The sequence below is a fragment of the Bradyrhizobium sp. HKCCYLRH3061 genome (genome assembly GCF_051168015.1).
In the GTDB taxonomy this organism is placed as follows: domain Bacteria; phylum Pseudomonadota; class Alphaproteobacteria; order Rhizobiales; family Xanthobacteraceae; genus Bradyrhizobium.
Map to the genome: position 1 here is coordinate 115343 of NZ_JBNPUE010000005.1, position 113212 is coordinate 228554.

A 113212-nucleotide genomic window follows, 5' to 3' on the forward strand; every position below is an offset into this window, starting at 1 on the left:
TCGAAGGTGGTACCAACCTCCTGGTCGTGCTGTGCGAGATGATCGGCGACGTCACGCCGAAATTCGGCTGCGGCCAGGGCGGATGCGGCGCCTGCACGGTGCTGATCGATGGCGATGCTCATCTCTCGTGCCTGACCCTGGCGGAGTCCGTCGAGGGCCGTGCGGTCGAAACGCTCGACGGCATCAAGGCCGGGCCGAACCTGCATCCACTGCAGCGGGCGTTCGCCGACGGCTTCGCCGCGCAATGCGGCTATTGCACGCCGGGCATGATCATGGCGGCCAAGGCCCTGCTCGACAAGACCCCGCAGCCGAGCCGCGAGCAGGTCGTCGAGGCCATCTCCGGCAATATCTGCCGCTGCACCGGATACGAGCCGATCATCAATGCGGTGTTGGCGGCGGCCGCGTCGCTGCGCGCGAGCGCGTGAGGAGAGATCGCCATGCTGGAATTGCGCAAGGACATCTTCGCCGACGAGCGCGACGACAATCTCAACGAGGTCGGCAAGGGCACCCAGCGCCAGGACATGCTGGGCCATGTCACGGGAACCTCGACCTATTTCAACGATCACAAGCTGCAGGGCATGCTGCATCTGAAGGTCGTCAGATCCACGCAGCCGCATGCGCGGCTGCGCCGCATCGACACCAGCGAGGCCGAGCGGAGCGAGGGCGTGCGGCGGATCATCCGCGGCGCCGACGTGCCGCGCAATCTCAACACGCTGCTCAGCCTGATCAATTTCGGCAAGGACGACGAACCGACGCTCGCCGTCGACAAGGTGCGGTACCGCGGCGAGCCGATCATCGCCGTGGTCGCCGAGACGCCGCGCGCGGCAGCCGAGGCGGCGGCCAGGGTACGCGTCGACTATGAGACCTTGCCCGCAGTGTTCGACGTCGAGGAGGCGCTGAAGCCGGGGGCGCCTGTCGTCAACGAGACCTATCCGAAGAACACATTCACCTATCACGAGCGCTACGATCATCAGAAGCTGCGCTTCGGCGACGTCGAGCGTGGCTTCTCCGGCGCCGATCATGTCTTGGAACAGCGCTACCAGATGTCTCCGATCGAGCATGCGCCGGTCGAGACCAACGGCTCGATCGCCGCGCCCGACACCAACGGCCGCTACGTGGTCTATACCTCGACCCAGGCGCTGTTCTTCTCGCTCGACACCTGCGCCAAGATCCTCGATCTGCCGTCGAACACATTCCACTTCATCGGCGGCACGGTCGGTGGCGGCTTCGGTGGCAAGGTCGACACGCTGACCGAGCCGCTCGCCATTCTCGCTGCGATGTTGACGGGGCGCCCGGTGCGCTACGTGCTCGGGCGAGAGGAGGAGATGCAGTTCGGGCCGCCCCGCGGCGCCGAGCGCATCTACATCAAGGACGGGGTCATGCGCGACGGTCGCATCGTGGCGCGCCAGATCCGCGGCTATTTCGATTCTGGCGCCTATACGCGGCTGTCGAGCTACGCGGTGGTCAAATGTGCCGCGCACCTGCCGGGGCCCTACACGATCCCGAACGTCCATGGCGACATCTACTGTATCTTCACCAACCGCACGCCGGCCACCGCGATGCGGGGCTTCGGCATCACCGGTATGGACTTCGCGCTCGAATGCCAGATGGACAAGCTCGCGCATCTGATCGGCATGAACCCGATGGAGTTTCGTATCCTCAACGCCTATCGCGACGGCGATATGAAGGCGCATCGCCGCGAGGCCAAGAACACCGCCCTGATCGAATGCGTCCAGGTTGCGGCCGAGAAGGCCAAATGGCCGATCCGCGAGGAATTCCGCCGCATGTCGTCGCGCAAGGACGGCGGCGGCGCGCGGGCCGCCGTTCCCTCCACGCCGCGTGAGCCGGTGAGCGCGCGGCCTGCGCCGGCGCAGCAGCGCACGAGCTATGACCGGGGGCTCCCGGTTTCTCCACCTCCTGAGCCGCCGTCACCACCCCCACAGCGCCCGGCACCGGCTCCCGCACACGGCGCGACGCGGTTCTCGTCGGTATTCGGCACGAGGAGGCGCTGACATGACCAGGCACCGCGGCCGCGGCATGGCGGCGATCAACTATCCCATCGGCATGAATCTCGGCGGCGATCCGAGCCAGGCGCTGGTGCACTCCAATCCCAGCGGCAAGTTCACCGTGGCGCTGTCTTCGATCGATCTCGGACAGGGCATGAAGTCGGTGACGCGGCAGATCTGCGCCGAGACGCTCGGCGTGCCGGTCGAGGACGTCTATGTCGACACCGCCGATTCCGACACCGGCCCGCATTGCATGGGCTCGTTCGCCTCGCGCGGCACGCATCGCGTCGGCAATGCCGTGATGGCTGCCGCCAAGGAGGCGCGCGGCGTCATGATGGAGGCGGCGGCCGAAGAGCTCGAGGTCAACGCTAGCGATCTCGAGACCGATGGCCGCGGCAACATTCACGTCAAGGGCGCGCCGCATCGCTCGATCTCGGTGAAGGACGTCGCCATCGCCGCGCAGTTCCGTCAGGGCAAGACGATCTCCGGCCGTGGCATCTTCCTGGTGCCGCTGTCGGAGGTGGATCCCGAGACCGGCGAAATGTCCCCGGCGACCTGCTACGCGCATGCGTGTCTGGTTGCCGAGGTCGAGGTCGATGACGAGACCGGCGAGGTCGGTGTGGTCAGGATGGACAGTGCCTATGAGCTGGGACGCGCGCTCAATCCCCGCCTCGTCGAGCAGCAGCTGGTCGGCGGCGCCTGGATGGGCATGAGCCACGCGCTCTACGAGACGACGGAGCCGTATTACCCGGACCCGAAGCAAGGACCGCGCGACTTCGTCGAATACCTGATGCCGGGACCTGGCGACATCTGTCCGCACGACATCGCCGTGCTGGAGCGGCCGGCGCCCGACGGGCCGTTCGGCGGCAAGGGCCCTGGCGAAATGTGTGCCAATCCGGTGCTCCCTGCCATCGCGAATGCGATCTTCAACGCCGTCGGCGTGCGCATCGACGAGCTGCCGATCACGCCGGAGAAGGTGCTGCGCGCGATCAGGGCCCAGGGCGGCGCCCGGCCACAGACGCGGCGGTGACGCAGCATGGTGGTCCGCAGCAACATCGTCGGCATCGACTCGCCGCAGGCGCTGGAAAAGGCACTGCGGGCGGCCTACTATCTCGCCGATGACGGGCTCTCGACCGCGGCCTATCTCGCCCTCGCGCTGGGCAAGCCGCTGCTCTTGGAAGGCGCACCCGGCGTCGGAAAAACCGAGGCGGCGAAGGCGATCGCTGCAGTGCTCGGCCGCAAGCTGATCCGGCTGCAATGCTACGAAGGCATCGACGCCGCGGCGGCGCTCTACGAGTGGAACTATCCGCGCCAGATGCTCGCGATCCGCCAGGCCGGCGAGGAGAGCATCGACATCTATGGTGAGACGTTCCTGATCGAGCGGCCGATGCTGGCCTGCCTGCGTGCGCCCGACTCGACGGTGCTGCTGATCGATGAGATCGATCGCGCCGACCAGGAGTTCGAGGCGTTCCTGCTCGAATTCCTCTCCGACTTCCAGATCTCGATTCCAGAGCGCGGCACGATCCGTGCCGCCGAGCGGCCGATCGTGGTGCTGACCTCGAATCGGACTCGTGACCTGCACGAAGCGCTGCGCCGCCGCTGTGTCTATCATTGGATCGACTATCCCGATGCGGAGCGCGAGGCGCGGATCGTGATGATGCGGGCCTCCAGTGTTGCCGAAGCGACCGCGCGGGCCGTGGTGGCTGCAGTGGCGAAGCTGCGGCGCGAGCCGCTGAGCAAGGCGCCCGGGATTGCCGAGGCGGTTGATTGGGCGGAGGCGGCGACGCTGCTCAACCAGACCGGCGCACGCTGGCCCGATGCGTTCAAGCGCGCGATTGGCGTCGCGCTGAAGGATGAGGAGGATCTGTCCTTCATCGCGCCGCGGCTCGACGCGATGCTCGCGGAGGCGATGACATGAGCGAGCCCCGCCTGCCGCAGGCGACTGAGATCTTCATGACGTTCGCTGCTCTGCTGCGGCGGAACGGCTTCGCGATCGCACCCGAGCAGACCACCGCCTTTCTCGCTGCGATCGAACTGCTGGGGCCAACCAGCCTCGACGATATCCGGCGGGCCGGGACGGCGACCCTGGCGCCGCCGCCCGAGCGGCTTGCGACCTACAATCTGCTGTTCGACATCCATTTCGGCGTTGCCGAGGCGACGGCCTTCGGCGAGAGCGACAGGCAGGATGATGTCGTGCGTCTCCAGGAGGAAGGGAGCGGCGCTGTCGATTCCGATATCGCCGAGGAGCAGAACGAGTCCGGTCTGGCGGCCACGCGTGCCGAGGCGCTGGTCGCGCGCCGCTTGGCTGCGACCACAGGCGGCAACGTCCTGCAGCGTCTCGCGCGCCAGGCGCGTGCCAAGCTGCCGAAGCGGCGCGGCCATCGGCGCATGCGCGCGCGGCGCGGCAGCTTCGTCGACCTGCGACGGACCCTGCGTGAGAGCGTAAGGCGCGACGGTGAGGTGCTGTCGCTGCGGCGGCTGAAGCGACGGCCTCGATTGCGACAATTGCTGCTGCTGATCGATGTCTCCGGCTCGATGAAGGCGCGGACCGAGGACAACATGCGGCTCGCCCACGTGATGGTGCAGGCCGTACCCCAGGCCGAGGTGTTCACGCTTGGGACACGGCTGACACGCGTGACGCGGCCCTTGCGGCTCAAGCGGCGCGAGCAGGCGCTGCTCGCTGCCTCTCATCTCGTCAGCGACTGGGACGGCGGCACGCGTATCGGCGAGGCGCTGCAGGCCTTCCTCGCGGTGCCGCGGTTCTCGACCTACGCGCGGGGCGCCGCCGTGCTGGTCATCTCGGATGGGCTCGAGCGTGGTGACCATCACGTGCTCCGTGACGCCGTGTGGAAGCTGTCGCTGCGCGCCTGGCGCCTGAGCTGGCTGACGCCGCTCGCGACGGGGCCCGGATTCAAGCCTCAGACCGAAGCGTTGCAGGCGATCGCGCCATTCGTCGACGACATCGCAGCCGGCGGGTCGGACGAGGCCATCGTCGCGCATGTGCTGTCGCTGGCACAGAGGAGGGCGGCATGACCGGATATGTCGATGCGCATCATCACATCTGGCGTCAGGCCGATCTGCCCTGGCTGGTCGGGCCGATGCAGCCGCGGATTTTTGGCCCCTACGAGCCGATCCGGCGCGACTACGCGATCGGGGAATATCTCGACGACATCGCCGGCAGCGGCGTCAGGAAGTCGGTCTATGTGCAGACCAACTGGGCGAAGGACGGCTTCGAGGACGAGGCCGCCTGGGTGCAGCGAACTTCTGAGCAGCATGGCTTTCCGCATGCGATCGTCGCCTATGCCGATCTGAGCGTCGACGATGCGCGGCCGCAGTTCGACCGGTTGGCGCGCTACCCGCTGCTGCGCGGGGTCCGGATGCAGCTCCACTGGCATGAGAACCCGCTCTATCGTTTCGCTTCGTCACCAGACCTTTGCAGCGATAACCATATCCGCGCCAACATCGCCCGGCTCGCCGACTACGGCTGGTCCTTCGACCTGCAGGTTTTCGCGCCGCAGATGGCTGGCGCCGCGGCGCTTGCCGAGAGCTGTCCGTCCGTGACTTTCATCCTTCAGCACGCCGGCATGCCGGAGGACCTGTCCGCACATGGTCGCGATCAATGGCGAGCCGGAATGCAGCGGCTGGCGAACTGCAGCAACGTCGTCAGCAAGCTCTCGGGCCTCGGCACCTTCATTCGCCGCAACGATCCGGCGCATGTTGTCGAGGTGGTGCGGGAGACGATTGGAATGTTCGGGCCCGAGCGCTGCCTGTTCGGCTCGAACTTTCCGATCGAGAAGCTCTGGACCGACTATCGCGCACTGGTGGGAGCCTATGAGGCTGCCATCCAAGACCTCGACGAGCATGCACGCGCGCAGGTCATGGGAGGGACGGCGCAGCGCGTCTATCGGCTGGGATGATACCGCCTGCAACGACAACAAAAGCAACAGGGAACGCTCATGGCGCTGGAAATCAAGGTTCTCGACTATGGTGACATCGAGCTCGAATCGAGCTTCCTCGTGCTTGGCCGCGATTGCGGCCGCACCCGCCGGGTGCTGACGCTCGGCTTCCTGATCCTGGGTGGCCCGTATCCGGTCGTGGTCGATACCGGCTACCGCTCCAACCAGATCATGGAGACGCTGGGCATGCGCGGGCTGCAGTACCATGAGAACATGATCGAGAACCAATTGGCGCGCCACGGCGTCCGCATGGGCGACGTCCGCTATGTCTGCCACACCCATCTGCACATCGATCATGCCGGCAAGGACGACCTGTTCCCGATGAACACGACGGTCGTGCTCAACCGCCGCGAGCTCGAATACTCCGTCTCCGGCCTGATGCATCCGCAATATCCGGCGCCGGACATCAAGCATCTCATCGACCGGCTGCACACCAAGAGCGCGCTGCGCTTCCTCGACCTCGAGCTCACCGGCCCGGTCGAGCTGATGCCGGGCGTCTATTGCGATGCTGCGAACGCCCATACCGAGGGCTCGATGAACATCCACGTCCACACCGCCGACGGCATCGCCACCATCTGCGGCGACGTCATCTACGATTTCAACGACCAGATCGTGACGCCGTTCAACGAGATCCAGGATGGCGAGCCGCGCACCACCGGCAATCACGGCACCACCAAGCGTGCCGAGAAGGCGGCGATCAAGAAGCTGTTGTCGAGCTCGCGCTATCTGTTGCCGGTGCATGATCGTCCCGCCAAGATCGAAGGCGGCGTCGTAACGGGGCGGCTGCATGACCAGGTGCCGGGTCCGATCGTGCAGTCGCTGCCGCAGCGGCACTGGTTCCCGGCGTGATCCGCACGAGGCACAACGATGACACACGTGACCTTGCGACCTGAGTTCGAGACCCTGGTCGACCCCTACGCGCCGGTGGCGCAGGTGGCGACCGGCTTCGAGTTCACGGAGGGGCCGATCTGGCATCCCGTCGAGCAGTTCCTGCTGTTCTCCGACATGCCGGCTGATGTCCGCCGCCGCTGGGATGCGAAGCGCGGCGTGGTCGAGATGCGGCGGCCCTCGAACAAGTGCAACGGCATGACCTATGATGCCGAGCTCAACCTGATCGTCTGCGAACACGCGACGTCGTCGCTGGTGCGCGAGCGTCCCGACGGCCGCCGCGAGATCCTAGCGTCGCATTTCGAGAACCAGGAACTCAACAGCCCCAACGACGTGTGCGTCCACTCCAGCGGGGCGATCTACTTCTCCGATCCGTGGTATGGCCGCATGCCGGTCTATGGCGTGGAACGGCCGCGCCAGCTCGGCTTCCAGGGCGTGTACCGGGTGGCGCCGGGCGGCGGGCCACCGCGGCTGCTCGTTGACCGCCATCTGTTCGACCAGCCCAACGGACTGTGCTTTTCGCCGGACGAGAAACTGCTTTACGTCAACGACACGGTGCAGGCGGTGATCCGCGTGTTCGACGTCGGCGGCGATGGTGCGCTGTCGAACGGACGCATCTTTGCAAGCGGCATCCGTTCCGAGCTCGAGCCCGGCGTGCCCGACGGTATGAAATGCGATCAGCGCGGCAATGTCTGGGTCACCGCTCCCGGCGGCGTCTGGGTCTACGCGCCCGGCGGCGAGCTGCTCGGCAAGGTCCGCGTGCCGGAGCTCGTCGCCAACCTCGCCTGGGGCGGGGCTGATTTCCGCACGCTCTATCTGACCGCGACGCATTCGGTCTACGCGATCGCAACCAAGATCGGTCCGCGCCACGAGACGTATATGAGCGGGCGGACTGGCAGCAACGCCGCGCCGGCCACCGCGTCTTCGGCCCCGCAGCTCGCTGCTGGCGACATGCAGCTCGACCCGCGCCGCTGCGCCATGATCATCCAGGACCTGCAGAACGATGTCATCATGGATGGCGGCGCCTTCGCCGAGTCCGGAGCGCCGGGGCACGCCAGGCAGCAGCGTGTTATCGACAATGTCCGGCGGCTCGCTGAGGCCGCCCGCGCGCGCGGCGTCGTCATCATTCACGTCTGGTTCGTGGTCGAGCCCGGCGCCCCCGGCGTGACCCTGAACGCGCCGTTGTTCGAGGGTTTGGTCGACAGCAAGGCGATGGTGCGCGGCAGCTGGGGGGCCGCGCCGGTCGCGGGGCTGGAGCCGCGGAGCGGGGACTTCGTCGTCGAGAAGATGCGGATGAGCGCCTGGGAGGGCACGCGGCTCGAGACCATTCTCAAGGCCACCGGGCGCGACGTCATCATCAACACGGGGGCCTGGACCAACATGTCGGTCGAGCACACCGCGCGGACCGGGGCGGACAAGGGCTACTTCATGGTGGTGCCGGAGGATTGCTGCTCGACCATGAACGCGGACTGGCACAATGCGTCGATCAACTTCGCCATGCAGAATGTTGCTGTCGTGACCACGGCCGACGCGGTGATCAGGGCACTTGGGTGAGGCATGCCAAAGCTGCTGCATCTCGTCGCCTCGCCGCGGGCGGATTCGGAATCCAGCGCCGGCGCGCGCGCCTTCCTGGACCGCTTCAGGCAGGCGCGGCCGGGATGGGACGTCGACGAGATGAATCTGTGGCGCGAGAATCTGCCGGAGTTCGACGGTGAGATTTTGCAGGCGAAGTATGCCCGCATGGGCGGCCGCACCTTCACCGACGGCCAGCGCGGGGCGTTCGCGGCGGCCGAACGCATGGCGGTGCGGCTCGATCTGGCCGAGCGCGTCGTGATCTCGACGCCGATGTGGAATTTCGGCATTCCCTACAAACTCAAGCACTGGCTCGACATCATCAATCAGCCGGGCCTCACCTTTCGCTTCGATCCGTCGCGTGGCTACCTGCCGCTCCTGAAGGATCGTCCGACGCTGGTGATCCTCGCCAGCGGCGGCGACTTCACCACCGGCATCAGCCGGGGGCGGACCGACCTCGCGACGCCCTATTTGCGCGAGGCGCTGCGCTTCATGGGTCTTCGCGACCTCCACTTCGTGGCGATCGGGCCGACCAGCGGACCGGCCACGCACACCGCCGCCGCACGTGAGCGGGCGCACAGGCGGCTCGCCGAGATGGCCGCACGATTCTAGCTGATGCGACGTTCCCGATTGCGATCCGACGGCAGACGAGACGGACTCAGCCGACGAGGTCGACTGCGGCTCCAGCCGCGTCGATCAGGTGAACACGTTCGATCTCGGTGCGGGGCAGCAGTGCACGGATCTCGGGCTCCGACATCAGGCTGAACGCGGTCGAGAGCGCGTCCGCCGCCGTTGCATTGCCGGCGACCGTGGTCACGCTGCGATAGCGCTGCGCGCAGCCGCCGCTGTGCGGATCGAACAGATGATTGAAGCGGCCTTGTGGATCGAAGCGGAGGCCATAGGCGCCTGACGTCGATACGGCCCGATCGATGATCGGTAGCATCGCGGCGATCCGATCGGGATTGTCAGGGTCGGCGATCCCGACCTCCCAGGGCCGCGCGTCCGGCCGTGCGCCGATGGCGCGGGCTTCGCCCATGTCGACCAGGCTGTGCTGTACACCCTCGCCGCGCAGCAGCTCGACGATCCTGTCCGTGACATAGCCCTGCGCGATGCCATTGAGGGTGAGCGCCATGCCGCGCGGCATGACGATGTGATCGCGACTGACGCTCAGCCGCTGATGGCCGACCCGCATCAGCGCCTCTTGCACGGCCGCCTGCGGCGGGCCGTCGGGATTGGCATCCGGGCGCGAAAAATGATCGGCGTAGAGCGTCCACAGCGGCTGCACGGTCGGGTCGAAGCGGCCGTCGGTCATCGCGGCGTAGCGCTGCGAGCGTGTGAGGATGTCGACCAGCTCGGGCGCGGGGTCCACCAGCACGCCGGTGCGGTTCAGCGTCACCAGCGCCGATTGCTCCAGATACAGGCTGAACAGGCGCTCGAGCCGCCGGGCTTCGCCGATCGAGACCGTGATCAGCCGTTCGGCTTCTTGCCGGTCGCGGTGATGAAGCTTGATCGTGGCGACGGCGCCGAGCAGCGTGCCGCGCCATTCGACCAGTCCGCTTGTGCTGTCGGCCGCATGCGCCCTGGAAGGAGCGACCGCGAGGCCCGCCAATGCGGCGCTGATGCGGATGAAGCGCCGACGCGAGAGCTGATTTGTCATCGTTGCACCTCAGGCGTGTCCTTGTGGCCCGGCTCGATCGCGCCGGCGTTGTCGTCGGGCGAGCTCAGCACATAGTCGCGCGGCACCTCGGTGAAGCCGACGATGCGGCCGCCGTGCTCGGCAGCGAATCGCTCGGCCGCGCTCCGATCCGAGAACGGCACCGCCTCGTCGCTGCCCATGCCGCTCCTGACCCGGCTGCCGATCACGAACACCGCCTTGCGCGCCTCGACCCAATTGTCGGCGCCCGGATTGTCCCAGCTCGCGGCTTTGCCCATGTCGGAGACGTAGATCGCCTGGATGTCCTTGGGCTCGTCGGGCAGCATCGTGAAGGCGATGGCGTCGCGCGCGGAGGAGAACCACACCGGCTCGATCAGGCTGGCGGCGAAGATCTGTCCCTTGGGGCCGGAATGCTCGAGCAGGTTCATTCCGCAATAATGCCCGATCGCCTCCGCCGTCAGCTTGACCGGCGGCGGCGGCGCGGCGGCCTGCTTGTCGTTGCAGGCGGCGAGCGCAAAGGCGACGATGAGCGCGCCGGCGTAAGCGAGGCGTTTCATAGCTCTCTCCGGGAGAAGGCCAGCGCGGCGCCTGCGAGCGGCACCAACGTCCACAGCACCAACGCGGTGAGCAGCACCCCAACCGACAGCGTACTGCTGCCGGCGAGCCCGGCCATGCCGGAGAACAGGCTGACATTGGCGAAGCCGGTCAGGTTGAGCAGCCGGTAGGCGTCGGTCGGGTTGAGCAGCAGCAGCGCGCTGAGCACGCCGCCGGAGACGTTGCGGCCCTGGTCGATGACCAGAAGGCCGAGCAGCGCCATGTCGTAGATCAGGACGAGCGCGAGCCACAGGCCAATGCAGACACCCGCTGCGGTGCCGCGGTCGCGCACGACTGCGCTGACCAGATAGCCGATCGCGACGAACACCGCGCCAAGCAGAACGGAGGAGCCGATCATCGCGGCGAAGGCCGTGAGCCCGTCGCTGTCGAAGTGGCTGCCGGCGATCAGCAGCGCCACCGCGGCTGCGCTATAGCCGAGGCAGGTCGCGAAGGCGAGCACGGCAAGATGTCCGAGGAACTTCCCGAGCAGCACCTGCCAGCGCGCCACGGGATAGCTGAGCAGCAGCAGCATGGTGCCGCGCTCCATGTCGCCGACGATGGCGTCGTGCGAGATCAAAAGCGCGATCAACGGGATCAGGAAGATGGTCAGGCTCGACAGGCTGACGATGACGACGTCGAGTGCGCGCGCGCCCACGGTGCCAGTCGGTGCGCTGCCGAGAAAGGTCAGCGACAGCGCGAGCCCTGCCAGCAGCAGGGTCGACGCCAGCACCCAGCGGTTGCGGATCGCCTGCTGGATTTCCTTCGCGGCGATGGTGATCACGGCATTCATTGCGAACGCTCCGCGTGGCGCAGGAAATGCGCGTAGAGCTCGTCGAGATTGGGCGGGATGAGCTCGAGATCCTGCACGGCGGTGCCCTCGGCCGTCGCACGGCGCAGCAGAGCGATCTTCTCGTCCGGCGCCGCGTCGATCTCGACAATGTGGCCGTTGATCCGACGATAGGAGGTCGCCTCCGGCAGCCACGAGGGCCGGCCGGATAGCGGCAGGTCAGCGACCTTGACCCGGATCCGAGTCGGCAGTCGCGCGAGGCGGCGCAGTTCGTCGAGCGTGCCGTCGGCGACCTTGAGGCCCTTGTTCATGATGATGACACGGCCGGCCCTCTCCTCCAGCTCGGTCAGCGCATGCGATGACAGCAGCACCGTCGTGCCCTCGGCGGCGAGCTTCTGGATCACCTCGTAGAACGTCTGGCGCAGTTCGGGATCGAGACCGGTGGTCGGCTCGTCCAGCAGCAGCACGCGTGGCCGGCCGATCAGCGCCTGCGCCAGGCCAAGCCGCTGGCGCATGCCCTTCGAGTAGGTATTGACGCGGCGCCCGGCAGCGTCGCCCAGCCCGACGACATCGAGCAGCGCCAGTGCGCCGCTCACCGGCTCGCGTTTGAGGCGGGCGTAGAAGGTTTGCGTCTCGCGGCCGGTGAGCGCGGCATCGAAGGCGACGTTCTCCGGCAGATAGCCGAGCCGACGCCGCGAGGAGAACTCGCCGGCGGCCGGGTTTTCGCCGAGCAGCGCGATCGTGCCCTTGGTCGGCCGGATCAGGCCGAGCATCATCTTCATCAGTGTGGTCTTGCCGGCGCCGTTGTGGCCGATCAGGGCCACCATCTCTCCGGCCGCGAGATCGAATGACACGCCCTTGACGGCTTCGACCTTGCCGTAGTGCTTGATCACGTCGGCGATATGGACGGTCGCGCTCATCGGGTGCTGCTCCCGGCGGCAGTGCGGCGCGCCGGCGGTGGCGACATCAGCGGATGGCTATCGACCACCCCGCCGGGCAGGATCGCCGGAAACTGCGCCTGCGCCCAGCGGATGACCTGCACGGCCGGGCTGTTGATCAGGACTTTGGCGGCCGGCGCCGTCCACAGCACGCGGTCGATCAGATCGTTCGGCCGGTAGGCGGTGTCGGCAACGCCGTCGCCGTTGAGGTCGAAGCCGGGATTGTCGCTCCAGTAATTGCCGCGGCCGTTCTTCGACCAGTCGAGATGGCGGGTGCCGACATATTTGATCTGGCTGGCGTTGTTGACGAAGGCATTGCCCCGGATGTCGTTGCCTTCGGAGCCGGCGGTGAAGTGCACGCCGATCTCGCAGCCCTCGAACCAGTTATTGGTGATACGATTATTGTTCGTGTTGTAGATGAACACGCATTTCTCGGGGCCGGGACGGACGCCGCCGCTCGGCGTGAACACGCTCTTGTCGGTCAGCGGCACGCCTTCGTCGGTGCCGCGGTTCTCGGCGGTCGCCCAGCGCTCCGCCGGCTGCAAGCCGCCGATCACGCTGTTGCCGGAGATCTGCGAGCCGTTGGTCGCGTTGAACAGCATGCCGCGATCGCGGTCGTGGTCTGAGACGTTGTCCTTCACGACCAGGTTCTTCGAGAACATCATCGCATAGCCGATGATGTTGCCGACCGAGACGTTGCCGGTGATCTCGCCGTCATTGGCGTACATGTAGTGGACGGCAAAGCGCAGCTCGCTGAAGCGGTTGTGGCAGAACGTGTTGTTGCGGCTGGTAATGGCGAACACGCCATCGCGGCCATAGCGGATGTCGTTGTCGATCACCTTGGCGCCCGGCGCGTTCCAGACCGAAACGCCATTGCCGGTGCCGCCGGGCAGCGTCGCGCGCAGGCCGATGATGCTGTTGTGGCGGACCATGGCATTGGCTGATCCGTGCAGATAGACGCCGAACAGATTGCCTTCGATCCGGTTGTTCTCGATCAGCGTGTCGTGCGCGCCCTGGTCGACGAAGATGCCGGAATCCATCTTCTCGAGCGAGCGGCCGGATCCTTTGAGGACGAAGCCTCGAATGACGGTACCCGGTGCCGTGACGGTAATGACGCTCCCATGCCCATCGCCGGTGATCACCGCGCCATGCGCGCCTGTCAGTGTCAGGCGATGGGAGATCCGCAGCGGCCCGCGATAGGTGCCTGCGGCCAGCGCGATCTCATCGCCGTCGGCCGCGCGATCGAGGACGTCCTGCAAGTCGGCAATATCGGCCGCGATCTGTCGTGTCGCCGCTGTTGCGCGGAAGGGCAGGCCGGCGACGACGAGCGCCGCCAGCCCCAGAGTCTTGATATGGCGCATGCGCCGCATCGCTCACGCGTTCTGCGGCGAGACCAGCATGCGTCCGCGCATTTCCATGTGCATGGCGTGACAGAACCATGTGCAGAAATACCAGTACACGCCGGGCTTGTCGGCGATGAACGTCACCGACGAGGTCTGCTGCGGATCGATCTCCATGTTGACGCCGTAGTTCACGATGCAGAAGCCGTGCACCAGATCCTCGACGTCGTCGATGTTGGTGACATAGACGGTCACCTCGTCACCCTGCTTGACCTCGAACTTCTCGAGCGCATAGGCGGGCGCGCTGGACCACATATAGACGCGCACCTTGTTGCCGTCGCGGATCACCTTGGCGTCGCTCTCCAGTGTGACGCCGTCGGCTGCGGCCTGCTTGCGGGCGTCGGCGAAGAACGGGTCGTCGCGCTTCCAGATCGAGGTCACGCGGCCCTCGAGCTTGGAGCGGTGCACGATGACGGCGTCGTGCGGCTCGGCGAAGCTCGGGCCGTCGTGCACCAGCTCCATCTTGTCGCCGGTGATGTCGATCAGCTGGTCGTTTTCCGGCTTCAGCGGCCCGACATTCAGGAAGCGGTCCTTGGAGAACTTGTTCAAGGACAGCAGCCATTTGCCGTCGGCTTCCTTGGTCTCGCCCATCGAGGCGTGGTTGTGGCCCGGCTGATAGTGGACGTCGAGCTTCTGGATGATGGGGTTGACCTTCTCGCCCTTGAAGGCTCGCTTGGCGAGATCGATGCTCCATTTGCAGACCTGGCTGTCGAGGAACAGCGTAGTGTAGGCATTGCCCCGGCCGTCGAAGGCGGTGTGCAGCGGCCCGAGGCCGAGCTCCGGCTCGGCCACGACGACGTCGCGCGGCTTGATCTTGTCGTCGAACAGGTTGTCGATCAGGCGGACGTCGATCACCGTGACCGTCGGCGCCAGCTTGCCATTGGCGACGACATGGATGCCGTCGGGGGCGGTGTTGAGGCCGTGCGGGCTGTTCGAGACCGGAACGTAGCGCGTGTAGGGCGAGCCCTTGCGGCCGTCGATGACGGGAACGCCGTTCATCTCCTTGAAGTCGCCCTTCTTGACGGCTTCCTCTATGCGCTTGATGTTGAAGATCGTCACCCAGTCCTGCTCGCTTGCCGTCATCTCGGCCAAGGTAACGCCCTTTTCCGAGTTGTAGCAGGTGGAGAAGGCATATTTGCCCTGGTAGTCGCAATCGGTGTTGTCGAGATTGCCGTCGACGATCACCTGCCAGGCAACCTTCATGGTATCGCCGTCGACGGCCGAGAACATCGACCAGTATTTAGACTTGTCGTCGAGCACCTTGCCGTCATTCGGTAGCGGCACCTCATATTCGCCGTTGCAGAACACGTAGCCGGTGCGCGGGAACTTCTGCGGCCGCATGCCGTGGATGGTGTACTGGTTCGGCAGCTCGATGATCTTGTCGCATTTCATCACGTCGGTGCGAATGCGCGCGAGGCGGGTGTTGGCCTTGTCGTTGATAAAGATGTAGCGGCCGTCATATGTGCCATTGGTGAACGACATGTGCGGATGGTGGCAGTCGCCGTTCATCCAGATGCCGAGCCTGTCCTTGAGCCGCTCGCGCGTCTCCGGCAGCAGCCCCTCGGTCATGATCTTGCGGCTCTCGTTGGTCTGGCCCCAGCCGGTGGCGCTGCACCGGTTGAAGACGGGGATGCGCATCAGCTCGCGCATCGACGGCATGCCGATGATCCGCAGCTCGCCGGTCTGGCCGCTGGAGAAGAACACGTAGTATTCGTCGAGCTCGCCGGGGGCGACCTCCGCCTTGCCGGCGCCCTGGGCCGAACGTGGTTGCGCGGCGGCCGGCGCGGTCTCGACGCTCTTGCCAAGTCCAATGCTGCCGGCTACGCCGGCCGCGCCCAGTGCGGCGGTGCCGACGATCTGCCGGCGGCTGATTTTTGTCTGGTCGTCGTCTTGCGCCATCGTCGTCTCCTTATGATGGATGGGTGAGATCGTTGGAGGGGGCCGTCGCCGCCATCGGCTGGCCGGCATGGGTGATCACGGTCTTCGGACCGGATTTCGCGGCGCGCATCGACGGCGATGACATCGCCTCGAATTTCTCGCGCTTGAGCCGGACCTGGATCATGTGCGGGCAGCGCTGATCGTCGTAGTAGAGCTTCTGGCAATGCATGCAGTAGATGCATTCATTGACGTTGATGTGTCCCTCGGGATGGATCGACTGCACCGGGCATTCCTTGGCGCAGCGCTGGCAGGGCGAGCCGCACTCCTTCCAGCGACGCAGCCATTCGAAGGTGCGGATGCGTCCGGGAATCGCCAGTGCCGCGCCCAGCGGGCAGAGATAGCGGCAGAAGAAGCGTTCGATGAACAGGCCGATGCCGAGCAGCGCCGCGGCATACAGCACGAACGGCCAGCTGCGCGAGAATTTCAGGATGATCGCGGTCTTGAACGGCTCGACCTCCGCGACCTGTTCGGCGAGCGCGACCGAATAAAGCGACAGGCCGAACAGGCCGAGGAAGATGATGTATTTGATCGGCCAGAGACGCTCATGCAGACCCCAGGGTACCGTGATCTGCGGCACCTTGAGCCATTTTGCCACTGTGTTGGTGAGCTCCTGCAGCGCGCCGAACGGACAGAGCCAGCCGCAGAACGGCCCGCGGCCCCAGAACAGCAGTCCAGCCGCCGTTGCCGCCCACAGGATGAAGATCAAGGGCGCCGCGAGGAAGAACTCCCAATGGAAGCCGGTCAGCAGCGCGTTGACGAAGGTGACGACGTTGACGACCGAGAGCTGGGCGTTGGCGTACCAGCCGAGCCAGACCAGCACGAACAGGAGATAGGCGCGGCGGACCCAGGTGTAGAGCCGGGGACGGCGCACCAGAACGTTCTGGAAGAAGAAGATCCCCGTGAGCACGGCCAGCGCCAGCGCGGTGATGCCGATGGCGACCATCTGCGAGCGCCAGATGCGCATCCATAACGGCTCTTCGGTGTCGTCGGCGACCGGTTGCGCCGTGGCTGGGGCGGGACGTGCGGTCGTCGCCTTCGCTGCCGGCACAGCGGGGCGCGTCTGCTGCTTCAAGTAGGCGTCGGGCACCGTGTAGTCGATATCGAAAGTCAGGAACGCCTTGTCGTGGCTGCCTGTGCTTCGTTGCACCAGGAGCTGGAGCTGCCATGGCTCGGTCGGGTCGAGCGTGAATTCGGGCGGCGTGACGAACAGTCCGATCTCGCGCAGGGCAGGGGCGCCGGCGGCGGCCAGCGCACCGAGTCGCATGTGGTTCTTGTCGCGGAACCGTGTGCTTCCGCCCTCCTGCAGCACCTCGATGCGGTCGAAGATGCCGCCTCGGACATAAGCGGAGCCCTTGAACGAGTAGATGCCGTCGCCGGCGACGACGATCGCCTGCTGTCCGGGCTGCAATCGCTGCTTGAGTCGCTGATAGCCCTCGTCGCCGAGCAGGCTGCGGCCGATGGTGGGCACGCTGACCATGGCCACATACAGATCAACGAAGGTGTCGCCGGCATCGCCGGGCTCCGGACTTTGCGCGGCCGCCGTATTGCCCGACTTGGCGAACGCATCGTTGACGTCGCCGATGCTGAGATGCAGGCGCCGCACCGAGCCGTCGCCGAGCAGGCTGCTCCAGTCGCGGATCTCGCTCTTGTCGGGATCGACCGTCCTGGTCACGCCCGGCTGTGCCGCGGCGGTGCTCGCCGCTGCGCCGGCACCGATGCGGCCGCTGCGGATCAGGCGCGTGGCGGCGCGCACGATGCTGTCGTGCATCACCAGCACGGTGACCGTGGCACCTGAGACGATGTCGGCCTGCGGCGCGTGTTCTGCGCCTTGCGCAATCGGCATCATGTCCTTGCCGAGCAGGCCGTTGAGTGCGGCAACGATGCGTGGCTCGGGAATGCCGATCAGCACGATCGGCTCCTTGTGATCGACCAGCTTCAGCCCGGTGATGACGCCCTTGGGATCGATGCCGACGAGGATGTGGATTGGCTTGCCCGAATAGCCGACGGAATTGGCGAAATCGGAGTTGAGATAGACGTAACCCTTGAGCTGATCGCCGCGATACACCGGCATGATCGGCGGCTCGCCTTGCGGCACGCCGAAACGGTCCGCATTGGGGAAGAGATCGCCCGGCGTGATCTTCGAGAGGTAGGTTGCGAGATCGCCGGCCGCATGTGCTGCGCGCGGGGCCGCGATGGCGCAGAGCCCGATGAGGATTGCTACCAAGATAGCAGGCATGCGCCACCGATTGGTGGCGACATCACTCGCAACCATGATCACCTCAAAAGGAACGGTCGGCCCACGAAGGAGCCGTATTCCAGTTAGGACTGTTTCGGGAAGGAAGGATCGTCGCCATTGACAATCCCTGAGATAGAGTCAGGCTAAATTGACTCCTTATCGTGCCGGTTGTCTAGTGGGTCGCAATCCGACGGACGTTGCGCTGGATCAAACAGGCCCGGACAATCAGGCGGACTATTATATGTTGTTATCACGCACGCTCTCGCTCAAGTCGGAACCGGCCGGGAACCTGCATTCGATCGACGAGCTGTTCGCGCTCGCGAATGCGATGGAGCGGGAGGCGGCCGATCGCTACGACGAACTGTCCGGAGAGATGCAGCGTCAAGGCCGGCTCGATCTGGCCGACGTCTTCGCAAGGCTGGCCGCGGCCGAGCGCGAGCATGTCGACAGTGTCGCACAGTGGTCGCAAGCGCGTACGGGGCGTGCCCCCGATGCGTCGCTGGTGCGCTGGCAGCCGCCGGAGACCTTTGAGCCCGGCGCCGCGCGCGAAATTCAGGATTCGCGGTTGATGACTCCTTACCGCGCGCTGTCGATGGCGGTGCGCAACGAGGAACGGGCCTTTGCGTTCTGGTCCTATCTCGCCGCATTTAACGATGTTCCCGAGGTCAAGAGGGCGTCCGAGGCCATGGCGCGGGAGGAGCTCGGTCATGTCGCGACGCTGCGCAAGGAGCGGCGCCGTGCCTATCATCTTGAGACCGACGCCAGGCGCGCGGCGTCAGTGGCGTCGGACGCCTGCACGATCGACGCCGGCCGGCTGGAGCGTCGACTCGCCGAGCTGCTCGACGCGATGGCGGCGCGCGCCGCAGGCCGCCCGGCAGATCGCGTGGGCGAGCTTGCGCGCGAAGCCGCGGCAATGGCATCGGACGTTGCGGGCCTGTTGCGCCTGCCGGCTGGGCTCGCGCAAGCCGATGCAGCCGTGCTGGCGGAAGCGCTCGCGGACGCGTATCTGGAGCATGCGGAGCGAGCGACCGAATCGGACCGGCTCGGTCTCATGCAGCGGCTGGCGTCGCAGGCGATCGCGCGGCTGGCCTGGCTGCGGTCGCTCGGTTGAGTCCGACTGCAGCGCTGCTCGGCGAAAGACAAGGGTCGCCCAGCCAGGCTGGACGACCCGGTCATTATGAGGCTCAGTTGCGGGTCGGCGCCGGCACGGCGGTGCGGTTCGCCGGCACCGTGACGGGCTGGAAGGAGAACACGTCGCGACTGCGCGGATCGACGGTCACCTTGAGCCAGCGCACGTCGTTGTTGCCATTGCCCTGATTGTCGCCGAACGTTTCGACGCGAACGAAGTTCTCAAGCCGCTGGCCGGCAGCGTTGAGGAACGGCTGGTCGATCCGGAAGTAGTGGGAATCGCCGTGGACGTAGGCGACCGGCTTGCGGAACGCCTCGACCTCGGTACGCAGCGCAGTCAGGAAGCTGACGAAGCCATCGGGCTGCCCGTCGGTTTCGGCGAGCGTCTTGGGATCGCGCAGCGGCGCACGCGTCGGGTCGGCTTGGTCCCAGCCCGGGTTGCCCTGGGTGATGAACATCACCGCAGCGGAATTGCGCCTCTTGGCTTCAGCGAAGGTCTGCTGCATCCACAGAATCACGGCCGTATTGCGCGCATTGTATTCGTCCGGATCGGGGTTGGTGTCGCAGAGATTGTTGCAGGATCCCTGGATGTTGAGCGTCGCATAGGTCACGCGGCCGAGGGTCCAGCGGCGATTCTCGACGCAACCGACCTTGGTGCCATTGGCGCTGAGGCACAGCGGATCGGTCTGCACCTCCTGGCGCAGCTTGCGCTGGCCGAGCGAGAACGGTGTCGAGAAGAATATCTTGCGCTCGTAGTCGAGCCGGTCGCGCGAGTTGAAGCCGCCGTTCGACGGGCGATCGCAATCGACCCAGTCGTTGTCGCCCGGCGTGAACATCGCCGGCGCCTCGAAACTGTTGAAGAACGCCAGCGCCTGGGCATAGAGGCCGGCGTCGCAGGCGGAATTGGAGCCCTGCTTCAGGTCGCCGTCATGCGCCGTGAACTTCAGCCGGTGGGCGTTCATGTCCGCGATCAGGTTCGGGACGCCGACGGTGGCCTGCAGCGTGGAGTAGGGTAGGTCGCCCCAAAGGCCGATGGCGTAGCTGTCGTCATCGTCGTCGAAGCCGTGGTCGTGCGCGAGGCTTGGCGCGGCAGCGGCGAACGCGAGCAACGACACCGTGACCGACAATGTGAGCAGTTCGTGAAAGGCAGATTTGAATGATGATCGAAGTGACATTCTGCAAGATCCCCCAAGACCTCGGTTGTATCGCGCCGCTTCACTCAAGCGGCGGCGGGACGATGCGGAGGGTCGATAACGGGGGCGTGACGATCAGCTGACAATCCGCTGACGGATTCACGATGTTGCGGATCGGCGCGTCACTGAGAGATTGTCGCAGCTGGCGACGCAAAAAGGCCCGCCGCATCGTCTGCGGCGGGCTGTTTTTCACGGCAATGATGTCAGCCGTGGACGCTCGGTCGATCAGCGATCGTCGCCGGAGTGTCCGTCGTGGTCGTGGTGGTGCCAGCCGCCGTCATGATCGTGGTCACCATCGTCGTCGCTGAAGGCGAACAGGTTCATCAGGTCGCCGATCGCCGGACGGTTCTTCGGCACATAGCGGTGGTCATCCCGGTCATGGATCGGGTTGGGCAGCCGGTCGCGGCTGACGGCGGAGATCGTGGGCAGCCGCCAGTTGCGCTCGATGAATTTCAGCAGCGACACGTGATCGTAATAGGTGTGGTCGACATGGCCCTTCTTGGCCAGCGGCGAGACCAGGATGAAGGGGATCCGGGTGCCGTCGCCGAGAAAGTCGACCGGCTGGACATAGCCGGAGTCGTAGTAGCCGCCGCCTTCGTCGGTCGTGATGAAGATCGCAGTCTTGGCCCAGAGCTGAGGATTGGCCTTGACCCGATTGATCAGCGCCTCGAGGAATTTCTCGTAGAGATCCGTGGTCGAATCGGCGGGATGACCGGCGAGCGCCTCGAACGGACGCACGAACGACACCGCCGGCAGCGTGTTGTTCTGCACGTCCTTCACGAAGGCGCCGTAGTTCTGCAGCTTGGCTTCCTCCGCCGGGGTCTTCATGATCTTGTTGAAGCCGGTGAGCGGGTCGCAGATGCCGCAATAGGAGTGGAACAGCAGCGGCACGCCGTCGACGCTGCTGGCGAAGGTGGTGGTGTCGTCACCGCGGTCGGCGCTGTAGTACTTCCAAGAGACGCCTTTCGCCGTCATAACGTCGGCGATGGTCGGCGCGCTCTGCGGCGGCAGCACGAACTTGTCCGAGCCGAGCGCGTTCGGCTTGGCGCTGGTCTGGTTCCAGAACATGCTATAGTTGTTGACGAGGTAATAGTGGTTCGGCGCGCAGTTGTTGCTGGTGACGCCGTTCTTGAACAGCTGCTCGTTGACGGCGGCGACGCCGGGCGCGCTTGGGTCGGAGCAGTTGACGTAGGATCCGCCGCTGTAGCCGTCCTGCTTGTAGTAGTTGTTGGTGCCGGGGACGGGATCGGGATTCTCGATCTGGTTGGCGTAGGGCACGGCGGGGGTGCCGTTCAGCGTCTCGGGATTGGTGAAGAACGCAGCGTGGCCGGTGACGAGGGCCTGGAAGTTGGCTCCGGTGCCGCCCATGATCGCTTGGTGATAGTTGTCGCTGATCGCGTACTCGTCGGCGAGCTGCTTGAAGAACGGCGCGTCACCCGGCTGGGCCTTGCCGGAGGCGTCGGTGAACGGGTTCATGTTGTAGAACCCCATCGAGATGGCGCCTTCCATCGGGTTGAACCCGCCGGACGGATAAGGCTGCCCGTTCGACCCGGTGCCGATGGTCTGTTCGACCCACACGAACTTGTCGTGCTTGCCGCCGTCGATGTCCTGCCACATCTGGAAGAAGCGGTGTACCGGATCGCCGGTGTAGGCGGCATAGGAGACGTATTTCGAAATCTGGTAGGGGCCGTTGGGAAGATTGGCCGGGAAGCGGGTGTCGAGGACGTTCTGCGGCAGGCCGATTCCATAGGTGGTGTAAGGTTGCGGCAGCGTCGCATAGGCGCCCGTGGACGCGGTCTCGGCAGTATAGCGAACCTCGTCGCGGCCGATCCGCTGCTCTGCCTTCTTGAAGTGCCGGCCCGGCGTGCCGTCTTCGTTGACGATTCCCTTGCTGAGCAGATTGTCGATCGTCTGCCCCGGCTTCGGCTTGTACGTGCCGAACAGATTGTCGAACGTGTGGTTCTCGCCGACGATGATGATGACGTGCTCGATCGGTGTGCTCGTCGCCGCTCCGGCGAAGGCTGGCGCGACGCTGGTCGCGGTAAAGACGGCGCTGGTCGCAAGGGCGAGCGCCTTGGACCGGGTGACTGTTCTGGTCATGACATCTCCAGACGGAGTGGGGTAGCGGCGCGCACGTGCTGATGTGGGCTCGCCTGCGGCAATTTATCGCGGCAACAAATTGCAACGTGGTGTCGGTCTTGCTTCGGTTTTGTGAAATGCGCCGAGCAGCGCGAATGCAGGAGACAAATGCGCCCCACCGCGCCAGCCATCGCGTGCCGCGCCGTCTTCACTCCATTGCTGCAGGGAGCCCGCCTTCGCCGAGCCATGAACCGGCAATGCCGGTCAGAGCTGGCCCGGGACCCAGTCCAGCGCGAGGGCCTGGCCCTGGGCGATCTGGCTGGCCGACATCTTCGAGGCCACGGCGTTGCGAAGCCGCAGGAAGTAGCTGCGCTGTGTCGACTTGGCGTGCCCGGCGGCGAGGTTGAGCCATTTGTAGGCGAGCACGACGTCCTGTGGAACGCCATGTCCCTTGTCATACATCAGGCCAAGCATCGCTTGGCCGAATGGATTGCCGGCGGCGGCGGCCTGGCAATAGAGATCGCTGGCGACCTCATAGGCCTGCGGGGTCCCAAAGCCGTTCTCATACATGAAGCCGAGCATGGCCTGCGCGCGCGGATCGCCGCGCAGCGCCGGCGGCGTCAGCACGCGCATGGCGCGGACGAAGTCACCGCGCGCATAGGCACTGCGTGCGGCACTAACCGAATCGGCGTGCACAGGCGATGCGATTGCGCCGAGCAGCAGGCCGGCTGCGGTGCAGACGACGGCGAGGCACCGCATCGTCGGCCGGGTCATTTGGCGGGGATCAGCGGGTGGTGCGGACACGCAAATCATCCGTGATGCTGGCTCCAACCGATCCGCGGAGCTTGGAGCGGAGTTCTTCGGCCACCTGATGGGCATCGCTGCCGTCGCGAATGATCTGCGGCCGGATGAAGATGATCAGCTCTGTGCGCGTGCCCTTCTTGTCCTGATGCGAGAACGCGTCGCCAAGCACCGGGATCTCGTCGAAACCCGGAATGCCGTTGCGATTGCCGTTCTGCTGTTCGCTGATCAGGCCGGCCAGCAGCACGGTCTGGCCGTTGGCGACGGAGATCGCGCTCTTGACCTTGCGCTGCGACACCGTCGGCGTCAGGCTCGCTGCCGTCTGCGCGGCGACGTTGCTGATCTCCTGCTCGATCTCGAGCCGGACGTTGCCGTTGGCGGCGATCCGCGGCACGACGCGCAGGATGATGCCGGTGTTGCGATAGTCGATGGTGTTGACCACCGTGTTGCTCGACGACAGCACGGTGGCGCTGCCAGTCGAGACCGGCACGACGTCGCCGACCTGCAAGGTGGCGCTTTGGTTGTTGATCACGACCAGCGAGGGATTCGAGAGCACCTTCACGCTCGTCACGGTGTGAAGCGCATCGAGGATCATGTTGGGCGACGCTTCATTGCCGATCAGGAAGTTGAATCCGGGCAAAGCGCGGTTGATCAGCGCCGTCGTCGCGGCTGAGGCCGTGGCCGTCGCGACCGAAGTCGCCTGCGTGTTGCTGATGGAGCCCCGATCGGTGCCGAGCCCGAGGAATTTGCTCGAAAGATATGATTGCACGCCGTAGGAGAGTTCGTTGGTGAGCGTCACCTCGGCGATGGTCGCGTCGATGCCGACCTGCAACACCGGCTGATCGAGCTGCTGCAGCGTGCCGGAGATGATGCGGTAGCTCTCGCGGTCGGCGTAGATCAGCAGCGAGTTGTTCACCGTGTCCGGCGTGATGCGCACGTTCGGCATCAGGGACTGCCCGCCACTGCCGCCAGCGCGGGGTTCCAGTCCGGTCGAAGTCGGCGTGCTGCTGGATGATGACGTGCTCGACGCCTGCATGCCGGACAGGCCGCCTGCGCCCTGGGTCCGGCTCGACGGATTGGCACTGGCGCTCGAGGATCCCGTCGCATTGGTGTTGAAGGACAGCCGGTCGGCAACGGAGGTCGTGGTGCCGTCGGAGCCCGGCGCGGCCTGGCCGTCGGCGCTGTCGGTGGAGGACGAGCCGGCGCCGCCGAACATGTCGGTGAGCACCTTGGCGAGCTGGCGCGCGTCGCCGTAGCGGACCCGGTAGACGTGGACGCTGGTGCGCCCGGAGTCGGCCTGATCGAGCCGGCGGATCCAGGTCGCCGCGCTCTGCAGCAGCGCCGGCTTGCGCGTCACGACCATGATCGCGTTCAGGCGATTGACGACCTGCAGCTTGACGAGATTCTGGCTCAATCCGTTCTCACCAGAGTCCATGATCTTTTCCAGCTCCGCCATCAACGGCTCTGGCGCCGAATTGCTGACCGGGAAGATGCCGACGGACTGGCCGCGCATCCAGTCGACGTCGAAGCTCATCACGGTTTCGATCGCGGAGCGTCGCTCGGCTCCTGTGCCCTGGATCAGAAGCAGGTTCCGGGTGGTGTCGGCGCGCACGCTGCCGGCGCGGGTCGCGAAGCTGTCCATCAGCTTGAGGATCGTCTGCGCACCAACATATTGCAGCGGCACGACGGAGACGCCGTAGCCGGGCTCGGCGCGGCCGGCTACGGCGTCGACGCGTCCGGCTCCGATGGCGTCGCCGAGCGGGGTCAGCTTGTAGCCACCGCCTTCGCGGACCAGCACGACGCCGGACAGGCGCAGCGCGCTCTCCAGCACGAACAGGATGTCTGATTTCGGCACCGGCCGCGCCGACACCAGGCTGACGCTGCCCTGCACGCGGGGATCGATCGCGTAGCCCGCGCCGAGGATGTCGCCGATCACGACCTTCGCGACCACTGCGATCGGCGTGTTCTCGAAATTGAGATCATAGCCCTTGCCGTCCGCCGCCGGCAGCGGTCTGACCTCGGCGACCTCCTGAACCGTGGTCCCTTGATAGGTCCGCGCGCTCGCGCGCTCGACCTCGGGGCGTCCCTGGATCGATGCGACCGGTGCATTGTCGCGCGGCAGGATGTCGAGCGAGCGCACCTTGTCGATGACATCGACATCGGCAGGCGCGCTGGCCTGGGAATTGAGCGTTGCCATGTTGCAGGAGGCGAGCAGCACCGCGATCGCCAGCAACGAGGCATGTCTGACAACCGCAGCGGACTGGCTTCGATTGCCGATACCAAACATGGACTTACCGATCTACTCGTGTTGACCGGCCGAAACGGGGCAGCGCCTCGGTTTGACCGCGCAGCCTGCATAACGGTCCAATATGACACTTATGTATAATTGGCGGCTGCCGTCCGACCTTTGCGCCGCGTGTGTGTCGGAAATGTCGGCGCCTCCGGCATTCGTACGGCCGTCATGTTCGCGATCAATAACGTGGGTCACCAGTAGCGGCGTGCCGAGACGATGGGCCGGCACGGGCGCCACCCGGATCACGCCATGAGCGGTACACTGTCGACCCAATTCCATGCCTATCTTCGCGAGCGCCATCCCCAAGCGGCGGGCGAAGGCGGAGCTGCGGCCGAAACGCAGATCGCGCTCTGGGACAGGTTCGGCCTGACCGCCGACGTTTTCGCGGAGGAGGTCGCCGGCTTCACCGGATTGGAGCGCGTCGCACTGCGCGAACTGCTGGCGGCACTGCCCGCGGTGAGCGAGTTCTCCGACCGCTTCCTCCGCGAGGTGCTCGGCTATCCCTACAAGGATTCTGACGGCGCCGCCGTGTTCGCGATGGCCGATCCGACCGATCAGGCCGTGCGCCGGGCCGCGGAGCTGGTGCTCGGCCCGCAGACTCTCTTCAAGGTCGCCTCGCATGAGGATATCGCCGTTGTCCTGGACCAGCGGTTAGAGGATTCCGGCGAGCCCGACATCTCGCCGGCGCAGGAGCTGCGCGACGACGACATCGAGAGTCTCCGCGATCTCGCCAGCGGCGCGCCGGTCGTCCGCGCGGTGAACGATCTGATCGAGAAGGCCGTAGAGATGCGCGCCAGCGACATCCACATCGAGCCGTTCTCGACCGGGCTCGTGGTCAGGCTGCGCGTCGACGGCCTGTTGCGTCCGATCGCGGCGCCCGCGGGCGTGTTGCCGCAGGCGGTGATCTCGCGCATCAAGATCGTTGCCGGCCTCAACATTGCCGAGCGGCGGCTGCCGCAGGACGGCGCCGCGCGCATCCGCGCCGGCCGCGCCGAGATCGACGTTCGCGTTGCGATCATGCCGACCCAGCACGGCGAATCGGCGGTGCTGCGCATCTTGCCGAAGGATCGCTCGCAGCTCGTCGCGAGCCGTCTCGGTCTCGCCACCCGCGACGACGCCGCACTCCGGCGCCTGATCACGCTGCCCCACGGCATGATCGTGATCACGGGGCCGACCGGCAGCGGCAAGACCACGACTCTGGCGACGATCCTGTCGCTGCTCAACACACCGGAGCGCAAGATCCTCACCGTCGAGGATCCGGTGGAGTACGAGATTCCCGGCATCAACCAGTCGCAGATCAAGCCGGCGATCGGGCTGACTTTCGCGAGCGCGCTGCGTTCCTTCGTGCGTCAGGACCCCGACGTCATCATGGTCGGCGAGATCAGAGACAGCGAGACGGCGCATGTCGCGGTCCATGCCGCGCTGACCGGCCATCTCGTGTTGACCACGCTGCATACCGAAACCGCGGCCGCGGCGGTGCCGCGCCTGCTCGATCTTGGTGTCGAAGGCTTCTTGTTGCGCTCGACCTTGCGCGCGGTGATCGCGCAGCGGCTGGTGCGTCAGCTCTGCGATCATTGCAAGGCGCCGGAGGCGCTCGATGAAGAGACATGCCGCCAGGATCCTCGTCTTGGTCATCTCGGCCTCGTCCCCGGCGACATCACCTGGCACCCGAGGGGATGCGAGCGATGCGGCCAGAGCGGCTATCGCGGCCGGGTCGGCGTGTTCGAGCTGCTCGAGCTGACCAACAGCCTGCGCGAGCTGATCGCGGACAGTGCCGACGGCCTCGCGATCGATCGGCTGGCGATCCGGGAAGGCATGACGACGATGCTCGACGACGGCGTCGCCAAGTGCCGCGCCGGCGTCACCTCGGCCTCCGAGCTGCTTCGTGTCCTCGTGGCGCGGTGAGGTGGATCGTGCCGAGCTACCGCTATCGCGCTCTGACGCAGTCCGGTGAAATCGTCGTCGGATCTCTCGTCGCGCCGTCGCGCAGCGAGGTCGAACGGCGCATCTCGTATCTGCAACTTCTGCCGATCGAAACCGTGGAGGAGAAAAAGGAGCGGACCGGCGCTGCGTCCGGGCTCTCGTTCGGCGCTCCGTCCGCGACTGAAGTGACCACGTTCACGCGCGACCTGGCCCTGCTTCTCAAGGCCGGCGCGCGGCTCGACGACGCGCTCGATCTGTTGTCCGGCGATTCCGATATCGGCCGCCTCCGTCCCGTGGTGGCGCGGCTGCGTGCGGCGATCATGGCCGGTGAAAGCTTCGCCGATGCGGCGGCCGCCCAGCCGCAGTTGTTCTCGCCGATGTATGTCGCGCTGATGCGCGTCGGCGAATCGTCGGGAACACTCGATCACGTGCTGACCGCGCTGGCCGGCGAACGCGAGCGGTCGGAGGCGACGCGCCGCAAATTGACCGACGCGATGCAATATCCTGCCTTCGTGTTCCTCGCGGCGATCGGCGTGATGCTGTTCTTTCTCGTGGCCGTGCTGCCGAATTTCTCGGCCGTGCTGCGTGACTTCGGTGGCCGTACCGATACGGCGCTCGGCTTCTTCATGACGCTGTCGGATCTGCTGCGCGCCAATGCAGCCGCGATCTCACTCGGCTGTGCGGCGCTGCTCGCGGCAGGCTGGTGGCTGTTGCGTCAGCCCGCGGTTCGCGCCGGCCTGGCCAGCGTCGTTGCGGTCATGCCCGGAGTCGGCAGCCTGCTGCTGTTCTATCGGACCAGCCTGTTCTGCCGCAATCTTGGCCTGCTGCTCGGCTGCGGCGTCAATCTGAGCGCGGCCCTTCGCATTCTCGTCGATGTGATGGCCGTGACGTCGTCGCGTGCGCCTTGGTCGGCAGCCGCGGATCGCGTCCGTCACGGCGGCAAGCTGTCCCAGGCATTGTCGGCCGACAACATGCTGCCGCCGATGGCGCTGCGCATGCTGCGGCTCGGCGAGGAGACCGGCCAGTTGCCGACGCTGTCGACACGGATCGCTGAGTTCTACGAAGCCAAGCTGCAGCGCGGCCTGGATCGCGTCGTCGGCATCGTCGGCCCCGCCGCCATTCTGCTCATCAGCGTGGTTGTCGGCGGCCTGATCGTCTCGATCATGACGGCTTTGCTTTCTGTGACGCAACTGGTCGGCTGATGGCTACCAAGGAGAATGACATGAGATCGGACACGCAGAGCAAGCCGGCCAAGAGTGCCGACCGTGAACACGAGCGCGGCTTCACGCTGGTCGAGATGCTGGTCGTGATCACGATCATCGGGCTGATCATGGGTCTCATCGGCCCGCGCGTGTTGAACTATCTAAGCGAGTCCAAGACCAAGGCGGCGCGGATCCAGTTGCAGAGCTTCTCGGCGGCGCTCGACCTGTTCTATCTCGATGCCGGCCGCTACCCCTCGACCTCGGAAGGCCTCGCGGCGCTGGCGCAACGGCCGGCCGGGTTGAGCGCCTGGAACGGTCCCTATCTCAAGGGCGGGGCAGTGCCGAAGGATCCGTGGAATACGGCCTATGTCTACCGCGCACCGGGCGATCACGGCCCGTACGACATCCTGTCCTACGGTGCCGATGGCCAGGAAGGCGGCAGCGGGACGGCGGCGGACATCGTGCTGGGAACGCCGACGCAGACGAGCGCGCGCAGTGAATGACGGCGGCCAGCGCGGCTTTACGCTGCTCGAGATGGTCTGCGTGCTCGCGATCGTCGCGCTGCTGGCGTCCGTCGCGCTGCCTTATCTGCCGCGGCAGACGTCGCGGCCGCGGCTGCAGGCCTACGCGTTGCAGGCGGCGACACTGCTGAAGTCGGACCGTGCCTCATCGATGCGGACCGGCGCGCGCGTCGACACGGAGATCGACACGTCGCGCCGCTTGATCCGCTCCGGCAGCAGCGCGGCTGCGCTGAAGCTGCCCGACGACGTCGCATTCTTGGCGACGTTGCCGCGCAGTTGCCAGCATCGGCCGGTGCTGGCGACGATTACCTTCTTTCCTGACGGCCTGTCCTGCGGCGGGGCGATCACCTTGTCGCGCGCCGATCTGAGCCTGGAGATCAGGGTGAACTGGCTGACGGGGAGGATCGACATTGTCTCGCGCGCGCTCGCCAATGGTTGAGATCGATCGCCGGAGTGAAGCCGGATTTTCGCTGATCGAGGTGCTCGTCGCGCTTGCCATCGTGAGCGTGTCGATCATTGCCATCGGCGCCGTGGTGTCGCGCAACGCGGCCAGCGTTCGCAAGCTCGAACAGCATGTCACTCTGGTCACCGACATGAGGCTGGCGTTGGCAACGATGCTGGCCGATCGCGGCCGGCTGCAGCCGGGCAGCATCGATCAGCGCTCCGGCTCCGGGTCGGTGGTGCTGCAGGTCAGGCCGCTCGGCGGCGATTGGAATGAGCCGGCGGGACAGACCGGCTGGATCCCGGAGGCGGTGACCTTGCGCGTCAAGACCGGCTCGGGCGCGGTCGCCGATGTGCAGACGGTTCGCCTGGCGCGAGGAGCGCGATGATGACCGCCCGATCCGATCGATCCCGAGAGCAGGGCTTCGCACTGATCGAGGCACTCGGCGCGCTCGCGATCGCCGGCATCGTGTTGTCGGCGCTTGCCGCGGTGACGTCGCAATGGCTACCGGCGTGGAAGCGCGGATTGGATCGCGTCCAGCGCGCCGAGATGGTGGCCGCTGCGCTGCGGCGGGTCGGCGATGATCTCGCTGCCGTGCAGTTCGTCTCGGCCAATCGCGAGCAGAAGGGACCGTTGTTCGTGGGCGACGAGGTCTCGGCGATGTTCGTGCGCGCCGAACTCGGCCCCAATGCCGGACATGGTCTCGACATCGTGCGCATCGGCGAGGAAGGGAGCAGGGGCGAACGCGCTCTGCGGCGATCGCGTGCCATGTTCGAGCCCGTGCCGGTCGGCCAGCCCGTGACCGAGCATTTCCGGTTCCGCGATCCCGTGGTGCTGCTGTCGGCGCCGTTCCGGATGTCGTTCGCCTATGCCGACGGGACGATGGCGTGGACGTCGGAGTGGCGCGATGCGACCAAGCTACCATCCGCCGTGCGCATGACGGTTTATGACGACAGCCGTGGCGGTGCCGCCGTTCTCGTCAGCGCAGTCCGTATTCACGTCGATGCGCCGGGCGGCGGCTTTGCGGATCCCGGAGCGGCAGGCACCGCGAATCCGTCGGCGGGTGCTGGCGAGCCGCCGCAGCCGAACAAGAGCGAGCCGATCGACTAATGCTGGTTCGCTCCTTTACCAGAGGTTCTGCCCAGAGGCGCGGCGCGCAGGATGGCTTCATCCTGATCGCGGCGCTGTGGATGCTTGCGGCGTTGGCGGCCCTGGTCGTTGTCGTCTCGCAGCAACTCGGCAGCTCGGCGCGGTTGCTGCGGCTCGAGGACGAGGCGGTCGAGGCCGATGCGCTGGTCTCGGCGGCCATCGAACTGTCGGCGTATCGTCTGCTGCTGTCCAAGGACGAGGAGCGGCCGAGGCAGGGCGGTTTCCGCCTGGCGCTTGCAGGCAACGACATTGCGGTCTCGTTCGTCAACGAAGCGGCGCGGATCGATCTCAATACCGCGTCCAAGGACATGCTCGAAAATCTCTTCGTCACGCTGGGCGTCGAGCGCGATGCTGCCAAGGATCATGCCGAGCGGATCGTTGCGTGGCGCTCCAAGCCGTCCGATGCAGCCAAGGCGCAGGCGGAGGAGGCGCGCTATGCGGCGGCCGGTCTCAAGCGGGTGCCGCGCCTGGCGCCATTCGCGCATGTCGGCGAGCTGTCGCTCGTCCTCGGCCTTCCCGCATCGCTGGTTGATCGGGTGCTTCCGCTGGTCACCGTCTTCAACGGTTCTCCGGGAATCGATCCGACGATCGCGGCGCCGGAGGTCGTTGCCGCATTGCCGGGAATTACGCCGCTGATCCTGAAGGATTTCCTCAACGCACGGGCGTCGTTGTCACAGGATGCCGATACGCTCGCCAAGATGTTGGGGCCTGCTGCGAAGGACGCCGCCAAGGGCAAAAGCAAGGCTTATCGGCTGCGCATCGTCGTCGGTCCGGCGGGCGGGCTTCGTCACACTGCGACGGCGGTGATCGTTCCCGGCGAAGGCGAGGAGCCCTATCGGCTGCTGGCGCGCCAGGACGAGGGACCGCAGCCGAGGGGAGCGCTTCAGGCGCGGAGGATGCCATGAAACTGACCGAAGCGATCGAGCGCGGACTGACGGTGTGGACGGAAAGCGTCGCTACAGCGATCGAGGCCGTCGCCGATCGGCAGCTCAGACGCCCGCGAGTCGTGATCCGCTACGATCAGCCAGAAGCGATCGTCATGACGGTACAGACGCCGCCGAAGGCGAGACCGATGCTGGCGGCGGCACGGCTGAATCCGGCTTTGGGAGCGGCGCAGGTCGGGCTCTCGCCGGAGTGGCTGCGAACCTTGCGCGGTGCTGTCCTGGACATCCATCTGGCCGCCGAGAACGTTCTGATCCGGCCTCTCGACTTTCCCAAGCAGGCGGAGCCTTTTCTGGACGGCATGATCCGGACCCAGATCGGCAGGTTGACGCCGTGGAATCTCGGACAGGTCCTCTACGGCTACAGCGCCCGGCGCGCAGCCAGTGATCGGATCGCGTTGACGCTCGCGGCAACGCCGCGCGCTCTGGTCCAGCCCTTGCTCGCCTTTGCCGATCAGGTCGGCATTGCCAAGCTCGTCATCACCGCCGACGTCGGCCCAACCGATGGCGGTCCGATCCAGATCTTCAAGACGTCGCTGCGTTCGTCGCTTGCCGGCGGCCGTGATCTCGGGCGCGTGCTCAAGCTCAGCTGGCTGTCGGTCGCTGCGACCACGGCGGTGCTGCTGATCGCGACGACGCTGATCGGTGGATATCTCGATGGCGAGATCGAGGACGCACAGGCGCAGGTCACGCGGCTGCGTGCGGCGCTGCGGCCCGCGATGGGCGCCACCGCCGCCGACGGGCTGCTCGCCAAGCGCAAGCAGACCAGCCCCGCCAGCGTGATCGTGCTCGACACGTTGTCGAAGATCCTCCCCGACGGGACGTATGTCGTCGAGATGCATGTCGAGAACGATCGGCTGCAGATATCCGGCCTGACCCAGGATGCACCCGCGCTGATCCGGCTGATCGAGCAGTCGCAGCAGTTCAGCCGCGCCACCTTCTACGCGCCGACGACGCGCACCGCCGGCGAAGCGGGCGAGCACTTCCACATCGAGGCGCGCATCAACGCCTATTTCGGAGACCGGGCATGAACTGGTCGACATCGCTGCGCCGCATGTTCGTGAACTCACCGGCCGTTTCTGCGATCCTCTATGCGGCGACCATTGTCGCACTGCTCTGGCTTGGTGCCGCTGGGGTCGTCGATCTCGTCGCCAGGCGCGACCAGCTCAATGACACCAACGCGCAACTGGCGCAGTTTTCCGGACGCAAACGGCCAGCCGGCAATTCCGCCGCAGGCAGCGCGACGGCTCCGGGTGGATCGGTGTTCGTGGAGGGACGAACGGTCACCATCGCGGGCGCGGCGCTGGTCCAGCGCCTCACGGAGGCGATCAGCAAGGTCGGCGGCAGCGTGCTGTCGACCCAGGTCGAGCTGCCGGCGGCACGCGCCAACACCAACCTGATCAGCGTGGTGGCAAGCTGCGAGCTCGAACAGCCGGCGTTGCAGCAGCTGCTCTATGATCTCGAGGCCGGATTGCCGTTTCTCTTCGTCGATCAACTGCATGTGCAGCAGCCGCTGGCCGCCGCAGCTGGCGGCGTGGGACGATTGACCGTGCTGGTCACCGTGTCGGGTCAATGGCAAGGAAAATCGTGATGCGATCGTTCGTAGGCTCGGGCCTCGTCACCTTTGCCACCGTGTGCGTGCTTGCAGCTTCGCTCAGCCGTGCCTGGAGCGAGACGGCGGATGGTCTCGAGCCGGCCACGCCCGTCCAGGCCGCGCCCGCGCCCGGCGCCTCCGAACCGCCGGCCGCCATGTCAGAAGCTCCCAGCGCAGAAGCTCCGGGGGGCAGGAGTGCCAACCCGCTGTGGGATGTTCCGATCAGTACCCTTTCGGCGACACGTGATCGTCCGATCTTCTCGGCGTCGCGGCGGCCGCCGCCGGTTGCCGCACCCGTCACGGTGATGCGGGCGCCGCCGCCTGCGCCGCCGAGGGAGCCGGAACGGCCAAACCTGCAGCTCGTCGGCACGGTGATCGGCGACGAGGAGAGCTTCGGCATCTTCGTCGACGCGGCGTCGCAGGCATCGCTGCGCTTGCGGGTCGGCGCTTCGCATGAGGGATGGGTGCTGCAGTCGCTGCGACCGCGTGAAGCCTCGCTGCTGAAGGCGCCGGAGACCGTCACTCTGCAAATGCCGCAGCTCGGCACAGCCGGCAGCGGCGACGTGCAGGCGGGACCGATGACCCCGCCCGCACCTCCGGGCGGACGCGAGCGGATGGCGCGGCGGGCGCGCTGAGGTCAGCGGCTTACGGCAATCAGAAGGTCACGAGCAATTCGCGCCCGGTGACCTGCAGGGCGAGTACGGCCAGCAGGCCGAGGACGAGGAACGGGCCGAACGGCAGCGCCGTCTGGCCCGTCAGCCGTCGTCCCATGACGAAGAGAGCGAGCGCCGCAGCGAGTGCCGTCGTCGTGGCGATGAGCAGCAGGATCGGCAGATTTGGCAGGCCGGCCCAAAGCGTTGCAGCCATCAGAAACTTGACGTCGCCGAGGCCCAGTCCCTGGCGGCCGCGGGCCATTGCGTAGAGCAGCCGCAGCAGCAGCAGCGCCAAGCCGATCGCGAGGGCTGCGGCGCAATTCCACAGCGCCTCGGGCAGGTCGACGAGCGTCGCCAGTCTTGCGAAGCCGCTGGCGGCGACCAGCGCATTCATCCAGTCGGGCAGCAGCCCGCTGCGCAGATCCGTCCAGATCAGGCCGGCGCAGGTCAGGAGCAGCACGGCAATGGCTGCGATATTGATGGCGTCGGTCACGCGAGGTGGGGATTGGCGGTGTCGGATCGCCCGAGCATAGGCCTGCTCAGGACGCGAGCGATAGTCCCGCCATCATCAGGCCGATCGCGGCGACCCAGCCACCGACCGCGCGCACGGCGATTCCGCGCCAGCTCGATACCGGCTCGGTTTCAGGACGCCGGAAGGTGAGCGCGAGCGCCATCACGAGGGTGATGGCGACATAGCCTGCACTGGCGAGCCCGGCGGCGTACAGGAGACGGTCGGTCTGCGGCACGAGCTCGCCGGCATTCGCTGCGCCGCGCATCAGCCCGAGCATGAATGCGATCGCGCTCAGCAATGTCACGGGAATGCGCAAGGCCGCGGCCAGCAGCAGCCCGAGAATGAGAATGGTCGCGGCGTCGACGAGCGGGGAAGCCGGGGCGAGCCCCGACCCGGCGGCGAGCGCCAGCCCCGCGCACAGGCCGAGCGGAAACACCACGACCAGCCAGCGTCCGCTCGCCGCACCGAGCGAGCCGGCCAGCAATCCCAGCGCGGCCCAGACCACGACGTCTTGCAGGGTGAGCAGCGGATGCAGGGCGCCGGCGTAGAAGTCACCGAGCCGGGCCGATACGATATGCGCATCGGCGAGCTGCGCTTGCGCCAGCAGCAGCACGGATGCGAGCAGGGCGGTCCGGTGGTACGTCCTCATGCCGCGACTCCGAGGCTCGCGATCAGGAAGTAGCCGCCGAGCGCGGCGATGGCTGCGCCGACGCCCTGGATGATACGCTCGCCGCCGGGCCAGCGCGCGAGCGCGCCGATGGTGATGCCGCAGGCGTGGAGAAGACCGGTCGCGACCACGAAGCCGCAGCCATAGGCCAGGGGATTCGCCGCCGTCGGGAGCTCGATGCCGTGCGCGTGGCCATGAAAGATGGCGAAGATCGCAACAATGATAGCCGCAATCGCGAACGGGACACGGACGCGCAGGGCGACAGCGAGGCCAAGGACCAGCGCTGACAGCGCGATGATGAGCTCCGGGACGGGCAGACCGATCTTGAGGATTCCCAGGACGGCTCCGAACGCCATCACCAACGGGAAGACGACCGGCAGGATCCAGATCGCCGCGCCGCCGAGCTGCGCGCCCCAGATGCCGACTGCGACCATTGCGACCAGATGATCCAGCCCGGTCAAGGGATGCAGCAGACCACTGGCGAGGCCGCCGCCGACGCCGGTCTGCTCATGGGCAAAGCCAGGATTCGCAGTTAGCAGCGAGAGCAAAGCCGCACCCAACACGGCGTGCAGGAGTTTGCGCGCGATCATGTTCGTCCCATTCATCATCATGCGGCCGCCAGAACCCGCACCAGGCGGCCCAGGAACCAGAACATCGAGACCGAGCCGATCGCATAGGCCGGCAGCTCGGCGCCCCAGCGCGGCAGCGCCGCGCCGAGCCGGCGATGCGCCCAGATCAGTGCCAGCACCAGCAGCACGAACAGGATCTGCCCGACTTCGACGCCGACATTGAAGAAGAGCAGCGCCGCGGGCAGGATTCGCCGCTCCAGGCCGAGGCTCGCGAGCGCGCTGGCGAAGCCGATGCCGTGGACGAGACCGAAGCTGAAGGCGACGGCCCAGGGGTAGCGGGCGGTCAGCCCGATCTCGCCGCGCTGCTGCTTGATGATCTCGACGCCGACGAACACGATGCTGAGCGCGATGCAGGCGTTGAGCGGGCCTTCGGGAACGCCGATCAAGCCGAACGCCGTTGCAGCCAGCGAGGCGCTGTGGCCGATCGTGAAGGCCGTGATCGTCTTGAGCAGGCGCCAGCCGCCCTGGACGATCCAGATCAGCCCGAGCACGAACAGCAGGTGATCGGCGCCGAGCAGGATGTGGTCGATGCCGAGGTTGACGTAGGTCTTGGCAAGCTCGAGCCAGGTCTCGAGCGTCGGCGCATCGGTGCCCAGCACCGTCACGACCGGATTGGCCGCTGAGATCGTGTAGCTGCGCGTCTCTCCAGCGAGCGACGTCACGCGGATGATGGCAGCCGACATGTCCTCGCCGAGATTGCCGATCGTCATCTGTCCGACGAGGCCCTTGTCGCCGCAATTGAGTTCCGGCAGGCGCAGGTAGCAATGCGGCGGCATCTTGAGCTCGATGCGGTTGACGCCATCCTTCGGCAAGGTCGTCCATCGCCCGATATACGCGCCGGGCCGCATCTCGCGAAATTCGAGCACGGCGATCGTCGCCTGATGCGCAGCCGCCGGCCGCCCAGGCAGCAGCGCTGCGAACGCGAGCACGATGGCGATCAGGGCGCGCGCGCCGGTCACGGCTCGTACCTGATCGTGTAGTTGGCCTTGAGCCGGCTCACCGCCTCCCAGGCCCGTTTCCGTGTCTCTTCAGTGTGCCAGATCTTGGCTGCCTCGGCGCGGATGTCCTCGAGTTTCGCAGGCGCGCCCGGCGTCCGGGCGTCGAGACGAACCACGTGCCACCCGTCTTTCGACTGCAGCAGGATCCATTCCTGGAGGGGCGCCTTGAGCAGGCCTTCGCTGAAGCCGTCGCCGAAGCCGGCGGCCAGGCTCGGCACCGGCCGGTCGAGAACCGCGCGCGTCTGATCGCGCAGCTCCTCCGATTCGCGCTGCTCGCGAATGTCGTCCAGATAGCGCCGCGCCGTCGGTTCGTCGCTGGGTGGCGTCATGAAGAAACTGACACGCTCGGGCTCGTCGAACCGCGCATGATTGTCGGCGAACCAGGCGCGCAACTGCTCGTCGCTTGGCTGCGGCACGCGCACCTGATCGAAGATCAGATATTGCAGCTTGAACGCGACACGGTCGCGGATCATCTCGTCGCCGCGGTCGACGCCGAGCGTCTTGCCTTCCCGATAGAGGATTTCGCTGGCGACCCAGGCCTCGACCATCTTCTGCAGCTCGGCCTCGCTCGGGGTGCGCTGCTTGTCCTCGTCGAACGTGTCGATGAAGGACTGGCGCAGCGCCTTGGTCACGGTGATGACCTTCTCGTCCTTCGCTGGCGGATGGATGATGGCGTCGGCCGCGAAGATCAGTCCGCCCAGAACAAGGAAGTGCAGGAGCGGCTCCCTGCCGAGCCCACGCAGGGCGGTCACGAATGATATTCGCGCTGGGGAAGAGCTGTTGCCATCTTGCTGATTGGAGCGTGCAGAGGCGCTCTCAAAGGTCTGCGCCGCATTCGACATGGCAGGGGCTGACATACGTTCTTTACAACTCGGGCTGCGCTCGTTGCGCGGCGCGTATATGCAACGGCACAGTTGCCGTTGTCACCGGGCAAACGTCAGTGTCACAAAAATTTCGCAACGATTGCGGATCGCGATGGCCGTGGAGATGGCACCAGCAAAAATAAATCCTTCAACAAACTGTCTCCGAGTTTTGGTTTGGTCGCGCCGCGAATGACGACGGCGCATCGGTCGCGTTGTCATCTCGGTTTGGAGATCGATCGAATTCTTTAGGGGCGACGATAATGGTTCCATCTACCAAGAAAATCCTGCTGACAGCGGCCTCGGTCTCGCTGGCTCTGTCACAAAGCGCCGACGCCGGGGAGCGTTGGGGGGAAACGAGCAAGAACAATCCGTATGTCGCGGGCGACATGCACAACCACAACACCTGCACCGACGGCTCGGTCGCAGCCGGCTATGCGATCGATCGCTCGGTCGGCAAGGGCACCGCGGCTGCTGGCGGCAATAATTTCGATCTCGACTGGTTCACCCTGGGAAACCACGGCGGTTCGGGCAACCGCGATTGCCGCTTCAGCGATGCGAGCGCCAACATCCCGGGCGACAACACCACGACCTATTGGAGCCAGACGCTCGGCAAGACCATCGACGGCATCACGATCACCAGCCTGAAGGGCACGCCGAACGGCACCGACACCAACGCCAAGATGTGGCGCTGGCAGTCGATCAAGGAGGTCGAGTATCCGACCATCGTCAATCGCACCGCGACCTACAACAAGGTGCTGGTCGAAGGCCTCGAGTGGATCCTGCCCGGTCACGAGCATGGCGACGTCGCCGTGATCGCCGGCCAGAACCCGCGTGGCTACGGCAATGCCGACAAGATGGCCGAGTTCGAATATCGTTTCGACCGCGGGGACACTGACGCGATCGGTCCGGTCGATGCCAGCAACAACCCGGTCTGGGCCGGCAAGGACAATGTCAACAATTCCGGCACGGCCGGTCACCAGAAGGCCGTTGCCGGCATCGCCTGGCTGCAGGCGAACCATCCGCTGCAATCCTACGCGGTGCCGACCCATACCGAGCGGCAGGGACCGTTCAACCCGAACGGCTCGGCCGGCTACAACATCGAGCACTTCCGTGACTTCAACAACGCCGGCCCGACGGTCGCGTTCGGTATCGAAGCCCCGGGTCACATGGCCGAGGGCGGCGTGAACGGCGGCTCGGGCTCCTATGGCTCGGGCGCGGTCGGCGGCGGCACCTACGGCATGCAGGGCGTCTACACCGCCAAGGTTGGCGGGCTCTGGGACGGTCTGCTCGGCGAAGGCCGCAACTTCTTCCTGTTCCAGAGTTCGGACTGGCACAGCCGCGGCGTCTATGGCGCGCGCGATCCGGGTACGACAGCGGACTTCATCCCCGGCGAGTACACCAGGCTGTACGTGCCGAACGAGCGGCGCTTCTCCCAGCAGTCCATCATTGACGGCATGCGCTCGGGCAACTCCTATTCGGTCAACGCCGACATCATCGACTCCGACATGGAGTTTCGTGCGAAGGGTGAATGGGACTACGACTGGAAGACGATGGGCGAGACGCTGGTCGTGCGTCCCGGCGAGAAGGTCACGCTCGAGATGGAGATGACCGTTCCGGCGTCCAACAACAGCCCGTACAGCTTCAACAATCCGCTGCTGCTGCCGGTCGGCATCAAGCAGCCGTTGAACAAGCCCTCGCTCGACCACGTCGATCTGATCACCGGTGACATCACCGGCCCGATCGCGCCGGGCGCCCCGGGCTATGCCGTGGCCAATGCGAGCGGCGTCGCCGGTGCGGCCATCGTCTACAACCCCTCGGCCAAGATCGCGAAGCAGATCCAGGCGACCAAGATGCAGAGCCGCAAGCTGCGCGACGGTTCGGTCCGGCTCAGCTTCAGGACCACCTTCATCGCGGGCAAGACTCCCTTCTACATCCGCGCCCGCGGCACCAACATCCCGCCGGCCACGCCGAACGTGTCCGACAGCGCCGGCAATCCGCTGCTCGATGCCAACAACGCCACCGTCAGCTGCACGGATCCGGCATGTCCGTCGCACCTCGGCACGGTCGGCGGCGTGAAGAAGGTGACCAACGACGTGCAGGCCTGGTCGAACGTCTGGTTCTATGCGAACCCGATCTTCGTCCGTCCGTACGGTGCGCCCGAACTGCTGGTCGAGAAGAACAAGGAGCTGGCACGCAAGCTGGCTCACGATCATCACCACTGGCACGACTGGGATCATTGGGGCCATTGGGGCCACTGGGGTCGCTGGGCCTTCAACCGCGACTGATTGATCGGCATCGATCCGGCGGAACGATAGCGTCCCGCCGGATCCAGCTTACTCGGAGCGCCGGTTTGCGAACCGGCGCTTCGTCTTTGCAACCTGCTTTGCCCTGGGGGTCCTCGACGTGATGCCTCGCTTGTCCGCTGTGATTCTCGCCATCCTGGCTCTCACGACCGTTGTCGCATCGGCGCATGACGAGGAACCGACGCAGGAGGCATGCGATGCCGCGGTGGCCGAGGCACGCGCACAGGCGGCGACCTTGCCGGCGGACGACGTGTCGCGCTATTTCGCCGAGCGGGACATTCAGCAGGCGCTGGTCGAGGCCGGCAATGGCGAGTTCGATGACTGCGTCGAGAAGGCCGAGCGGGCCGTGCTGGAAGTACGCGACCGGCCCCACAGCCTGAAGCCCGGCGAGCGGCTCAATATTCTTCGTGCCGACGAAATGCCGACGCGCTGACGGGCGCGCACCGCGTCTCGCCTCTCGTCATCCGGCTGTCATGCAAGTCGGCAATTTGTCGGTCCTGTTGCGGCGCATGCAAGGCCTTGAGACATGGACCAGATCGAAGCTCTTTTTCCGATACCGTTGATGCGTTCGCCCGCGCTGTTGAGCGTCGAGCTCAAGGACGCGGCGGTGGCTGCCATCCGCAATTCGAAGATCGAGAACAATCTGCGATCCGGACAGCTGTTCCACACCGAGGTCGCCGATCCCCGCGCCAACAATCTGTTTCAGACCATCGCCGAGCTCGCGGTGCCCAAGCTGGTCGATTTCGGCGAGCTGCTGTTCGGCGAGAAGCTGCGCTGGACGGTCAAGGAGATGTGGACGAACATGCTGGAGACCGGCGGCAACCAGACCCTGCACGCCCACGCCAACAGCTTCATCTCCGGCATCTTCTATCTGACGCCGTCGCATCCTGGTAGCCGCACCGTGTTCGTGCGGCCGCCGGGCGGCAGCGACTTCTCGTTCCGCCACCATACCCGCAGTGCCGCCGTCGGCCCGTTCAATGCCGGCAAATATGTGCTGCCCGAGGCGGAGCCCGGCGATCTCGTGCTGTTCCCGAGCTATCTCTACCATGAGGTGCCGCGCAATCAGGGCGACCAGCGCATCACGATCGCCTTCAACGCGATTCCTGATCATCTGGATTGCTGGGGCTACCGCGTCAGCTTCGCGTCCTGACGCGCTATCGTTCGAACTCGCGCGACCGCAGGTCGCGCGCCTCGTGTCGCGACGGCGCGGCGGCATCGATCGCCCGAAGCAGGCGTTCTGCAGCCGCGCGATCCGATCCGAGCAGCGCTTTCACCATGCTCATCAGCGGCGCATAGGCCGGCTCGAACTCGGCGCTGGCGCGAATGGAATCCAGGAGGCCGGGCGCGGCGGCTGCAATGAGCGCCGGTCCGCGCGGTTCGCCGGTCAGCGCCGCGCCGGCCTGGATGAATCGGTTGCGAGCCTGCCAATAAGCGCCGAGCCGCTGCTCCCAGCTTCCACGCTTCGAGTCGCCCAGCAGTTCGCCCGCGTCCGTCTTTGTCTGATTGAGGACCGTCAGCAGCAACTGCCATGGGGCCGCGGAGAGAGCGTGGACGTTGCTGCGCGCGTCGAACGTGACGAACGGGAAATCGTCGGTGTTGTGCGGTCCCGGACCGGCGAAGCTCGCGAGTGCTTTCGCGCCGGCGACATACTGGCCGAGAAGGTCGATCGGCTGATCGAAGCCGAGCGGTTGAATGATCGGGTGAAGCTTCCGGTCGGAAAACCGTGCGGCGAGGAGCTCGGGATCGATCGGGTCCGGGGCCGCTGATCCGATCAGGGCCAGCATCGGCGTGCGCACGCTGTAATGGTTCAGCCAGGCTGACCCGTGTGGGAAGACCGCGAGAAAGCTTCTGATGATCGCCCGCAGCGACGGTGCATCGAGCTGATAGAGCGGCAGCCACTGGCAGAACACGCCCTCGGCCGCCAGCCTCCGCTTGACGGCCGCGAAATGTTCGACCGTGTACAGCGCGCCGCTGCCATCCAGCGCCGGGTGGAACAGGTCGGCCACGATCACGTCGTAGCGTCCGTCGTGGGCGACGATGAAGCGCCGGGCGTCGGCAACGGCGATCGGCGGTCTTTCCTTCTCGGCCGCGGGGTTGTCGAACCAGGACAGCAGCGCGACGACCTCGGAGGAGAGTTCGACCGCGCGCACGTCGAGATCCGGCATCTGCGCTGCGCCGAGCACGGTCGCGCCGGTGCCGACACCGAGGAAGAGCGCGCTGCGCGGCGCCGGATGCAAGAGCAGCGGCAGCATGGCCTGGCGGAAATCGGACCGCACAGAGCTGGTACCGCCCATGCGGAAGTGGCCGTTCACTTCGAGATAGCGTGCCCCCGAGGCGTCGTCGACGACGCTTGCCGTCGCCATCGGTCCCTCGCGCACGGCGAGAAGCTTGCCGCCCGGCGGGACCTTGATGAGCAGGGGGGCGGGAAGGCACAACAGCGCGAGCGCAAGCAGAGCGGGCGCCGCGGCCCACCGCAGCACGACGCGTTGCGGCTGCAGCAACAGCAGATATCCGACGGCAACGAGGATCAATGCCCTCCAGATACCGAAAGCGGGAATCAGCAGCTGTGCTGCGGCCAGCGGTGCAATGGCTGCGCCGACGCTGTTGATGCCGACGGCCCAGCCGACCGATCCCCGGCCGTCACGGACCTCCTGCATGAGCTGGCCGAACAAGGCACCCATCGCCATCGCGGGCAGTAGCAGCAGCGCCAGCGCGATGCCGAGCTCGCCGGCGACGCCGAGGCTCGCCGCGCTATCGGCGAAGCCGCCAAGCAAGGGCGTCATGATCGCCGTGCCGAGGCCAACGAGTGCGGTGAGGCTGATCAGAACGGTTCTGCCGCGTGCAACCGTGGGCCCCAAACGCTGCCAGATCATGCCGCCGATCGCGGTGCCCAGCAGATAGGCCGCCAGCAGACAGGCGAAGCTATAGACCGTGTCCTGCATCATCTGCGCGGCCAGGCGCACGACCAGCACTTCGAACGCGATGCCGAGCAGGCCGGTGACGAACAGAGTTGCCGTCAGGCGGAGGCCGGTGACAGCATGCCTGCTATCGTCACGCGCGCGAGCGTCGGCCTGCACGGCTCGGCCGAGGCGAAGCGCTGCGAGCGCGCAGGCCGCGTTGACGGCTGCCAGGCAAAGCAGCGTCGTCGACAATCCAAGCGCGGGGATCAGCACGAAGGTGGACAGCAGCGTGCCGGCGACGGCGCCGGCGGTGTTCGCGCCGTAGACGCCGGCGCTGACGGACCGCGTGCCGTGCGCTGCGGACGTCATGCGTTCCAGCGCGGTCAGCGTGCCGCCCATTGCCACCGTGGCCGGCAACAGCACCAGCGTCGGCAGCAGGAAGCTCGCGCTCCACAACAGGAGGGGGGAGGGAGCCGTGCCGAGCAGCGGCGCCAGGGCGCGCGCGCTCGCCGGAAGCAACCAGATCGCACATAGCCCCCACAGGCCGATGACCGCTTCGAGGACGGCATAGAGCCGGTGCGGATTGGCGACGCGGCGGATCCGGCCATCGAGGACGAAGGCGCCCACCGCGAGCCCGGCAAAAAATCCGGCGATGGCGCCGAGCACGGCCATCATCTCCGTGCCCAGGGCGAGGGCGAGCTGGCGCGTCCAGACGATCTCATAGCCGAGGCCGGCGAGGCCGGATGCCGCAATCAGCAGCTTCAGCGCCCCCAGCCGGGCCGTGCTCTGGCGGGCGACGAGATCGACGCCGGATGACCTGGCACCTTGCTTCTCCGCGACCAGATCATTGTCGCGCGGGTCTGCGTGGCGTGCCTCGGTCAAGGTTTGGTACCTGCAATTCCCGTGATCGGTCTTCGGATGCAGCGCGCCGTGCGGAGTACTGGTCCGAGCGCTGGATCAAGCTCGGCGGCACGGGCCGCCAAGGTCGAGATCGTTTCCTTGTGTTCGTGTTTCGTGACGGTGGTTTGACAGAGGCCGCGGGGAGCACTAGCGTCGTCTGAACGATTCCAGGGGCAATGATTTTTGGTGAGACTGCCACGCGTGCGGATCGTGGATCGGGCTGGTCGCCCTATTGGGCCGGCAGGCCCGCGTCGACCATGAGCTGAACGATCCTGGCCGCGGCCTCGCGATACACCGGACTGGTGTTCTTCATCGGCGGCGCAACGTTGAGCGCGGTCGTGCCGGGCCGCAGCTTCAGTCCCTTCTGGATCGCGGCTCTCGCTTCATCGATCTGTCCGGCCGACGTCGAGCACGGTGGTCGGGGCGGGGGAGGGAAGGTCCACCTCGGGCGAAGAGACCTTGATCTCTGCCTCCGACGCGATGTCCGCGGTAAAGACGTATCCCCCCATTGGCCGCGCAGGACACGCTGCCCGAACAGTTGATCAAACGACGGCCGAGTAATGATCTGAAAGGTCAACCTGGGCTGCTTGGCCTGCCTCAAGGTGAGCGTTTCAGCCTCGGGACGTAATGCGTTCCGAGAGCCCCAATCAGCGAGCTCGGTCGAAAGAAAGCAGGGACGGCGCGAGATCAATCGAACGATCGTCGCCCTCCGCGTTCCGGACTGAGCTCGGATGTGATCCAGTCGGCAAAGGCGCGGACAGCCGTGCGTTGGTGAGCATTGCGGGGAAATACCAGGCGATGGCCGACGTAGCGGACGTCGGTCGCGCGGCCGGCTAGCGGCGCCACCAGCCGGCCGGATGCCAGCTCACGCTCGGCCAGCAGGGTGGATTCAAGGGCAACGCCGAGACCTTCGGTCGCGGTCGCAAGCGCCAGGAAGCTGCGGTCGAAGCGCATGCCATGAAGAGCGGGAGGCTCGAGACCGTTGGCGGCGAACCATTGATGCCACTGGATCTGCTTGACATCGGAGCGGATCAGCGTTCGTTCCAGCAGGTCGGCAGGCCGCTTGATCGTGGCCGCCAGTGCCGGCGAGCAGAGCGGCGTCACCGTTTCCTCGGCCAACGGAACGATTTCGACACCTTCCGCATGCGGCTGGCCGTAGACGATATCGATGTCGAAATCGTCGTTCTTGAATCGCGCATAGTCGGTGTTCGCCGCAAGCCGCACCTCGAGCTTGGGGTGGGCGGCGAGAAATCGCGCCAATCGCGGCGTCAGCCACTGCGCAGCGAAGCTCGGCGCCGAATGGACGCGGACCAATTGGGGACCGCGCGCGGCGACCTCCTCCAGGCCGCGGCGCAACTGGTCGAAGGCGGCGCCGGCATGGCGCATCAGGTTCTCGCCGGCAGGTGTCAGCCGCACCGAGCGGGCGGTGCGCTCGAACAGCACCGTGCGCAGGGTCGTCTCCAGCTTGCGGATGGCGTGGCTGACTGCGCTCGGGGTCAGGTGAAGCTCATTCGCTGCATCGCGAAACGAGCCAGTCCGTGCAGCGGCCTCAAACGCTCTGATTGACGAAATCGGGACGTTGGACAGCATCGAATGAGTGAACCAGATTCATCTATCCGTGACAACTGCGCGTTTGTCCCCGCCGGTCCGGCCCGCCATGGTCAAGCCCAACACAACGACACTTTGGGAGGACCAAGGATGCTGCTCAGCGGCAAGACGGCGATCATCTCGGGCGCAGCTTCCAGGCGCGGTATTGGGCTGGCCACTGCGCGACGGTTCGCCGCCGAAGGGGCGCGCGTCGCCATCCTCGACCTCGATGCCGCGGCGGCCGCCGACGCGGCGGCCACGCTCGGCCACCAGCATCTCGGGATCGGCTGCAACGTCGCCGACAACAACTCCTGCAACGACGCCGTCGCGCAAGTCATCGCCACATTCGGCGTCATCGACATTCTCATCAACAACGCCGGCATCACCCAGCCGGTCAAGCTGCTCGACATCACGCCCAACGACTGGGATCGCATCCAGGACGTCAATCTCAAGGGCGTGCTGTTCCTGTCGCAAGCGGTGATCCCCCACATGCGCGCGCGCAAGCAGGGCTCTATCGCCTGCATGTCGTCGGTTTCGGCGCAGCGCGGCGGCGGCATCTTCGGCGGGCCGCATTATTCCGCGGCCAAGGCCGGCGTTCTCGGTCTCGCCAAGGCGATGGCGCGCGAATTCGGCATCGACGGCATTCGCGTCAACTGCGTCACGCCGGGCTTGATCGGCACCGACATCACGGCCGGCAAGCTGACCGACGAGATGAAGGCCAAGATCCTCGAGGGCATTCCGCTCAACCGGCTCGGCACCGCCGACGACGTCGCCGGCATCTACACCTTTCTGGCGTCGGACCTCTCCGCCTATGTCACGGGCGCGGTCATCGACGTCAATGGCGGCATGCTGATCCACTAACCAAGGTCTCAAGAGATGGACACCGCAACCAGCCGGCTCGCCAACGCGCCGACATTGGCGCAGCGCGCCTACAACATCCGGCGCAACGCGCTTCGCATGGGCGAGGTGCAAGGGCAGGGCTACATCGCCCAGGCTCTCGACATCTCCGACGTGCTGGCAGTCGCCTACTTCCACAGCATGCGCTACCGGCCCGAGGATCCCAACTGGGAGGAGCGCGACCGTTTCCTGCTGTCGAATGGACACTATGCGATCGCCCTGTACGCCGCGCTGATCGAGGCCGGCATCGTTCCCGAGGCCGAGCTGGAAACCTATGGCAGCGACGACAGCCGGTTGCCGATGTCCGGCATGGCGTCCTACACGCCGGGCATGGAGATGTCGGGCGGCTCGCTCGGCCTCGGCCTCAGCATCGCCGTCGGCATGGGCCTCGGACTGAAGCGCAAGACGTCGAGCTCGCGCGTCTACACGCTGTTCTCCGACGGCGAGCTCGACGAGGGCTCGGTCTGGGAGGCGATCTCGTCCGCCAGCCACCACAAGCTCGACAACCTCATCGGCATCGTCGACGTCAACAATCAGCAGGCCGATGGCCCTTCGACCCAGGTCATGGGCTTCGAGCCTTTGGTGGATCGGCTGGAAGCGTTCGGCTGGTTCGTGCAGCGCGTCGACGGCAACGACCTCGACGCCGTGGTCGCCGCCTTCGATGCCGCCAAGACCCACGCGGCGCCGAAGCCGCGCATGATCGTGGCGGACACGCTGATGGGCAAGGGCGTGCCCTTCCTCGAACAGCGCGAGAGGAACCACTTCATTCGCGTCGAGCCGCACGAGTGGCAGCTCGCGATTGCCGCACTCGACGCCGGGAGGCCGTGATGAAATCGACGAGACCCGCACCGGATCTGAGCAAGCCGCGCCTGACGACCTCGGCGATGATCGCCTCGATCGCTTCCGAGGGCCAGCGCACCAGGCCGGCGCCGTTCGGCCACGCGCTGGTCGCGCTGGCGCGCAGCCGGCCGGAGGTGGTCGGCATGACCGCCGATCTCGGCAAGTATACCGACCTGCACATCTTCGCGAAGGAATTCCCCGAGCGCACCTACCAGATGGGCATGGCCGAGCAGCTGCTATTCGGTGCCGCATCCGGCATGGCGGCTGAAGGCTTCATGCCGTTCACCACGACCTATGCCGTGTTCGCCTCGCGCCGCGCCTACGACTTCATCCACCAGACCATCGCCGAGGAAGATCGCAACGTGAAGATCGCCTGCGCGCTGCCCGGCCTGACCTCCGGCTACGGCCCGAGCCATCAGGCGGCCGAGGATCTCGCGCTGATGCGCGCGATGCCGAACATGACGGTGATCGACCCCTGCGATGCGCATGAGATCGAGCAGGTCGTGCCGGCGATGGCCGCCCATCAAGGCCCGGTCTACATGCGGCTGCTGCGCGGCCAGGTGCCGCTGGTGCTCGACGAGTACGACTACACATTCGAGCTCGGCAAGGCCAAGCTGCTGCGCGACGGCCGGGACGTGCTGATGATCTCGTCCGGGCTGATGACGATGCGCGCGCTCGAGGCCGCCAAGGCGCTGTCCGATGATCGCGTCGACGTCGGCGTGCTGCACGTGCCGACGATCAAGCCGCTCGATGCCGAGACCATCGTGCGCGAATCCGGCCGCTCCGGCCGTCTCGTCGTCGTCGCCGAGAACCATACGGTGATCGGCGGACTGGGGGAGGCGGTCGCCGGGGTGCTGATGCGCGCAGGCGTGCACGTACCGTTCCGGCAGATCGGCTTGCCCGACGAATTCCTCGACGCCGGCGCGCTGCCGACCTTGCACGATCGCTACGGCATCTCGTTGTCGGAAGTCGTCAAGCAGGTCAAGGGCTGGCTCAAATAGCGGACCAGCCGCTGACATGACCCGCCGGCGCGCGGACGCGCCGGACCATAACAACAATTTCATACTGGAGGGACGGGAATGCGCAAGGCAATGACGCGTCGGCGATTCATGGCAGGAGCAATGGTGGGGGCTGCGGTGCTGCCGTTCACCGGGCGATTCGCCAAGGCAGCGGAGTTCACGATGAAGCTCGCGACCGGACAGGATCCGTCGCATCCGGTCAACAAGCGGGCGCAGCAGGCGGCCGATCGCATCAAGGAGGCGAGCGGCGGCCGGCTCGATATCAATCTCTACCCGGCCAACCAGCTCGGCTCCGACACCGATCTGATCTCGCAGGTCCGCGTCGGCGCCGTCGATGCGATCAACATCGCGAGCTCCGTGCTTGCCACCCGCGTGCCGCTCGCCGGCATCGTCAACACCGGCTTCGCCTTCACGTCCTACGACCAGGTCTGGAAGGCGATGGACGGCAGCCTTGGTGATCACATCCGCAAGGACATCGAGAAGACCGGCGTCATCGCGCTCTCCAAGCCCTGGGACAACGGATTTCGCCAGGTCACGTCCTCGACCCGCGAGATCAAGACGCCGGACGATCTCAAGAGCTTCAAGATCCGCGTGCCGGCGGCGCCGATCCTGACCAGCCTGTTCCAGGCGCTCGGTGCCGGTCCGACACCGATCAACTTCAATGAGGTCTATACGTCGCTGCAGACCAAGGTGGTCGAGGGCCAGGAGAACCCGCTGCCGATCATCGCCACCGCCAAGCTCTACGAGGTCCAGAAATACTGCTCGCTGACCAGCCACGTCTGGGATGCCTACTGGATTCTTGGCAACCGCGCTGCATTTAGCAAACTGCCGTCCGACCTGCAGACGCTGGTCACGAAGGAATTCAACAAGTCGGCGGATGACGAGCGATCCGACATTGCCGCGCTCAGCCAGAGCCTGCGCGCCGATCTCGCCGCCAAGGGCTTCACCTTCGTGGATGTCGACAAGGAGGCATTCCGTGGCGCGCTCGGCAAGAGCAGCTTCTACAAGGACTGGCGCGGCAAGTTCGGCGAGGAGGCCTGGAAGATCCTGCAGTCGAATGTGGGAGAGCTCGGATGAACTCGGTCGACGCGTCTCTGGCAGCCTCCACGAAGCACGGCGTCGTCGAAAGCCTCGAGCGGGCGCTGACGAAGCTGATCGAGATTCCCGCGATCGTCGCGCTGGTCGCGGAAGTCGGAATCCTCTTCACCGGTGTGACGGCGCGCTTCGCCTTCAACCGGCCGCTGACCTGGGCTGACGAGCTCGCGTCGATCACCTTTCTCTGGCTCGCGATGCTGGGCGCCGTGCTCGCGCTCAGCCGCGGCGAGCACATGCGGATGACCGCGCTGATCGACCGCGTCGCACCGCGCACCCGCGCGGTGCTGGAGAGCGCGGCGCTGATGGCGCCGGCGCTGTTCCTGGCGATCCTGCTGCATCCTGCGATCGACTATGCGAGCGGACAGGCGTTCGCGGAGACGCCGGCGCTGGGCCTGCCCGACAGCGTGCGGGCCGGCGCGGTGCCGGTCGGCATCGGCCTCATGCTGGCCACCGCCCTGCTGCGCATGGCGCGCCACGGCTCGCGCGACATCGCGATCACGCTGGTGATCCTGGCGGCCACGGCGCTCGTGCTGTGGGGCGCGGCGCCGGCGCTCAAGGCGCTCGGCAACTGGAATCTGATCGTGTTCTTCGCGATCCTGCTCGGCGCGGCCGTGCTCGCCGGCGTCCCGATCGCATTCTGCTTCGGGCTCGCCACGGTGGCTTATCTCCTCACGGTCACCTCGGCGCCGCTCGAAGTCGTCACCAGCCGCATTGACGAGGGCGTCTCATCCCTCGTTTTGCTCGCGATTCCCTTGTTCATTCTGCTCGGCCATCTCATCGTCATGACCGGCATGGCGGCAGCAATGGTCGGCTTCCTGGTGTCGCTGGTTGGCCATGTCAGAGGCGGCCTGTCCTACGTGCTGCTCGGCGCGATCCTGCTGGTCTCGGGCATTTCCGGCGCCAAGACGGCCGACATGGCGGCGGTCGCGCCGGTGCTGTTTCCGGACATGAAGCGCCGCGGCATTCATGACGGCGAGCTGGTGTCGCTGCTCGCAGCCTCGGGCGCGATGGCCGAGACCATTCCGCCCTCGATCGTGCTGATCATTATCGGCTCCGTCGCCGGCGTCTCGATTTCGGCCTTGTTCACCGGCGGCATCCTGCCCGGCCTGGTGCTGGCCGCCGCGCTGGCGGTGGTCGCCAAGCGCCGCATGGTCGAGCCGGAGGGCGTGATCCGACCGCGGCCGACCTGGGCCACCATTCGCTCGGCGCTCATCACGGCGCTGCCGGCACTGCTGCTGCCGGTGCTGATCCGCACCGCGGTCACCGAGGGCGTCGCCACCGCGACCGAAGTCTCGACCGTCGGCATCGCCTACACGATCCTGGTCGGACTGCTCGTCTATCGCCGCTTCGACTGGCGCAGGCTCTATCCGGCGCTGGTGCATACTGCCGCTTTGTCGGGGGCGATCCTGTTCATCATCGGTGCGGCCACCGCGATGGCCTGGGCGCTGACGCAGTCGAACTTCTCGCATGCGCTCGCGGCGATGATGGTTTCGGTGCCCGGTGGCAAATACGGCTTCCTGCTGATCTCGATCGCCGTGTTCATCCTGCTCGGCAGCATCCTCGAAGGCCTGCCGGCCATGGTGCTGTTCGGCCCGCTGCTGTTTCCGGCGGCCAAGCTGCTCGGCGTGCACGAGGTGCACTACGCGATGGTGATCATCCTCGCGATGGGCATCGGCCTGTTCGCGCCGCCCTTCGGCCTTGGGTACTACGCGGCGTGCTCGATCGGACAGATCCATCCCAACGCCGGACTGACCCGCATCTGGCCCTATCTCGGCGCGCTCGTGCTCGGCCTGCTGCTGGTTGCCTTCGTGCCGTGGCTGTCGATCGGCTTTCTCTGACCCCCCGGGTCGGCTGAAAACGTGAGGACCGAGATGCCAGTCGCGAGCTCGAGGCCCAGGACATCGAAAAGAGCTTCGGTGCACCCACGTCCTGCGCGGCGCCAACCTGCGGATTCGTTCCGGCGAGATCCACGCTCTGCTGGGCGGCAATGGATCTCCCGCAGCGGCACCAATCGACGGCTGCCTGATCGATCTCCGGTACAACATTGTTTTACCGGGAGACCAAAAATGGGTCGAAATCAGCGGAAATCGGCGTAAATGGACGCTGATGGGATGCTTCCGGCGCGACTTCTGAATGACTGATATCTCAAATAAAATTGCAAAATCAAACGCTTGGCGTTTCTCCGTCGCCCCTATGATGGACTGGACCGATCGGCACTGCCGGGTGTTCCATCGGCTGCTGTCGCGCCGGGCGTTGCTCTATACCGAGATGGTCACGACCGGCGCCGTCATTCATGGCGACCGGCAGCGGCTGCTCGGCTTCGATGCCAGCGAGCATCCGGTGGCGCTGCAGCTCGGCGGCTCCGACCCCGGCGATCTCGCGACGTCGGCCAGGATCGGCGAGGATTTCGGCTACGATGAGATCAACCTCAATGTCGGCTGTCCGTCGGACCGGGTGAAGGACGGCCGCTTCGGCGCCTGTTTGATGGCCGAGCCCGCGCTCGTGGCCGCCTGCGTCGCCGCGATGAAGCACGCCGTTCGCATTCCCGTCACCGTGAAGTGCCGCATCGGCATCGACGATCAGGATCCGGAGGTCGCGCTCGATGCGCTGGCGGACGCGGTCGTCGATAGCGGCGCCGACGCGTTGATCGTGCACGCGCGCAAGGCGTGGCTGAACGGCTTGTCGCCAAAGGAGAACCGTGACGTTCCGCCGCTCGACTACGACAGGGTGTACCGGTTGAAGGCGAGGCTGCCGCACGTGCCCGTCATCATCAATGGCGGTATCGGCAGCATCGAAGCTGCGCAAGGTCATCTCGCGCATGTCGATGGCGTGATGCTTGGGCGAGCGGCCTATCAGGAGCCGTGGCGGCTGCTCGATGTCGATCCCGTCCTGTTCGGCGAGGTCGCGCCGCATCGGACCATGAAGGATGCGTTGGCGGCGCTCGAGCCCCACATCGTGCGCCAGCTCGGGCAGGGCGCGCGGCTGCACGCGATCACGCGGCATCTCGTCGGCGCCTATCACGCGGTGCCCGGCGCACGCGCATTCCGCCGCCATCTCGCCGAGCGTGGCGTCAAGCCAGACGCCGGCATCGAGGTACTGCGCGAGGCGGTCGCGATGGTCGAGGAGCGCCCAGCGGTTGCTGCGCTGGCCTGAGCGGCTCAGGCCAGCGGCAGTTCGGCGACGGCCTGGCGCGCGATCTCTCTGCTGGCTGCGACGAGGCCCAGCTCCTCAGCTGCGGTCGGGAAAGCCGTGCAGCATCAGCCGGTCGGAGCGCACTTCCCAGCGCTCCAGCCGGTCGAGGAAGCTCATGCCGAGCAGGTTGGTCTTCATCTGGCCGTGCGGCACCACCAGCGCCGGCACCGAGCGCTCCACCAGTTTGCCGATCGCGAGCCGGTCCAACGTCAGCCGCGCAGCCTTGGTATGGCCACCGGCAGTTTCGACGTCGACGTCGTAGGCGAGCAGTTCGAGCGGCAGGCCTGCGGCCTTGGCGGTCTCGTAGGTCAGCACCACCGATGTGGCGCCGGTGTCGACCACCATCGGCGCGGTGACGCCGTTGATCTTGGCGCGCAATGCGAACTCGCCGCCTCTGGTGCGCTCGATCTCGACCGCGTTGGTCGGAGGGCTCGCCTTGGCGCGGAGCGCGCGGCTGCGCAGAACCTCCGACACGGTGTCGCTTGCGAGCGCTGCCTGCTCGGGGTCCTTGTAGACGATCACGGCGCCCGCGGTGAGCACCATGGTGACGAAAACGAGCACGACCTTGTTCATGCCGCGCCTCCCGTCGGCACCGAGGCGCTCAGTCGCGCCGACGCGCCAGCGCGGGCAGGCCGGCGTCGTGCATGCGGGACGGCAGCCCGTCCATCAGCGCCAGCCGCTCGTCGGTCGACATGCGGCCCCAGCGGGCGATCTCCGGCAGCGTGCGTCCGCAGCCGAAGCAGAGCTTCGTCTTCGGATCGATCATGCAGACGGCGATGCAGGGCGTCTCCTGGCTCATGGCGCGAGTTTGAAAGGTTCTGCCACTGTCGTGCAAGTGCAATCATCTCACAGTCCCGTTCCGGCATTCATGATCGGCTTGCGGACCCGACGCTTCTCCTGAGCGGGGGCGATCGCGTGTTCCGGCTGCAATGGCGGTGCCTCGTCCGACAGCGGAGCGAGCGCCGACATCACCCGCTCCGGCGGGAAGGTGACGATCACCTCGGTGCCGATGCGGACCTTCGATTTCAGCGTGAACGTGCCGCCATGCATCTCGATCAGGTTCTTGGCGATGGGCAGACCTAATCCTGCGCCCTGTTCGGCCGACTTGATCGAGTTGGAGCCCTGGCCGAACGAGGCGAGCACGATCGGAATCTCGTTCTCGGGGATGCCCGAGCCGGTGTCCTTGACGCTGAGATATTGTCCGCCCGAGGCCGTCCAGCCGGCCTTCAGCCAGATGTCGCCGCCCTGCGGCGTGAACTTGATGGCGTTGGACAGCAGGTTGAGCACCACCTGGCGGATCGCGCGCTCGTCGGCCCACAGCCGCGGCATCTTCTGCTCGAACACCTCGTGAATGGTGATGCCGCGGCTCGTGGCGCGCAGCTTCAGCAAATGGTGGCAGTCGGCGATCACGTGCACCAGCGCCACGGCTTCCTCGTTCAGCTCGTAGCGGCCGGCCTCGATGCGCGAGAGATCGAGGATCTCGTTGATGAGGTTGAGCAGGTGGACGCCCGAATTGTGGATGTCGGCCGAATATTCCTTGTAGACCGGCACCGCATGCACGCCGAAGATCTCGCTCTTCATCACCTCGGAAAAGCCGAGGATGGCGTTCAGCGGCGTTCGCAGCTCGTGGCTCATCTGCGCGAGGAATCGCGACTTCGCGACGTTGGCGGCCTCCGCACGGTAGCGCGCCTCGTCGGAGATCGCCTTCGCCTGCTCGAGCTCGCCGATCAGGGCGTCCTTCTCGGCACGTGCTTCGAGCGTGGCGAGCGTCGTCGCGTGCAGCTGATGGGCGAGCAGCACGAAATAGCCTTCGGCCGCGACGGCGAACCCGGCGAGCAGGTAGTTGTCGAACGTGCCCGACAGCGCGAGGCTCAGCGTGATCGCGACCGTCACCGGCGCGGTGACGGCGACGGCTGCGATCGGCAGGTTGGCGGCGAGCATGCTGGAGACCGCGATCACCAGCAGCATCAGGAACATCATCAGCGTGCCCGACACCGCCGCGAGCGCCGGATGGATCAGGATCGCCATCCAGCACACGCCGTAGAGCAGGTCGAGCAGCACGAAGCGCGTGCGCCAGCGCCGCGTCGCCGCCAGCGACGGCTGGTCGGCGAGGAAGTTCGAGCAGTTGCGCACGATCGCCGCATGAATGCAGAGCACGCCGAGCGTCCAGGCGCCGGCCGCGATCGTATGCAGCCACACGCTGAGCATCAGGCCGGTTGCCACCACCAGCAGCACGACGATGTAGGAGGCGGAGATGCGGGTCTGCGCGTATTGGCGCAGCAGCTCGCGGTCGAAGGCCGGACGCGTTCCCGATGTCGACGTTAACCGGTCGCGCGCCTCGCGCACCCGCTGCTGCGCGGCCCGGCGCTGGCTTGCTGGTGCAAGCGCCGGCGGATCTGCCGGAAGCTCGACGACCTCAGGCTTTTCAGCGGGTTTACTCATCAAACAACACAAATCCTGCCCGCGAGGTACGGGCTGCTTTCTGCATTGTCTATAACTGGGCCCAAATCCTTAAGACGGATTATAGACAACGAAAAATTTGCGTTAACCGCGCGTTAAATTAACCATTGTGGCGAGGCTCAGCGGAGCTGCATGCGCAGGCGGCGCCAGCCGATCACCACGCCGGTGATGCTGAAGACGAGGCCGATCGCGCAGAGGCCGACGATGAGAAACGTGCGCAGCGCCGCCTGCGCAAGCAGGGCCGGAAAGTCGAGCGTGTGCAGCGCCTGATAGAGCCACCGATAAGCGCGCCGGGATGGGTCGAGCTTCTCGAGCACTGCGCCGGAGGCGGCGTCGACCTGATACCAGGTGTCGCCGCAGACCACGCGATGGACCGGCGCGCCCGGCACATCGGAAACAAACGGATAGTCGTCGCCCGGCTCGACTTCGGACGAGCGCGCGCAGTCGCCGCGCAGGCGGGACGCCGCGGCATTGACGTCGGCCGGCTGCAGGAAGCGGCCGACGATGCGTGCCGATGCGCCGTCCAGCAGCGAAATCTGCTGCTGACTCGGCGCGCGCCGGATGCGCTGATAGAGGCGGCCGCCGAAGGCGAACCACTCGATCTCGCGGACCCCGCCATGCACCGCCGCGAGCGCGCCCGCGGTCGCGTCGGTCCAATCCGGCGCGCCGACGAGAATGGCTTGCTCGGACGGCGTCAGACGGCCGGTCGCAAACAGCCTGCCATGGTCCATCGACAGCCAGCCGCTGACCATCCACGTCAGCACGAACTGCATGCAGATCAGGCCGGCCCAATGATGCCACAGGTGCCAGCCGCGGTAGCGCGAGTACAGCCGCACCTCATGATATCTCAGCCGCATCGGGCCGAGCAGGGCGCCGCTCACGGCGGCGACGACCGCCGCGAGCGACAGCCACCACACGGCAGCGTTCCAGGCCGCCCAGTCCTTGCGCAGGATGGTCGGATAGATCCAATGAACGACGCTGCCGACGTAGTTCCAGGCGCGTTCGAACCGAGTCGTGTCGAGCACAACCTCGCCGGTGCGCGAGGAGACATAGAGCTCGGTGCCGCCGGGATCGTTGAGCGCGATCCGGTGCAAAGGACGATGCACGTCGAACCGGTTCGGCACCGTCCATTGGTCGTAGTCGTCCAGAGCTGCAACGGCGGCGCCGTCGGCTTCGAGCCCGCGCCGCTGCGCTGCCGCGCGTGCGATCGACAGGGCGATGTCGGGGGCGCTCACCTCGGCTGTGGCCAGCGTGTCGGCATGAATGGCCGTGCTGCGGCCGGCGGTCGAGATGACATAGACCGGGCCATCCATGCGCTGCACCAGGCGGATGCGGTCTGGATGGTCGATTCCAGCTTTGGCGAGGGCCTCCGCGGGACCGTGCAGCGACATGGCGACGTCGAGCACGGGCAGCGCGGCGAAGCGCTCGCTCTCGGTCTGCGCCGGGAATGGCACGTAGTGCATCACGATCCCAGTCGCGAACCACAGCACGAGCAGCGGACCGAGCGGGATGCTCAGCCAGCGGTGCGTGAGGATCAGCGCCCGGATCATGCGGCCATCAGAACTTGAACGAGGCTTCGACCTCGTAGGTGCGGGGCGCGCCGAGGAAGATCTGGTCGGGATAGAACGGATCGCTCCAGGCCGCGTAGCGCCGGTCGGTGACGTTGCGGACCCGGAAGGCGAGCCGCGTGCTGGTCGCGGTGGCGAACAGCGGCACCTTCGGCAGGTCGATGAAGGCGAACAGGTCGGCCGTGGTGTAGGCGAGCAGTTTCACCGTGTTCGCGTCGGTGCTCCAGCGGTCGCCCACGTGGCGGACGGAGAAACCGAGCTCGACCGGCCACCAGCCGGGATTGAGGAAGCGGTAGGAGCCGCCGCCATTGACGATGACGGCGGGGATGTTGGGCGGCGTGTTGCCCGAGAACGAGCCGCCGCCGGCGAGATCATAATCGGCATAGCGGGCGCGGACATAGGCGAAATTGCCCCAGAGCCTGCTCTCCGGCGTCGGCCGCACCGCAGCCGACAGCTCGATGCCTTGCGATTTGACCTTGCCGGCAAGGTTGAGCTGCTGGCCGGCCTGGGCGCTGTAGACGTTGTTGCGCTCGATGTCGAAGGCCGAGAAGGTCCATTCCGCGCGGCCGTTCCATGCGAGCTGCTTGACGCCGGTCTCGTAGCTGCGCGAATCCGACAGCGTCAGGTTCTGCGTCGGAGTGAGGATGAAGATGCTGTCGGCCGAGATGTCGGTTGCCGTCGCATATTGGCTGTAGAACATCGTGCCCGGCAGCGCCTCCCAGGTATAGCCGATGCGTCCCGTGACCGGTTGCCAGCTCTTGGAATAGGGGAAGCCGGGCCGCTCGGCGCCATTGCGGATCCAATTGCGGTCGAGCGTGAACGGGTTGTAGCGCAGCCCTCCGACCAGCGCGAAGCTGTTGGTCAGCCTCAAGCGGTCTTCGAGATTGAGCGCGACGCTGTCGATCGTGGCGGTCTGAAGCTGTGTCCTCAGCTCACCATAGGTGCCGCGATCGAAGCCGATCAGCGGGACTGACTCGCCGGGAAAATTGGCCGCGCCGGGTCGCGTGAAGTCGGTATGCGAGCTCTCGACCGAGGTGACGAGCCGGTTGGCGAGACCGAAGATGCTGCCGTTCCATATCACGTCGGTGATGTTGCCGACCATGTTGTGGTTGTGATGGACGAAGAAGCGCTCGCGATCGACCAGATTGGTGGTCGCGTTGAAGGCCGAGACCTCGTTATTGTACCAGTCGCGGCTGGCATTGTAGTTGTAGATCTGGCTCCGCAGCGTGACGTCGTTGTTCAGGTCCCATTCGAAGCCGCTGCGGACCCAGGATTCCTTGATGGTCTTGTGGCCGTCAACCACGTTGTAGTTGGTCGACAGCGTGCGGCCGTCGATCGTGACGGCGCCGAGATCGCTGCCGTTGTAGGCGGAGATCTTGGAGCCCGAGACGATGCCGCTGGTTGCGTTCGCGCCGCTATAGGCCACCGGCACCAGCGGCGTGCCCTCATAGGGCTTGGCCTTGTAGTCCTTGAACTCGGCGGCAAAGAAGGTCTTGAAGCTCTCGGACAGCCGGTAGTCGAGCTGGCCGGAGACATGGACATTCTTGAACTCGGTGTCGTCGATGAAGCCGACCTCCTTGGTCCGGCTGATGTCGAAACGATAGTCCAGGCCCTTGACGGTCGTGCTGCCGCCGGAGCCGAAGCCGCTGCGGAATGTGCCGCGCTGGTCGAAGCCGACGAAGGCCTCGCTCTCGACCGGGCCGCTGTGCGGGGTCTTGGTGACGAAATTGATGGTGCCGCCGACCGCCCCCTGGCCTGAGATCAGCGAGGAGGGGCCCTTGAGAAACTCGACGCGGTCGAGGTTGAAGGTCTCCATCGTCAGCGCGGTGAATCCGGTCGGCCCGATGTTGATGCCGTTATAGAGGACGTTGACCTGGTTGCCCTGGAAGCCGCGCATCGCAAAGCCGACGTCGTTCGGCGCATCGCCGGCGCTGACGCCGGTGGCGCCTTTCACCGCGTCGACGGTCGTGTAGTAGCCCTGCTCGCGCAGCGTCTCGGCGCCGATCACCTCGACCGTCGCCGGCACCTCGCGCGCGGCCAGGCCGAGCCGGCTGCCGGCTGCCGGGATGGCGTTGCCGTTGAGCGGGGTCGCGGTCGCGTTGGTGGCCTGTGAGGGAACGGATGGCGCTGCCTGCGCTGGCGCGGTCCCGCGTTGCTGGACGGGACGGGTGGTCCGGTCCGCCGTTCGGCCACGCGATTGCGTCCGGTCGGACACTTGCCGCTGCCGCGGCGCGTCGACCGTTACATCCGGAAGCAACGTGTTGGCCGCCGATGTTACGGCGGGGCTTGCCGTTTGCTGCGCGTGAGCCATATGGCCGGCTGACCAGCCGGCCACAAGCCCCGCCAACGATATCGACCCCCAGATCGTCCGCACGCTCATTCTGATCCCCACCGCAGGTCCGGACTGGGCCGGCGCCTGCGCCCGTAACGTTCACGATGCCCGGACGAGAGTTAGCTTAAACCTCCGGAAATGTAATGTTATAACATTTCAAACGGGCGATTCCGGCTGAAGGGTGTCTCGATCTGGCAACACATGCGAACGATTAGCGATTGCAACGGGTATCAGCGAGTCGCAGGGGGCGCAATGGAGCGTTCCGATGTCATTCAGAGCATCTGGCGTCGACGACAGGGCGGGTCCGGCTCGCATACCGAGTCCAATGCAAAACGGCCGCCCGTCGAACCGAGGGCGGCCGCTTGATGGTGTCGACAAGCCCCGGGACTACTTCTCCAGACGGGCCAGCAGGCTCGACGTGTCCCAGCGCTTGCCGCCGAGCTTCTCGACCTCGGAATAGAACTGGTCGACCAGCGCGGTCACCGGCAGATGGGCGCCGTTGCGGCGCGCTTCGCTGAGGCAGATCGACAGGTCCTTGCGCATCCATTCCACCGCAAAACCAAAGTCATACTTGCCATCGTTCATGGTCTTGTAGCGGTTCTCCATCTGCCACGACTGCGCGGCGCCCTTGGAGATGGTCTCGATCACCGCGGGGACGTCGAGGCCGGACTTCTTCGCGAAATGGATGCCCTCGGACAGGCCCTGCACGAGACCGGCGATGCAGATCTGGTTGACCATCTTGGTCAGCTGGCCGCTGCCGGCCGGTCCCAGCAGCTTGCACATCCGGGCATAGGCCGCGATCACCGGTTCGGCGCCGGCATAGGCGTCCGCGGTGCCGCCGCACATGACGGTCAGCACGCCGTTCTCGGCGCCGGCCTGGCCGCCGGACACTGGCGCATCGATGAATTTGAAGCCGGCCTTGGTAGCTGCGGCGTCGAGCTCACGTGCCACTTCAGCCGAGGCGGTGGTGTGGTCGACGAAGGTCGCGCCCTTGGCCATGCCGGCGAAGGCGCCGTCCGGGCCGATCGTGACCGAGCGCAGGTCGTTATCATTGCCGACGCAGCACATCACGAAGTCCTGGCCTTCCGCGGCCTGCTTCGGCGTTGGTGCTGCCTTGCCGCCGAACTTGTCGGCCCATTCCTTCGCCTTGGCCGCGGTGCGGTTGTAGACCGTGACCTCGTGACCGCCCTTCTTCACGAGGTGTCCTGCCATGGGAAAACCCATGACGCCGAGACCGATGAAAGCGACTTTAGCCATATGAGCTACCTTGACCTTGGGGTTCTGCCGGCGGCCTTGAGAGGGCCGGGCTGTTCTTGAAAGGAACACATCAGCATCCGGCGCGGGTCGCGGCGGTGCTGGACGCCGCACCATACCGGCTTGCGAGGCGGGGGCAACGGCTTCGTGACGGATGCGAAAGCGCCGCCGCGTGCTAAAGAGGCATCATCATGACGGCTTGCAAAGCCGCCATCCGGCAACGAAATCCAGTCAACCAACGAACCAGCCAGGGAGTGTCTCGCATGGGCGTCAGCGTCGGCGTGCTCGATCATTTCAACATCCGGACCCGCAACCTCGCCGAGACCGTGCGCTTCTATGAAGACGTGCTCGGGCTCGAGAACGGCGCCCGTCCGGACTTCGCCTTTCCCGGCGCCTGGATGTACAGCGAGGGCCGCCCGGTGGTGCATCTGGTCGACATCTCGCCGACCTCCGAGGCACAAAAGCCGGACTCCGGCGTCGTCCACCATGTCGCCTTCGTCAGCCGCGGCTTCGCCGGCATGAAGGCCCGGCTCGCCGAGAAGGGCATGCCGTTCGAAGCGCGGCAGGTGCCGGGCGGGGAGCTGTGGCAGATCTTCGTGCGCGACCCCAACGGCGTGATGATCGAGCTCAATTACGAGGCAGCGAAAGAGCAGGCCGAGGATGCGCCGGTGGAGACCGCCTCCGACATCGGAACCATGGTGGCGTTTTGAGCCGGTCGGCTTTATGAAGCGGCGCAACGCAGGGCCGGAGCGGTGCCGTCGCAGACGACGGAAGATCATGTCCGGCCAACAGGATAGGGCGCGACGATGTGGCGCGTTCTGAGCTATTTCAGGAGACGCGCCGTGAGCGTGACGCAGCAGCAGGTTATCGAGGCACTCAAGCGGGTTCGCTCGCCACGTGGCGTGGCGCTGCCGGACGCCGGCGTGCTGTCGCCGATCACGGCCAATGACGGCAAGGTGTTCTTCTCGATCAATGTCGAGGCCAGCGAGGCTCGCGCCTGGGAAGACACCCGGGCGCAAGCCGAAGCCGCCGTGCGCGCCATTCCCGGCGTGACCATGGCGATGATCGCGCTGACCGCCGAGCGCAAGGCGGGCGCTGCCGCCCCGCCGCCGCGGCAAGGCGGGGTGCAGCCGGTCTCGGCGCATCGTCCGCACCAGCATCCGGCGGACTCGCCGATGTCCCGGCAGGCCGCGATTCCGGGTATCGCGGCCGTCATCGCCGTGGCCTCGGGCAAGGGCGGTGTCGGCAAGTCGACCACCGCGATCAATCTCGCGCTGGGCTTGCGCGATCTCGGCCTCAAGGTCGGGCTGCTCGACGCCGACATCTACGGCCCGTCGGTGCCGCGGCTGACCGGGCTGCAGGAAAAGCCCAAGCTCACCGACGACAAGAAGATGATTCCGCTGTCGCGCTTCGGCCTGTCGATCATGTCCATCGGCTTTCTCGTCGACGAGGACAGCCCGATGATCTGGCGCGGCCCGATGGTGATGTCGGCGATCAACCAGATGCTGCGCGACGTCGCGTGGGGCACGCTCGACGTGCTCGTCGTCGATATGCCGCCGGGCACAGGCGATGCCCAGCTGACGCTGGCGCAGAACGTGCCGCTGAAGGGCGCGGTGATCGTGTCGACGCCGCAGGACCTGTCGCTGATCGACGCCCGCCGCGGGCTTGCGATGTTCCGCAAGGTCAACGTGCCCGTGCTCGGCATCATCGAGAACATGAGCTACTTCCAGTGCCCGCAATGCGGCACCCGGTCCGACATCTTCGGTCATGGCGGCGCGCGCCACGAGGCCGAGCGGCTCGGCGTGCCGTTCCTCGGCGAAATCCCGCTGCACATGGACATCCGCTCGACGTCGGACGCCGGCAACCCGGTGGTCGAGAGCGAGCCGAAGGGTCCGCATGCCGCGATCTACAGGACCATCGCCGCGTCGGTGCGGGATCAGCTCAAGGACGCCATCGCCGCTGCTTGATGCACTGCAGCGAAGCGCGTGCGACTATTGGACCGTTTGTCATTCCAACGTCGCGTTTTCGCTTAACCGGTTCCGTGCTAAAGCCCGGCCCGGATCGCCTTCGACCGTATGCGGCCAATCGCATCGGCGGATAAATGCTTTTTCAACGGGAAACGCCCCCAACAAGGAGATGCCTTAATATGAAGCGTCGTGATTTTCTGAAGGTTTCGGCCGCCGGTGCCGCGGCGACGGCTGCGGTGGCCTCGCCGGCGATCGCGCAGTCGATGCCGGAAATCAAGTGGCGGTTGACCTCGAGCTTCCCGAAGTCGCTCGACACGATCTATGGCGGCGCCGAGTACCTGGCGAAGCAGGTCGCCGAGATGACCGACAACAAGTTCCAGATCCAGGTCTTCCAGGCCGGTGAGCTGGTTCCGGGTCTGCAGGCGCTCGACGCGACCTCCAAGAACACCGTCGAGATGTGCCATACGGTGTCGTATTATTACGTCGGCAAGGACCCGACCTTCGCGATCTTCGCGTCGGTGCCGTTCGGCCTCAACGCCCGGCAGCAGAACTCCTGGCTGTATCAGGGCGGCGGCAACGAGCTCGCCAACGAGTTCTTCAAGAAGTCGGCCAACGTGATCGGCTTCCCCTGCGGCAATACCGGCACCCAGATGGGCGGCTGGTTCCGCAAGGAGATCAAGACCGTCGCCGACCTCTCGGGCCTGAAGTTCCGCATCGGCGGCATCGCCGGCCAGGTGCTGCAGAAGCTCGGCGTCGTGCCGCAGCAGCTCGCGGGTGGCGACATCTACCCGTCACTGGAGAAGGGCACCATCGACGCGGCCGAGTGGGTCGGTCCGTATGACGACGAGAAGCTCGGCTTCCAGAAGGTTGCCAAGTACTACTACTATCCGGGCTTCTGGGAAGGCGGTCCGACCGTCCACGCATTCGCCAACCTCGACAAGTATAACGAGCTGCCGAAGCACTATCAGTCGATCCTCGCCAACGCGACGGTCAACGCCAATACCTGGATGGCCGCGCGCTACGACCAGGTGAACCCGGCGGCGCTGAAGCGCCTGGTCGCCGGGGGCACGCAGCTGCGTCCGTTCACCAACGAGGTGCTCGAAGCCTGTCTCAAGGCGACCAACGAGCTGTGGGGCGAGATCTCGGCCAAGAACGCCGACTTCAAGAAGGTCATCGACGCGATGCAGGCCTACCGCTCGGACGAGTATCTGTGGTGGCAGGTCGCCGAGTACACCTATGACAGCTTCATGATCCGCTCGCGTACCCGCGGCTGATCGTAGCTTCAATCGGCGGATCGACTTGAGCCCGGCCTCGTGAGAGGCCGGGCTTTTGCGTTGCGGCAACTTTTCGCAATGGCACTCCGACGCACTTTGATCCACACTGGAACTGAAGCCTCACAAAGAAGGCTGCTTAGGAAACGAACACAATGACCCCCAGGGAGGGAAGAACTATGAAGCGGAGAGACTTCATCAAGGTGACTGGGCTTGGCGCCGCTGGCGCGGCCGCGATCGCGGCGCCGGCCATCGCGCAATCGATGCCGGAGCTGAAATGGCGCATGCCGACGAGCTGGCCGAAATCGCTCGACACCTTGTATGGCGGCGCCGAGATCATGGCCAAGGTGGTCGGCGAGGCCACCGACAACAAATTCCAGATCCAGCCGTTCGCGGCCGGCGAAATCGTGCCCGGCCTGCAGGTCCTCGACGCCGTGCAGAACGGCACCGTCGAAATCGGCCACACCGCGTCGTACTACTACTTCGGCAAGGATCCGACGTTCACCTTCGGCTCGTCGGTCCCGTTCGGGCCGAACATGCGCATCAACCAGGCCTGGTACATGCTCGGCGGAGGACGCGAGATCCTCAACGAGTTCTACACGAAGTACAATGTCGTCTCGCTGCTTGCCGGCAACACCGGTTGTCAGATGGGCGGCTGGTTCCGCAAGGAGCTCACCGGCGTCAACGATCTCAAGGGACTGAAATTCCGCGTCGGTGGCTTTGCCGGCCGCGTGCTGCAGAAGCTCGGCGCGGTGCCGCAGCAGATCGCCGGCGGCGACATCTATCCTGCGCTGGAGAAGGGCACGATCGACGCGGCCGAGTGGGTCGGTCCGTATGACGACGAGAAGCTCGGCTTCGTCAAGGTCGCGCCGCACTACTACTATCCGGGGTGGTGGGAGGGCGGGCCGATGCTGCTTTCCTTCGTCAACCAGGACAAGTGGAATGCACTGCCGAAGCACTATCAGAAGATCCTCGAGCATGCGGGCCACTATGCCAACAACTGGATGATGGCGAAGTACGACCAGAGCAACCCGGCGGCACTGCGCCGGCTGCTCGCTGCCGGCGCCAAGCTGCACGCGTTCTCGCCGGAGATCATGCAGGCCTGCCTGAAGGCGGCGCGCGAGCTGCACGGTGAGGTCGCGGCCACCAACCCCGACTTCAAGAAGACCTACGAGTCGCTGTCCGCCTTCGCCGGCAATGGCTACGCCTGGTTCCAGGTCGCCGAGATCGGCTACGACGCCTTCATGGCGCGCAACTCGCAGAGCTGAGACCGGCGCCGTATCGCTCCAGGAGCCAGACAAAACAAAACCCCGGCGCAGCGCGCCGGGGTTTTTCATTGTCGCGACGATGGAGTATCTGCGCCATCAGAATTTCGGCGGGCCAAAGTCGAGCGGTGGCGCATCGATCTGCGGAATCTCGATCTTGATCGAATTCGGATCGACGGTCGAGGCGGCGCCCTTGTAGTGCATGACCATCGACGGGAACAGGATCACCAGGAGCACCATGATCATCTGGATCACCACGAACGGCACCGCGCCCCAGTAGATCTGTCCCGTCGTCACCGGCTCCATCCGCTTGCCGGTGACGCGGTCGAGATAAGACTCCTTCGGCGCCACCGAGCGGAGATAGAACAACGCGAAACCGAACGGCGGATGCATGAACGAGGTCTGCATGTTGACGCCGAGGATGACGCCGAACCAGATCAGGTCGATGCCGAGCTTTTCGGCCGCGGGCCCCAGCAGCGGGATGATGATGAAGGCGAGCTCGAAGAAGTCGAGGAAGAACGCCAGCACGAACACGAAGACGTTGACGAAGATCAGGAAGCCGACCTGACCGCCGGGCAGTGACGTCAATAGGTGCTCGACCCAGACGTGGCCGTTGACGCCGTAGAAGGTCAGCGAGAACACGCGCGCGCCGACCAGGATGAAGACCACGAAGGCCGACAGTTTTGCGGTGGACTCGACCGCCTGGCGGACCAGGTCGAAGCTCAGCCGACGCTTGATCGCGCCGAGGATGATCGCGCCGGCTGCGCCCATCGCGCCGCCTTCGGTCGGCGTCGCGAGCCCGATGAAGATCGTGCCCAGCACCAGGAAGATCAGGAACAGCGGCGGCACCATCACGAAGGTGGTCTGCTGCGCCATGCGGGACAGGAAGCGGTATCCGGTGGTGCGCTCCAGCACCCAGTTCACGACTGCGACGGCGAAGGCGAACACGATGCCGTAGAACATGCTCAGCACGACGAAGTCGGCGCCGTGATATTCCGATCCGCGCATCATGAACCAGCCGAACACGCAGCTCGCCAGAAACAGCACGCCCAGCGATTTCAGGCCGCGGTCGCCCGAGTCCTCGCGAAAGCCGATCGCATCGGCCGGCAGGCCGGGCGCCGATTTCGGAAAGATCATGCTGGTCAGGAAGGCGTAGCCGGCATAGATCGCCGACAGCACGAGGCCGGGGATGAAGGCGCCCTCGTACATGTCGCCGACGGACTTGCCGAGCTGGTCGGCCATGACGATCAGGACCAGCGACGGCGGGATGATCTGCGCGAGCGTGCCGGAGGCGGCGATGATGCCCGAGGCAAGCCGGCGGTCGTAGCCGTAGCGCAGCATGATCGGCAGCGAGATCAAGCCCATCGAGATCACCGAGGCGGCGACCACGCCGGTGGTGGCCGCGAGCAGCGCGCCGACGAACACGACCGCATAAGCAAGGCCGCCACGGATGGTGCCGAACAGCTGTCCGATGGTGTCCAGCAGGTCCTCGGCCATGCCGGATCTTTCCAGCACCAGGCCCATGAAGGTGAAGAACGGAATCGCCAGCAGCGTGTCGTTGTTCATCACGCCGTAGACGCGTTCCGGTAGCGCCTGCAGGAAGTCCGGCCGGAATTCGCCGAGCTCGATACCGACGAGGGCGTAGAACAGGCCGACGGCGCCGAGCGAGAAGGCTGCCGGATAGCCGAGCAGCAGCATCACGACCAGCGAGCCGAACATGATCGGCGCCATGTTGGCGATCAGAAAAGCTGTCATTGAAGTATCCCCCAGCCCGCCGCTTACTTCTTTTCGATCGCTTCGACGAGGTGCTCGACCTCGGCCTCGATCCCGTGGGATTTCGCAGCGTGGGGATCAGGGATGAGCCCGCGCATCACGGCGATGCGCTTGATCAGCTCGGAGATGGCCTGCGCCAGCAGGAACACGAAGCCGATCATGATGAGCGATTTCGCCGGCCATTGCGGCAGGCCGCCGGCATTGCTCGACTGTTCGTTGATTTCGAACGAGCGCAGGAAGAACGGCACGCTGGTGATGATCATCACGACGCAGAGCGGAATCAGGAAGAGCACGTGGCCGACGACGTCGATGGTGTCACGCAGCCATTTGGGCATCATGGCGTTGACGATGTCGATGCGGATGTGCTCGTTGTCGAGCAGCGTCCACGGCGAGCACAGCAGGAAGACCGCTGAGAACAGCACCCACTGTAGCTCGAGCCAGGAGTTCGACGAGGTGTCGAGCGTCTTGCGGACGATGGCGTTGATCGTGGAAATGATGACGGCCAGCAGGATCAGCCACGCCAGCCGCTTGCCGGTCCAGGTCGTGAACGCATCGATCCCACGGCTCAATTTCAGCAACGCTTGCAACGCAATCCTCCCCCAAATGTCTTGCGACGTCCCATGGCCCGTTCTGGCTGCGCAGCACATGGCGCAACGGCCTATCCGGCCCGGCAGGCTCAAAAAACGAGGGCACCATTTCAGCGCCTCGTGTTGCCGTCAATCGGAAAAATGGGCAAAAAGGGGCGTTGCCGCAACATGTTGCGGGAGTGGCGACGCCGCGCCACAGCCGTCTCCGGTTGCCGGAGCCGGGCGATCGGCGGCCGGTGCCGGGAGCTGAACGGGCGGCGTCCGAGGGCGGAGGGCGCGCGAATGCGGCCGACCGAGCGCGTCCTGCGCGAGGCGGTCTTACAGCACCACCACGCCGGAATGCTTGGCTTTGTTTTCGGGTTCGACGTGGATGGTGATCCAGCTGTGCTCGTCGTCCTCGCGCAAGGCCGCCTCGATCCGGTCGCAGATCTCGTGCGCCTGGTTGACCGACATCTCTCCGGGCACCACGAGGTGGAACTCGATGAAGGTCAGCTTGCCGGCATGGCGGGTCCGGACGTCGTGCGCCTCCAGCGCCCCGTCGGCATGCGCGCTGATGATCTGGCGGATGCGCGCAAGCGTGGTGTCGGAGACCGCCTCATCCATCAGCCCGCTGGTGGATTCCTTCAGCACCTGCCATCCCGACCACAGGATGTTCACCGCGACCAGCACCGCCAGCGCCGGATCGAGGATCGGCAACTGCAACATCACCGCGAGGCCGAGGCCGACCACGACGCCGCCCGAGGACACGACGTCGGTCAGCAGGTGCCGGCCGTCCGCCACCAGCGCCGGCGATCGCAGCCGCTTGCCCCGCGTGATCAACAGCCAGCACCAGACCGCATTGATCGCGCTCGCCAGCGCGTTCACCGCGAGGCCCTCGGTAGGCGCTGAAAACACGCGCGGATCGAAGAAATTCCCGTAGGCCTCATGGATGATGAGCAGCGCCGCCACGACGATCATGACGCCCTCGATCACCGCGCTGAAGTACTCGACCTTGTGGTGGCCGAACGGATGGTTGGCATCCGCGGGCTTGGCGGCGATGCGCACCGCGCCGAGCGCGACCACGGCGGTGACGACGTTGACGATGCTCTCGACGGCATCGGAGTAGAGCGCGACCGAGCCGGTGATCCAATAGGCAAGATATTTCAGGCCGAGCACGATCGTTCCGACCACGAGGCTGCCGATGGCGAGCTTGAGCGATTGCGAGGCCATGATGTCCTGATCCGATCCCGCGCTGGGGTACTCAACGCTGCGGCGGAACGCAACCAGGGTGGAAGCGGTTCGGTGTCGGGAAGGAGCTGATGCCCCCGGTTTTTATGGCCGTCGAGACCGCCTATACCGGCGGTGTCGCTCCGATGGAGAAGTGATCTGTGGAAAACAGAAAGGTCGCGCCCACGGACATGGGCGCGACCTTGTCGGCAAACGCCAACAGGAATGACGCCGCCGACTACTTCTCTTTGATGACCGTGGTGGTGCTGGTGGAGCTGCCGACCGTGCCCTCGTCCTCGCAGACCTTGGTCTGGCGGATGCGGTCCTCGGCTTCCACGCGGCTGGTGAACGCCATCGGTCCGATCTGCGTGACGACCTCGCGGTCGGCGGGGCGTGTGGTGGTGATGGTGCAGCGATGGCTCGGTCCCTGCACGATGTAGTATTCGTCAGCAAGCACTGGCGCGACCGATCCGATGATCACTGCGCCGGCAAGAAGAAGGGGTGCTTTCATCGTCGCCTCTCTTTTCCAAGAACAGCCAAAAGGGGAGCGAGGGGGCGATGAGGAGATCTTGTCCTCATCGTTCGACGCTCTCCGCGTTTGCAACTCGGTCGACTGGTCGGGGTTCCGGCACGCCAGACGCAGCTTGTGTTGATGCGATGCAGTGTCGGCAACGATGGACGCGAGATTTCGTCAGGGCGCAGCGACGCCAGCGCAGGCCCGCGGTGGCTCGCTGGTCGATGTCGGCTGCGACGCGGACGATCGCGCAAAGTCTCCGCGGCGGGATCCCTGACATGCCGGTGGCGAAGCTGAGCGAACGGTCTGTGCTCGGCCGATCCGCACATCGTTTCCCAAAACGCGGGCACGCGACGCGAAGATATTTGCAGACCGGCTCGGCTTGAGCGGTGACGTTCTTCCGGGCTTCACATTCTGATGCGACCTTATGTTGTGGGGCGGCCCACATGCGCCGTCGGCTCAGACGGGGAAGCGGGGACTCGGACATGCTTGGGTTGCGTCTTTTCGGCTTGATCCTGGGAGGCCTGACCGCGATCGCGGCGATCGCGACGCCGTGTGCGGCAACACCGTGCAGCAACCTGCAGACGCTCGCGCTCGAGCATACCACCATCACGCTGGCGACCGACATCACGAGCGGCGTCTTCACCGTTCCCGGGAGCAATCCGGCGCAAGACATCACGGGCCTGCCGGCGTTCTGCCGCGTCGCCGCGACGATCGCGCCGACCGTGGATTCGGCGATCAAGATCGAGGTCTGGCTGCCGGCGTCGACGTGGAGCGGGCGGTTTCTCGGCCTCGGCAGTGGCGGATTCGGCGGCTACTACGACTATGGCGGCCTCGCGTTCCGCCTCAAGGCCGGTTACGCTGTTGCCTACACCGGTCTGGGAACCGGGACCTCCGGATGCACCGTTCACTACTGCGGATCGGACGGCAACAAGGGCAACGCGCTCGCGATCGCTCTCGGCGACAAGGCGACCCCGAGCCTGGGGCTCTACGGGCATCCCGAGCGGATCACGGATTTCGGCCATCGCGCGGTCCACCTGATGACGGTGCGCGCCAAGGAGATCGTACAAGCATACTATCAGCAGAGCGCGACCAGGGCCTATTTCTTCGGCTGCTCGACCGGAGGCCATAGCGGACTGATGGAGGCGCAACGCTATCCCGAGGACTATGACGGCATCCTGGTCGGCGCGCCGGCCTACAATCGCACACACCTGTATGCGACGACGCCGCTCGGATGGCGCAACACGCATGCGACGCCGGGGCGGCAGATGCAAGTCGGTCAGATGTCGCTGATCAACAAGGCCGTCCTGGCGCAATGCGCTGGGCGGGATGGCGGAGTCGCAACGGACCAGTTCCTGAACAATCCGCGGCGTTGCCGGTTCGATCCTAAAGTCCTGCAATGCACCGGCGGCGACGTGCCACCGGCATGCCTGACCGAGGAACAGGTCACGACGATGCAGAACTATTATGCTGGCACGGTCGACCCGGTGACCGGTGAGAGGATCGTTCCGGGCTTTGCACCGGGCAGCGAGACCGAGGATCTCTCGGTGAAGGGGATTATGCTCAAGCAGCAGCTTCCGGAGCCGCTGTTTGATGGTCCCCTGTATTGGGTCTACGGTCCGACCTTCGGTCAGCCCAGCAGCGCCGTCAACTACACGAATTTCGAGATTCACCGTGACCTGCCGGCCGTGGAGGCCTTGCTGGCCGCGCCGCTGAACGCCACCAGCCCGGATCTCACGGCCTTCCGGGAACGCGGCGGCCGGCTCATCATGTATCAGGGGTGGGCCGATGAGCTTGTGATGCCGCAGAACACGATCGACTACTTCAACTCGCTTGTGAAATTCGACAGCCCGTCCTTCGCGACGCGGCGAGGAGACGAAGCGCAGGTCGGTGCTGACGTCGCGGAAGATCGGTTCGGCGGCGATCACGTGCGAGCCGGGCTGCAGCGAACCCTGAGCTACGCCCGCCTGTACATGGTGCCGGGCATGTATCACTGCGGCGGCGGACCTGGCCCCAACGCGTTCGTCTTCCTTCCGGCGCTCCAAGACTGGGTCGAGAACGGCACGCCGCCGGGGTCCGTCGTCGCGACCAAGTACGTCAACGACACGGCGCCCGATGTGCAGATGACGCGGCCGCTCTGTGTGTTCCCGAAGATCGCGCGATACAACGGCCGCGGCAGCACCGACGACGCGGCGAGCTTCTCTTGCGTCGAGGGTGGGCACCGTCATGACCACGGTCCGCACGACGAGCAGTGAGGCAGGTGTTTGAACACAGCGAAGCGGCTCGCCGACAATCGATGATGACCTCGTCCCTGCATCAGAGAACCGCGATCGACGTCGCGATGTCGATACGCCGGTCCACACCGTCGGCGATGGTGATTCACAGCAGCCTGACGCTCACCTTCGCCTTGCCGGTGTTGTTCGGATAGAATGCATCGTACACCCAGGGTAACCCGATCACCGCGTCGTTGACATAGAGGAACAGCTCGCCGCCGCGGTCGGCCTTGAACCTCGCCTTGTAGGCTTGAGGTGTCGTGTTGGGCGCGGGAACGGGGTCGAGGAAATATTCGTCGACGCCGGTCTCGCCGACCCTGGCGATCAGCCGATACCACGGCCGGAACAGAACGCGGCGCAGCAGGATGCCTGCGTAGAACTTCAAGCGGGCGTAGCCCTGGACCGTCGAGGTGCGATAGCCGGCGGGCGTGACCGGCCGCCCGGCGTCCTCCCACGGATCGGTCATTGTGACGATGATCTCGTAGGAGAAGCCGGGACGGACGCTCAAGCCGGTGGGCGCGCAGACCGCGTCGGTCGAGAAATCCCGGGCATCCTGCGGAATGCCCTTGTCGACCGCGACGAGCTCGCGGGCAGGGGTACCATGGCATAAGGCGCCCATCGAGTCCGCGGCGTTGAACAGGAAGTGACTGATCAGCGTGGCCGCGAGCCACACGGTGCCGGCTGCGAGGAAGAACGGGCCCACATGCCGCTTGCCGTTCCTGATGACGAACTGATAGGCGCGATTTGTCCGGAGCGCGTAGATGGCCCGATGCACCAGGCCGGACGGCATCGGGGGCGATGCGCGTTCGCGCCAGATCACGCGCATCCGGTCGCCGATGCGGTCGCTGAGGAACGTCCCGAGCGCAGTCAGTACGACCAGGATGATGATCCCGCCGGCGAACCATTCGGGGTTGGCGGCGTACCAGTCCGTCCACCAGTGCAGCGAGTTCGGCAGGAACGATTCGACCAGCCGGACGGCTTCGGAGACCATCCTGATGCGGGAGGCGTATTCGTGCGTGCGATCGAGGTCGTGGAACAGCCAGAACGCCGCGAGGTGGAGCGAGGCCGCCAGCGTCGCGAAATAAGCGAGGCGTCTGAACCACACCAGATTCCACAGCTTTTCCTGGGCCGCGAACCGGGCCGCCGCGCCGGCCGGCGTTTCGAACGTGGTCGGCCCGAGCGGCGTCAGCGTGCCGTCGTAGCGGACGATCAGGTAGTTGTCGGGCAGCCCGATGGGCGCGTAGGCGTTGCAGCCGCTGTCGATGCGGTCGAAGACGCTTTCGTGGATCTTCGGCATCGGCACCTGCACGCCCGCGGCTGGGTCGTTGCAGAGGTCCGACACCTTGCGCGGGCCGTAGCGATAGTAGGAGCCGAGCCCGGAGCGCGAGTTGTACAGGCGTCCGTCCTTGTCCTGGGACGTGACGATCGACCTGATCGCATCCGGATCGGCCTCGGGCGCGGTCTTGAAGATCAGGCCGCGCTTGATGGCCTCGCCGACCAGCCAGGTCAGGGGGACGAAGGAGACGGAATCGTCCGGATAGCCGCCGCCGACATTGCCGTGCATGCCGACGAACCAGACCTGAACCAGCCGTTCGTCATCGATCGTCCTGGCATCCTGCGGCTTGGTCTCGCCGGCCTCGGTCCAGAGCACCGGATGGAAGGTCGTTCTCTCGTCGTCGAGCGCGAGCGCGTGGCGCGCGCAGGTCACCCGCGGGTTGAGCACGCGATTGGGCAGCTCGAGCGGCCACACCCAGTTGGAGATGCCTCGCGTCATCTCGTCGATCGGCAGTCCGTAGGCGGCGACGGTGTCCCACAGCCCGATGAACTCGATCGCCGGGAGGCGTTTTCGCTCGAGGAGGTCGAGAGATTTGCGGCCCATGATGCGGTCGATCACCGGCACCAGCACATGATCGCGAAGCCAGCGGAACGGCACCTCGATCCGCCAGATCGAATGGTAGCCCTTGGCGCGATAGGCGCGATAGGCCTTCACGGCGCCATCGTGCAGCTCGGCCTCGGTGCCGGCAACGATCAGGCCCTGGTCGAGCATCAGCGCGGCCAGCACCCGCACGGTGAAGGCGCCGCGGCTGAAGCCGAACAGATAGATCTTCGAGCCGGTCTCGTGGTCGTAGTTGCGACAGACGAACTTGTAGGCATCGAGAATGTTGCGCTTGAGACCGAAGCCGAACGCGCCGCCGAGCAGGGCGAGAGGGATGAACGACGATGTGCCGACGCCGTCGTCGTACTTGGCCGCCTGGGCATTGCTCTGCAGGTCGAGCGCCTGGAACATGCGCCAGACGTTGGTCCGCCACACGCTCGACGCGGCGTTGCCGGTCCCGTCGGACAGGATGATGATCTTGGGACTCGCCATGCAAAGCACCCCGCTCGACATTCCCCCGGTCGAGAGGCGGGAGCGTAATACGGACGATCGAGAAAGCAACCTGAGATGGTGTGAGGCTTTCCGCGGCGTGGCCGGAGGATGCGGGACGCCGCTGCAGCGACGCGGCGACCCGAGGACGAAAATGCACTGCGCTGCCACCGAAATGCCGACATCACCGAAATGCGGTTGCCGTGGCCGTTCATCGCCCTTCAGGCGGGGTTGATGTGCTCGACGAGATGTGCGCGCGAGGGCGCTCGGTCGAAGGGATCGCTGAAATATTGCGTCTCATGCACCACTTTGCCGTCGCGGAATTCCATGATGCTCACCACGTAGGAGGGCACGTCGTCATAGGTCAGGACCAGTTCGGTGACCCAGAGATCGCCGCCGCCGATGATCCGCTGCACTGTGAAGCGCTTGTGGTTGGGCTGGACGAAGCGACTTTCCTGAATGTTGCGCCGGCTGCGGATACGCTCGCCCGATTGCGGATAATCGAGCACGGCATCGTCACGATAGATGGCGTGCTCGGCGTCGAAATCGTTGGCGTCCGATGCATCCCAATGGTGCTGCAGGGCAGCGCGCGTGGCGCGGTCGTCCATGGCAATCTCCCATTCAGGTGCACGCTCTGGTTGCGGAGCGTGCGTCGACAGGCCAGAGAACGGCGCATCCTCAAGGCGTTCGCGCGTTGATGCGGGCATCCCCAGGCTTCGCAGTCGTGATGCATCATAGGACGATGGCCGACGTGTCACCACTCCGATGCGAACGGCGGGAGATGCGAAGGAACGAGCTCTCCGCGTGAGTGGCTCCGCGCAACAACGCTGCCGCCGTCACGCCGGCCGCGTCGCGATCCAGATCACGTGGCGGGCGCCGCCGCCGCGGCCGGTGGCGCGGATGTTGATCTCCTCGGCGGCAAAGCCTGCTTTGCGCAGCCGCGGCGCAAAGCGCTCGTCCGGGTGTGACGACCACACCGCCAGCACGCCGGCGCGGCGCAGGGCGGTGAAGGCGGTGCGCAAGCCCGAGGAATCATACAGCGCGTCGTTGGATTGCCGCGTCAGTCCCTGAGGGCCGTTGTCGACGTCGAGCAGGATCGCGTCATAGGTGCCGCGCGCGGCGGCGATCAGCTTCACGACGTCGCCCTCGTGGATGTCGACGCGTGGATCGGCGAGGCTTGCGCCGGACAACTCGGCCATCGGGCCGCGGGCCCAGGCGATCACCGCGGGCACCAGCTCGGCGACGGTGACGCGGGCCTGCGGACCCAGCACCTTCAGCGCGGCGCGCAAGGTGAAGCCCATGCCGAGGCCGCCGATCAGCAGCCGCGGAGCGGGCGCGGCCTTGATGCGGGCGCAGCTCAGGGTCGCCAGCGCCTCTTCGGATCCGTGCAGCCGGCTGTTCATCAGCTCGTTCGCGCCGAGCTTGATCGAGAACTCCTTGCCGCGCTGCATCAGCCGCAGCGGCTCGCCGCCGCCGGGGACGTCCGCGGTGTCGATCAGCTTCCAGGGAATCACGGGCGTCTCGCGTCAGTTGGATTACGCTATGTCAGGCGGCGGAGTCGCCGCGCTGGGCCGCTGCTTACCACATTGCCTGCATCCAGCACCAAGGGCGACGCCACTGTTGCGACGGCCTGCATGGCGCCGTCGCGCATCATTGCGGTGGCGACACCAGCATCCAGACGCCCGCGGCACTGAAGGCGATCCCGGCCGCGCGCGCGACCCATCGTCCGAACGGAGCGACTTTCTCAAACAGCACGAGCAGGGTCAGGAGGGCGATCCACGTTACGTTCATGACGCCACCGACGAATAGCAGCGCCATCAGAGCCCAGCAGCAGCCGACGCAATAGCCGCCGTGCCGGAGGCCCAATAGCAGGCACCCGCGCAGGTCGCCGCGAAAGCCGCCGTGGCGCATCAGGAACAGGAGCGGCGACTGGCATTGGACGAGGCAGGCGCCCTTCAGCGGTGTCCACTGATAGACGCCCGCGGCGATCAGCACGGTGGCGCCGAGCACGTGGCTGTCGATCGCCATCCGCGAATCCAGCAGGGCCGTCCGCTCCACACCCCATTGCAGCACGGTCGCCAGCAGCGAAAAGCCGCTCCAGGCGAGCAGATAGCCGGCCGCAAACCAGCCGGTCGCAGCGAACGGCTGGCCCTGCGCGCGGCCCTGTCGACCGACACGGGCGTACATCAGGATCATCGGCGCGGCCGACGGCGCCATCATCCCGACCATCATCACCACCCACATCAGGAACACATAGGCAAACTCGATCGCGCGCCACGACTCGCTGGCCGGCAACATGATGCCGATGCCGGCCGGGATCATGCGGAAGCCGGTCATGTCCATGCCGCCCATGTCCATGTCGTTGGCGAGCCAGACAACATAGGCCCATGACAGGGCGACCATGATTGCGATCGCGCCGCCGACGATCCAGCGATCGCGCCGCAGCACGGCTTCGAGGGCGCTGCCAGTCATCTGCAAGGCGGGTTGCCGGCCTTGCGTCACGTCGATCTAGGCCTGGTTGGACCAGCTGATCGACGCGTACAGGCCGTTCTTGCCGGAATTGTCCCAGCGCATGCCGTGATCATTGTAGGTGTTGCCCGCTGCGCCGACGGCGAGCGCCATCCTGTCCGGGCTGACGGGATGGCCGATGTTCACCCACATCTCGCCGCTCGGATGCATGGTCGGCAGCGGTTCGACGGACATGTGCAGGATGTCGGCGATCTCGGCGGATCGCGTCTTGCCGTCGATCCGGAAGGTGATGGCGGCTTTGCGCACGCCGAGATTGGTGCTGATCAGCGGCGTGAACGCAGCCATCGGGCCGCCGGCGGCGCCGGTGAAGATCGCGGCCATCGCCTCGGTCTGCGGATCGTCGGCGCGCTGATCGACGTATGCGGCGATCGACCAGTCTCCCTCCGCCATCACGCCGGGCGCATGGAGCATCACCGCCGCGTTGAGGCCGTCAAGCGCGACATCGCCATAGCGGCCGGTGTCGATGTGGAACAGCAGCGGCACGTTGCAGAACCCCTCGGTCGGCTGCGCGGTCAGGGGAGGCGCGGCCGACATCAGGCACGGACACAGCAGGCTGCAGCTGCAATTCTCGAAATAGTCACCGGACAGGTGCCAAGCGACTGGGTCTGCCATCGCCGCCTCCCGCTAGGTCTCACCGACAACGTGCTCTGGAACGCACGATCTCAGGTTGAAAGCTACGCCGCGTCGCGACGTGCCGCAAGCCGGTCATTTGTTCCTCTCCACGTCAGGGGGGCCGGCCCACTGGCTGGCTCCGGCCGCGATCGGTCGCAGGCCGCGGTGGTCGAGGACTCCGGTCAGCCGCCCGTCACGCTCATGTGCCGGCTGACGCTCGGGCGGTTGTGGCGGCGGTCGATGATGAAGTCGTGGCCCTTCGGCTTCAGGCCGATGGCGCGGTCGATCGCGTCGCTCAGCTGCTCGTCGCTGGCCGAGGCGCGCAGCGGCTTGCGCAGGTCGGAGGCGTCCTCGTGGCCGAGGCAGGTGTGCAATGTGCCGGTGCAGGTGACGCGGACGCGGTTGCAGCTCTCGCAGAAATTATGCGTCATCGGCGTGATGAAGCCGATCGTGCCGCCGGTCTCCGCGACGCGGACGTAGCGGGCGGGGCCGCCGGTGGTCTCGTCGAGATCGGTCATGGTGTAGGTCTGGGCAAGACGCCCGCGCAGCAGCGACAGCGGCAGATACTGGTCGATGCGGCCTTCACCGATCTCGCCCATCGGCATCACCTCGATCAAGGTCAGCGCCATGCCCTTGCCATGCGCCCAGTCGATCAGCGCGGGGATCTCGTCCTCGTTCATGTTCTTCAGCGCGACCGCGTTGATCTTCACGGCGAGACCCGCAGCGCGCGCCGCCTCGATGCCGGCCAGCACGCGGTCGAGGTCGCCCCAGCGGGTGATGGCGCGGAATTTGTCCGGGTCCAGCGTGTCGAGCGAGACGTTGATGCGGCGGACGCCGCAATCGGCGAGCTCGGCGGCGTATTTGGCGAGCTGCGTCGCATTGGTCGTCATCGTCAGCTCGCTGAGCGCGCCGCTCTTCAGGTGCCGCGACAGCGAGCGTACCAGGCCCATCACGTTGCGCCGGACCAGCGGCTCGCCGCCGGTGAGCCTGAGCTTCTTGACGCCCTTGTGGATGAACGCCGAGCACAGCCGGTCGAGCTCTTCGAGCGTCAGCAGGTCGGCCTTCGGCAGGAAGGTCATGTCCTCGGACATGCAGTAGAAGCAGCGCAGGTCGCAGCGGTCGGTCACCGAGACGCGCAGATAGCTGATGCGGCGGCCGAACGGGTCGGTCATCGGGCGCGTCAGGGCGGTGTCACTCAACGTCTCTGCGGTCATGGAAAGCCTTGATGGAAAGCCTTGATGCAAGCCTTGGCTGGTGGCGGCCCAGGTGGCGGCGATGCCACGCGGCGGCCGCGCAAGCGCGGCCGGATGTCGGTCTCACGACAATCTAATCATGATCGCCGCGCCTCACAATCATCGACGTTGAAACGTCGATGCTGCAATGCAGCTTCGCCTTGGCAAGGGGACGCGCGGGACGATGGCCCGTTATTGCCGTCCCGGCGCGGGGGCGGGGAAGGCGGACCCGGTGGTCGCCGGTGCTTCCGGCGCAGCGGCGGATTTCGGCGGCTTCGGCTTCTTCGGCCGCATGTGCTTGACGGCCTTGGGCGGCGCACCCGGCATCGGCTGCAGCTCGGCGACGACCGGGCTCGGATCCATCACCACCGGCGGCGAGGTGTTGAAATCGCCGGAGTTGCGGATCACCTGCACCGGGATGGTCGCGGGCTGGTACTTGTCCATCGTGAAGGTGACGCTGAAGCCCGCATCGGGCGCCGGCACCGAGACGGTGCAGGGCGTCTTGCAGCCCGGTCCGAGCGAGGTCTTGGCGTCAGCGCCCGGCGGCACGGAGTCGAGCTGCACGGGTACCTCGGGCGCGGCCATCTTGAAGCTGTCCATGGAGAAGGACGAGCAACCGGCCAAGCCGGCTCCCGCAACCGCAATTGCGATGACACGCCGCATCATGATGTCCGCCCCACAACCCTGCGGCCATCGGCCGCAATCCCAGGGCGACCATAGGAGCGTCAGAACAGCGGCGCAACTGCGGTCAACCCTATTCTCAACAGAACGTTAACGCACCCCAAGGTGCGGATTCAGGTCGATCGGGCAGGGAGTTAGGGCGCGATGCGGCAGTCGAATCGCAAGTCCGCTCAGGTGATCCGGAGCGATGAGCCGAGGGCCGTGACGGCTGCCGGCAGCTCGCGCATGTGGTCAATCAGGTGGTCCGGATTGAGCTCCGCGATCGGTACGTCGGTATAGCCGAAGGTGCAGCCGATCACCGGCACGCCGGCGCGGCGGGCGGCGCCGACGTCGGTGCCGGCATCGCCGACCATGATCGCGGCCCCGACCTCGCCGCCGGCCTGCGCGATGGTCTGGCGCAGGATCGTCGGATCCGGCTTGGCAACGCCGAACGTGTCGGCGCCGCAGATCGCGGCGAAGCGGGAGGACAGGCCGAGCTGGTCGAGCAGCCGCCTGGACAGCCATTCCAGTTTGTTGGTGCACACCGCGAACTGGCAGCCGCGGCCGGCGAGCTCGTCGAGCGCCGCCTCCAGCCCCTCGAAGGGGCGCGATTCGATGGCGATGTTCTTGGCGTAGAAATCGATGAAGTCGACCGTGAGCCGCTCCATGTCGGAGGGACTGGCGAAGCGGCCTTCCGCCTCCAGCCCGCGCTCGAGCAGCTTGCGCGCGCCGTGCCCGATCATCTTGCGGGCCGAGGCCAATGGCACCGGCCGCAGCCCTTCGCGCTGCAAGATGTGGTTCAGCGCGTTGATGAGGTCCGGCGCCGTGTCGACCAGGGTGCCGTCGAGATCGAAGACGATAGTGCTGGAGATGGCCATCGGTATCCGCTAGCGGCCGGCTCGCGTCCGTGCAAGGGCCTCGCAATGGCTTTTTGTCCGATTTCGTGGCCGGCGAGAGCTAGGCCCCGCGTCAAAACATCGCTAGATATGCGCCGGCTTTCGGCCCCGGCTTGTGGGGGCCCTGGGTGCGAAGGGCGGGTTCCTTGGTCGACATGGATGCATTGAAGCGGCAGGCGGCGGCGCGTGCGCTGGAGGAGGTCGAGAGCGGCATGAAGCTCGGTCTCGGCACCGGTTCGACCGCGAAGCATTTCGTCGATCTGCTCGGAGAAAAGGTGCGCGCCGGCCTCAAGATCGTGGGCGTGCCGACCTCGGAGGCGACGCGCGCGCAGGCGCAGGCGTGCGGCGTGCCGCTGACCACGCTCGACGAGATCGACCGGCTGGACATCACCATCGACGGCGCCGACGAGATCGATCCGGCGCTCGATATGATCAAGGGCGGCGGCGGCGCGCTGCTGCGCGAGAAGATCGTCGCCAGCGCCTCGGATCGCATGATCGTGATCGCCGACGACAGCAAATGGGTGGCGCAACTCGGCCGCTACCCGCTGCCGGTCGAGGTGGTTCCGTTCGGCCTCGCCGCGACCCAGCGCGAGATGCGTGACGCCTTCGCCACGGCCGGCGTGTCCGGGCCGATGAGCCTGCGCAAGTCCGCAGACGGCCACGTTTTCGTCACCGATGGCGGCCACTGGATTATCGACGTCCGCCTTGGGGAGATCGTGGATCCCCCGCGCCTGGCGGACCTTTTGAGCGCAATTCCGGGCGTGGTCGAGCATGGGCTGTTCATCGGCCTCGGCAGCACGGCGATCCTGGCAGGCGCACAGGGAATTCGCGTTATCCAGCGGCCCTGAGCGCGGCACGAGGCTGCGCTCAGGGCGGCAACTCACAGGAGACTTGGAATGAAGAGCGTGTTCAGAATCTTGCCGGCCGCCGGACTCGTGCTGGCCCTGGCCTCGGCAAGCCCGGTTGCGGCACAGGGCCAGGCACCGGCGCTGAAGCCGGCCTCGCCCGCCTGCATGGCCGGCGCGCGCGAGATTCTGGGGATGAAGAACGCGGCTGCGATGTACGCCAATGCCGTCCCCGGCATCGTGCAGCAGACCAAGCAGGCGCTGCTGCAGTCCAATCTCAACTACCAGAAGGACCTCGACGAGGTCGCCGTGGTGGTCGCGCAGACCTATGCCGGCAAGGAGAAGGAGATCGGCGAGAAGATGGCGCAGATCTACTGCAACGAGTTCTCCGACCAGGAGATCGCCAACCTCGTCGCTTTCTACAAGTCAGCCATCGGCCAGAAGCTGCTTGCGGCGGAGCCGAAGGCGATCCAGATGAGCATGCAGGCGATGAACCTGTGGGCGGCGGAGTTCTCCGACACCGTCACCGCACAGTTCCGCGCCGAGATGCGCAAGCGCAACAAGCCGATCTGAGGCTTGCGGCCGAAAGGCCAGGTCGGGGGAGAGATGGCCGAATTCGACGTCGACCTGTTCGTGATCGGTGGCGGCTCGGGCGGCGTGCGCGCCGCCCGCATCGCGAGCGGCTATGGCGCCCGCGTTGTTATCGCCGAGGAATACCGCATGGGCGGCACCTGCGTGATCCGCGGCTGCGTGCCCAAGAAGCTGTTCGTGATCGGCTCGCATGTCCGCCAGGAGATCGCCGACGCCGCGGGCTTCGGCTGGACCATCCCGACCGCGACCTTCGACTGGCCGACGCTGATCAGGAACAAGGACAAGGAGATCGCGCGGCTCGAGGCGGCCTACACCAGCAACGTCGAGAAGTCCGGCGCCAGGATCGTCAAGACCCGCGCGGTGCTCGAGGACGCCCACACCGTGCGGCTGACGACCGGCGAGACCATCCGCGCCAAGTACATTCTCATCGCGACCGGCGGCGCGCCCAACCACGGCACGCCGATTCCCGGCATCGAGCACGTCATCTCGTCCAACGAGGCGTTTCATCTCGACGAGCTGCCGCGCCGGATCGTGATCCAGGGCGGCGGCTACATCGCGCTCGAGTTCGCCTGCATCTTCGCCAATTTCGGCTCCGACGTGACCGTGGTCTATCGCGGCGACAACATCCTGCGCGGCTTCGACGAGGACGTCCGCAAGCATGTCCGCTCGGAGATGGAGAAGGAAGGCATCACCATCCTTACCGGATGCACCGTCACCAGCGTCGACAAGCACGGCCAGGACTACACCACCCATCTGTCGAACGGCTCCAGCATCGCCTCCGACAAGGTGATGTTCGCGATCGGCCGCCATCCGGCGGTGGCCAATCTCGGCCTGGAGAAGGCCGGCGTCGCCATCAATCCCCGGAACGGCGGCATCGCGGTCGACGCGTTCTCGCAGAGCTCGGTGCCGAGCATCTACGCGATCGGCGACGTCACCCATCGCTTCAACCTGACGCCGGTCGCGATCCGCGAGGGCCACGCCTTTGCCGACACCGTGTTCGGCGGCAAGACCGTGCGCGTCGATCACGCGGACATTCCGACCGCCGTGTTCTGCCAGCCCGAGGTCGGCACCGTCGGCCTGACGGAAACCCAGGCGCGCGAGCTGCACGACCGCGTCGACATCTACAAGACGAATTTCCGCCCGATCAAGGCGACGATGTCCGGCCGCGACACCCGCGTGCTGATGAAGCTCGTTGTCGACGGCACCAGCGACCGCGTGCTCGGCTGCCACATCGTCGGCGACATGGCTGCGGAGATCACCCAGGCCGTCGCCATCGCCATCAAGATGAAGGCGACCAAGGCCGATTTCGACGCCACCATCGCGCTGCATCCCTCGGCTGCCGAGGAGCTGGTGACGATGCGCACGGTGACCGAGCGCCACGTGCGGCAGGCGGCGGAGTAGGACGCCGTCTGCTTCTTGGCGCTCGTGCGCAGCCGGCCTCCGTAGCGACTGCGGTGGCCAGTGCTCACGGTCTGACGACGGTCCACACCATGGCCGATCGGGCTTGCCATCTTGGAGCCGTTCAGTGAACGGGCGGTTGGAGAGCGACCAGCATGTCCCAGGATGATTGCCTTGCGACCTATCCGCCGCTCAACACCCTGAAGCTTGTTGCCGAGAACATCTGGATCGTCGACGGGCCCGTGATCCGCTTCGGCATTCCCGGGCTGAATTTTCGTTTCCCACCCGCATGACCGTGGTGCGCTGCGCCTCCGGCGATCTGTTCATCCACTCGCCCACGCCGTTGACGCCGGCGCTGCGGGCCGAGATCGACCGGGAAGGCCGCGTGCGCGACATCATCGGTCCGAATCGCATCCACTATTGGTGGATCCCCGACTGGCAGGCGGCGTTTCCCGACGCGGCGATCTATCTGGCACCTGGCATTCGCGCGCAGGCGAAGGGCCGCATCGACTTCGAGGGCAGGCCGCTGGATCGCAGCACTGGCTATCCGTGGGATGATGAGATCGCGACCTTGCCCGTCCTCGGCAGCTATATGACGGAGGTCGTGTTCTTCCATCGCCCGTCGCGCACGCTGATCCTGACCGATCTGATGGAGAATTTCGAGCCGGCCAAGATCGGCGCCGGCCTGGCGCGCTACCTAAGCTGGATCGGGGGCGTCGGTCCGCCGCATGGCGGCCTGCCGCGCGATCTCCGGCTGACATTTACCTGGCGGCACCGACGCGAGTTGCGGGCGGCGGTCGAGACCATGCTGGCGTGGCACCCCGAGCGGATCGTGATCGCCCATGGCGCCTGGCACCCGGCTGACGGCACCGAGATCCTGCGCGAGGCATTCTGCTGGTTGCTGCGGCCTCGAACGGCCGGCATGGCCTCACGAGACCGGCCGTCGTGAAGCCGTGCTTTTCTCCTCCCGCGACGGACGTATAAGCTCGTGCCATCGAGGTTGGCGAGGGCGGACGGATGCGGCAATGGATGAGGCTGGTGCTGGCCGGATGCAGCGTGCTGTTCCTATGCAGCCCGGCGCTCGCCGACACCCGCATCGCGCTCGTCATCGGCAATTCGGCCTATCGCGCCGTCAGCCGGCTCGACAATCCCAGACATGATGCCGCGCTGATGGCGCAGACGCTGGCCGGGCTCGGCTTCACCCTGGTCGGCGGCGGCGCCCAGCTCGATCTCGACGAAACCGCGATGCGCAGGGCCGTGCAGGAGTTCGGCGCCAACGCGCGCGGCGCCGACGTCGCGCTGGTGTACTACGCCGGTCACGGCGTGCAGGTGCGCGGCGCCAACTATCTGGTCCCGGTCGACGCCAATCCGACCCGCGAGGCCGACGTCGATTTCCAGATGCTCGACGTCAATGTCGTGCTGCGGCAGATGGAGAGCGCGGGCACCAAGCTGAACCTCGTCATCCTCGATGCCTGCCGCAACAATCCGTTCGGCGGCCGCGGCCTGCGCGACGCCGGCAGCGGGCTTGCGCAGATGCGCGCGCCGGAGGGCACGCTGATCTCGTTCGCGACCCAGCCCGGCAACGTCGCGCTCGACGGCCGCGACGGCAACAGCCCGTTCACGAAGGCCCTGGCCGAGACGATCAAGCAGCCGGGTCTCGACATCTTCAAGACCTTCAACCAGGTCGGCCTGGAGGTGAAGCGGGCGACCGCTGGAAGCCAGCAGCCCTGGGTGTCGAGCTCGCCGGTCGACGGCGACTTCTACTTCGCGGGCCAAGCGTTCGCGCCGGCCTCGACCGCGCAGCCGGCGCCGTCGTCATCCGATCCGGCCGAGCGGGCCTGGGCGGTGACGCAGAACACCAGCAGCATCGCCGTGCTCGAGGATTTCGTGCGCCAGTTCGGCAGCACGCCATACGGCTCGATGGCGCGCGCCCGCATCGAGGAGCTGAAGAAGACCCAGACCGCGGCGCGTCCGGCGGAGACTCCGACCGAGCGTGCGCAGGCGATCCTGCCCAACCCACACCTTATGCCGCGCGTGGTCAAGCGCAACGTCTCGCAGGGCTATCTCAACCTGCGCAGCGAGCCCGGGCAGAAATCCAGCATCCTGACCCGCATTCCGGCCGGCGAGACCGCGATGGTCGGCGGCTGCGTGATGCCGGGCGACGGCATCAGCCGGTTTCCGTCGTGCCGGGCGGTGTGGAACGGCGTCGTCGGCTGGGTGTCGTCGAACGGGCTGGAGTGAGCAGTCCCGCACCCTCAGCGCATCGCCGCTCAGATCGCGCTTGTACACCACCCCGCTCGCAATGACGGGCCAAGCTGCTGTCTCGTCAACCGGCCTGCCGCGCGTTGCGCGGTCGTGCGAGATAGGGCATCGCGAACATGTAAAGCCCCGTGCAGAGCAGCACGATCAGCGGGACAAGCGCGAGCAGGCCGATCCAGAAGGCCGGCTGCGTCTGCGTCATCGCCGCGATGTTGACGATGACGCCGAGCGTGAAGGCGATGGACACCCAGCGATGCACCTGCCGGATCGTGTTGCTCCAATTCATCTGTTTCTTTCCTTGATGATGAGTTTTCGTCCGGTTCGGCTCAGTCGAGCCGCGCCAGAGTCTGCTCCAGGCCGTCGAAGAACTTCGGCCAGCCGTAGCTTGCGCCCTGATAGGCGCGGGTCTGATCCGGTCCGAAGCCGGTCTGCTCCATGCGCAGATGCGTGCCCGCCGCTGTCGGCGTCAGCGTCCAGGTCACGACGCTGTCGAGGCCGAGCGCCGCCCAGCTGTAGGACAGCGTCCTGTGCGGCTCGACAGTCGTGACCTGGCAGTCGACCACGCCCCAGTCGGCCTTCAGCTTGAAGCGATGACCGGCCGCCGGCACGAAATCATTAGCCATCAGCCACTCCGCGATCAGATGCGGCTGCGTCAGCGCGCGCCAGAGCTTTTCCGGCGGATGCGCGAACTCGCGTTCGACGACGACGGTGCGGGTTTCCGGCGCGGCTTTCGTCATTGATCCATCCTGTTGAGAAGATTTTCCAGGTCATCGAACCGGCTCTCCCAGAACGCGCCCATGCGGCTGGTCCAGTCGAGCAGGGGAGCGAGCGCCTTCGGCTGCGCGCGATAATGCGTCTGGCGGCCTTCGTGGCGCTCGCGCACGAGGCCGGCTTGCTTGAGCACGCCGAGATGTTTCGACACGGCCGGTTGCGACACGCCGGCCTTGGCCGTCAGCGCGCCGACGGTCTGCTCGCCATGCCGGCACAGGCCCTCGAAAATGGCCCGCCGGGTCGGGTCGGCAAGTGATCTGAACAGGAGGTCGGGCGATCGCGCCATTTTATTCATAACCCGTTGGTTATGGATAAACTCATAACCGCAAAGTTATGAATAGGTCAAGCATGAATTCTCGTTGGAGCGATCGGTCCGCAAGTTCGACGGGTGCGCGGACGGCTTCGGTGGAGTTCCGGGACCACCGCAGCATGATCCGGCCGGCGCGACCGCCCGGATCATCTGCGTTCATGGTCGGCTCAAGGCGCCAGCGTCCATTGCTGCGATCCCGCCGCCGAGGCCGAGGTGGTCAGCAGCTGGTTGCCGACGGAGGTGCCGTTCTGGCTCATGACCTCGACCGGATAGCTGCGCACCGCGATCGTGCCGGCCGCAGCGTCGTAGCGGAAACGTTGGCTGTTGTTGCCGGTGCAGGTCCAGATGACGAGCTGCGCGCCGTCGCCATAGCTGCCGCTATTGTCGAGGCAGTAGTGCGGGTCCTGCATGCTGCGGATCATGCCGCTGGCATCGTCGTAGCTCCAGGTCTGGTTGGCGGCGCCGGTGCAGTACCACTGGATCACGGCGGTGCCGTCGGCCATCGCGCCGCCGCTGGCGTCCATGCACAGCGCCGACGTGCGATTGACGATGCGGACCGGCTGGCGCGCTGGCGCTGTGGCGGTGGGGACCGGCGCGTAGACGACGCCGAGCTTGTCGATCTCGTCACCGGACCGGCCGTGGAAGCCGGTGATCTGCCAGCCGCTCGGTGCGGTGTAGCTGGTGCAGCTCGACGTCGTCGTGCCGCCCGACAAAGTGCGGCCCGCGCTGGTGCCGAACGCGACCCGGAAGATGCGCGTGTGGCCCTGATACTGATCACTGCACAGATTGACCGAGGTGAGATATTCGCCGCTGCCGAGCGCCAGGCTCTGCGCCGTGCCGCCGGTGCCGCCATGGCTGTAGACATAGCCGTTGGACAGCGTCAGCTCGACCTGGTCGACCCGGGCTCCGGTGCGGATGGTCAGCTTGCTCGCTACCGGGTTGGCCGGCAGCGCCGAGACGTCGTTGTAGCTCGTGCCATGCGGCCCGCCGAACTGGTCGCTCAGCCTGCGGCTCGCGGCCGTGGCGAAGCTCCAGTCGACCTCGACCGGATGATGATCGGAGAGCTGCGCGCCGTTCGAGTCCAGCGCGTCCTGGCGGTCGGCATAGTTGGACGCCTGCAGGTTCAGGAAGCCGTTGTTCCGCCACAGCACCTTGTCGACGATCTCGCAATCCGGCCGCGCCGTCTGGGTGCCGCCGCAGACCAGCGGGTCGCCGATCGGCGGCACGCTGCCGCCGCGCACCGTCTCGATCCACGCATCGCTGAAGCCGTGATGCAGGAATTCCCACATGTTCTGGCCGGCCCGGGTGTAGCGCGTGTTGGTGTCGCCCATCACCATGACGGCGTTGCCGGCCGAATTCGCCTCGATGTAGCTCAGGATCTGCGCCACGTCGGACTCGCTGTAGGCGAGATCGGTGGAGGACGTGCCGGACTGGGCGTGCAGGTTGTAGAAGTCGAGATAGACGCCTTCGGCCAGCCGTGTGCGGATCAGCGAGAAGCCCTTCGGAGTCAGCGCGTCCGAATCGGCGCGCTTGGTCCAGGTCACGCGATCGAGATCGTCGAACGAATAGGCGCTGAGCGTATTCATGCCGTCGCCGATGCCGGCCGTGCCCGAGGTCGGCGTGCGATAGGGATGGTTGTCGCAGGTGTCGTAGAGCGCGGCGTGCCAGAGAAAATCTTCCTGCACGTTGACGATGCCGAACTGGCGCAGATAGCAGCTGATCACGCGCGAATGCGCGTCGCTGCCGCCATTGTAGGCGGTCGGCGTTTCCGCCACGTTGTAGGTCAGCGTGCTGAACGTTCCGTCTGCGGCGTGCAGCGCGCTGCCGAGCAGGCTGGTGCATCCAAGCGCGATTGCGCCCGCCCATAGGCGAAGTGTCATTGGTCGATTCCCCTCGATGATGCCGGATAGCGGGGCGCGCGATATCACCTGCCGCGTGTCGGCCTGATGACGGATCGATGCATGTTCTGCGCGCGGCGTGTCGGGATGGCAGATGCGAGCGGGGGTTGCGTCGTGTGCGCACGACCGATCCGCCTGCGCTCTGCGATCGACCGCGGCCATGGCAGCGGTTGCGAATGACGAGCGCCGAGGAACTGACCGACGCCGACTCCTCCTCGCCCTGCACGGAAACACGCCGCACGCCATACTCTGCTCGGGGGACGCTGAGGGGACGCTGAACTGCTAGCAAGCCCGGCATCAGGTGATGGAGATGACGGACATGCAGCCAAACGAGGCTCGGCCGCGGCGCAAGCTGCCGATGATCCCCCGCGCGGTGTTGGCCGCTAGCATCCTCGCCGTCTTCCTGTTCCTGCACGTCGTCGCAGCCACGATGCTGCGGGGCGATGCCACGCGAAGCGGAGCGCAGGCCGATGGGACTGCAACGCTCCAGCCCTACGATTGACGATCCCCGCTCATTTTCAACTTCATCAGCCGGAGCTATTTCATGGCCGGACCAGGATCATTTCTGCTGCTCAGCGCCGCCGTTTTCTTTGGTGCCTTCGTTTCCGGCCTGGCCGGGTTCGCCTTTTCCGCCGTGGCCGGCGCGATCCTGCTGCACAGTCTGCAGCCTTTGGAGGCCGTGCCGTTGATGATGGCGTGCAGCGTCGGCGTGCAGGCGACGAACCTCTGGGCGCTTCGCAGCAGCATCCGCTGGAAGGACAGTTTCGTCCTGATCCTGGGCGGCCTGCTGGGCGTCCCCCTCGCGCTTTGGCTGCTGCACAATGCGGACGCGCGCGTGTTTCAGCAGGTGTTTGGCGCGACGATCGCGATCTACGCCGGCTACATGCTGTTCAAGCCGGCGCTGGGCAGCCTTCAACCGATGAACCGAGGCCGCACCGCCATCGTCGGATTCGGCGGCGGTCTCATCGGCGGCCTCACGGCGATGCCGGGTGCGCTGCCGACGATCTGGTGCGAGATGCATGGCTTGCCGAAGACCGAGCAGCGCGGCCTCGTCCAGCCGTTCATTGCCGCCATTCAGCTCGCCTCGCTCGCGGTGATGCTGGCCCGGCAGGATCTGTCGTCCAAGGTGATCATCGATCTCGCCTTGAGCATCCCGGCGCTGTTCGCCGGCACGGCGCTCGGCATCCTCGCCTTCCGCAGGATCAACGACGCGCTGTTCAGGAAGATCATCCTGGGCATCCTGCTGCTGTCGGGAGTGCTGCTGGTCGTGTGACCGGACGAAGGAACACGGTCACCGCGGCTCTGCTGCATGAACGAACGCAATTGCGTTTATGCGTTGTCCACCACCTTTACCGCATTTGGCCGCCGCAGTCCTCCGGAGCGGGATCGGCGAATTCAACCTCAGCCTTCAAGCGTTCTCCGGGGAGGCGAGGATCGCCGCGGGCGCGAGTGGCGAAAGCTACGACTGCGTTGCGCAAATGAGGCAGGGCCTGTGCGCGGAAATCTGCCAAGCACATCGTTTCCTGCCCCCGCCCACGACGGGGACTATATCTGTAGCTGTGATAAAGTTGTGCGACGTTGAAGGTGAACGTAAGTCTCAAACGGTCTGTTGACCACGACAGCTTCGATTTGACCATGAACGTGATGTCGTCGAAGCAGAAGTCGAACCAGAATTCGTTCTTCGGCACGGAGCCGAAGATGCCCCTCAGTTCGTAGCCGCTGTCAGGATCGAATACCTTGCGGCGATTTTCAGGGTCGGGGATGAACGCCAAGACGTTATTCCGGCTTGCTTCGCTGTCCACGTCGACGGTCATTGGTTGACGGATCAAGGACCTCGAGGACTGTTCCGGTCCCGATCAATCTATAGCCTTCCTGGATGCACCATTCGCGACCGGGATAGATCTGACCGTCCAGCCCCGGCCAGTTCAGGAATTGGACAACAGTCTCGATGCTTTCCCCTGGATGGAGCGCCAGACCAGCAGGCAAGTCGATGAGTCCCAGGGTCATGTTGCGATTCTCAGAGCCGAAGAAATTGTGGTTGGGACGATAGCCCGCACGAACCGGCTGCGTCCGGCCGCTATCCTCGCCCGGCAGCAACCTAATTATGGCGCGGACATGGATGATGTCTTCGTGCATCGGGTTCGATCCTGGCGACATCGTAGCCGGTAAGCATGAGCGGACAAGGGGAGAGTCGGCACGAGGGGCACTGCGTTCGAGCGGTGTGTCCAGGGCCTGGATCGGCGTGGTCGCGGGTCGTTGCGGTCGGGCAAAGATTTGTCTTTACGAATATCAGAAATCATGCTCTATTGCGCGCATCCCGCCTCACTCGGAGGGGCGTTGCGCGCGATCGTCACGACACGCGAGGCGGGGAGCGATGGCCGCGAGGGAGCCGCAGCGTATCCGCAAGGATGCGCGGACGAACGGCTTGGCGCGGACGTGAAGTCGCAGCGTGCTGACACCCCGACGCTGGTGTCACGTTCGCGACGGCGCTAACGCGCCGCGCGGGCAATGGTGGCCAACAAGCCCGGTGCACCAGGCAGACTGCGTATAAGCGTGAAGACCATCGCGCAGGGAATGCCGGTTGATCGGCTGAACCTGTGGTACCTGCCGCCTGCACTTTCTTCCGCAGGCGGGCCATGGGCGAGGCCATCGTCCGGCATTCCCTGCGCCCTCCGACCTCTTGGAGGGCGAACGAGGTCCAGCATAGCTCGGGCGCAGCCGCGTCGCGGGAGCGTGTTGCATGTCTTCACCGCCGGCGGCGCGGGGCTCGCGGACACGGGAGCAGGCATGCGGCTCCGGGATCACCCGAAATCTCAACCTGGTCAGAATCCCTTCGCTGCCGCAATGGCTTGGCCGGACGACTTAAATTCCAGATGGCAGTCCGGGGGCAGGCTGTGTATAAGGCGCGCGCCGCCGTGCGGGGAACAAGCGTGCGGCCGTCCAGAGGGAGTAGAAAGCCATGACGGAGCGCTGGAGCCCGGAGAGCTGGCGGTCCAAGCCGGTGCAGCAGGTGCCCGACTATCCCGACCAGAAGGCGCTGGCCGAGGTCGAGGCGCAGCTTGCGACCTTTCCGCCGCTGGTGTTCGCCGGCGAGGCGCGCAACCTGAAGAAGGCGCTGGCGCGGGTGGCGGCCGGCGATGCGTTCCTGCTGCAGGGCGGCGACTGCGCCGAGAGCTTTGCCGAGCACGGCGCCAACAACATCCGCGACTTCTTCCGCGTGCTGCTGCAAATGGCTGTCGTCATGACCTATGCCGGCGCGGTGCCGGTGGTGAAGGTTGGCCGCATCGCCGGCCAGTTCGCCAAGCCGCGCTCCTCGCCCACCGAAAAGATCGATGGCGTCGAGCTGCCGAGCTATCGCGGCGACATCGTCAACGACACCGCCTTCACCGCCGAGGCGCGTATCCCCAATCCGCAGCGTCAGCTCGACGCCTACCGGCAGTCGGCGGCGACGTTGAACCTGCTGCGGGCGTTTGCCACCGGCGGCTTCGCCAATCTCGGCAGCGTGCATCAGTGGATGCTCGGCTTCGTCAAGGATTCACCGCAGTCGCGCCGCTACAAGGAGCTCGCCGACCGCATCTCGGAGGCGCTCAACTTCATGCGCGCCTGCGGCCTCGACCTCGAAAGCCATCCGGAGCTGCGCGCCACCGACTTCTACACCAGCCACGAGGCGCTGCTGCTCGGCTACGAGCAGGCCTTCACCCGTGTCGATTCCACCACCGGCGACTGGTACGCGACCTCTGGCCATTTCATCTGGATCGGCGACCGCACCCGCCAGCTCGATCACGGCCATGTCGAATATTTCCGCGGCATCAAGAACCCGATCGGCCTGAAATGCGGCCCATCGCTGAAGCCGGACGAACTGCTCAAGCTGATCGACATCCTCAACCCCGACAACGAGCCGGGACGGCTGACGCTGATCAACCGCTTCGGCGCCGACAAGGTCGGCGATCATCTGCCGGGACTGATCCGCGCGGTCCAGCGGGAAGGGCGCAAGGTGGTGTGGTCGTGCGATCCGATGCACGGCAACACCATCACCTCGACCTCGGGCTACAAGACGCGGCCGTTCGACCGCATCGTGTCCGAGGTGCGCGCGTTCTTCGCGGTGCATGCCGCGGAGGGCACCCATGCCGGCGGCATCCATCTCGAGATGACCGGCAAGGATGTCACCGAGTGCATCGGCGGCGCGCGGGCGATCACCGACGAGGATCTCAACGACCGCTATCACACGGTGTGCGATCCCAGGCTGAACGCCGAGCAGTCGATCGACATGGCGTTCCTGATCGCCGAGCTGCTCAAGCAGCAGCGCGGCGGCAAGTCCGCACCGATGCCGGCGGTCGCGGGCTTCTGATGCTGCGCATCTGGCGCGCGACGCTCAACTCGCGCAATGGCCTGGCCTTCGCGCTCCGCTCCGAGCAGGCGGTGCGCGAGGAGGTCGTCGCATTCCTGCTGGCGCTGCCGCTGGCCTATGTCATCGGCGTCACGCCGATGCGCAGCGTCGAGCTGGTCTGCGCGGTGGTGCTGGTGCTGGTCGTCGAGCTGCTGAACACCGCGATCGAGAAGCTCGCCGACCGCCTGACCACCGAGCACGATCTGCAGATCGGCCGGGTCAAGGATCTCGGCTCGGCCGCAGTCGGCGTCGCGCTGCTGATGTCGGGCTGCTTCTGGCTGTTCGCGATCGCCGAGCGGCTCGGGCTGCTGTGAATGAGTTGAGCGATGGCCGCTGACTTCTTCAGGATCACGCTGGCCCAGCTCAACCCGACGGCCGGCGACATCGCGGGAAATGCCGCGAAGGCGCGCGAGGCGCGGGCGAGGGCGGCGGCCGACGGCGCCGATCTCGTGGTGCTGCCGGAGCTGTTCCTGGCGGGGCATCCATCCCGGGACCCGGTGCTGAAGCCGGCATTTCAGGCCGCGTGCCGGGCCGCGATCGAGGCGCTCGCGCGCGAGACCGCCGATGGCGGGCCGGCGGTGCTGATCGGCACGCCCTGGACCGAGGACGGCAAGCTCTACAATGCCTGCGTGCTGCTCGACGCCGGCCGCATCGCCGCGACGCGCTTCAAGGCCAACCTGGCCGATGGTGATCAGAAGCGCGTGTTCACGCGCGGCCCGGCGGCCGGCCCGCTCAGCGTGCGGGGCGTCCGCATCGGGGTCGCGATCGGCGAGGACATCTCGCTCGAAGACTCCTCGAACTACGAAAACGTCGTCGAGACGCTGGCGGAAACCGGGGCCGAGCTCATCGTCGTGCCGAGCCGCTCATGCTACGTGCGCAGCGGCGGCGACCGGCGCCTGTCGGCCGCCGTGGCCCGCGTCACCGAAAGCGATCTGCCGCTCGTCTGGCTCAACCAGGTCGGCGGTCAGGACGGCGAGGTGTTCGACGGCGCGTCCTTCGCGCTGAACGCCGATCTCTCGGTGGCGGCACAGCTCCCGGGCTTCGTCGCTGAAGTCGCGACCTTGGCATGGAGCAGGGGAGACGATGGCTGGCAGTGCCGGGGACCGGTCACCACGCTGATCGAGGGCGAAGAGGCGGACTACGCGGCCCGCGTGCTCGGCCTGCGCGACCACGTCGAGAAGCACGGCTTCACCGGCATCGTGCTCGGCCTGACCGGAGCCATCGAGTCGGCGCTGGCCGCAGCCCTGGCGGTCGATGCGCTCGGGTCCGGCAAAGTCCGCGGCGTGATGCTGTCCGGACCCGGCACGTCGCAGGCGTCGCTGGATCAGGCCATGGCGGTCGCGGCGCGACTCGGCTTCGCCGCCGAGCGGGTACCGATCGCGGCCGCCGTCGAAGGCTTCGAGCGCGCGCTGCCCGGGCCGCTTGCGGGAAGCGCCCGTCATCAATTGCTGGCCCGCGTCCGCGCGACGCTGCTGATGGCACTGGCGAGCCTGTCCGGCGCGCTGGCCGTTGTCGTCGGCGCCACGGCCGAGATCGGCGACGTGGCTGGCGGGTTTGCGCCGCTCGAAGGCATCGGCCCGGCACAGTTGCGTCGTCTCGCAGCATTGCGAAACCGCTGGCGGTTCGCTGACGCGCTGGGACCGTCGGGCGAGGTCATCTCGCCCGCTCTGATCACGAGTCCGCTGGAGGCGCGCGACGACCGGGCGCTTGCCGACCGCGCGTCATCAGACGCGTTCGAGGGATGACGCCCATGGCCCGGCGACTGACTCGATCAGCGCTGCGGGATGAAAGTCGGTCCGACCGTGCGGATCTGCTTGTCGCCGCCAGCGCTGGTCGTGATGTCCGCGGTCGCTGGCGCTGCGGCCTCGGCCGGCGCGGCACCCTTCCTGGCGACGTTCGCCGGCGCCCTGCCGGTCTGGCGCTGCTGCATGCGCTTGGCGCTCTCCTCGGTGACGATGATGTCGCCCTGCTCGGCGGCGGTGGCTCGGTCGTCGATCGACTTCAGTGCCTCCGCCCAGGTCTGGCCCGGCGCCTTGCAGGAACAGCTCGGGTTGAACTCGGTGCGGAACTTGAAGGCATTCGGCAGCGCGGTGTAGGGCTGACCGTTGACCGAGACCGCCTGGTTCATGTCTTCGCCGGGATTGCGATAGGTGAACAGCGTCGCGTCGGCGGCAGGGCATTGCGCCTTGCAGGCGCGCTCGTCGTCGGCGAAGCGGCCGGGAACGGTGGCAAACGAGATCGGGAAATAGGCGCCGTCGCAGCTGCGCACGCACACGGTCCGAAAGGTGCCCTGCGGCGCCGCGAGATCGGCGCTCGGCGGCGGCAGCGATGCGGCGGGATTGCTGTCGGCCCCGCCGCCGAACAGGCTGGTCAGGAAGTTGCCGCCGCCGCTGCGATTGGCGTTTGCATTGGCATATTGCTGGTACTGCGGGCCGCAATTGTTCTGGCCGAGGGCAACCAGCACCGAGCGGCGCTGGTTGTCGCGCTCACCGCCGAACCCACCGCTGCGCAGACGCTCCAGGCTGCCCATGATCTGGTCCAGGTTGGAGCGCATCTGCTGGATCTGGTTGTTCACCGGCTGGCATTCGGCCGCGCGGCCGTTGAAGATCGAAAAGAAGCCGGGGCTGTCGCAACCCATGCGCTTGGCCTGCATGCTGACGCGGTCGAGCTCGCCTTGCTGCTTGGCGGCCGCGTCCTGATAACGCCGGATCTGGTCCTCACGCGCGGGATCGCCGCCACCGCCGCGATCGATCGAGGCGAGCTGCGCTTCCAGACGTGGGCAGATCGGATTGACGCCGGCCTGCGGCCCGGGCGGGCCCGGCGGCATCTGCGCATAGGAATCGGAGCTGGATTGCGCCAGGGCGTGCGAGCCGGTCAGGGTCAGTCCGAGCAGCGCAGAGAGGGCCAACAGGCGCGGAGACAGGGATGCGATCAAGATGCGGTATTCCGGTCCATGGGTGCAGCCGCGGGACTAGCACAGAATTCGGAAAAATCGCGGCAGCGGCGGGCATCCCATAGCCGCTTTGTCGGGCATCGTCACGTCGTTTCCGGGGCGCCGGGGTGGCGGGAACCGCCGTTCCCGGCCGTCTCAGCGCTGGCAGGTGATCGCGACAAAGTCGCTGCAGCCGCCATGGGCGCAGTTTGCGCCGGCTTTCGGCACCGATCCGGTGATTTCATCGGGGTCGACGCGGCGATAGGAGGAGGCCTGTGCAAAATCCCGTGATTGGCAGTACGAGCGCGCAGCCGAGGCGCCGCAGCGGTCGCCCTTGGCGAGGCACTGGTCGACGCCGTAGCCGTCGGCTTCGTTGGCGATGATGAAGATGCGGCTCTCCGCCGTGGCGGTGGTCGCGGCGGCGAGGAGAACACAGCAGGCGAGCAGCGCCGGGGAGATTCGCATGGTGCACCGGTGGGTGTAGGAGACAACTCATGGTTAGGCCCAAAAGGTTAAAAATGATTAACCATGAGGCGGGGCGCGAGCATTTGGGCAGTGAAAGCGGCCGTTTTGCGGCTCTTGACGGAGACAGCCTGCTGCATCATGGTGAGTTTCATGAACGGTTTCCTCGCCATCTGCTGCATTTGCCGCGAGATTACGCGCTAGCGATTCGCTGGCTGAGGCCGTCTTTTCTCAACAGAGATGATCAGGACGCCCGGCCGGCAGGTCGGAAGCGTGATTCGTGCCGTTGCCGTCCGCTCGCGGTCGGTCGTTCGGCGTAGGACACCCGTTGCGCCTCGTCATGGACCTGTCGGTCCGGCGAGGCGGTGAGCACAGGGCATTCGGGGACGGACCATGGACTTGCGTTTGTACGACACCGCATCGCGGGAGAAGCGCCCCTTCGTGCCGCTCGATCGCAACAACGTCCGCATGTATGTCTGCGGACCGACGGTCTACGACTTCGCCCATATCGGCAATGCGCGCCCGGTGATCGTCTTCGACGTGCTGTTCCGGCTGCTGCGGCATCTCTATGGCGAAAAGCACGTCACCTATGTCCGCAACATCACGGATGTCGACGACAAGATCAACGCCCGCGCCGCGCGTGACTTTCCCGGGCTGCCGCTGAACGAGGCGATCCGGAAGGTTACCGAGGTGACGGCCAATCAGTTCCGCAGCGACGCGGCTGCGCTCGGCAGCCTGCCTCCGACCTTCGAGCCACGCGCCACCGAGTTCGTGCTGCCGCGCCCCGATGGCAAGGCGGATATGGTGACCCTGATCAAGCAACTGATCGCGCGTGGCCACGCCTATGAGGCGGGCGGCGAGGTGTTGTTCGACACCCGATCAATGCCGGACTATGGCGCGCTGTCGGGTCGCAAGCTCGACGAGCAGCTTGCCGGCGCGCGCGTGGCCGTCGACGCACACAAGAAGAACCCTGCCGACTTCGTGCTGTGGAAGCAGTCGTCGGAGGACGAGCCGGGCTGGGACAGCCCGTGGGGCCGCGGCCGCCCGGGCTGGCACATCGAGTGCTCGGCGATGAGCGCGGCCTATCTCGGTGAGGTCTTCGACATCCATGGCGGCGGGCTCGACCTGATCTTCCCGCATCATGAGAACGAGATCGCGCAGTCGCGTTGCGCCCATGGCACCTCAGTGATGGCGAACTACTGGCTGCACAACGAGTTCGTCCAGGTCGAGGGCGCGAAGATGTCGAAGAGCCTCGGCAATTTCGTCACCATTCGCGACCTGCTGGCGGACTGGCCCGGCGAGGTGCTGCGCCTCAACATGCTCAAGATGCATTATCGCTCGCCGGCGGACTGGACGGTCAAGGGCCTGGAGGAGAGCGCCAAGACGCTCGACGACTGGTATCGCGTCGCGGCCGATGCGCCGGGCGAGCAGCCGGAGCCTGAGATCATCGCGGCGCTCGTCGACGATCTCAACACGCCGCTGATGATCGCAGAGCTGCACGCGTTGCGGAGCCGTGCGGCGTCCGGCGGCGAGTTGGATCGCGCTGCCTTTGCCGGCTCGCTTCGCTTTGCGGGTTTCCTGTCGGAGACCGCCGTGCAATGGGAAGCGCGAAAGCAGCAGGCCAAGGGCGTGGACGCCGCCGAGGTCGAAGGCCTGATCGCCGAGCGTACCGCGGCCCGCGCGCGGAAGGACTTCAAGGAGTCCGATCGCCTGCGCGACGCGCTCGCGGCGATGGGCGTTGTATTGAAGGATGGCAAAGGCGCCGACGGCAAGCCGGTCACGACCTGGGAGATTGCGCGATGAGCAAGCCCGACACCCCGTTTCCGCGGCACTGGCTATACTACATCCTGCTCAAACTGGTGCTGATCGCGGGCGCAGTGGCGCTGGTCACGAAACTCTATGGCATGTGGTGACGCATGGGACAGGCTCTCCCGAGGCCCGCGCTGCGGCCGTTTCTTCCTGCTGATACGCCGCTGCTCGCCGCGATCTTCGTCGCCAGCATCCAGGGGCTGACAGGTGACGACTACAGCGAGGAGCAGCAGGAGGCCTGGGCGTCCGCTGCGGAGGATGAGACGGGCTTCGGCAAGAGGCTGGCATCCGAGCTCACCTTGATTGCGACCCTGCAGGGCTCGCCGGTCGGCTTCGCCGCGCTGAAGGGAAACGATCACATCGACATGCTCTACGTTCATCCGAACGCGGCGGGGCAGGGCGTCGGCGCCCTGCTATGCGACGCACTGGAAAAGCTGGCGGGCGCGCGCGGCACGACCGGTCTGTCGGTCGACGCCAGCGACACGGCGGTCGAATTCTTCCGCAAGCGCGGCTATGTCGCGCAGCAGCGCAACAGCGTCTCCATCAATGGCGAGTGGCTCGCCAACACCACGATGAAGAAGACGCTCGGCTCCGGGGGAGCGCAGGCATGAGCAGGGCAGGCACAAGCAGAGAACGACTTTATCTGTTCGACACCACCTTGCGCGACGGTGCGCAGACCAACGGTGTCGATTTCACGCTGGCCGACAAGCAGGCGATCGCGCGCATGCTCGACGATCTCGGCATCGACTATGTCGAGGGCGGCTATCCCGGCGCCAACCCGCTCGACACCGAGTTCTTCGCCGCCAAGCCCAAGCTCGGCCATGCCCGCTTCACTGCCTTCGGGATGACGCGCCGGGCAGGACGCTCGGTGTCCAACGATCCGGGCGTCGCCGCACTGCTGGACGCCAAGGCGGACGCGATCTGCTTCGTCGCGAAGTCATCCGCCTATCAGGTGCGCGTCGCGCTGGAGACCACCAACGAGGAGAACCTCGCCTCGATCCGCGACAGCGTGACGGCCGCAAAGGCCGCGGGACGCGAGGTGATGCTCGACTGCGAGCATTTCTTCGACGGCTACAAGGAGAACGCGGCGTTCGCCCTGGCCTGCGCACGCGCGGCCTATGAGGCCGGCGCACGCTGGGTCGTGCTGTGCGACACCAATGGCGGCACCATGCCGCACGAGATCGAAGCGATCGTCGGCGAGGTCGCCAAGCAGGTGCCGGGCGATCACCTCGGCATCCACGCCCATAACGACACCGAGCAGGCAGTCGCGAATTCGCTGGCCGCGGTCCGCGCCGGCGCGCGCCAGATCCAGGGCACCTTGAACGGGCTCGGCGAGCGCTGCGGCAACGCCAATCTGTGCTCGCTGATCCCGACATTGAAGCTGAAGACCGAGTTCTCTGAGCGCTTCGAGATCGCCGTCTCCGACGAGCAGCTCAGCGGCCTCGTGAAGGTCTCTCGGACGCTCGACGACATGCTGAACCGCGCCCCGAACCGGCACGCGCCTTATGTCGGCGAGAGCGCCTTCGTGACCAAGACAGGCATCCATGCCTCGGCCGTGCTGAAGGATCCGCAGACCTATGAGCACGTGCTGCCCGAGAGCGTCGGCAATCGCCGCAAGGTGCTGGTGTCGGACCAGGCCGGCCGCTCCAACGTGATCGCAGCACTGGAGCGCGGCGGCGTCCCCTTCAGCAAGAGCGATCCGAAGCTCACGCGCCTGGTCGAGGAGCTGAAGGAGCGCGAGGCCGCGGGCTATGCCTACGAATCCGCCAACGCCTCGTTCGAGCTGCTGGCGCGGCGTACACTGGGCTCGGTCCCGGAGTATTTTCGCGTCGAGCAGTTCGACGTCAATGTCGAGCAGCGCTACAACGCGGTCGGCGAGCGCGTCACGGTGGCGCTGGCCGTCGTCAAGGTTGACGTCGCCGGCGAGCGGCTGATCTCCGCGGCCGAAGGCAACGGTCCGGTCAATGCGCTCGACGTCGCGCTGCGCAAGGATCTCGGAAAATACCAGGGCTACATCGACGGCCTCAAGCTGATCGACTATCGCGTCCGCATCCTCAATGGCGGCACCGAGGCGGTCACGCGCGTGCTGATCGAAAGCGAGGACGAAAAGGGGGAGCGCTGGACCACGGTCGGCGTCTCGCCCAACATCATCGACGCCTCGTTCCAGGCGCTGATGGATTCGGTGTTCTACAAGCTGGTGAAGTCCGGCGCGCCGGGTTGAGGTGATGCATCCGTCATGGCGAGCGAAGCGAAGCAATCCAGGGCTGAATGCACGACTCTGGATTGCTTCGTCGCTTCGCTCCTCGCAATGACGCGGAGAGGGCAGGAGCAAACGCATGATCGACCACGTCTCAGTCGGTGTCAGCGATCTCGCCCGCAGCGCGCGGTTCTACGAGCGCACGTTGGCGCCGCTTGGTTTGACGCGCCTGGTCGAACGTCCCAGCACGATCGGCTTCGGCAAGAGTTATCCGGAATTCTGGATCAATCTGCGCGCCGGCATGGCGCGGGTATCCGCCGAGACGGGCTCGCACCTTTGCTTCCGTGCCAGGAGCTCCGACGACGTCGATGCATTCCACGCCGCGGCGCTGGAGGCAGGCGGTGTCTCGGACGGCGCACCGGGGCTGCGGCCGCATGACCGCGTCCGCTACTACGCCGCCTTCGTGCTCGATCCCGACGGCAATCGGATCGAGGCGGTGACGTTTCCGGCCGAATAGGGATCAGAGCCGCTTGGCGATCTCCGGCGCCATCTCGGTCTCTTCCTTGGCGACGCGGGCGGCGGCGTCGCGCAGGCGCGGCAGGATGTCCTCGACGCGTTCGGCCTTGAGCAGCTCGATCTGGAAGCCGGGGCGGATGAACTCGGTCTCGCGCATGTGGGCCAGCAGCGCGAACAGCGGTTCCCAGAAGCCGTCGATATTGGCCATCAGCACCGGCTTGGCGTGGCGTCCGAGCTGCTTCCAGGTCAACTGCTCGACCAGCTCTTCGAGCGTGCCGATGCCGCCGGGCAGCGCCACGAACGCGTCCGAATGCTCGAACATCAGCCGCTTGCGCTCGTGCATGTCCGGCGTGACGATGAGATCCTTCAGTGGCATCATGACCTCCTTCTTCACCAGGAAGTCGGGGATGATGCCGGTGACGTCACCGCCATGGTCCAGCACGGCCTTGGCGACCGCGCCCATCATGCCGATGGAGCCGCCGCCATAGACGAGCCTGACGCCGTTCTCGGCAAGCGCCTTGCCGAGTGCCTTCGCCGATTCGATGAAGCTGGGATTCGTCCCCGGGCCGGAGCCGCAATAGACGCAAACGGTGCGGATTTCAGTCATTGGAGCGGTGTGACACTGCAGTTGAAAGGCGTCAAGACGAGGGCGGAGGACGTGGATTCGCGGGCTTTCACGGGATGATGCAGGCTGAATGGGTCCATTTGTCCGAAAACGAGTATGCAAATACTGCGCCGCGGTAACGGATTCCGTCGACGTACCGGTGCATCCGGCGCCCGGACACTCTATATGACGCAGGCAACGCCCCGGCATCACAACATGCCAAAACACTCGCTGTTCCAGAACGTTTGATGCCGCCCGATTCCTCCTCCGAAGCAGCCGCCAACCAGCCGTCATCGTCCCTCGAGCAGGGAACGCTGGCCGGTACGCTGCGCCATTTGTGGCCCTTCATCTGGCCGAGCGATCGCGCCGATCTGAAGATGCGCGTGCTGTGGTCCGTGGTGCTGCTGCTCGCGGCCAAGGTGGCGACGCTGGTTCTGCCTTTCACCTTCAAGTGGGCGACCGACGCGTTGACCGGCGCCAACACCGCGCCGATCGCGCCCGATAACTGGGCGTTCTGGCTGGTGGCCTCGCCGATCGTCATGACGGCAAGCTACGGCGGGATTCGGGTGCTGATGGCGGTGCTGACGCAGTGGCGCGACGGTATTTTTGCCCGTGTCGCCATGCATGCGGTGCGCAAGCTCGCGACCATCACCTTCGTCCACATGCACGAATTGTCGCTGCGCTTCCATCTGGAGCGCAAGACTGGCGGCCTGACCCGCGTGCTCGAGCGCGGCCGCAACGCGATCGAGACCATCGTGCGCATGGTGATCCTGCAGCTGATCCCGACCATCGTCGAGGTCTCGCTGCTGACCGCGGTGCTGCTGTGGCAGTTCGACTGGCGCTACGTGCTGGTCACGCTGACCATGGTCGCGGCGTATCTCTATTACACCTACATCGCGACCGAGTGGCGCATCGAGATCCGGCGCCGCATGAACGACTCGGATACGGACGCCAACACCAAGGCGATCGACTCGCTGCTCAACTACGAGACGGTGAAATATTTCGGCGCCGAGGCGCGCGAGGCGGAGCGCTACGACCGTTCGATGGAGCGCTACGAGCGGGCCAGCGTGAAGACCTATACCTCGCTGGCGGTGCTCAACGCCGGGCAGGCCGTGATCTTCACGGTCGGGTTGACGGTGGCCATGCTGATGTGCGCCCAGGGCGTGCGCCAGGGACGCAACACCGTCGGCGACTTCGTCATGATCAACAGCATGATGATCCAGCTCTATCAGCCGCTGAACTTCATGGGCATGGTCTATCGCGAGATCAAGCAGGCCATCATCGATATCGAGAAGATGTTCGGCGTGCTCACGCGCGATGCCGAGGTGAACGACGCGCCCGGAGCGGCGCCTTTGGTGGTGACCTCCGGCAACGTCCGCTTCGAGGATGTCCGCTTCGCCTATGAGCTGGAGCGGCCGATCCTGCAGGGGCTCAGCTTCGAGGTGCCGGCGGGCAAGACGGTCGCGATCGTGGGGCCGTCCGGTGCTGGCAAGTCGACCATCTCGCGGCTGCTGTTTCGGCTCTACGACGTCTCCGGCGGCCGCATTCTGATCGATGGCCAGGACATCCGCGATGTTACCCAGGTGTCGCTGCGCGCCCAGATCGGGATGGTGCCGCAGGATACCGTGCTGTTCAATGACACCATCCGCTACAACATCCGCTACGGACGCTGGGATGCGGACGACGCCGCTGTTGAGGAGGCGGCGAGGCTGGCCCAGATCGACGGTCTGATCCGGATGGCGCCGAAGGGCTACGAGACCCAGGTGGGAGAGCGCGGCCTCAAGCTCTCCGGTGGCGAGAAGCAGCGCGTCGCGATTGCCCGCACCATCCTGAAGGGGCCGCCGATCCTCGTGCTGGACGAGGCGACCTCGGCGCTGGACAGCCATACCGAGCACGAGATCCAGGAGGCGCTCGATGGCGTGTCGCGCAACCGCACCTCGCTCGTGATCGCGCACCGGCTTTCGACCATCGTAGCGGCCGATGAGATCATCGTGCTCGACCGGGGTCGCATCGCCGAGCGCGGCACCCACGCCGAGCTGCTGGCCAAAAGCGGGCTGTATGCCGGCATGTGGAACCGGCAGCGCGAGGCCGAGGAGGCGCGCGAAAAACTGGCGCAGATCGGCGATGAGGCCACGGCGCCGAACCGCAATCCGCCTGATCGGGGCGAACCGGATGTCGCCGGGCCGGATCTGGCGGGACGGGTAGCCAGCGCCGCCGAATGATGCTGCGGACCGCCCTGATCTGAACTCAAGACTGCATTAAGGATTCATTTTGACCTTCGCCGGCCATCGACCTAGTCAAGGCGGCGGTCCGCTCTGAGGGTCAGAGCGACAACACTCAACGAAGCAGGCCATGTCGATCAGCAATTCCATCCGCGCTCAGATCCCGCCGATCCACCCGGAAGGCTACCCCTTCATCGGGGGATTTGCCCTCGTCAGCCTGATCCTGTTCTGGATATTCACCCCGCTCGGCTGGATCGGCACGCTGCTCACCGTCTGGTGCGCGCTGTTCTTCCGCGACCCGATCCGGGTCACGCCGCAGCGGGAAGGGCTGGTGGTGGCGCCGGCCGACGGACGCATCTCCATGATCACGCGCGCCCTGCCGCCGGCCGAGCTCGGCCTCGGCGACCGGCCGCTGCTGCGGGTCTCGATCTTCATGAGCGTGTTCAACGTCCATGTGAACCGCAGCCCGGTGGCCGGCCGGATCGAGAAGATCTCCTACCGTCCGGGTGCCTTCATCAATGCCGAGCTCGACAAGGCGAGCGAGGACAACGAGCGCAACTCGCTCGCGATCTCGACGCCGCATGGCCGCATCGGCGTGGTCCAGATCGCAGGCCTCGTGGCGCGCCGGATCGTGTCGTTCGTGCGCGAGGGGCAGACCATTGGCGCGGGCGAGCGCTTCGGCCTGATCCGCTTCGGCTCGCGGCTCGACGTCTATCTTCCTGACGGCACTGAGGTTCTGGTCTCGGAGGGGCAGACCGCCATCGCCGGCGAGACGATCCTGGCCGATTTCGACGTGCCCGTGCCCGGCCTGACGTTCCGGAGCCAGTGAACCGTCGCTGCCCGCTGGTGACCCATTAAGGAGACCTTGAGCCGTGTTCAGGCACAAGGTCCCGGACAAACCACACGTGGTGTGATCATGAGCTTCGATCTGAACTCTCCCGAACTGCGCCGCCGCCGTTTCCGCCCGATCCCGGTGCGGCTGCTGGTGCCGAACATGATCACCTTGCTGGCGATCTGCGCCGGCCTCACCGCAATCCGGCTGTCGACCGAGGGGCGGATGGAGCTCGCCGTCGGCGCCATCGTCTTCGCCGCCTTTCTGGACGGCATCGACGGCCGCATCGCCCGCATGATCAAGGGCCAGTCGAAGTTCGGCGCCGAGCTCGACAGCCTGGCCGACTTCGTCAATTTCGGCGTGGCGCCCGGCCTGATCCTGTACTTCTGGCAGCTCCATGAGCTGCACGACGGCGGCTGGATCGCCGCCATGATGTACGCCATCAGCGGCGGGCTGCGGCTGGCGCGCTTCAACGCCAGCATCGACGATCCCAACAAGCCGCCCTTCGCCGCCAATTTCTTCACCGGCGTGCCGGCCCCGCTCGGCGCCATCACCGTGCTGCTGCCCGTCTATCTGGCGTTCCTGGACCTGCCGAGGCCGCCGGCGCTGCTGACGGCGTTCTACACGCTGCTGATCGCCTTCCTGATGGTGTCGCGGCTGCCGGTGTTCTCCGGCAAGACCGCGCGGATGCGCGTCTCGCCCGAACTCGTGCTGCCGGTGTTCGCCGCGGTGGTGTTCTTCGTCGCGCTGCTGGTGGTCTATCCCTGGCACATCCTGTCGGCCGGATCGATCCTCTACATCCTGAGCCTTCCGTTCGGCTGGCGGCTGTATCGGCAGCAGGCGGCGCGGCACGCCGCGGTCCTTGGTGCCGCGGCTGCAGCGTCGCACGCCTCGTCTTCATCCACGACGGCTTTTGCGCCGACCGGCGTGCCGGCGGCGGAGCAGGGGCAGCGGCCGCCGGAACGGCTGCACTGAGCGCAGGGCGCCCCGACCGAGCCCGCGCTTTGCCGGCTTCGGCGCCTCAGTTATACCGGATGGCCAAGGACGGCCCGCGAATGCCGTCCGCATCATCCGGAGAAACGCCCGTGACAAGCACTGCCGCCGCGCCCCTCGCTGCTTCCGTCCTCGAGGTGCTCGCGCGCTATGACACGCCGACCATCTGCAACGCGATGGAGATCGTGGCGCCCGAGCGCCGCCTGATCGGCTACACGACCAAGCCGCTGGTGTGCCCGTTCCCGGACCTGCCGCCCATGGTCGGCTACGCGCGGACGGCGACGATCCGGTCCGTCGTCAAGTCGGGCCTGCCGGCGGACGAGCAGGCGAGGCGGCGCACCGACTACTACGAATATGTCGGCACCGGTCATGGTCCGCGCATCGTCGTGATCCAGGATATCGATGGCCCCGACATCGGCTACGGCGCGTTCTGGGGCGAGGTGCAGAGCAACGTCCACAAGGCGCTCGGCTGCCTCGGCGTGATCACGGATGGATCGATCCGCGACATTCCGCAATGGGCTGCCGGCTTCCAGGCTCTGGCGGGCTCGATCGGTCCGTCGCACGCGTGGGTGCATGCCGAGAGCTTCGGCGGCGAGGTCCGCGTCGCCGGGATGACCGTGCGCTCGGACGACCTGATCCACTCCGATCGCCATGGTGCGATCGTCATCCCCGCCGACATCGCCGCGAAGCTTCCCGAGGCGGCCGAGCTGTGCGCGCGCCGTGAAACGCCGATCCTGGACATCGCGCGGTCTGCGGATTTCTCGCTCGAGAAGCTCAAGGCCGCCTTGAAGCGGTCGGCGGAGATTCATTGAGCGTCGCTTCGCTCCGGTCCAAATGAGCGAGCCGTGCCGCTCGACGGTGCGGCTCGCCGGCCTTGCGCAGGGCGCTCGCCGAACTGCGACGCTGCAACCGCATCCGGATGACTACGGGGGGACGACTGAGCTTCGGCCGAAAATGTCGAACGCGGTGACGAATTACCCGCAAACAGGCCGGGACTCGCCGAAGGTTAAGCGGCCGTCGCTCGTTGAGAAGATTTTATCCATCAAGCTTTACCTGATGGCTAGCCCGTCCCGATAGGCATGTCGCCCGAGGGCGAAGGACATGCGCAGGCTGATATCGAAATCGAGGCCGTTGTTCGGGCGGGTCGACCGGACCGTCGACAGGATGGTTCGGCTGATCGGACATTTCGGCAGTGCCGCGATCGGCCTCTCGGCGATCGCGCTGGTGTGGGCCGGCATCTTCTACACGATCTCCGAAGAGTATACGCGCACCGAGCAGTCGGCGCTGAAGAACGGCGCCAATCTGGCCCGCGCGTTCGAGGAGCAGATCATCCGCTCGATCCGCGCGGCAGATCAGACCTTGCTCTACGTCCGCGACTCCTATGCCAGGGACCCGCACAACTTCGACATGTCGCTATGGTCGAAGAACAGCCAGTTCCTGTCCGACTTCTCGTTTCAGGTCGTCGTGATCGGCAAGGACGGCATCATGCTGTCTAGCAACATCGATCCGAAGATGCGCGGCCTCGACCTGCGCGACCGCGAGCACTTCCGCGTTCATGCCGACGGCAAGGATGATTTTCTCTTCATCAGCAAGCCGATCTTCGGCCGTGTCTCCAACAAATGGTCGATCCAGTTGACCCGCCGCATCATCATGCCGGACGGTTCGTTCGGCGGCGTGGTGGTGGTCTCGCTCGACCCCGAATATCTGTCGAGCTTCTACAATTCGGTCGATCTCGGCAAGAAGGGCAATGTCACACTCCTCGGTCTCGACGGCATCGTGCGCGCACGGGCCTCGGCCGGTCCGGGGGGCGTGGGATCCTCGCTCGCCGGCAGCCCGGTGATGAGCGCCATTCAGCACAGAAGCAGCGGCTTCTACACCTTCAAAAGTCTGATCGACGGCATCACGCGCATCTACTCGTTCCAGCGCATCAAGGATCTGCCGCTGGTGGTCATCGTCGGTCAGGCCTCCGAGGAGATCTTCAGCGCCTTCAAGCTCAACCGCGATCGTGATCTGCTGGTCGGGGCGTTGCTGACGGTGGTCATCGGCATCATCACGATCCTGATTGCGCGCTATCAGGCGGGACTTGCCGCCTCACGCGATGCCGCCGAGGCAGGTACGCGGGCGCGCTCCGAATTCCTGGCGATGATGAGTCATGAGATCCGCACGCCGATGAACGGCGTCATCGGCCTTGCCGATCTCTTGCTGTCGGCGGACCTCGCGCCGGAGCAGCGCAAGATCGCGACAACCTTGCGCGAGTCGGCCGATTACCTGCTGCAACTGCTCAACGATGTCCTCGATTTCTCCAAGCTCGATGCCGATCGTCTGGAGATCGAGCACATCGAGTTCGACCTGCACCGGTCGGTGACGGCGACCGCCGAGTTGCTGGTGTCCCGCGCCAGGGAAAAGGGCCTGCAACTGACGACGTCGATCGCGCCGGACGTGCCGAACTACGTGGTCGGCGATCCCGCGCGGCTGCGCCAGGTGCTGTTCAACCTGGTCGGCAATGCGCTCAAATTCACCGAATCGGGCGGCGTCCATATCGATGTGCGTGCCGAGAACCTTGCCGGGCCGAACCTGACGCTGGTGTTCTCGGTCGCCGATACTGGCGTCGGCATTCCCGCAGACGCCGTCAGCCGGCTGTTCAAGCAGTTCTCGCAGGTCGACAATTCCATCTCGCGCCGCTTCGGCGGCACCGGTCTGGGGCTCGCGATCTGCAAGCGCCTCGTCACCTGCATGGGCGGCGACATCAAGGTGCAGAGCAAGGTGGGCGAGGGCAGCACTTTCACCTTCTCGATCCAGGTCCAGCCGCAGCCGGACGTCGAGCAGGTGAGCGCGCCCGAGGCGACCATCGTGCCGGTCGGCGAGACGATCGCCGAGGAACGTCCGGGCAGCCTCGCGCCGCTGAAGATCCTCGTTGCCGAGGACAATCTGACCAATCAGTTCGTCATCAAAAAGCTCCTGGACAAGCTTGGTCACGGCTACGACATCGTCGAGAACGGCACGCAGGCAATCGCAGCCGTGCAGAAGCAGCCTTACGACCTCGTGCTCATGGACATGATGATGCCCGAGATGGACGGGCTCACGGCGACGCGGATGATCCGTTCGCTGCCGCCGCCCGCGCAGGACATCTACATCGTCGCTCTGACGGCCAACGCCACCAGCCAGGATCATCTGGCGTGCACCGACGCCGGCATGAACGACTTCGTGACCAAGCCGGTCACGCGCGATCGACTGAATGCCGCTCTGCTTCGCGCGGCCGCTGCTACACACAAGGAAAGGCTTGTCGCATGACCGACTGGGTGCAATTCGACGAATCCGTCTATCAAATCCTGGTCTCCGAGCTCGGCGAGGAGGATGCGCTGGAGGTCCTGCGCACGTTCCTCGACGACACGTCCGGAAAGTTCGGCACGCTTGCGGCCAAGTTCGAGGATCGCCTCGAACTCAGGCGCGAGGCGCATTCGATCAAGAGCTCGTCGGCGACGTTCGGTTTCTCGGCGCTGTCGCGCCTGTCGCGCGAACTCGAGGTGGGATCGGCGACGATGGAGCCGGCGCAGATGCTGGAGATGGTCCACAAGATGCAGCGATCATTCGACCAGTCAGCCGTCTTCGCCGCGGCGAACCTGCTCAAGTCCGGATCGTCGGTCGCTTGAGCGAGGTCGGCGTCGTCTGCGGCGCTGCTGTTTACCTTTCATTATGCCTACCGAATTCAGTAACTCGTCCTTAATGGCGGACATTTAGTGTCGTGACATGCGGTCCAGAAGCACCGCGTCGGTCCGGCAGGGTCCGTGGTTTGCGTACGCGGTGGAGTTGACTCATGGATATTATGACGAGTGCGGGGCTCGTGGCTGGCGTGATCGTCATCGCGACGATGATGCTGCTGGGCGGCGATCTCGAGATGTTCGTCAGCGAGCACGCCGCAATCATCATCTTCGGCGGTTCGATCGCAGCCACCATGATTCGCTTCCCGCTGGGCGTCATGCTGCACGGCGTTCCGCTTGGAATGAAGTACGCCTTCACCATGAGCCGCCTGTCGGCCCGCGAGCTCGTCGACGAGCTCGCCCGCATCGCCGAGATCGCGCGCAAGCAGGGCCCGGTCGGCCTGGAAAAGGTCGAGACCGACGAGCCGTTCCTCGCCAAGGGAATCCGCTACGTGGCCGACGGCTACGACCTCGAATTCATCCGCGACAATCTCGAGCGTGACCGCGACAATTTCCTGATGCACCTGGACGAAGGCAGCAAGATCTATCGCGCCATCGGCGACTGCGCTCCGGCGTTCGGCATGGTCGGCACGCTGATCGGCATGGTGCAGATGTTCGCCAACATGACCGACCCCTCGAAGCTCGGCCCGTTCATGGCGACCGCGCTGCTCGCGACCCTGTACGGCGCGCTGGTCTCGAACCTGATCTGTCTGCCGATCGCCGACAAGCTGCATGGCAAGCTGCTGGACGAGGAAACCAACCGGACGCTGATCATCGACGGAATCCTGATGATCCGCGACTCCAAGAGTCCCGCCCTGGTCCGCGAAATGCTCCTGGCCTATCTGCCGGAGAAGCATCGCCACGCCGAAGGCGAGCCCGTGCCGGCCTGATCGGCTGCGGCGGGGCGATCCGGGGTGGGGTAGGCAATGGCCAAGAAGAAGAGGGGCGATGCGCACGGCGGCGGTCACGGCTGGTTCGTGACCTTTGCCGACCTGATGGGACTTCTGGTCAGCTTCTTCGTGATGCTGGTCGCGTTCTCGACCATGGACAACAACAAGCTGAAGGTCGTCGCAGGCTCGATGCGCGACGCCTTCGGCGTGCAGACCGAGTCGCGCTATTCGGGCATCGTGGAATCCGACGGCCTGCCGACCCGGCCGAAGCTCAAGAACGCCGCCCACATCTCGCCGGAGGAGACCGCGCGCGAGCCGAGCCCCGAGCAGGAGGAGCGCCAGCATACCAATGGCGCCAAGCTGAAGATCGATCGCCAGTTCGCGCTGGCGTCCGCCTCGCTGCGCCAGGCGCTGCAGGACATGCCGGAGATGACCGAGATCTCCAAGCACATCATGTTCGAAGAGACCAAGCAGGGTCTCAACTTGGAGATCGTCGACCAGGACGGGCGGTCGATGTTCGCTGATGGCTCGAAGGTGCCGTTCGACCGCACGCGACGCCTGATAGAGAAGCTGGCTGCCCCGCTCAAGGCGACCCCGCTTCGGGTCCAGATCACCGGGCACACGGCCGCCGGCTTCGTTCCCGCCCGCAGCGACTATGGCGGCTTCGACCTGTCGGCGGACCGCGCCAATGCGGTGCGCCAGATCCTGGAGCGAGAAGGGCTGCCGGCGAGCCACATCTATGCCGTCTCCGGCAAGGCGGACACCCAGCCGCTGTTTCCCGACGACCCGTCGCTGGCAGCCAACCGCCGCGTGACGATCACCCTGATGCGGGAAGACCCGCCATTGCCGCCCGATCTGAAGCCGTAGCCGGGATGCTTCGCTTGCCGCATCATAATGCCGCATGGCGGCTTGCGAACGGCAACGAAGAGCATCAGCGGGCACTTGATTCGCCGGGGGTAGATCCGACATCTGCCTCAGGATGCCTGGGCTAAAGGCACTTGCCGCGATGCGGCATGCGACATCCGTGTCAGCCATGCCGTTTGGTTGCGACCTGGGAACAGCGGTCTGCTTACGCTAGAGACTTGACCTGCGAACGGTCTACGTTCACACGCGCCGGGCCAAACAGGGAAGATGCGTTCCGAGCAACATGACGGCCAGCGCGACATCGACCGAAGGACAGGACACCGCGAGCACGTCGGGGTTCTGGGGGCTGACGCTAGGCAGCATCGGCGTGGTGTTCGGAGACATCGGCACCTCGCCCCTCTACGCCTTTCGCGAGGCCGCGCACGGCGCCGCTCAGGGGCAGCCGGTGTCGCGGATCATCGTGCTCGGGGTGCTCTCGCTGATCCTCTGGTCGCTGTTCATCGTGGTGACGGCCAAATACGTCCTGCTGCTGCTCCGCGCCGACAACAACGGCGAGGGCGGAACGCTGTCGCTGATGGCGCTCGGACAGCGGGCCTTGGGTCGGCGCAGCCTGTTCCTGATGTCGCTGGGCGTGATCGGCGCTTCGATGTTCATCGGAGACTCGATGATTACGCCGGCGATTTCGGTGTTGTCGGCGGTCGAAGGCCTCAAGCTCGCGGCGCCCGCGCTCGAGCACTACGTCGTGCCGCTGACCGTGTTCATCCTGGTCGTACTGTTCGCGGTCCAGAGCAAGGGGACGGCGCGCGTCGCCTCCGCCTTCGGCCCGGTCATGGTCACATGGTTCACCACCCTCGCCGTGATGGGACTCGTCCACATCCGCGACGACCCCTCCGTGCTCGCGGCGATCAATCCCTATTATGCGGTGCAGTTCCTGCTCTCGCACGGCACGATCGGCCTGGTCACCCTGGGCGCGGTGTTCCTCGCGGTCACCGGCGGCGAGGCACTCTATGCGGATCTCGGTCATTTCGGCCGCAAGCCGATCCAGTCGGCCTGGCTGTTCTTCGTGCTTCCGGCCTTGCTGATCAACTATTTCGGGCAGGGCGCCCTGGTGCTATCCGACCCGGCCGCGCTCGAGAATTCGTTTTACCGGATGGTGCCTGAACTGTTGGTGCTGCCGCTGGTGGTGCTCGCCACCGCCGCCACCGTCATCGCGAGCCAGGCCGTGATCACGGGCGCCTATTCGCTGGTCAGCCAGGCGGTCCAGCTCGGGCTGCTGCCGCGTTTCGAGGTGCGCTACACGTCCGAAAGCCATGCCGGCCAGATCTATCTGCCGCGGGTCAACCGGCTGCTGCTGATCGGCGTGCTGCTGCTGGTGCTGCTGTTCCGGACCTCGAGCAATCTCGCCTCCGCCTACGGCATCGCAGTGTCCACCACCATGGTCGCCGACGGCATCATGGGTTTCGTCGTGATCTGGAAGCTGTGGAACTTGCGTGCGGCCGTGGCGGCGGCCGTGATCGCTCCCTTCGTCATCGTCGATATGACCTTCTTCAGCGCCAACCTGCTGAAGCTCCTTGAAGGAGCCTGGGTTCCGCTGCTGTTCGGTGCCGCGATGGTGGTGACGATCTGGACCTGGCGGCGCGGCTCGGCGATCTTGGTGCTCAAGACGCGCAAGATCGAGGTTCCCCTGGATGACCTCATCAGCAGCCTGGAGAAGAGGCCTCCTCACATCGTCAAGGGGACGGCGGTGTTTCTCACCAGCGATCCGACCTCGGTGCCGACCGCATTGCTGCACAATCTCAAGCACAACAAGGTGCTGCACGAGCACAACGTGATCCTGACCATCGAGACCGCGCAGACGCCGCGGGTCGATGTCTCGGAGCGCGTGCGCATGGAGAAGATCAGCGAGAAGTTTTCCAAGGTGCGGCTGCGCTTCGGATTCATGGAATCCCCGAACGTGCCGCGCGCGCTTGCGGTGGCGCGCAAGCTAGGCTGGCAGTTCGACATCATGTCGACGTCGTTCTTCGTCTCGCGGCGCTCGTTGAAGCCATCGTCCCAGTCGGGCATGCCGACGTGGCAGGACCATCTCTTCATCGGTCTGAGCCGGTCGGCCAACGACGCCACGGACTATTTCCAGATTCCCACGGGCAGGGTCGTCGAAGTAGGTACCCAGGTAACGATTTGATCGGCTGGACTTCCCTGACGGCTCGTGCATGCTTAAATGCATGGCTGAGGCGCATTCCCGACGGGTCCGTCGTAACGCGCTGCCGCTATAAGCCGCGCGCTCTGCCGCGTTGTGCAGTGAAGCATTAACGAGTCCTCGAGGGGGCTACCCCATGACAGTCGACGTCGCAGCTACGCCCGCGGAAGCGCCGGCGACCAACGGGCATGGCAACGCCCATTCCACGGCGAGCTTCGCGGCGCTGACACTGGGAAGCATCGGTGTCGTCTATGGCGACATCGGCACCAGCCCGCTGTACGCGTTGCGTGAAGCGGTCTTGGCTGCGAGCAGCAGCGGCGAGCCTGCGCCTCACGCCGTGATGGGGGTGATCTCGCTCATCCTGTGGGCTCTCATCGTCGTTGTGACCCTCAAATACGTCGTGATCCTGCTGCGCGCCGACAACCACGGCGAGGGCGGCACCCTGGCGCTGATGGCGCTCGCCCAGCGCGGAGTCGCGCGCGGCGCCAGCATCATCGTGCTGCTCGGCATCATCTCGGGCGCGCTGTTCTATGGCGATGCGGTGATCACGCCGGCTCTGTCCGTGTTGTCGGCGATCGAGGGCATCAAGCTGGTCACGGCAGCGTTCGAGCCCTACGTCGTGCCGCTGACCGTCGTGATTCTGGTCGCGCTGTTCGCTGTCCAGGCGCGCGGAACGGCCAAGGTTGCGGCGTTCTTCGGTCCGATCATGCTGATCTGGTTCCTGGTGATCGGCATTGCGGCGTTGCCGCCGATCCTGCGCCATCCCGAGGTGCTGTGGGCAATCAACCCGCTGAATGCCGTGACCTTCATGCTGCATCACGGGATCATCGGCTTCGTCACGCTCGGCGCGGTGTTTCTGGCCGTCACCGGCGCCGAGGCGCTGTACGCCGACCTCGGCCATTTCGGCAAGCGGCCGATCCAGACTGCCTGGCTGTTCATCGTGCTGCCATCGCTGGCGCTGAACTATCTGGGGCAGGGGGCGCTGGTGATCGCCGACGCGAAGGCGATCGAGAACCCGTTCTTCCTGATGTTCCCGGAGTGGGCGCTGATCCCGATGGTCGCGCTCGCCACCATGGCGACCGTCATCGCGAGCCAGGCCGTCATCACCGGTGCCTATTCGCTGACGCGGCAGGCGATTCAGCTCGGCCTGCTGCCACGCTTCGAGATCCGCCACACCTCCGAGGCGCATTCGGGCCAGATCTACATTCCGCGCATCAACAAGCTGCTGCTGATCTCGGTCATGCTGCTGGTGCTGATGTTCAAGTCATCGAGCGCGCTCGCCTCGGCCTACGGCATCTCGGTCACCGGCACAATGGTCGTCACGGCCATGATGGGCTTCGTCGTGATCTGGAAGGTCTGGCGATGGTCGCCGATTGCGGCGGCCGCGCTGATCGCGCCGTTCCTGTTCCTGGATCTGACCTTCCTGGCGGCGAATCTCCTGAAGGTGTTCGAAGGCGGCTGGGTGCCGCTGGCGCTGGGCGGCT

Annotated in this window: 103 protein-coding genes and 1 pseudogene (2 of these 104 cut by a window edge); 59 read left to right on the forward strand and 45 right to left on the reverse strand. The window is 65.9% G+C overall.

The features are described from left to right. The 9 genes in view from ACQR2C_RS11265 to ACQR2C_RS11305 are tightly spaced (at most 39 nt apart) and all read left to right on the forward strand, a layout consistent with a single transcriptional unit that may run on beyond the window. On the forward strand, positions 1 to 425 hold the 3' portion of the coding sequence (locus tag ACQR2C_RS11265) for a (2Fe-2S)-binding protein (protein ID WP_434881133.1). The gene continues 55 nt to the left of window position 1, outside the view; only the last 425 of its 480 coding nucleotides appear in the window; its start codon lies off the left edge, out of view; it ends in the stop codon at positions 423 to 425. Between the two features lie 12 nt (positions 426 to 437). After that, entirely contained in the window at positions 438 to 2012 is a 1575-nt protein-coding gene (locus ACQR2C_RS11270; protein ID WP_434881134.1) for a xanthine dehydrogenase family protein molybdopterin-binding subunit, read from the forward strand. Between the two features lies 1 nt (position 2013). After that, positions 2014 to 3036: a xanthine dehydrogenase family protein molybdopterin-binding subunit gene (locus ACQR2C_RS11275; RefSeq protein ID WP_315802958.1), complete on the forward strand. Its 1023-nt coding sequence runs from the start codon at positions 2014 to 2016 to the stop codon at positions 3034 to 3036. Positions 3037 to 3042: 6 nt separating this feature from the next. Next, positions 3043 to 3924, forward strand: a complete 882-nt coding sequence (locus tag ACQR2C_RS11280) for an AAA family ATPase (protein WP_315802959.1) — start codon at positions 3043 to 3045, stop codon at positions 3922 to 3924. After that, on the forward strand, positions 3921 to 5039 hold the full coding sequence (locus ACQR2C_RS11285; RefSeq protein ID WP_434881135.1) for a VWA domain-containing protein: 1119 nt from the start codon (positions 3921 to 3923) through the stop codon (positions 5037 to 5039). The genes ACQR2C_RS11280 and ACQR2C_RS11285 overlap by 4 nt, the downstream gene beginning before the upstream one ends. Beyond that, positions 5036 to 5923 (forward strand): amidohydrolase family protein, encoded by an 888-nt coding sequence (locus ACQR2C_RS11290; RefSeq protein WP_434881136.1) that lies wholly within the window; start codon positions 5036 to 5038, stop codon positions 5921 to 5923. The genes ACQR2C_RS11285 and ACQR2C_RS11290 overlap by 4 nt, the downstream gene beginning before the upstream one ends. 39 nt (positions 5924 to 5962) lie before the next feature. After that, a complete protein-coding gene (locus ACQR2C_RS11295) occupies positions 5963 to 6811 on the forward strand; it encodes an MBL fold metallo-hydrolase (protein ID WP_434838940.1) in 849 nt (282 codons plus the stop codon). An 18-nt stretch (positions 6812 to 6829) separates the two neighbouring features. Next, complete coding sequence (locus tag ACQR2C_RS11300; RefSeq protein WP_434881137.1) at positions 6830 to 8404, forward strand: isochorismatase family protein; 1575 nt, start codon at positions 6830 to 6832, stop codon at positions 8402 to 8404. A gap of 3 nt (positions 8405 to 8407) precedes the next feature. Further along, positions 8408 to 9034: an FMN-dependent NADH-azoreductase gene (locus tag ACQR2C_RS11305; RefSeq protein WP_434881138.1), complete on the forward strand. Its 627-nt coding sequence runs from the start codon at positions 8408 to 8410 to the stop codon at positions 9032 to 9034. A gap of 46 nt (positions 9035 to 9080) precedes the next feature. Here the strand turns inward: ACQR2C_RS11305 and ACQR2C_RS11310 are convergent, their stop codons facing one another. Genes ACQR2C_RS11310 through ACQR2C_RS11340 form a run of 7 tightly spaced genes read right to left on the reverse strand, consistent with a single transcriptional unit; the run spans position 9081 to position 18005 of the window. Beyond that, on the reverse strand, positions 9081 to 10079 hold the full coding sequence (locus ACQR2C_RS11310) for an FAD:protein FMN transferase (protein ID WP_434881139.1): 999 nt from the start codon (positions 10077 to 10079) through the stop codon (positions 9081 to 9083). Beyond that, positions 10076 to 10633: a nitrous oxide reductase accessory protein NosL gene (locus ACQR2C_RS11315; RefSeq protein WP_316180582.1), complete on the reverse strand. Its 558-nt coding sequence runs from the start codon at positions 10631 to 10633 to the stop codon at positions 10076 to 10078. Before ACQR2C_RS11315 ends, ACQR2C_RS11310 begins: the two co-directional genes overlap by 4 nt. After that, positions 10630 to 11460, reverse strand: a complete 831-nt coding sequence (locus ACQR2C_RS11320) for an ABC transporter permease (RefSeq protein WP_434881140.1) — start codon at positions 11458 to 11460, stop codon at positions 10630 to 10632. Before ACQR2C_RS11320 ends, ACQR2C_RS11315 begins: the two co-directional genes overlap by 4 nt. Continuing rightward, entirely contained in the window at positions 11457 to 12377 is a 921-nt protein-coding gene (locus ACQR2C_RS11325) for an ABC transporter ATP-binding protein (RefSeq protein WP_316216180.1), read from the reverse strand. Before ACQR2C_RS11325 ends, ACQR2C_RS11320 begins: the two co-directional genes overlap by 4 nt. Further along, positions 12374 to 13765, reverse strand: a complete 1392-nt coding sequence (locus ACQR2C_RS11330) for a nitrous oxide reductase family maturation protein NosD (RefSeq protein WP_434881141.1) — start codon at positions 13763 to 13765, stop codon at positions 12374 to 12376. Before ACQR2C_RS11330 ends, ACQR2C_RS11325 begins: the two co-directional genes overlap by 4 nt. A gap of 3 nt (positions 13766 to 13768) precedes the next feature. Continuing rightward, positions 13769 to 15694, reverse strand: coding sequence for a TAT-dependent nitrous-oxide reductase (gene nosZ, locus ACQR2C_RS11335; RefSeq protein ID WP_316216182.1), 1926 nt, complete (start codon positions 15692 to 15694; stop codon positions 13769 to 13771). Positions 15695 to 15704: 10 nt separating this feature from the next. Further along, complete coding sequence (locus ACQR2C_RS11340; RefSeq protein WP_434881142.1) at positions 15705 to 18005, reverse strand: 4Fe-4S binding protein; 2301 nt, start codon at positions 18003 to 18005, stop codon at positions 15705 to 15707. A gap of 205 nt (positions 18006 to 18210) precedes the next feature. Between ACQR2C_RS11340 and ACQR2C_RS11345 the strand changes: the two genes are divergently transcribed. Beyond that, positions 18211 to 19080 (forward strand): ferritin-like domain-containing protein, encoded by an 870-nt coding sequence (locus tag ACQR2C_RS11345; protein ID WP_434881226.1) that lies wholly within the window; start codon positions 18211 to 18213, stop codon positions 19078 to 19080. Positions 19081 to 19153: 73 nt separating this feature from the next. Here ACQR2C_RS11345 and ACQR2C_RS11350 read toward each other — a convergent pair whose 3' ends face one another. The 4 genes from ACQR2C_RS11350 to gspD form a co-directional block, all read right to left on the reverse strand. Beyond that, positions 19154 to 20272 carry a hypothetical protein gene (locus ACQR2C_RS11350; protein ID WP_434881143.1) on the reverse strand — a complete coding sequence of 373 codons (1119 nt, stop codon included), beginning with the start codon at positions 20270 to 20272 and terminating at the stop codon, positions 19154 to 19156. Positions 20273 to 20515: 243 nt separating this feature from the next. After that, positions 20516 to 22390, reverse strand: a complete 1875-nt coding sequence (locus ACQR2C_RS11355; RefSeq protein WP_434881144.1) for an alkaline phosphatase family protein — start codon at positions 22388 to 22390, stop codon at positions 20516 to 20518. A 243-nt stretch (positions 22391 to 22633) separates the two neighbouring features. Further along, positions 22634 to 23182: a tetratricopeptide repeat protein gene (locus ACQR2C_RS11360; protein ID WP_316180596.1), complete on the reverse strand. Its 549-nt coding sequence runs from the start codon at positions 23180 to 23182 to the stop codon at positions 22634 to 22636. Beyond that, positions 23154 to 25457, reverse strand: coding sequence for a type II secretion system secretin GspD (gspD, locus tag ACQR2C_RS11365; RefSeq protein ID WP_434881145.1), 2304 nt, complete (start codon positions 25455 to 25457; stop codon positions 23154 to 23156). Before gspD ends, ACQR2C_RS11360 begins: the two co-directional genes overlap by 29 nt. A gap of 255 nt (positions 25458 to 25712) precedes the next feature. Between gspD and ACQR2C_RS11370 the strand changes: the two genes are divergently transcribed. From ACQR2C_RS11370 to ACQR2C_RS11415, 10 genes are read left to right on the forward strand one after another with little or no spacing between them, the layout of a single operon-like run. Beyond that, positions 25713 to 27368, forward strand: coding sequence for a GspE/PulE family protein (locus tag ACQR2C_RS11370; protein ID WP_434846633.1), 1656 nt, complete (start codon positions 25713 to 25715; stop codon positions 27366 to 27368). An 8-nt stretch (positions 27369 to 27376) separates the two neighbouring features. Then, positions 27377 to 28588 (forward strand): type II secretion system F family protein, encoded by a 1212-nt coding sequence (locus tag ACQR2C_RS11375; protein ID WP_434873039.1) that lies wholly within the window; start codon positions 27377 to 27379, stop codon positions 28586 to 28588. A 20-nt stretch (positions 28589 to 28608) separates the two neighbouring features. Beyond that, positions 28609 to 29091, forward strand: coding sequence for a type II secretion system major pseudopilin GspG (gene gspG / locus ACQR2C_RS11380; RefSeq protein WP_315802979.1), 483 nt, complete (start codon positions 28609 to 28611; stop codon positions 29089 to 29091). Next, on the forward strand, positions 29084 to 29548 hold the full coding sequence (locus tag ACQR2C_RS11385) for a prepilin-type N-terminal cleavage/methylation domain-containing protein (RefSeq protein WP_434881146.1): 465 nt from the start codon (positions 29084 to 29086) through the stop codon (positions 29546 to 29548). Before gspG ends, ACQR2C_RS11385 begins: the two co-directional genes overlap by 8 nt. Next, entirely contained in the window at positions 29541 to 29939 is a 399-nt protein-coding gene (locus ACQR2C_RS11390; RefSeq protein ID WP_434881147.1) for a PulJ/GspJ family protein, read from the forward strand. Before ACQR2C_RS11385 ends, ACQR2C_RS11390 begins: the two co-directional genes overlap by 8 nt. Then, positions 29939 to 30661 (forward strand): PulJ/GspJ family protein, encoded by a 723-nt coding sequence (locus ACQR2C_RS11395; protein WP_434881148.1) that lies wholly within the window; start codon positions 29939 to 29941, stop codon positions 30659 to 30661. The genes ACQR2C_RS11390 and ACQR2C_RS11395 overlap by 1 nt, the downstream gene beginning before the upstream one ends. Then, positions 30661 to 31605 carry a general secretion pathway protein GspK gene (locus tag ACQR2C_RS11400; RefSeq protein ID WP_316237892.1) on the forward strand — a complete coding sequence of 315 codons (945 nt, stop codon included), beginning with the start codon at positions 30661 to 30663 and terminating at the stop codon, positions 31603 to 31605. Before ACQR2C_RS11395 ends, ACQR2C_RS11400 begins: the two co-directional genes overlap by 1 nt. After that, positions 31602 to 32672 (forward strand): PilN domain-containing protein, encoded by a 1071-nt coding sequence (locus tag ACQR2C_RS11405; RefSeq protein WP_434881149.1) that lies wholly within the window; start codon positions 31602 to 31604, stop codon positions 32670 to 32672. The genes ACQR2C_RS11400 and ACQR2C_RS11405 overlap by 4 nt, the downstream gene beginning before the upstream one ends. Further along, positions 32669 to 33232: a type II secretion system protein GspM gene (gspM, locus tag ACQR2C_RS11410; protein ID WP_315802985.1), complete on the forward strand. Its 564-nt coding sequence runs from the start codon at positions 32669 to 32671 to the stop codon at positions 33230 to 33232. Before ACQR2C_RS11405 ends, gspM begins: the two co-directional genes overlap by 4 nt. After that, positions 33232 to 33870: a hypothetical protein gene (locus ACQR2C_RS11415; RefSeq protein WP_434881150.1), complete on the forward strand. Its 639-nt coding sequence runs from the start codon at positions 33232 to 33234 to the stop codon at positions 33868 to 33870. The genes gspM and ACQR2C_RS11415 overlap by 1 nt, the downstream gene beginning before the upstream one ends. Before the next feature lie 19 nt (positions 33871 to 33889). On the opposite strand, the gene ACQR2C_RS11420 is transcribed toward ACQR2C_RS11415, so the two are convergent. From ACQR2C_RS11420 to ACQR2C_RS11440, 5 genes are read right to left on the reverse strand one after another with little or no spacing between them, the layout of a single operon-like run. After that, on the reverse strand, positions 33890 to 34381 hold the full coding sequence (locus ACQR2C_RS11420; RefSeq protein ID WP_434881151.1) for a prepilin peptidase: 492 nt from the start codon (positions 34379 to 34381) through the stop codon (positions 33890 to 33892). A 46-nt stretch (positions 34382 to 34427) separates the two neighbouring features. Then, entirely contained in the window at positions 34428 to 35048 is a 621-nt protein-coding gene (locus tag ACQR2C_RS11425; RefSeq protein ID WP_316180613.1) for a HupE/UreJ family protein, read from the reverse strand. Next, positions 35045 to 35656, reverse strand: a complete 612-nt coding sequence (locus tag ACQR2C_RS11430) for a HupE/UreJ family protein (RefSeq protein WP_315802989.1) — start codon at positions 35654 to 35656, stop codon at positions 35045 to 35047. The genes ACQR2C_RS11425 and ACQR2C_RS11430 overlap by 4 nt, the downstream gene beginning before the upstream one ends. Positions 35657 to 35673: 17 nt before the next feature. Continuing rightward, complete coding sequence (locus ACQR2C_RS11435) at positions 35674 to 36654, reverse strand: HupE/UreJ family protein (RefSeq protein WP_434881152.1); 981 nt, start codon at positions 36652 to 36654, stop codon at positions 35674 to 35676. Continuing rightward, on the reverse strand, positions 36651 to 37535 hold the full coding sequence (locus tag ACQR2C_RS11440) for a peptidylprolyl isomerase (protein WP_315803165.1): 885 nt from the start codon (positions 37533 to 37535) through the stop codon (positions 36651 to 36653). Before ACQR2C_RS11440 ends, ACQR2C_RS11435 begins: the two co-directional genes overlap by 4 nt. 281 nt (positions 37536 to 37816) lie before the next feature. Here ACQR2C_RS11440 and ACQR2C_RS11445 point away from each other — a divergent pair, with 281 nt between their 5' ends. The 3 genes from ACQR2C_RS11445 to ACQR2C_RS11455 all read left to right on the forward strand — a co-directional run bounded on the left by ACQR2C_RS11445 (position 37817) and on the right by ACQR2C_RS11455 (position 41009). Beyond that, positions 37817 to 39841, forward strand: a complete 2025-nt coding sequence (locus ACQR2C_RS11445; RefSeq protein ID WP_316180617.1) for a hypothetical protein — start codon at positions 37817 to 37819, stop codon at positions 39839 to 39841. A 121-nt stretch (positions 39842 to 39962) separates the two neighbouring features. Continuing rightward, positions 39963 to 40292 (forward strand): hypothetical protein, encoded by a 330-nt coding sequence (locus ACQR2C_RS11450; protein ID WP_315802992.1) that lies wholly within the window; start codon positions 39963 to 39965, stop codon positions 40290 to 40292. 93 nt (positions 40293 to 40385) lie between these two features. Further along, positions 40386 to 41009 carry a 2OG-Fe(II) oxygenase family protein gene (locus tag ACQR2C_RS11455; protein ID WP_434881153.1) on the forward strand — a complete coding sequence of 208 codons (624 nt, stop codon included), beginning with the start codon at positions 40386 to 40388 and terminating at the stop codon, positions 41007 to 41009. 4 nt (positions 41010 to 41013) lie between these two features. Here the strand turns inward: ACQR2C_RS11455 and ACQR2C_RS11460 are convergent, their stop codons facing one another. Both ACQR2C_RS11460 and ACQR2C_RS11465 read right to left on the reverse strand, forming a co-directional pair. Further along, positions 41014 to 43431, reverse strand: a complete 2418-nt coding sequence (locus ACQR2C_RS11460; protein ID WP_434881154.1) for a spermidine synthase — start codon at positions 43429 to 43431, stop codon at positions 41014 to 41016. Positions 43432 to 44346: 915 nt separating this feature from the next. Continuing rightward, positions 44347 to 45249 carry a LysR substrate-binding domain-containing protein gene (locus ACQR2C_RS11465; protein WP_316180622.1) on the reverse strand — a complete coding sequence of 301 codons (903 nt, stop codon included), beginning with the start codon at positions 45247 to 45249 and terminating at the stop codon, positions 44347 to 44349. A 108-nt stretch (positions 45250 to 45357) separates the two neighbouring features. On the opposite strand from ACQR2C_RS11465, the gene ACQR2C_RS11470 reads away from it, so the two are divergent. The 6 genes from ACQR2C_RS11470 to dusA all read left to right on the forward strand — a co-directional run bounded on the left by ACQR2C_RS11470 (position 45358) and on the right by dusA (position 52250). Then, complete coding sequence (locus tag ACQR2C_RS11470) at positions 45358 to 46107, forward strand: SDR family NAD(P)-dependent oxidoreductase (RefSeq protein ID WP_315802997.1); 750 nt, start codon at positions 45358 to 45360, stop codon at positions 46105 to 46107. Positions 46108 to 46122: 15 nt separating this feature from the next. After that, a complete protein-coding gene (locus ACQR2C_RS11475; RefSeq protein ID WP_434881155.1) occupies positions 46123 to 46971 on the forward strand; it encodes a transketolase in 849 nt (282 codons plus the stop codon). Next, positions 46971 to 47984 (forward strand): transketolase family protein, encoded by a 1014-nt coding sequence (locus tag ACQR2C_RS11480; RefSeq protein ID WP_315802999.1) that lies wholly within the window; start codon positions 46971 to 46973, stop codon positions 47982 to 47984. Before ACQR2C_RS11475 ends, ACQR2C_RS11480 begins: the two co-directional genes overlap by 1 nt. A 78-nt stretch (positions 47985 to 48062) precedes the next feature. Next, positions 48063 to 49079 (forward strand): TRAP transporter substrate-binding protein, encoded by a 1017-nt coding sequence (locus tag ACQR2C_RS11485; RefSeq protein WP_434881156.1) that lies wholly within the window; start codon positions 48063 to 48065, stop codon positions 49077 to 49079. Further along, the gene (locus ACQR2C_RS11490; RefSeq protein WP_316216204.1) at positions 49076 to 50935 is read left to right on the forward strand and encodes a TRAP transporter large permease; all 1860 of its coding nucleotides are present in this window, start codon (positions 49076 to 49078) and stop codon (positions 50933 to 50935) included. Before ACQR2C_RS11485 ends, ACQR2C_RS11490 begins: the two co-directional genes overlap by 4 nt. A 295-nt stretch (positions 50936 to 51230) precedes the next feature. After that, the gene (gene dusA, locus ACQR2C_RS11495) at positions 51231 to 52250 is read left to right on the forward strand and encodes a tRNA dihydrouridine(20/20a) synthase DusA (RefSeq protein ID WP_434881157.1); all 1020 of its coding nucleotides are present in this window, start codon (positions 51231 to 51233) and stop codon (positions 52248 to 52250) included. Between the two features lie 75 nt (positions 52251 to 52325). Here dusA and ACQR2C_RS11500 read toward each other — a convergent pair whose 3' ends face one another. The 6 genes from ACQR2C_RS11500 to ACQR2C_RS11525 form a co-directional block, all read right to left on the reverse strand. Continuing rightward, positions 52326 to 52862, reverse strand: a complete 537-nt coding sequence (locus ACQR2C_RS11500) for a TIGR02281 family clan AA aspartic protease (RefSeq protein WP_315717625.1) — start codon at positions 52860 to 52862, stop codon at positions 52326 to 52328. A 28-nt stretch (positions 52863 to 52890) separates the two neighbouring features. Beyond that, the gene (locus ACQR2C_RS11505) at positions 52891 to 53088 is read right to left on the reverse strand and encodes a DUF1289 domain-containing protein (protein WP_315803053.1); all 198 of its coding nucleotides are present in this window, start codon (positions 53086 to 53088) and stop codon (positions 52891 to 52893) included. A gap of 47 nt (positions 53089 to 53135) precedes the next feature. Further along, positions 53136 to 54731, reverse strand: a complete 1596-nt coding sequence (locus tag ACQR2C_RS11510) for a sensor histidine kinase (protein ID WP_316180631.1) — start codon at positions 54729 to 54731, stop codon at positions 53136 to 53138. 137 nt (positions 54732 to 54868) lie between these two features. Next, positions 54869 to 56299 (reverse strand): PepSY domain-containing protein, encoded by a 1431-nt coding sequence (locus ACQR2C_RS11515; RefSeq protein ID WP_434881158.1) that lies wholly within the window; start codon positions 56297 to 56299, stop codon positions 54869 to 54871. Positions 56300 to 56306: 7 nt separating this feature from the next. Continuing rightward, complete coding sequence (locus tag ACQR2C_RS11520) at positions 56307 to 58697, reverse strand: TonB-dependent receptor domain-containing protein (protein WP_434881159.1); 2391 nt, start codon at positions 58695 to 58697, stop codon at positions 56307 to 56309. A gap of 339 nt (positions 58698 to 59036) precedes the next feature. After that, positions 59037 to 59906, reverse strand: a complete 870-nt coding sequence (locus ACQR2C_RS11525; RefSeq protein ID WP_316180637.1) for an NAD(P)-dependent oxidoreductase — start codon at positions 59904 to 59906, stop codon at positions 59037 to 59039. Positions 59907 to 60166: 260 nt separating this feature from the next. On the opposite strand from ACQR2C_RS11525, the gene ACQR2C_RS11530 reads away from it, so the two are divergent. The 4 genes from ACQR2C_RS11530 to ACQR2C_RS11545 all read left to right on the forward strand — a co-directional run bounded on the left by ACQR2C_RS11530 (position 60167) and on the right by ACQR2C_RS11545 (position 64409). Further along, positions 60167 to 60613: a VOC family protein gene (locus tag ACQR2C_RS11530; protein ID WP_316237863.1), complete on the forward strand. Its 447-nt coding sequence runs from the start codon at positions 60167 to 60169 to the stop codon at positions 60611 to 60613. A 132-nt stretch (positions 60614 to 60745) separates the two neighbouring features. Continuing rightward, entirely contained in the window at positions 60746 to 61870 is a 1125-nt protein-coding gene (locus ACQR2C_RS11535; protein ID WP_316180639.1) for an Mrp/NBP35 family ATP-binding protein, read from the forward strand. 179 nt (positions 61871 to 62049) lie between these two features. Then, positions 62050 to 63144 (forward strand): TRAP transporter substrate-binding protein, encoded by a 1095-nt coding sequence (locus tag ACQR2C_RS11540; RefSeq protein WP_315803060.1) that lies wholly within the window; start codon positions 62050 to 62052, stop codon positions 63142 to 63144. Between the two features lie 176 nt (positions 63145 to 63320). Continuing rightward, a complete protein-coding gene (locus ACQR2C_RS11545; RefSeq protein ID WP_434846619.1) occupies positions 63321 to 64409 on the forward strand; it encodes a TRAP transporter substrate-binding protein in 1089 nt (362 codons plus the stop codon). A 96-nt stretch (positions 64410 to 64505) separates the two neighbouring features. Here the strand turns inward: ACQR2C_RS11545 and ACQR2C_RS11550 are convergent, their stop codons facing one another. The 4 genes from ACQR2C_RS11550 to ACQR2C_RS11565 all read right to left on the reverse strand — a co-directional run bounded on the left by ACQR2C_RS11550 (position 64506) and on the right by ACQR2C_RS11565 (position 68483). After that, positions 64506 to 66161, reverse strand: a complete 1656-nt coding sequence (locus ACQR2C_RS11550; protein ID WP_434838964.1) for a TRAP transporter large permease — start codon at positions 66159 to 66161, stop codon at positions 64506 to 64508. Positions 66162 to 66184: 23 nt separating this feature from the next. Beyond that, the gene (locus ACQR2C_RS11555) at positions 66185 to 66766 is read right to left on the reverse strand and encodes a TRAP transporter small permease subunit (RefSeq protein WP_315803063.1); all 582 of its coding nucleotides are present in this window, start codon (positions 66764 to 66766) and stop codon (positions 66185 to 66187) included. A 318-nt stretch (positions 66767 to 67084) separates the two neighbouring features. Further along, on the reverse strand, positions 67085 to 67975 hold the full coding sequence (locus ACQR2C_RS11560) for a cation diffusion facilitator family transporter (protein WP_434881160.1): 891 nt from the start codon (positions 67973 to 67975) through the stop codon (positions 67085 to 67087). A 235-nt stretch (positions 67976 to 68210) separates the two neighbouring features. Continuing rightward, complete coding sequence (locus ACQR2C_RS11565; RefSeq protein ID WP_315717640.1) at positions 68211 to 68483, reverse strand: hypothetical protein; 273 nt, start codon at positions 68481 to 68483, stop codon at positions 68211 to 68213. A 488-nt stretch (positions 68484 to 68971) separates the two neighbouring features. On the opposite strand from ACQR2C_RS11565, the gene ACQR2C_RS11570 reads away from it, so the two are divergent. Beyond that, a complete protein-coding gene (locus tag ACQR2C_RS11570) occupies positions 68972 to 70741 on the forward strand; it encodes a tannase/feruloyl esterase family alpha/beta hydrolase (RefSeq protein WP_434881161.1) in 1770 nt (589 codons plus the stop codon). A 124-nt stretch (positions 70742 to 70865) separates the two neighbouring features. Here ACQR2C_RS11570 and ACQR2C_RS11575 read toward each other — a convergent pair whose 3' ends face one another. The 8 genes from ACQR2C_RS11575 to ACQR2C_RS11610 all read right to left on the reverse strand — a co-directional run bounded on the left by ACQR2C_RS11575 (position 70866) and on the right by ACQR2C_RS11610 (position 79035). Continuing rightward, complete coding sequence (locus ACQR2C_RS11575) at positions 70866 to 73127, reverse strand: DUF2235 domain-containing protein (RefSeq protein ID WP_434881162.1); 2262 nt, start codon at positions 73125 to 73127, stop codon at positions 70866 to 70868. Between the two features lie 218 nt (positions 73128 to 73345). After that, positions 73346 to 73732: a nuclear transport factor 2 family protein gene (locus ACQR2C_RS11580; RefSeq protein WP_434881227.1), complete on the reverse strand. Its 387-nt coding sequence runs from the start codon at positions 73730 to 73732 to the stop codon at positions 73346 to 73348. A gap of 228 nt (positions 73733 to 73960) precedes the next feature. Further along, positions 73961 to 74638 (reverse strand): spermidine synthase, encoded by a 678-nt coding sequence (locus tag ACQR2C_RS11585; RefSeq protein ID WP_434838967.1) that lies wholly within the window; start codon positions 74636 to 74638, stop codon positions 73961 to 73963. A gap of 136 nt (positions 74639 to 74774) precedes the next feature. Continuing rightward, positions 74775 to 75596 (reverse strand): DUF2182 domain-containing protein, encoded by an 822-nt coding sequence (locus tag ACQR2C_RS11590; RefSeq protein WP_315803069.1) that lies wholly within the window; start codon positions 75594 to 75596, stop codon positions 74775 to 74777. A gap of 36 nt (positions 75597 to 75632) precedes the next feature. Next, complete coding sequence (locus ACQR2C_RS11595; RefSeq protein ID WP_316180653.1) at positions 75633 to 76265, reverse strand: DUF1326 domain-containing protein; 633 nt, start codon at positions 76263 to 76265, stop codon at positions 75633 to 75635. A 182-nt stretch (positions 76266 to 76447) separates the two neighbouring features. Then, on the reverse strand, positions 76448 to 77479 hold the full coding sequence (gene moaA, locus ACQR2C_RS11600) for a GTP 3',8-cyclase MoaA (RefSeq protein WP_434846613.1): 1032 nt from the start codon (positions 77477 to 77479) through the stop codon (positions 76448 to 76450). A gap of 210 nt (positions 77480 to 77689) precedes the next feature. Next, positions 77690 to 78082: a hypothetical protein gene (locus ACQR2C_RS11605; RefSeq protein ID WP_315803169.1), complete on the reverse strand. Its 393-nt coding sequence runs from the start codon at positions 78080 to 78082 to the stop codon at positions 77690 to 77692. Between the two features lie 266 nt (positions 78083 to 78348). Further along, positions 78349 to 79035 (reverse strand): HAD-IA family hydrolase, encoded by a 687-nt coding sequence (locus ACQR2C_RS11610; protein WP_434881163.1) that lies wholly within the window; start codon positions 79033 to 79035, stop codon positions 78349 to 78351. Between the two features lie 173 nt (positions 79036 to 79208). Between ACQR2C_RS11610 and rpiA the strand changes: the two genes are divergently transcribed. From rpiA to ACQR2C_RS11640, 6 genes are all read left to right on the forward strand, one after another. Then, on the forward strand, positions 79209 to 79901 hold the full coding sequence (rpiA, locus tag ACQR2C_RS11615) for a ribose-5-phosphate isomerase RpiA (RefSeq protein ID WP_434839087.1): 693 nt from the start codon (positions 79209 to 79211) through the stop codon (positions 79899 to 79901). A 48-nt stretch (positions 79902 to 79949) separates the two neighbouring features. Then, on the forward strand, positions 79950 to 80471 hold the full coding sequence (locus ACQR2C_RS11620) for a DUF2059 domain-containing protein (RefSeq protein WP_316216219.1): 522 nt from the start codon (positions 79950 to 79952) through the stop codon (positions 80469 to 80471). Positions 80472 to 80504: 33 nt separating this feature from the next. Continuing rightward, on the forward strand, positions 80505 to 81890 hold the full coding sequence (gor, locus tag ACQR2C_RS11625) for a glutathione-disulfide reductase (protein ID WP_434881164.1): 1386 nt from the start codon (positions 80505 to 80507) through the stop codon (positions 81888 to 81890). Positions 81891 to 82042: 152 nt separating this feature from the next. Next, complete coding sequence (locus ACQR2C_RS11630) at positions 82043 to 82180, forward strand: hypothetical protein (protein WP_434881165.1); 138 nt, start codon at positions 82043 to 82045, stop codon at positions 82178 to 82180. Next, a complete protein-coding gene (locus ACQR2C_RS11635; protein ID WP_434881166.1) occupies positions 82177 to 82836 on the forward strand; it encodes a DUF4336 domain-containing protein in 660 nt (219 codons plus the stop codon). The genes ACQR2C_RS11630 and ACQR2C_RS11635 overlap by 4 nt, the downstream gene beginning before the upstream one ends. A gap of 68 nt (positions 82837 to 82904) precedes the next feature. Further along, a complete protein-coding gene (locus tag ACQR2C_RS11640) occupies positions 82905 to 84128 on the forward strand; it encodes a caspase family protein (protein WP_434838973.1) in 1224 nt (407 codons plus the stop codon). A gap of 85 nt (positions 84129 to 84213) precedes the next feature. On the opposite strand, the gene ACQR2C_RS11645 is transcribed toward ACQR2C_RS11640, so the two are convergent. The 4 genes from ACQR2C_RS11645 to ACQR2C_RS11660 all read right to left on the reverse strand — a co-directional run bounded on the left by ACQR2C_RS11645 (position 84214) and on the right by ACQR2C_RS11660 (position 87107). Next, positions 84214 to 84432 carry a hypothetical protein gene (locus ACQR2C_RS11645; RefSeq protein ID WP_434881167.1) on the reverse strand — a complete coding sequence of 73 codons (219 nt, stop codon included), beginning with the start codon at positions 84430 to 84432 and terminating at the stop codon, positions 84214 to 84216. Between the two features lie 40 nt (positions 84433 to 84472). Beyond that, positions 84473 to 84883 carry an SRPBCC family protein gene (locus tag ACQR2C_RS11650; protein ID WP_315803078.1) on the reverse strand — a complete coding sequence of 137 codons (411 nt, stop codon included), beginning with the start codon at positions 84881 to 84883 and terminating at the stop codon, positions 84473 to 84475. Beyond that, the gene (locus tag ACQR2C_RS11655) at positions 84880 to 85203 is read right to left on the reverse strand and encodes an ArsR/SmtB family transcription factor (RefSeq protein ID WP_315803079.1); all 324 of its coding nucleotides are present in this window, start codon (positions 85201 to 85203) and stop codon (positions 84880 to 84882) included. Before ACQR2C_RS11655 ends, ACQR2C_RS11650 begins: the two co-directional genes overlap by 4 nt. A gap of 191 nt (positions 85204 to 85394) precedes the next feature. Next, entirely contained in the window at positions 85395 to 87107 is a 1713-nt protein-coding gene (locus ACQR2C_RS11660; RefSeq protein ID WP_434881168.1) for a jacalin-like lectin, read from the reverse strand. 328 nt (positions 87108 to 87435) lie between these two features. Between ACQR2C_RS11660 and ACQR2C_RS11665 the strand changes: the two genes are divergently transcribed. Together ACQR2C_RS11665 and ACQR2C_RS11670 are read left to right on the forward strand one after the other, a co-directional pair. Next, positions 87436 to 87627: a hypothetical protein gene (locus ACQR2C_RS11665; RefSeq protein ID WP_434881169.1), complete on the forward strand. Its 192-nt coding sequence runs from the start codon at positions 87436 to 87438 to the stop codon at positions 87625 to 87627. Between the two features lie 42 nt (positions 87628 to 87669). Beyond that, a complete protein-coding gene (locus tag ACQR2C_RS11670; RefSeq protein WP_434881170.1) occupies positions 87670 to 88398 on the forward strand; it encodes a sulfite exporter TauE/SafE family protein in 729 nt (242 codons plus the stop codon). 76 nt (positions 88399 to 88474) lie between these two features. On the opposite strand, the gene ACQR2C_RS11675 is transcribed toward ACQR2C_RS11670, so the two are convergent. Both ACQR2C_RS11675 and ACQR2C_RS11680 read right to left on the reverse strand, forming a co-directional pair. Then, the gene (locus ACQR2C_RS11675; protein ID WP_434881171.1) at positions 88475 to 88939 is read right to left on the reverse strand and encodes a hypothetical protein; all 465 of its coding nucleotides are present in this window, start codon (positions 88937 to 88939) and stop codon (positions 88475 to 88477) included. Beyond that, positions 88902 to 89261 (reverse strand): hypothetical protein, encoded by a 360-nt coding sequence (locus tag ACQR2C_RS11680; protein WP_316180673.1) that lies wholly within the window; start codon positions 89259 to 89261, stop codon positions 88902 to 88904. Before ACQR2C_RS11680 ends, ACQR2C_RS11675 begins: the two co-directional genes overlap by 38 nt. An 823-nt stretch (positions 89262 to 90084) precedes the next feature. On the opposite strand from ACQR2C_RS11680, the gene ACQR2C_RS11685 reads away from it, so the two are divergent. Genes ACQR2C_RS11685 through ACQR2C_RS11695 form a run of 3 tightly spaced genes read left to right on the forward strand, consistent with a single transcriptional unit; the run spans position 90085 to position 93257 of the window. Beyond that, positions 90085 to 91473: a class II 3-deoxy-7-phosphoheptulonate synthase gene (locus ACQR2C_RS11685; RefSeq protein WP_316180675.1), complete on the forward strand. Its 1389-nt coding sequence runs from the start codon at positions 90085 to 90087 to the stop codon at positions 91471 to 91473. Then, positions 91473 to 91826, forward strand: coding sequence for a diacylglycerol kinase (locus tag ACQR2C_RS11690; RefSeq protein WP_434881172.1), 354 nt, complete (start codon positions 91473 to 91475; stop codon positions 91824 to 91826). Before ACQR2C_RS11685 ends, ACQR2C_RS11690 begins: the two co-directional genes overlap by 1 nt. Before the next feature lie 12 nt (positions 91827 to 91838). Continuing rightward, positions 91839 to 93257 carry a nitrilase-related carbon-nitrogen hydrolase gene (locus ACQR2C_RS11695; protein ID WP_434881173.1) on the forward strand — a complete coding sequence of 473 codons (1419 nt, stop codon included), beginning with the start codon at positions 91839 to 91841 and terminating at the stop codon, positions 93255 to 93257. Positions 93258 to 93283: 26 nt separating this feature from the next. On the opposite strand, the gene ACQR2C_RS11700 is transcribed toward ACQR2C_RS11695, so the two are convergent. Further along, positions 93284 to 94447, reverse strand: a complete 1164-nt coding sequence (locus ACQR2C_RS11700; RefSeq protein ID WP_434881174.1) for a DUF2865 domain-containing protein — start codon at positions 94445 to 94447, stop codon at positions 93284 to 93286. A gap of 153 nt (positions 94448 to 94600) precedes the next feature. Further along, a complete protein-coding gene (locus ACQR2C_RS11705; protein WP_316180680.1) occupies positions 94601 to 94909 on the reverse strand; it encodes a hypothetical protein in 309 nt (102 codons plus the stop codon). Positions 94910 to 95299: 390 nt separating this feature from the next. Between ACQR2C_RS11705 and cysS the strand changes: the two genes are divergently transcribed. The 4 genes from cysS (at position 95300) to ACQR2C_RS11725 (ending at position 99429) form a co-directional block, all read left to right on the forward strand. Further along, a complete protein-coding gene (gene cysS / locus ACQR2C_RS11710; protein ID WP_434881175.1) occupies positions 95300 to 96709 on the forward strand; it encodes a cysteine--tRNA ligase in 1410 nt (469 codons plus the stop codon). Positions 96710 to 96822: 113 nt separating this feature from the next. Then, on the forward strand, positions 96823 to 97326 hold the full coding sequence (locus tag ACQR2C_RS11715) for a GNAT family N-acetyltransferase (protein ID WP_315803090.1): 504 nt from the start codon (positions 96823 to 96825) through the stop codon (positions 97324 to 97326). Next, positions 97323 to 98936 carry a citramalate synthase gene (gene cimA / locus ACQR2C_RS11720; RefSeq protein ID WP_434881176.1) on the forward strand — a complete coding sequence of 538 codons (1614 nt, stop codon included), beginning with the start codon at positions 97323 to 97325 and terminating at the stop codon, positions 98934 to 98936. The genes ACQR2C_RS11715 and cimA overlap by 4 nt, the downstream gene beginning before the upstream one ends. 115 nt (positions 98937 to 99051) lie before the next feature. Continuing rightward, entirely contained in the window at positions 99052 to 99429 is a 378-nt protein-coding gene (locus ACQR2C_RS11725; protein WP_315803092.1) for a VOC family protein, read from the forward strand. A gap of 3 nt (positions 99430 to 99432) precedes the next feature. On the opposite strand, the gene ACQR2C_RS11730 is transcribed toward ACQR2C_RS11725, so the two are convergent. Beyond that, the gene (locus ACQR2C_RS11730; RefSeq protein ID WP_434881177.1) at positions 99433 to 100035 is read right to left on the reverse strand and encodes a TIGR00730 family Rossman fold protein; all 603 of its coding nucleotides are present in this window, start codon (positions 100033 to 100035) and stop codon (positions 99433 to 99435) included. A 245-nt stretch (positions 100036 to 100280) separates the two neighbouring features. Here ACQR2C_RS11730 and ACQR2C_RS11735 point away from each other — a divergent pair, with 245 nt between their 5' ends. The 10 genes and pseudogenes from ACQR2C_RS11735 to ACQR2C_RS11780 form a co-directional block, all read left to right on the forward strand. Beyond that, a complete protein-coding gene (locus ACQR2C_RS11735; protein WP_434881178.1) occupies positions 100281 to 102254 on the forward strand; it encodes an ABCB family ABC transporter ATP-binding protein/permease in 1974 nt (657 codons plus the stop codon). Positions 102255 to 102378: 124 nt separating this feature from the next. Continuing rightward, positions 102379 to 103083: pseudogene (locus ACQR2C_RS11740) on the forward strand (phosphatidylserine decarboxylase); the annotation flags it as partial. Between the two features lie 87 nt (positions 103084 to 103170). After that, positions 103171 to 104061, forward strand: coding sequence for a CDP-alcohol phosphatidyltransferase family protein (locus tag ACQR2C_RS11745; protein WP_315803095.1), 891 nt, complete (start codon positions 103171 to 103173; stop codon positions 104059 to 104061). A 110-nt stretch (positions 104062 to 104171) separates the two neighbouring features. Then, a complete protein-coding gene (locus ACQR2C_RS11750) occupies positions 104172 to 104891 on the forward strand; it encodes an RraA family protein (RefSeq protein ID WP_434881179.1) in 720 nt (239 codons plus the stop codon). Between the two features lie 289 nt (positions 104892 to 105180). Continuing rightward, positions 105181 to 107370: a hybrid sensor histidine kinase/response regulator gene (locus tag ACQR2C_RS11755; protein ID WP_315803097.1), complete on the forward strand. Its 2190-nt coding sequence runs from the start codon at positions 105181 to 105183 to the stop codon at positions 107368 to 107370. Next, entirely contained in the window at positions 107367 to 107729 is a 363-nt protein-coding gene (locus ACQR2C_RS11760; protein WP_315803098.1) for an Hpt domain-containing protein, read from the forward strand. The genes ACQR2C_RS11755 and ACQR2C_RS11760 overlap by 4 nt, the downstream gene beginning before the upstream one ends. A gap of 164 nt (positions 107730 to 107893) precedes the next feature. Beyond that, the gene (locus ACQR2C_RS11765; RefSeq protein WP_315714499.1) at positions 107894 to 108667 is read left to right on the forward strand and encodes a motility protein A; all 774 of its coding nucleotides are present in this window, start codon (positions 107894 to 107896) and stop codon (positions 108665 to 108667) included. A gap of 36 nt (positions 108668 to 108703) precedes the next feature. Then, positions 108704 to 109534, forward strand: a complete 831-nt coding sequence (locus ACQR2C_RS11770) for a flagellar motor protein MotB (protein WP_434881180.1) — start codon at positions 108704 to 108706, stop codon at positions 109532 to 109534. A gap of 280 nt (positions 109535 to 109814) precedes the next feature. After that, positions 109815 to 111713, forward strand: a complete 1899-nt coding sequence (locus ACQR2C_RS11775) for a potassium transporter Kup (protein ID WP_434881181.1) — start codon at positions 109815 to 109817, stop codon at positions 111711 to 111713. Between the two features lie 151 nt (positions 111714 to 111864). Further along, on the forward strand, positions 111865 to 113212 hold the 5' portion of the coding sequence (locus tag ACQR2C_RS11780; RefSeq protein WP_434881182.1) for a potassium transporter Kup. 575 nt of this gene lie beyond the right edge of the window; 1348 of the gene's 1923 nt are visible here — the first part of the coding sequence; it begins with the start codon at positions 111865 to 111867; its stop codon lies beyond the right edge, outside the window.

Excerpts from the sequence above, each read along its gene's own strand:
- ACQR2C_RS11270 (WP_434881134.1), top strand. The coding sequence starts at position 438 with ATGCTGGAATTGCGCAAGGACATCTTCGCCGACGAGCGCGACGACAAT.
- ACQR2C_RS11275 (WP_315802958.1), top strand. The coding sequence starts at position 2,014 with ATGACCAGGCACCGCGGCCGCGGCATGGCGGCGATCAACTATCCCATC.
- ACQR2C_RS11280 (WP_315802959.1), top strand. The coding sequence starts at position 3,043 with ATGGTGGTCCGCAGCAACATCGTCGGCATCGACTCGCCGCAGGCGCTG.
- ACQR2C_RS11285 (WP_434881135.1), top strand. The coding sequence starts at position 3,921 with ATGAGCGAGCCCCGCCTGCCGCAGGCGACTGAGATCTTCATGACGTTC.
- ACQR2C_RS11290 (WP_434881136.1), top strand. The coding sequence starts at position 5,036 with ATGACCGGATATGTCGATGCGCATCATCACATCTGGCGTCAGGCCGAT.
- ACQR2C_RS11295 (WP_434838940.1), top strand. The coding sequence starts at position 5,963 with ATGGCGCTGGAAATCAAGGTTCTCGACTATGGTGACATCGAGCTCGAA.
- ACQR2C_RS11300 (WP_434881137.1), top strand. The coding sequence starts at position 6,830 with ATGACACACGTGACCTTGCGACCTGAGTTCGAGACCCTGGTCGACCCC.
- ACQR2C_RS11305 (WP_434881138.1), top strand. The coding sequence starts at position 8,408 with ATGCCAAAGCTGCTGCATCTCGTCGCCTCGCCGCGGGCGGATTCGGAA.
- ACQR2C_RS11310 (WP_434881139.1), bottom strand. The coding sequence starts at position 10,079 with ATGACAAATCAGCTCTCGCGTCGGCGCTTCATCCGCATCAGCGCCGCA.
- ACQR2C_RS11315 (WP_316180582.1), bottom strand. The coding sequence starts at position 10,633 with ATGAAACGCCTCGCTTACGCCGGCGCGCTCATCGTCGCCTTTGCGCTC.
- ACQR2C_RS11320 (WP_434881140.1), bottom strand. The coding sequence starts at position 11,460 with ATGAATGCCGTGATCACCATCGCCGCGAAGGAAATCCAGCAGGCGATC.
- ACQR2C_RS11325 (WP_316216180.1), bottom strand. The coding sequence starts at position 12,377 with ATGAGCGCGACCGTCCATATCGCCGACGTGATCAAGCACTACGGCAAG.
- ACQR2C_RS11330 (WP_434881141.1), bottom strand. The coding sequence starts at position 13,765 with ATGCGGCGCATGCGCCATATCAAGACTCTGGGGCTGGCGGCGCTCGTC.
- nosZ (WP_316216182.1), bottom strand. The coding sequence starts at position 15,694 with ATGGCGCAAGACGACGACCAGACAAAAATCAGCCGCCGGCAGATCGTC.
- ACQR2C_RS11340 (WP_434881142.1), bottom strand. The coding sequence starts at position 18,005 with ATGGTTGCGAGTGATGTCGCCACCAATCGGTGGCGCATGCCTGCTATC.
- ACQR2C_RS11345 (WP_434881226.1), top strand. The coding sequence starts at position 18,211 with ATGTTGTTATCACGCACGCTCTCGCTCAAGTCGGAACCGGCCGGGAAC.
- ACQR2C_RS11350 (WP_434881143.1), bottom strand. The coding sequence starts at position 20,272 with ATGTCACTTCGATCATCATTCAAATCTGCCTTTCACGAACTGCTCACA.
- ACQR2C_RS11355 (WP_434881144.1), bottom strand. The coding sequence starts at position 22,390 with ATGACCAGAACAGTCACCCGGTCCAAGGCGCTCGCCCTTGCGACCAGC.
- ACQR2C_RS11360 (WP_316180596.1), bottom strand. The coding sequence starts at position 23,182 with ATGATTTGCGTGTCCGCACCACCCGCTGATCCCCGCCAAATGACCCGG.
- gspD (WP_434881145.1), bottom strand. The coding sequence starts at position 25,457 with ATGTTTGGTATCGGCAATCGAAGCCAGTCCGCTGCGGTTGTCAGACAT.
- ACQR2C_RS11370 (WP_434846633.1), top strand. The coding sequence starts at position 25,713 with ATGAGCGGTACACTGTCGACCCAATTCCATGCCTATCTTCGCGAGCGC.
- gspG (WP_315802979.1), top strand. The coding sequence starts at position 28,609 with ATGAGATCGGACACGCAGAGCAAGCCGGCCAAGAGTGCCGACCGTGAA.
- ACQR2C_RS11390 (WP_434881147.1), top strand. The coding sequence starts at position 29,541 with ATGGTTGAGATCGATCGCCGGAGTGAAGCCGGATTTTCGCTGATCGAG.
- ACQR2C_RS11395 (WP_434881148.1), top strand. The coding sequence starts at position 29,939 with ATGACCGCCCGATCCGATCGATCCCGAGAGCAGGGCTTCGCACTGATC.
- ACQR2C_RS11400 (WP_316237892.1), top strand. The coding sequence starts at position 30,661 with ATGCTGGTTCGCTCCTTTACCAGAGGTTCTGCCCAGAGGCGCGGCGCG.
- ACQR2C_RS11405 (WP_434881149.1), top strand. The coding sequence starts at position 31,602 with ATGAAACTGACCGAAGCGATCGAGCGCGGACTGACGGTGTGGACGGAA.
- gspM (WP_315802985.1), top strand. The coding sequence starts at position 32,669 with ATGAACTGGTCGACATCGCTGCGCCGCATGTTCGTGAACTCACCGGCC.
- ACQR2C_RS11415 (WP_434881150.1), top strand. The coding sequence starts at position 33,232 with ATGCGATCGTTCGTAGGCTCGGGCCTCGTCACCTTTGCCACCGTGTGC.
- ACQR2C_RS11425 (WP_316180613.1), bottom strand. The coding sequence starts at position 35,048 with ATGAGGACGTACCACCGGACCGCCCTGCTCGCATCCGTGCTGCTGCTG.
- ACQR2C_RS11430 (WP_315802989.1), bottom strand. The coding sequence starts at position 35,656 with ATGATCGCGCGCAAACTCCTGCACGCCGTGTTGGGTGCGGCTTTGCTC.
- ACQR2C_RS11440 (WP_315803165.1), bottom strand. The coding sequence starts at position 37,535 with ATGTCGAATGCGGCGCAGACCTTTGAGAGCGCCTCTGCACGCTCCAAT.
- ACQR2C_RS11445 (WP_316180617.1), top strand. The coding sequence starts at position 37,817 with ATGGTTCCATCTACCAAGAAAATCCTGCTGACAGCGGCCTCGGTCTCG.
- ACQR2C_RS11450 (WP_315802992.1), top strand. The coding sequence starts at position 39,963 with ATGCCTCGCTTGTCCGCTGTGATTCTCGCCATCCTGGCTCTCACGACC.
- ACQR2C_RS11455 (WP_434881153.1), top strand. The coding sequence starts at position 40,386 with ATGGACCAGATCGAAGCTCTTTTTCCGATACCGTTGATGCGTTCGCCC.
- ACQR2C_RS11460 (WP_434881154.1), bottom strand. The coding sequence starts at position 43,431 with ATGGCCGTGCTCGGCGCCATCGCCGGATTTTTTGCCGGGCTCGCGGTG.
- ACQR2C_RS11465 (WP_316180622.1), bottom strand. The coding sequence starts at position 45,249 with ATGCTGTCCAACGTCCCGATTTCGTCAATCAGAGCGTTTGAGGCCGCT.
- ACQR2C_RS11470 (WP_315802997.1), top strand. The coding sequence starts at position 45,358 with ATGCTGCTCAGCGGCAAGACGGCGATCATCTCGGGCGCAGCTTCCAGG.
- ACQR2C_RS11475 (WP_434881155.1), top strand. The coding sequence starts at position 46,123 with ATGGACACCGCAACCAGCCGGCTCGCCAACGCGCCGACATTGGCGCAG.
- ACQR2C_RS11480 (WP_315802999.1), top strand. The coding sequence starts at position 46,971 with ATGAAATCGACGAGACCCGCACCGGATCTGAGCAAGCCGCGCCTGACG.
- ACQR2C_RS11485 (WP_434881156.1), top strand. The coding sequence starts at position 48,063 with ATGCGCAAGGCAATGACGCGTCGGCGATTCATGGCAGGAGCAATGGTG.
- ACQR2C_RS11490 (WP_316216204.1), top strand. The coding sequence starts at position 49,076 with ATGAACTCGGTCGACGCGTCTCTGGCAGCCTCCACGAAGCACGGCGTC.
- dusA (WP_434881157.1), top strand. The coding sequence starts at position 51,231 with ATGACTGATATCTCAAATAAAATTGCAAAATCAAACGCTTGGCGTTTC.
- ACQR2C_RS11500 (WP_315717625.1), bottom strand. The coding sequence starts at position 52,862 with ATGAACAAGGTCGTGCTCGTTTTCGTCACCATGGTGCTCACCGCGGGC.
- ACQR2C_RS11505 (WP_315803053.1), bottom strand. The coding sequence starts at position 53,088 with ATGAGCCAGGAGACGCCCTGCATCGCCGTCTGCATGATCGATCCGAAG.
- ACQR2C_RS11510 (WP_316180631.1), bottom strand. The coding sequence starts at position 54,731 with ATGAGTAAACCCGCTGAAAAGCCTGAGGTCGTCGAGCTTCCGGCAGAT.
- ACQR2C_RS11515 (WP_434881158.1), bottom strand. The coding sequence starts at position 56,299 with ATGATCCGGGCGCTGATCCTCACGCACCGCTGGCTGAGCATCCCGCTC.
- ACQR2C_RS11520 (WP_434881159.1), bottom strand. The coding sequence starts at position 58,697 with ATGAGCGTGCGGACGATCTGGGGGTCGATATCGTTGGCGGGGCTTGTG.
- ACQR2C_RS11525 (WP_316180637.1), bottom strand. The coding sequence starts at position 59,906 with ATGGCTAAAGTCGCTTTCATCGGTCTCGGCGTCATGGGTTTTCCCATG.
- ACQR2C_RS11530 (WP_316237863.1), top strand. The coding sequence starts at position 60,167 with ATGGGCGTCAGCGTCGGCGTGCTCGATCATTTCAACATCCGGACCCGC.
- ACQR2C_RS11540 (WP_315803060.1), top strand. The coding sequence starts at position 62,050 with ATGAAGCGTCGTGATTTTCTGAAGGTTTCGGCCGCCGGTGCCGCGGCG.
- ACQR2C_RS11545 (WP_434846619.1), top strand. The coding sequence starts at position 63,321 with ATGAAGCGGAGAGACTTCATCAAGGTGACTGGGCTTGGCGCCGCTGGC.
- ACQR2C_RS11550 (WP_434838964.1), bottom strand. The coding sequence starts at position 66,161 with ATGACAGCTTTTCTGATCGCCAACATGGCGCCGATCATGTTCGGCTCG.
- ACQR2C_RS11560 (WP_434881160.1), bottom strand. The coding sequence starts at position 67,975 with ATGGCCTCGCAATCGCTCAAGCTCGCCATCGGCAGCCTCGTGGTCGGA.
- ACQR2C_RS11565 (WP_315717640.1), bottom strand. The coding sequence starts at position 68,483 with ATGAAAGCACCCCTTCTTCTTGCCGGCGCAGTGATCATCGGATCGGTC.
- ACQR2C_RS11570 (WP_434881161.1), top strand. The coding sequence starts at position 68,972 with ATGCTTGGGTTGCGTCTTTTCGGCTTGATCCTGGGAGGCCTGACCGCG.
- ACQR2C_RS11575 (WP_434881162.1), bottom strand. The coding sequence starts at position 73,127 with ATGGCGAGTCCCAAGATCATCATCCTGTCCGACGGGACCGGCAACGCC.
- ACQR2C_RS11580 (WP_434881227.1), bottom strand. The coding sequence starts at position 73,732 with ATGGACGACCGCGCCACGCGCGCTGCCCTGCAGCACCATTGGGATGCA.
- ACQR2C_RS11590 (WP_315803069.1), bottom strand. The coding sequence starts at position 75,596 with ATGACTGGCAGCGCCCTCGAAGCCGTGCTGCGGCGCGATCGCTGGATC.
- ACQR2C_RS11595 (WP_316180653.1), bottom strand. The coding sequence starts at position 76,265 with ATGGCAGACCCAGTCGCTTGGCACCTGTCCGGTGACTATTTCGAGAAT.
- moaA (WP_434846613.1), bottom strand. The coding sequence starts at position 77,479 with ATGACCGCAGAGACGTTGAGTGACACCGCCCTGACGCGCCCGATGACC.
- ACQR2C_RS11605 (WP_315803169.1), bottom strand. The coding sequence starts at position 78,082 with ATGGCCGCGCCCGAGGTACCCGTGCAGCTCGACTCCGTGCCGCCGGGC.
- ACQR2C_RS11610 (WP_434881163.1), bottom strand. The coding sequence starts at position 79,035 with ATGGCCATCTCCAGCACTATCGTCTTCGATCTCGACGGCACCCTGGTC.
- rpiA (WP_434839087.1), top strand. The coding sequence starts at position 79,209 with ATGGATGCATTGAAGCGGCAGGCGGCGGCGCGTGCGCTGGAGGAGGTC.
- ACQR2C_RS11620 (WP_316216219.1), top strand. The coding sequence starts at position 79,950 with ATGAAGAGCGTGTTCAGAATCTTGCCGGCCGCCGGACTCGTGCTGGCC.
- gor (WP_434881164.1), top strand. The coding sequence starts at position 80,505 with ATGGCCGAATTCGACGTCGACCTGTTCGTGATCGGTGGCGGCTCGGGC.
- ACQR2C_RS11630 (WP_434881165.1), top strand. The coding sequence starts at position 82,043 with ATGTCCCAGGATGATTGCCTTGCGACCTATCCGCCGCTCAACACCCTG.
- ACQR2C_RS11635 (WP_434881166.1), top strand. The coding sequence starts at position 82,177 with ATGACCGTGGTGCGCTGCGCCTCCGGCGATCTGTTCATCCACTCGCCC.
- ACQR2C_RS11640 (WP_434838973.1), top strand. The coding sequence starts at position 82,905 with ATGCGGCAATGGATGAGGCTGGTGCTGGCCGGATGCAGCGTGCTGTTC.
- ACQR2C_RS11645 (WP_434881167.1), bottom strand. The coding sequence starts at position 84,432 with ATGAATTGGAGCAACACGATCCGGCAGGTGCATCGCTGGGTGTCCATC.
- ACQR2C_RS11650 (WP_315803078.1), bottom strand. The coding sequence starts at position 84,883 with ATGACGAAAGCCGCGCCGGAAACCCGCACCGTCGTCGTCGAACGCGAG.
- ACQR2C_RS11655 (WP_315803079.1), bottom strand. The coding sequence starts at position 85,203 with ATGGCGCGATCGCCCGACCTCCTGTTCAGATCACTTGCCGACCCGACC.
- ACQR2C_RS11660 (WP_434881168.1), bottom strand. The coding sequence starts at position 87,107 with ATGACACTTCGCCTATGGGCGGGCGCAATCGCGCTTGGATGCACCAGC.
- ACQR2C_RS11665 (WP_434881169.1), top strand. The coding sequence starts at position 87,436 with ATGACGGACATGCAGCCAAACGAGGCTCGGCCGCGGCGCAAGCTGCCG.
- ACQR2C_RS11670 (WP_434881170.1), top strand. The coding sequence starts at position 87,670 with ATGGCCGGACCAGGATCATTTCTGCTGCTCAGCGCCGCCGTTTTCTTT.
- ACQR2C_RS11675 (WP_434881171.1), bottom strand. The coding sequence starts at position 88,939 with ATGACCGTCGACGTGGACAGCGAAGCAAGCCGGAATAACGTCTTGGCG.
- ACQR2C_RS11680 (WP_316180673.1), bottom strand. The coding sequence starts at position 89,261 with ATGCACGAAGACATCATCCATGTCCGCGCCATAATTAGGTTGCTGCCG.
- ACQR2C_RS11685 (WP_316180675.1), top strand. The coding sequence starts at position 90,085 with ATGACGGAGCGCTGGAGCCCGGAGAGCTGGCGGTCCAAGCCGGTGCAG.
- ACQR2C_RS11690 (WP_434881172.1), top strand. The coding sequence starts at position 91,473 with ATGCTGCGCATCTGGCGCGCGACGCTCAACTCGCGCAATGGCCTGGCC.
- ACQR2C_RS11695 (WP_434881173.1), top strand. The coding sequence starts at position 91,839 with ATGGCCGCTGACTTCTTCAGGATCACGCTGGCCCAGCTCAACCCGACG.
- ACQR2C_RS11705 (WP_316180680.1), bottom strand. The coding sequence starts at position 94,909 with ATGCGAATCTCCCCGGCGCTGCTCGCCTGCTGTGTTCTCCTCGCCGCC.
- cysS (WP_434881175.1), top strand. The coding sequence starts at position 95,300 with ATGGACTTGCGTTTGTACGACACCGCATCGCGGGAGAAGCGCCCCTTC.
- ACQR2C_RS11715 (WP_315803090.1), top strand. The coding sequence starts at position 96,823 with ATGGGACAGGCTCTCCCGAGGCCCGCGCTGCGGCCGTTTCTTCCTGCT.
- cimA (WP_434881176.1), top strand. The coding sequence starts at position 97,323 with ATGAGCAGGGCAGGCACAAGCAGAGAACGACTTTATCTGTTCGACACC.
- ACQR2C_RS11725 (WP_315803092.1), top strand. The coding sequence starts at position 99,052 with ATGATCGACCACGTCTCAGTCGGTGTCAGCGATCTCGCCCGCAGCGCG.
- ACQR2C_RS11730 (WP_434881177.1), bottom strand. The coding sequence starts at position 100,035 with ATGACTGAAATCCGCACCGTTTGCGTCTATTGCGGCTCCGGCCCGGGG.
- ACQR2C_RS11735 (WP_434881178.1), top strand. The coding sequence starts at position 100,281 with ATGCCGCCCGATTCCTCCTCCGAAGCAGCCGCCAACCAGCCGTCATCG.
- ACQR2C_RS11745 (WP_315803095.1), top strand. The coding sequence starts at position 103,171 with ATGAGCTTCGATCTGAACTCTCCCGAACTGCGCCGCCGCCGTTTCCGC.
- ACQR2C_RS11755 (WP_315803097.1), top strand. The coding sequence starts at position 105,181 with ATGCGCAGGCTGATATCGAAATCGAGGCCGTTGTTCGGGCGGGTCGAC.
- ACQR2C_RS11760 (WP_315803098.1), top strand. The coding sequence starts at position 107,367 with ATGACCGACTGGGTGCAATTCGACGAATCCGTCTATCAAATCCTGGTC.
- ACQR2C_RS11765 (WP_315714499.1), top strand. The coding sequence starts at position 107,894 with ATGGATATTATGACGAGTGCGGGGCTCGTGGCTGGCGTGATCGTCATC.
- ACQR2C_RS11770 (WP_434881180.1), top strand. The coding sequence starts at position 108,704 with ATGGCCAAGAAGAAGAGGGGCGATGCGCACGGCGGCGGTCACGGCTGG.
- ACQR2C_RS11775 (WP_434881181.1), top strand. The coding sequence starts at position 109,815 with ATGACGGCCAGCGCGACATCGACCGAAGGACAGGACACCGCGAGCACG.